Source organism: Streptomyces sp. NPDC055239 (assembly GCF_053606205.1).
Window position 1 is genome coordinate 1 of record NZ_JBSGRD010000003.1, and the last position, 113,908, is coordinate 113,908.

Below are 113,908 nucleotides of genomic sequence, written 5' to 3' on the forward strand. Positions count from 1 at the left end.
GTGCCTGCCCGGCATTGCTGCCGGGCAGGCACCGCCTCCGTGGCTTAAGGGCAACGATCCGGCCCCGACCCTGGTCAGGAGGGCTCGGTGAGCACCCACAACTCCCAGACTCCGGCGGCCCGGCACTCGTAGGCGCGTACGCCGTTCTCCAAGTACCACCGGCCGCGCTCATGGCAGCGGTTCTCCTCGGTCGGAGGAAAGTCCGCCACGTGGTGCCAGCCTGGCCCGGCTGCCGGCGTGGACTGTACGGGCGCGGACTGTACGGGCGCGGAGGCCGCGGCAGTTGCGCCGTGGCTCGCCACCAGCAGCGACGCGGCCGCAGCCGCGAGGAGAACGCGTTTCATGGTTCGCATGGAACGCATCCTTCCGCAGCTGGCGGGCCCACATCGATGGAGACCGCTCCGCCTTCCCCCGATTGGCCTAAAGGGTGATACGTACAGCCTGACTGTGGGACATGACGCGGTTCTTGAGGCCCCGACGGGCTTGTTATTGGCCCTGGTACGCCGTAAAGCATGGCGAAGAGTTGCCCGCAACGAACCACAAGGCCCGGATAGCCCCGCTGGAAGGAGAGGCGGCGCGGCTATCCGCGCGCTTGACTCTCTCCCCGGCCGCTGGGCCCAGCCCCTCCCTACGGGCCACACCCGACCCCTGCGGGAGCCGTGCCATGCCTGCCGCATCTTGCGCCACAGCGCTCCCTTTCAGCAATGGAGAAACGTCGACGGGTGCAGCCTTCCGCGACCCGGGCCGCGGTGACGTCCACACCCTCCTCCAGTTCGACAGCGACATCCGCGCATCGTCACAGACCAGTCGAGGCCGCATCACCGGGATCAACAAACGCGCAGGCCGCAACCGTGAATCGTATTTTCGAGCAGGACAAGGTCGGGTGAGGTGGGACAGGGCACCAATAGGGCTCCTGTGCCGTTGCATTGAGACGTCGGACACCTCCCTCAACGGCACGCCGGCCCTTGCCCCTCGCGGCCCCTGCTCTCACGTCGCCTACAGCGCCCCCATCGGTGGCCACGCTGCGAATACGCAAGGAAAGGTGTCCCCGGAACAACCGGGGACACCTTGTGTCACGACCAGACGAGTCGGCCTTCGTCGACCTTGCAGACCGGATGGTTTCCATCGGCGATCTTCGTCAGCATCTCCGCCACGGAGTCGAAATAGTGAGCCAGTGATTCGTACTCGCCCGTAATCGTGGTCTCGCCCACGAGCCACCTGCCGATACGCCCGTCCCGCGCGTCGATGAACTTTCCCGTCCAGCCGTCCTGGTCCGACAGGAACGGGATCCACTCATTGCGCCAGAACGGATTGTCCGGCTGGTCCGGAGGGTCGAATCCACCGGGCATGGAGCGGTTGGCGTAGAGCATCGCCATCGCCCGGATGCCCAGAAAGAAGCTGCCTTCATCCGGGAAGCCGGCGAAGCCGCAACATGCCACATCGTCGTCCACGTCTTCCTCAGGAAGATCCGGATTGTTCTGCAGCAGCCACACCCGCAGATCCTGAGGAAGGGGGATACCCATCCGTTCCTCGGCGGCAGCGAGCATCTGTTCCGTAGCGGGCCCAGGCAGCTCCGCGTGTTCGGCCGGGGCATTTTGCTGAAGAAGGTTCATCACGCGGGACCAGCTCTCCACCACACTCACCCTCCTCCGCTTCTCTGTACGGATGCTCCATACGACTGCGCCGCTGCGGGGGGGGCACCACTCGAAGCGGCGATACCGGGCGCCGTAGGCCCGAAGCATGTCTGAACAAAAGCCACATTGGAGAGCGCCGGTCGGCAAACCTCGCAGGGATGATACTCCGAGCAAGCCTCCTGCCCCCACGACCACCTGGCACCTTTCGGCCCGAAGTGCAGGACCGGCCGCTCGGCGAGGTGACCGCCGCTGACTCCTCACGGAACACAGCCGCTGTTCCTCGGCAGGCCCAGCCGAGGAACTTCCACGGCACCAGCGAGGACGACATTCGCCGTGGCGTCCTGCACGAGGACTGCACCGGCTGCCCGGTGAGGCCGTCGAGTTGCAGACCGGACCGCCCTGATCCTGTGTCTCCCTGCCGAACTTCTCTCGGGCCGCCCAGGACAGCTGGCCAGCGCCCGCGTCAGCCCACACCGCATGGCGTCAGTCGCCAAGGCCATCCTCACCCTGGAGCGGCGCAACTCGCCGTACTGCGCCGCTCCGGCATCGTCGTCTCCGCCCACGAAGGCACGACCGTCACGTACGCCCTGGCCGGTGGTCCTGACTGCGGACCAGAGCCATCGTGACGTAGCAGCGAGGTTCAACGTCCTCCGGTAGCGGCCCGCCGAGGGACTCGTACAGGCGCGTCAGATCTGCGCGAGTACAGGGCGGCCCGCGAACTGCGCCGCCGGGTCGATCCCCGGCGACCAGGTCAACCCGGCAGCCGTCGAGGCCATGAAGGAGGTCGGCATCGACACCGCCGACCAGAAGCCGAAGATCCTGACTGTCGAAGCCGTCAAGGCGTTCGGCTACGTCACCACCATGGGCTGCGGCGACACCTGCCCGATCTTCCCCGGCAAGAAGTACCTCGCCGGGGCCCTGGAAGACCCGGCCGGCCGGGGAGTTGATGCCGTGCGCCCGATCCGCGAGGAGATCAAGACCCGCATCGAGGCCCTCATCGCCGAGGTCGACGCCCGGTGGAGAGCGACGCGGCCGCAGTGCTGAATGTGAGCCCACCCGCCGGGCAGTACCTCACCGGGCAGGTCCAGGAATCACTACGGCATCAGTAGCGCGGCGCTGCACAGCTGACCTGCGAAAATGCGCCACGCGTTCCCGCTTTGGCGAAGGGCCGTTTCGGCGCCTGACTGAGAAGAGGCTTTGACCTGCGGCTGCGCAATTATCCGCAAGGCCCAGCCAGGACGCCGCCCAGACAACGCAGTTGGCCTCCTCCGGCTTGCTGCTGCTGTTCGCCGCGCTCACCGGGATCGGGTTCGCGATCGGCACGATGAACGTGTGGTCGATCGCCATGGCCGAGCACCACCACCAGGACATGCTCTCCGGCATCATCCCCGCCGCGTTCTCCACCGGCAGCTTCCTCGGCGGCCTCGTCTACGGACGCCGGACCTGGTCGGGCACCACCACCAGGCGGCTGGTCATCACCTCAGGCGCGTTCCTGGCCGGGTGGCTGCCTCTCCTGGCCCTTACCGGGCCGTACGCGGTCATCGCCGCCGTTGCTGTGCCCGGTGCGCTCCTGACCATCGTGGTCGCCTCCGCCTACATCACCACCGAGGCCCTCACTCCCGCAGACCGCACCAGCGAGGCGTACGCATGGCTAATCCTCGCGATCGGCGCCGGGCAGTCCGCCGGCACCGCCCTCGCCGGACGTCTCGCCGCACAGCCGCTCGCCAGAGCGGCCCTGCCCGCCGCCGGCACACGACGCCCTGATCAGGGCGCAACCCCCCTACTTTCCAACCCTTTTGAGGAGATCCATTCATGGCCGTTGCTGGTAGAGCGGGATGTTCCAAAGTGTGGAATGCCCGCTACCTGTGCCGCTGTCGTCCGGCTTCGTGCCGAGGGCTGCGACACCTGGGACGGGGACGTGCCCCGCCTCTCCCCATTCAGGTAGCGGCACATCAACATCCTGGGCCGCTACCTGTTCAACATCACCGCCAGCGGCCCGGGCCTGTCCTGCACCCCTTCCTCAACCCCCTGAGCCGCCGAAGACGGAGAGGACGAGGAAGGCTGAGGGCCCAGAGCACGGCGAGGTCGACGGGCACGTTGACCGTAGATGTTCTTGGACCGCGGGACTGAACCTCCTGCTCTCCGCCTCCGTCTCTCTCATGGGGCGACATACGATCGCCCGGTCGGCGTGGAAGCGAGCGACCTCTTCCGGGCCTGGACGGGTATGCAGAAAAAGACTCTGATCATCAGCGCAGCCTGCGTAGTAGGTCTCTGGGCCGTCGGCTCGGCCGTGACGCCTACGCTGAAGGAACACAGCGACGATTTCCCGGACGTGTTTAACGACCATGTGCTCCACGAACGCGTCAAGACGTTCCCCACCGAGCACGAGGCCCGAGAGTCCGCCGACGGTGAACTTATCTTCCGGCTCCCCAAGTGGGTGCCCAGGGACGCGACGGACATCACGATCAAGGCGCAGACCACCGGCAACGCCAAACTCATGCGCTTCACGCTCGCCGACACCCCGCTGAAGCTGACCGGCGAGGAGGGCTGCTTGGAAGGCGCCTTCTCCGACGGGCCCACGCTGGTAGCGAGCTGGTGGCCACAAGACGTGGGGGCCGATGACGGACGGCCCGACTGTTCCGGGCAATACCAGCTACGGGTGGCGGTCAAGGGAGACAAGGTCTACGCCTGGAGCAACGGCGACATGGTCAAGAGCTGAGAGCCTGTGTCACCTCTTCCTTCTGCAGGCCGCAGCACTGCGAGGCTGATGCTGCCGCCAGCGGCTCATCCCTACACTTCAGGGCTTCGGCAGGTCAGCAGAAGTTGCTCACGTACGGGCAATAGTTGACGTGGAGTCAGGCTCCGACCCGGGAGTTACTGGCAAGTGCAGCTACTGAGACTTGCGGAATACCCGAGGCGCTGAGGGTGTGCCGACGGGGCCCGCAATCGCTGGCAGCGCCTGCCCCCCCCATGCCCGTGCCGCGCCACGGCACAGCCGTAGGGCCCCCGACGCCGTGAATGACGCCTACAGGCCGCCCCGACACTGACCGGCAGCCTCCCGCAGCGTTCCGGGGGCTCCGAGGACGGGCGCCGTCCGCACCCGCAGCGGGGCCGGAGCCCTCAGGGCTGCTGCGGGGCGTTGGCGCTGCGGCCGTAGCGGGCGAGCATCGTCGTGACCGCCTCGTCGACGGCGTGGCTGACGTCGGCAGGAGCGGGACTCCAGTCGGCGAGCAGCATCCGCGGCCACAGGACGTAGTTGGCGATCATGCCGAGGAACTGATTGGTGGCGCTCTCCGCGTCCGGTACCACCGCAGTGCCCGCAGCGTGCTGGGCCTCCAGGTAGTGCTGGACGGAGATGAAGTAGGGCAGCTTGCCCAGATCGAACTGAGCCCGTCCCAGTTCCGGGAAGCGCGGCAGTTCGGCGATGACGATGCGGAAGAGGGCCGCCATCGCGGGCCGGCCGATCAGGTCGGCGTACTGGCGGCCGATCGCGCTCAGGCCGGCGCGCAGGTCACCGGGCTGCGTCGTGGGCGCCGCCGGGTCCGGCCCGCCCTCCCAGTACTCGGTGACGATGGCTTCGAAGAGCGCCGCCTTGGTGGGGAACTGCTTGAACAGTGTGGACTTCGAGACGATTGCTTCCTGCGCGATCTTCGCCAGCGAGGTCCCGTCATAGCCCCGTTCCAGGAACAGCTTCGTGGCCGCTGCGGTGATCGCCTCGCGCTTGCGCTGAGCGAGTCGTTGATGGTGCGCGGAGAGTCCTGCGGTCATGGGCCCAGTATGACCCATCACGAGGCGAGTCACTTGACTCGCCACTGTGCAGATGCTTACGTGGGCATGGATGCGAGTTGACCGACTCGCATCCGGTCGGCGGAAGCACCCCCGCCGTCGTCGTTCCATTCCATTCCCGACGGAGAAGGACTCATGGAGTCAGGCAAGATCGCATTGGTGACCGGCGGCAATCGCGGGCTGGGCCGGGCCACGGCCCAGGCGCTGGCCCGACACGGGCTGCGCGTCATCGTCACCTACCGCGGCGACGCGCAGCAGGCCGAGGAGACGGTCAAGAGCATCCAAGACACCGGCGCCACGGCTGCCGCGCTGCGGCTGGACATCAGCGACGTGGCCTCCTTTCCCGCCTTCGTCTCCCACCTGGCCGCGCAACTGGAGCGCTGGGACGCGACCCGGCTGGACGTCCTGGTCAACAATGCCGGGATCGGGCTGTTCGGACCGCTGGAAGCGGTCACGGTCGACGACTACGACGCGATGATGGACACCAACGTGCGCGGCACGTTCTTCCTCATCCAGGCGCTTGCGCCCGTGCTGGCCGACGGAGGGCGGATCATCAACGTCTCCTCCTCCCTCAGCCGCCACACCAGTGCCGGCACCTCGGTCTACTCGGCCTCCAAGGCGGCGGTCGAGGTCCTCAGCCGGACATTGGCCGTGGAGCTGGGGGCGCGCAAGATCCGCGTCAACGCCATCGCGCCGGGGCCGACTGCCACCGACTTCAACGGCGGCGCCATGCGGGACGACGCGCAGATGCGCGAGGGCCTGAGCGCGCAGACCGCGCTCGGCCGCGTCGGCGAACCGCAGGAGATCGGCGACGCCATCGCCGCGCTCGCCTCCGAGGACCTGCGATGGGTCACCGCCCAGCGCCTCGAAGTGTCCGGCGGCGCCCTGCTGTAGGGACCCGCCCACACCGTGCCCCCCGCCCCTTACCTGGCAGAACCGACGGGGTGACCTGGCAGACGGTCCGCAAGGCACTGGATCTGGCCTGGCCCGAGCCGCGCAAGAAACTGCCCCCGCGTCCGACCGGGCTGGATCCCTACAAGCCGGTGATCGTGGAGGAGTTCCCTCAACGCTGCTTACCGTATCGAGCGAGAGCTTCTCCCAGGTCGGCCCGTTGCCGGTCCGTCATCGGCCCGAGGACGCAGACGGGGACCACGCCGTCCTTGCGGACGATGAGGTTCCCCCCTCCTATGTTCGAAAACCCTGCCGGACGGTGCCTCTTGGCCGAGCGCCCGGCGTCCTTGGTGTACTCGACATGGAGCCCGCTGTACCTCCACCCGGGATTGCCCGCGGCGACCTCTTCGATAGTGAACCTCTGCAGGTGATCCCACGGGTACTCGCGCCTGTCGTAGTCGACGGCGCTGGTGGTCGTGATGCCCTCCGGCCCAACACGCAGGGACCAAGCGGACTTGCGGCGTAGGCCATAGGTTATGGCGGTAACAAGGAGCACTAGGAGCACAAACGCGCCGATGACGCCGAAGCAGGACAACGTGATCGCCCACCCGTTGGCGCTCTGTTCGCCGGGCACGCCGGACCCGAATGACACGTCTGGCAGCGTGATGAGGAGCGCGCCCTCCGCCAAGCAGCACCCCTGCAGCCACTCCCCGACCCGGTCGGCCCGGACGGCAAGGTCATCCGCCGAGATCTACTCGGTGGCGTGATCCACGAATACACGCAGGTCGCATAGGGCAGCCGAGTTTCGGGTACCCACAAGCATTGGGAGCGGCTCCCCGCTCCCAGAATTGCTCCCAAACACGAAGTAGGGGCCATCCGAAGATGGCCCCTACCTGCGACGTTTCCGTCGGGACGACAGGATTTGAACCTGCGACCCCTTGACCCCCAGTCAAGTGCGCTACCAAGCTGCGCCACGTCCCGATGCCCGTGTGACCTGGGGTTTCCCCTGGCTGAACGCGCACCGAAACAATACCGCACTCCGAGCCGTGATCGCTCACACCTTTCGCGCCCTGTTGACCTCAAGGGAACTTGAGGTTGCACGCTCTGTGCCATGACGACGACAGCGGAACGCGGCAACAGATACGGACACGAACACGGGTACGCAGACCTGTCCCGCCTCATGGGGCTCATGACGGGCGACGAGAAGCACGGGCCCGCCGCGACGTCCACCCTCGACGCGCTCTGGGTCCTCTACGACCAGGTGCTCAGGGTCACACCCGAGCGCGTGGACGATCCGGGGCGCGACCGGTTCCTGCTCTCCAAGGGGCACGGGCCCATGGCGTACTACGCCGTCCTCGCCGCCAAGGGCTTCCTTCCTGTCGACTGGCTGGAGGGGTTCGGGGCGTACGACTCCCCGCTGGGTCACCATCCTGACCGGGTACTCGTGCCGGGGGTCGAGATCGGGAGCGGGTCCCTCGGGCATGGGCTGCCGCTCGCGGTCGGTACGGCGCTGGGGCTCGGCGCGCGAAGCATCACCGACGCTCGGGTGTGGGTGCTCGTCGGGGACGCGGAGCTGGACGAGGGCAGCAATCACGAGGCCATCGCTTTCGCCGGGCCCTCCGGGCTCGAGCGGCTGCACACCGTCGTGATCGACAACGCCTCCGCCCGGCACGCCAGGCCCGGTGGTATCGCCGCACGCTTCGAGGCCGCGGGGTGGTCCGCCGAGACCGTCGACGGACGTGATCACGACGCTTTGTACGCGGCGTTCACCGCCCCGCATCCGGGGCAGCCGCGGGTGGTCGTGGCCCGGGTCGAGCCGAAGGGGGCCGTGGGCGCGCCCAAGTTGACCTGAGCGTCCGCCGCGGGCACAGGCGCGGGCGGCGGCCCGTGCGAGGGGTCTGTAGTTATGCGGCGGGCCTACGGGGGGCTTTTGTTGCAGTTCTTCTTCTTTCGGAGGTTTTCTGTCATGGACACCATGCGTGATCGCTTCGGCCCCGTCGTCTCGCGGCTGCTCGACGAGGATCCGCGCGTCGCCGTCGTCCTCGCCGAGATCGGCACGGACGCGTTCACGGAGGCGCAGCGCAAGCACCCGGACCGGGTGATCAATGTCGGGATCCGTGAGCAGCTGCTCGTGGGGACGGGGGCCGGGCTCGCCCTCGCCGGGCTGCGGCCCGTCGTACACACCTTCGCGAGCTTCCTCGTAGAGCGGCCGTTCGAGCAGGTGAAGCTGGATTTCGGGCATCAGGGCGCGGGCGGGGTCCTTGTCAGCGCCGCCGCTTCCTTCGACTGGCCCGCCGGTGGCTTCACGCACATGTCGCCGGGCGACGTTGCGCTCCTCGACACCCTTGAGGGCTGGACCGTGCATGTGCCTGGGCACCCGGACGAGGCCGAGACCCTGCTGCGGCACGCGGTCGCCGCGGGCGACGACAAGGTCTACGTCCGGCTCTCCGTGCAGTCGAACGCCCGGGGGCTGCCGGTCGACGGGGCCCGCTTTCGCACCGTGCACGAAGGCCGCGGCGGAGTCGTGATCGCCGTCGGGCCGATGCTGGACAACGTGCTCGCCGCCAGTGAAGGCCTTGATCTGACCGTCCTGTACGCGACTACAGTGCGGCCCTTCGACCGGGAGGCGCTGCGCCGCGCGATCGGGGCGGGGGCGGCGGCCGATGTCGTGGTGGTCGAGCCCTATCTGGCCGGAACCTCGACCGCCGCCGCCAACGACGCGCTCGCCGACGTCCCGCACCGGGTGCTCGGCCTTGGCGTCGGCCGTGCCGAGCTGCGCCGCTACGGGCAGATCGACGAGCACATGGCCGCGCACGGGCTCGACGTCCGCTCACTGCGGGAGCGGATCACCGGTTTTCTGGGCGCGCGGCACGGGCTCTCGCATCGCCCCGTATAGCCCGGTCGGGTAGCCCCGTCGCGGGGTGGCCCTCCGGTCGGCGTCCGGTCACCGATTCGCCCGCCGGTCCTCCGCCCGAGACGGGCGCCCTGCCGTCCACCCGCACCAGTCCACGTATCGCGGGCACCGAGAGCAGGGCCAGGCAGACGACGACCGTCGTCACGGCGCCCGTGATCAGAACCTGCTCGGCGCCGAAGGCGCTCGCGGCGGGGCCCGCGAGCGCCTGGCCGACCGGCAGCAGGGCGATCGATCCCGCGACGTCGTAGGCGTGGATGCGGTTGAGGACGTCGGGCGGCACCTGGGTCTGGACGCTCGTCGCCCACATGACGCCCCAGAAGGAGAGCCCGGCGCCCGCGACCGCGGCACCGGTCGCCATGAGGGGGACGCCGGCCTGCGCGCCGACGGCCGCCGGGAACGCGCAGTAGCCGATGAGGGCCATGGAACCGGCGCGGAGCATGCGGCGGGGGCGCAGGCGCAGGGCGACCAGGCCGCCGAGCACGGTACCGGCGCCCAGGGCGGAGTTCACCAGGCCGTACGCTCCCGAGCCGTGCTCCTGGACGACGAGCGTGGCGACGAGCGGCGTCAGGGGGCCCGTGGTCGTGATCATCAGGACACTGAAGATGGCTATGACGCCCCAGAGCCAGGTGCGCGATCTGAATTCCCGCCACCCCTGCACCAGATCGGCCCGGAATCCGTTGCTGTGCGGGAGCGAGCCGGGGCGTGCGGGCGGCAGCCGGAGCAGCACCAGGCACAGGGCGCTCAGTCCGTACGTTCCCGCGTGCGCGGCGAAGACGGCGCCGGGTGAGGCGAAGGCCACCAGGATGCCCGCGACGGCCGGTCCCGCCAGAGCCGCGGCCGACTCTGCCACGCGTATCGCGCCGTTGGCCTTCTGGACGTCGGTGGCCAGACGCGGGACCGTGCTGGCGACGCCGGGCTGGAAGAGGGCGCCCGCCGCGCCGTTGACCGCGCCGATCACGCAGATCTGCCAGAGGACGACGTGGCCGGAGAAGAAGAGGACGGCCGCGACCGACTGCGTGCCGAGCCGGACCACGTCCGCGCCGATCATGAGGAGGCGGGTGCTGAACCGGTCGGCGAAGACCCCTCCGAAGATCACCAGGCCCGCGAAGCAGACCGTCGTGGCGGCCATCGCGAGCCCGACGGCTCCCGCGCCGTGCCCGTGCTGGAGCAGCCCCGCGGCAAGCGCGACGGGCAGCATGGTGTCGCCGAGCTTGGCCACGGTGCGCGCGCCGAAGAAGAACCCGAAGTCCCGCGACCAGATGCTCTTGCGCTCTGCGGTCAGCCGCATGGCTTCGCGAGCGGCCGGGACGCGCTTGCCCCGCCTTTCCGCCATCGGAAGCCACGCGCGCCCACGCCCGGCATCCCTGGCATCCCCGACGTCCCCGGCATCCCCGGCGCCCTCGTCCGCCCCGTCCCCTGACGTCACCCCTGTCTCCTCCCCTGGCGGCAGCGCCCGGCCCGTCGTCCCGCGAGCCGCACCAGCCACCCCTTCCTGGATCATGCCACGGGGCACTGACAGCGGCCGATCCCCTTTCAGCCCGTCGGCGGAAGCCCCAACTCCGGGTAGGCGTCGAGGAGTCGGGTGGGGGCGGCCTGGCGCCAGGAGTCGGCGAGGATGTCCTTCAGCTCGGCCGCGTCCAGGGCCGAGAGCCGTGCGCGCACCCAGGCGAACATCGCCTCGTGGTCGGCGATCCAGAACTTGTCCGGCTCCGCGAGGACCAACTCCTCGCGCTCCTCCTTCGGGCACCGCACGGCGATGGACGTCTCGTCCTCGGGAAGCGTGGCGAACATCTTTCCGGCCACCCGGAAGGTGGGCATGCTCCAGGCGATCTTCTCCGTCGTATCCGGCAGGGCCAGTGCGATACGGCGTACTTCGTCACCCGTGACCTGGGCCTTGGCATGAGCTCGAGACATGTGGAGAACGGTAGCCAACGCCACTGACAGCGGCCTCCCGGACGGCCTATCGGACTGCCTTCCCGGACGCGGCCTGTCGGACGGCCTCCCGGAGAGCGTTCACGCCACAACTGCGCGGCGGGCCCGCCGCACTGGAGGTGGCGGGCCCGCCGCGGTACAGCGAAGAAGTGGGGTCAGGCGGCGAGAGCCCAGACCTTCGGGCTGTTCGGCATAAGGTCCGTGGTTCGACCCTCGCACTGCCCGCAGGCGGTGTGCTGGGCACAGGCCTGCGGTTGCGCCGGGCCACCCTGAGCCCTGCGAGCGGTCAGCCAGACCGCGATATAGGCAGGTCCGGTCGTAATCACAGCTACGGCTATCTCGATGAAGGCCATCGGTCTCACCCCCCGGGCACACTGTCGTGTCCGTATCACCGTAGAGGCGGGGGGGTACTGACGGTAAGCAGTTCGCCGATAAGGAGGAACTGAGGCCGGATCAGCCCCTGCGTTTGGCTGGATGCGGCTGCCGCGGCGCACCGCTCCGGCCCTTCGACACGGCGACCGGCCGACACTGCAGCACGGCAACACGGCAACACGGCAACACGGCAACACGGCAACACGGCAACACGGCCGACCCTCCAACACGGCCACCGGGATGACCAGCTCGTCGCGTTTCACAGCACCCGCTTGTCCAGCCAGTCCCTCAGGTCCTCCTGGACCTCGTCCCTGTTGGTCTCGTTAAGGATCTCGTGGCGTGCCCCCTCGTACCCCCTCCAGGTGAGGTCGTCCAGGCCCACGTACCGGTAGTCCTCCAGGAGTTCATGGACCAGCGTCATGCCCTGGTTGCAGGGGTCCTCGGTGCCGACGGCGATGTGGACGGGCAGGTCCGCCGGGACCCGGGCCAGGTTCCGCGGGTCGTTCATCTTGCGTACGGCACGCACCCAGTCAAGGCAGAGCCCGGCGGAGAACGGGAATCCGCAGCGCTCGTCGGCGACGTACGCGTCGACCTCGGCCTCGTCGCGGGAGAGCCACTCGAAACCGGTGCGGTGCGGGTACGGGTCGTTGAAGGCGGCGAAGAGTTCGGGGAGGTAGGAGGAGAGCGACTCCCGGTCGTCCTCGGCGATCTCGCGCTCCAGACGGACGATCGACTCGTCGATGCCGACCCCGGGCAGGGAGCGGAACGTCCCGGAGAGGATCAGACCCGCGAGGCCGTCCGGGAACTCCTGGGCGTAGTCCCTGGCCAGGTGCGAGCCCATGCTGTGGCCGAGCAGGAAGAGCGGGGTTCCGGGATTCAGGGTGCGCACCTGGTCGCCGATCGCCTTGAGGTCGTCGACGATGGCGCGCCAGCTGTCGAAGGAGGACCCTGCGGCAGATGCGTCGGCCGACGAACCCGTCACCCCGTACCCACCCGTCGCCTGCGCCGTCGCGCCATGACCCCGGTGGTCGGAGGCGATCACCCCATAGCCGTGCGCCACCAGGTGGCGCGCGAACCGGTCGTAGCGCAGGGCGTGTTCACCGGCGCCGTGCGCGATCTGCACGAAGGCGCGCGGTCGGCCGCCTTCGGGCAGCCAGGTGTACGTGGCGACGGGGACGCCGTCCACCGCGTTCACGAGTCCGGCGGTGTACGCGGCCGGGGCGGGCGTCGAGGCGTGGTCAGACATTCGGGAAACTCCCCTGTACGACTTCTCTGCGGCTTCTCGGTGGCTTCTCTGGCCCTGAAACCCTCCCCCGCACACGCGCCCTCATACCAGCGGCTCCGCCGGTAGCTCGCCGTGACTCTCTTCTCACGCCAGGCCCTTCCGACCCATTGACCCCCCGTCAGAGCGGAACCTACGCTGAGCAACGCGCAGGGAGAAAGCGCTTTCTAGTCTCCGCACTCCGAGACCCAGAGGTCAAGCACCCGCGCACCGCGCAACCTGCACCGCGCAACTCGCACTCACCGCACACCCGGCTACCGGCAGCCGTCCACCCGCCCAGCCCAGGGAGCGCCATGAGTACCACGAGTCCCACCGCGCCCAGACGCGGACCCGTCCGGCCGAGACCCGGCCCCAGCACGCCGAGCCCCTGGCTCGCGCTCATCGCCCTGCTGGCTCTCGTGATCGGCCTCGGCCTCACCGCCCCGCCCCGCGCCACGGCACAAGCGGATCCGGAGCCGAAAGCCGCAGCCGCACCCGCGCCCGCAGCCGACCCGTTCCGCGTTCTGATCTTCTCCAAGACCACGAACTCCCACCACGAATCGATCCCCGCGGGCATCGAGGCCATCAAGAAGCTCGGCAGCGAGAACGGCTTCGAAGTGGAGGACACGGACGACGCGGCCGCCTTCACCGACACCAATCTCGCCCGCTTCCAGGCCATCGTCTTCAACAACACCAACTCCACCCCGCAGACGGGCGATCTGCTCGACGCCGAGCAGCGCGCGGCCTTCCAGAAGTACGTCCGAGCGGGCGGCGGCTGGGTCGGCCTGCACTCGGCATCGGCCAGTGAGCGTGACTGGAGCTGGTACGAGGGTCTGGTCGGCGCGATCTTCGACAAGCACCCCGAGGTGCAGACCGGGCGGATCAAGGTGCTCGACCACGCGCACCCCTCCACCAAGGGGCTTCCGGAGCTCTGGGAGCGCACGGAGGAGTGGTACAACTGGCGCACCAATCCGACGGGGAAGGTGCACACGCTCGCGCAGGTCAAGGTGCGTGACGGCGTCACCGGGCTCGACGAGGGCGTCGACCAGCCGTGGTCCTGGTGCCAGAACTACGACGGCGGCCGCTCCTGGTACACGGCGGGCGGGCACAACAAGTCGGCCTTCCAGGAAGAGGGCTTCCTCAAGCACATCCTCGGCGGCATCGAGTGGGCCGCCGGCAACAAGCCCGGCGACTGCACCGCCACCAAGACCGGCGCCTTCCAGCGCACACCGCTGGCCACCAACGACCTGGCCGACCCCTTCGAGCTGGCCGTCGCCCCCGACCGCCGGGTGTTCTTCATCCAGCGGACCGGCAAGCTGAAGATCATCGACCAGGAGACCCTGAAGGTCTCCACGGCGCTCGACTTCGACTACACGCCCGAGATGACGAGTCAGTCGGACGGACTGCTCGGCCTCGCGCTCGACCCCAAGTTCCAGGACAACCACTGGATCTATCTCCTGAACTCCGACAAGACCGAGAAACACATCAATCTCTCCCGCTTCACCGAAGCGAACGGAAAGGTCGATCCGGCGACGGAGAAGCGGCTCCTGACCATTCCCACGCTGCGCGGTGAGGGCCGGGCGAACTCGCACATGGCGGGCTCGATAGCCTTCGACAAGAAGGGCGATCTCTACATCGCGACGGGTGACAACACCGATCCGTTCGCGTCGGACGGATTCAGCCCGATCGACGAGCGCGAAGGCCGCCGCGCCTGGGACGCGCAAGGCACCTCGGGCAATACGAACGACCTGCGCGGCAAGGTCCTGCGCGTCACGCCGAAGGACGACGGTACGTATTCCGTGCCGGAGGGGAATCTCTTCGCGCCGGGCACCGACAAGACCCGGTCCGAGATCTACGCGATGGGCATGCGCAATCCCTTCCGCATCACCACGGACCCGTTGAGCGGTGCCCTGCTGATGGCCGACTACGGGCCCGACGCGAGGGCTGCCGTCGCCGACCGCGGCCCCGAGGGGACCGTCGAGTTCAACCGCATCACCAAGGCGGGCAATTACGGTTGGCCCTACTGCGTCGGCAACAACACCCCGTTCAACGACTACGACTTCGCCACGAAGAAGTCGGGCGCGAAATTCGACTGCGCGAAGATCGTGAACGATTCGCCGAACAACACGGGCCTGCGCGACCTTCCGCCGGCGCAGGCCGCGGACGTCTGGTACGCCTACTCCGCCTCCGCGGAGTTCCCCGAACTCGGCACGGGCGGCGGCGCCCCGATGAGCGGCCCCGTCTACGACTACGACGCCTCCAACACGTACAAGACGAAGTTCCCCGAGTACTTCGAGGGGAAGTGGTTCAACTACGAGCTGACGCGCCAGTGGTTCAAGGTCTTCTCGATGCAGGAGGAGGACCAGACGTTCAACGACCCGCGCTTCGACCCCGCGAAGGCGGGTGACCTGAATTCGATCAACTCCATCTTCCCGGACATGAAGTGGAACCAGCCTTTCGACGCCGACTTCGGGCCTGACGGCGCGATGTACGTCATCGACTTCGGGCTCGGCAGCGGCACGGGCCGCGGCGGCAGCAACGAGGGCGCCGGCATCTACCGCATCGACTACGTGGCGGACGGACGCCTGCCGGACGCCCGCGTCAAGGCCACTCCGGACAACGGCGGCACCCCGCTCAAGGTGACGTTCTCCAGCGAGGGTTCGGGACTGCCGGGCGACAAGCCCGTCACGTACGAGTGGGACTTCGACGGCAACGGCACGACCGACTCGACCGAGGCCAACCCGACCCACACCTACACCAAGAAGGGGCAGTTCAGCGCGCGGCTGAAGGTGACGGGCCCTGACGGTCTGAGCGGTCTGGCCGTGCAGGAGGTCACCGTCGGGAACACCCGGCCTGTCGTGACGATCCAACAGCCGCCCAACGGAGGGACGTTCAGCTTCGGGGACACGATCCCGTTCAAGATCAAGGTGACGGACAAGGAGGACGGGAAGATCGACTGCAAGCGGGTCGTCGTCCAGTCCCAGCTCGGGCACGACGCCCATCTGCACCCGCTGGACAACTACACCGGCTGCGCGGGCGAGATCGCGACGGACGCCGGTGACAGCCACGGTCCCGGGCAGAATCTCTACTACGGGATCACGGCCCAGTACGAGGACAAGGGCGCGTCCGGGGTGCCCGCCCTGACGGGTTCCGCATCCCTGACGCTGCGGACCTCCTTCCGCGAGGCCGAGCACCGCACCGCCACCGGTGGGGCGCACGGGGGCGTGGACACCGGTGACCGTGCGGACGCGTCCGGCGGCAAGCGGCTCATCGAGATCGAGGACGGGGACTGGGTCTCCTTCGACCCGGTGAACCTCAAGGGCGTCGACTCCGTGACGGTGGGCGCGTCCTCGGGCGGGCTCGGCGGTGACATCGAGTTCCGCGCCGGGTCTCCCACGGGCAAGCTCCTCGGCAAGGTGAGCGTGCCGAGGACAGGCAGCTGGAGCAACTTCATCTCGCCGACCGCCCAACTGGCCGCGTACGACGGCACGACGAAGCTGTACGCCGTCTTCACCAACCCCGAGTGGACCTCCGACAAGGAGGATCTCCTCAGCGTCGACTGGCTGCACTTCAACGGCCCCGGAGTCGAGAAGAAGGCCGGTGCGAAGGTGACGGTCAAGTCGGCCCCGGCCGACGGCACAGCGCCGCTCGCCGTCAAGCTCACGAGCACGATCAAGCTCCCGCAGGGCCGTACCGCGGCCTCGTACCACTGGGACTTCGGCGACAACGCCAAGCCCTCCGGCACGGAGAGCGGAAGCGCCGAGCACACGTACGCGCGCGCGGGCTCGTACACGGCGCATCTGACCGTCACCGACGACAAGGGCGACACGACGACCGGCGCGGTCCGGATCACGGCGAAGTGAGGGGGTGGCCATGACAACCATGAAGAGAACCGGCCTGAACGGGACCAGACGAGCCTTTCTCGGTACGTCGATGGGGCTCGCGGCAGCGGTCGGGACCGCACTGCCCGCGCGCGCGGGCGAGGCGTCACGGTGCCGGCACATCCCGCGCGGCGGGATCGGCATGCACCTCTACACGATGCGCGACGTCCTCGCGCGGGACTTCGCGGGCACGCTGGAGCGGCTCTCCGACATCGGTTACGCGACCGTGGGCGTGAGCGGCAGGCACGGGTACGGCGCGGCCGACATCCGTAGGATGCTCGACGCGGTGGACCTGAAGGCGGTCCTCGAGCACGTCGCGTACGACACGCTCAAGGGCAGCGGCCTGCCGCAGGCCCTGGAGGATCTGCACACCCTCGGCGCGAAGTGGCCGGTGGTGCCGAGCCTGCCGGGCGCGCTGCACACGCCGGACGGATTCCGGGAAGCCGCACGGCAGTTCAACCGCATCGGTCAGGCCTCACGCGACGCGGGCCTGGGCCCGGTCCTGTTCCACAACCACGGCACGGACCATGTGGTGGTGGACGGCACGAGCCTGTACGACATCCTCCTGGCCGAGACCGACCCGCATCTGGTCGGCTTCGAACTGGATGTGTACTGGGCGGCGAAGGGCGGCGGGGATCCCGCGTCGTACTTCGTACGGCACCGGCGGCGGTTCCCCGCGCTCCATGTGAAGGACATGGCGCCGGACGGCGGTTTCGCCGATGTCGGCTCGGGGACGCTCGACTTCGCCGCGATGTTCGACCACGCGCACGTGGGCGGCGTCAAGCAGTGGCTGGTGGAGCACGACACCCCCACCGATCCGTTCGCCACGGCCCGTAACAGTTACCGGTATCTGGCGGCGCTGCGGTACTGACGTACCGGGTCCGGCCGGGGTGCACTCGAACCGCCCACCTTCTTAAAGAAGAGTGTCGTCGAGTGGAGCACCCCGGCCGGATCGGCCGCGTAGCCGGGGATGCCCCCGGCTTCCGCCGCCTGTTCCGCCGTGGCCAGGAGGGTGCGGGCGAGGCCCTGGCGCACGGCCCAGACAGCGCGCCGCCCGTCCGCCGGCGTCCCGCGTGTGGCGGCGGCCTCCGCCTCGCTCAGGAGCTGCGACATCGAGCGCCCGTAGACGGCGCAGAGCCGGTTCAGGAGCGACGCGGTGGGGCTGATTCTCCGCGCGTTCGGCGCGCGACAGGGTGGAGCGGCTCACACGCCGCTGCGGTCCGCCAGGTCGCCCAGGGACAAGCCGCGTTCCGCCCGCAGCTCGGCTAGGCGGGCGGTGAGGCGCTTCCGGCGATCTTTCGGAAGCGGCGGCTCAGACCTCACTCGTGCGCCGACACCGCCCCCAGAAGCTCGCGGATACGTCCGGTGGCCTCGCCGAACTCTGCTGTCGCCAGCGTCGTCGCGTACGAGCGCTCGGCGGGGAGGCCGACGTCGATGATCTCCTCCACCGTGCCGGGGCGCGGGCTCATCACGACAACGCGGTCCGCGAGGTAGACGGCCTCCGGGATCGAGTGGGTCACCAGGAGGACCGTGGTTCCGGTCTCGCGCCAGATGCGGTTCAGCTCGACGTTCATCTGCTCGCGCGTGAGGGCGTCGAGCGCCCCGAAGGGCTCGTCCATGAGCAGTACCGGTGGTTCGTGAAGGAGCGCGCGGCAGAGCGCGACGCGCTGCTGCATGCCGCCGGACAGTTCGTGCGGATAGGCGTCCTCGAAGCCGTCGAGTCCGGTCATGCGGATCAACTCGTCGGTACGCGCGCGTGCTTCGGCGCCGGGGATCCCCCGCATCTCCGCCTGGAGCAGGATGTTGCGGCGTGCCGTGCGCCAGTCCAGGAGCGCGGCACGCTGGAAGACGTAGCCGATGTCGCGGCGCGGCCCGCGCACCGGCTCGCCGCCCAGGAGCACGTCGCCCGACGAGGGCGCGAGCAGCCCGGCGACCAGCTTCAGGAGGGTGGACTTGCCGCACCCCGAAGGTCCGACGATCGCCACGAACTCGCCCGCGGCCACGTTCAGCGAGACGTCCCGCAACGCGGTGACGTCCTTCTTCTTCGTACGGAAGCGGACGGCGACGTCGTCGAGGCGCACCGCGAACCGGCTCACCTCCCCCGCCTGCGCACGTGAACCGTCAGTCGTCCGCGGATCGGTCCGTGGGTCGTCACTCATCTTGAGAGTCGCGTCCTTCGTCATTCCCCTGCCGCCCCTCAGCCCTTGATCCCCTTGGCCGCGTCCCAGTACTCCGCGACGGGCTTGGCCTCCTTGACCATGCCCGCCTTCGAGAAGACGTCGATGGTCTGCTGCCAGTCCGCCTCCGTGTTGGCGCCCGGCGCCTTGCCCTTCGTCGCGTCGGTGTGCAGGAGCGTCAGCGTCGTCTTGAACTGCTCGGACAGCACGTCCTTGGGCGGCAGTTGCTCGGAAGCGCCCTCCATCGCGGCGACCGCGGGCTCCGGGCTCTTCTCGGCGGCCGCCCAGGACTCGCTCACGGCGGCGGTCATGCGCTTGGCCAGATCGCCGTCGCCCTGAAGGGTCTTGGGCCCGGCGATGAGGCCGTTGGAGTAGAAGTTGAGGCCGTTCTCGGAGAAGCGCAGATACGAGACGTCCTTCTTGGCCTTGTTCTGCATGGTGGGGCCCTGGTCGCTGGCGTACCCGAGCAGCGCGTCCGTCTTGCCGGAGATCACCGCGGCGATCTTGCCCGCCGGGTCGGTGTTCTGGACCTTGACGTCGGAGATGTCCATGCCGTTCTTCTCCAGGAAGATCGGGAAGGTCTTGGTGAGCGCGTCGCCCGCCGTACCCGCGATCATCTTGCCCTTGAGGTCGGCGGGCGCATCGATGCCCTGCGCGTCGAAGAACTGCACGGAGGCGGGCGTCGTCTGGAGGAAGACCCCGAGGCTCTTCACCTTGACGCCCTGGTCGACGCCCGCGAGCACCGCCGGAGTGTCCGCCCAGCCGAAGTCCGTCTGCCCGGCGGCGGTGGCCTGCACGGTCTTCTGCGAGCCCTGGCCCGCCCTGATGTCCAGGTCGATGCCGTGCTTCTCGAAGATCTTCTGCTTCTTGCCGTAGTAGAACGGCGCGTGTTCGCCATACGGGTACCAGTTGAGCGTCAGCGTCACCTTGTCGAGCTCCTTGCCGGAGTCGCTGGTGCTCGTCTTGTCGTCGTCGCCGCCGCAGGCCGTCGCGGTCACCGCGACGAGGGCCAGGGGGACGAGGCCGGTGAGCAGTCTGCGCGGGTGCATGGAACAGCCCTTCTCGCGTACGTCGAGCATCGGACATGGCGGGGTGGGTGCGCCGGCACCGCGTGGTGGGTGTCAGTAGGCCGTGGTGAGTGTCAGTGGTACGTCCTTTGCTGAGTGTTGTCAGTACGTCGTCGTGGCGGCCACGTCCCTGCGGCTCGCGTGCCACGGCAGGAGCAGCTTCTCGGCGATCTCGACGAGCACGAAGAGGACGACGCCGATCAGCGACATGACGAGCAGCCCCGCGAAGAGCATCGGGGTGTCGAGGTTTCCGTTGGCCTGGAGGATCACATAGCCGAGACCTTCGTTCGCGCCGACGAACTCGCCCACGACGGCACCGGTGACGGCGAGGGTGACGGCCACCTTCAGGCCGGAGAACAGGTGCGGAAGGGACGCCGGGAAGCGGATCTTGAGGAAGGTCTGCCAGGGGCGCGCGCCCATGGTGGCGGAGAGTTGGAGCATCTCCGGGTCGACGGCCTTGAGCCCGGTCACCATCGAGATGACGACGGGGAAGAAGGCGATCAGAACGGCGATGAGGATCTTCGGAGCGATGCCGAAGCCGAGCCAGACGACGAACAGCGGGGCGATCGCGATCTTCGGCACGACCTGGGCGAAGAGGAGGATCGGGTAGAGCGTCTTCTCGACGGTCGTCGAGTAGACCATGACGACCGCGGACAGGATGCCGACGCCCACGGCGATGATGAAGCCGAGCAGGGTCTCGTACGTGGTGACCCAGGTGTGCTGCCACAGGTAGTCGGGCTTGTCGAGGATCACGTCGAGGGTCGCGCCGGGCGACGGCACGAGGTACGCCTCGACCATCTCGGTGGCGGCGATCAGCCACCAGGCCCCGAAGCAGACGAGCAGCAGAACCAGCGGGCGCCAGCTCTTCTCGGCCGCATCGGCGGTACGTTGCCGCAGAGTCGGGCTGCTGCGTTCGGCAACCCCCGCTGTTTTCACGGGAGTTTCCTGTAGTGCACTCTGGCTCACGGTGAACTCCCCTGGCATGCAGCGAACTTCGGAGGTAGTTGCGGAGCTTCGGTGGTGCGGAAACCGCTTTCAGAAAGCGCTTTCTGGTAAGGTGTCCGCCACGCTAATGACTGGCTGACCGCAGGGTCAATAGGTCGGCTCGAAGTTTCGCGGCGCGAGACGAAGGGGGCGCGGTGCGGGTGCTGGGGCGCGAGCAGGAACCCGGGGCGGGGCGGTCCCGTGCGAAGAAAGCCGGGGCCGGGAGCGGGTACGAGGAGCGGGCTGTCGGATCAGGGGGAGCCGACTCGGGGGGAGTCGACTCGGGGGGAGCCGACTCGGGGCTGACCCGGGAGCAGCTGCCCGCACCGGGGCGCGGCCGTGAACACGGGCCGCATGTCACCCTGCACGCGGTGGCACGCACCGCCGGGGTCTCTCCGGCCACCGCGTCGCGGGCCCTGAACGGAACGACCCGCGTCCGCGAGGACCTGCGGCGGCGGGTGCTCGAAGCGGCTGAGCAGCTGGGGTACATCCCCAACGCCCATGCGCAGGCGCTCGCCAGCTCCTCGAACAACACCGTCGGCGTCATCTGCCACGACGTCGGCGACCCCTACTTCGCGGCGATCGCGAGCGGGGTGATGGCGGCGGCGGCCGAGCAGGATGTGCTTGTCATGCTGGGCAGCACCTTCCGCGCCCCGGCACGGGAGATCGCGTACGTCTCGATGCTGCGGGCGCAGCGGGCCCGCGCGATCCTGCTCATCGGCTCGGGCTTCCAGGACCCCGCGTGGGAGAGGGCGTTGGAGTCGGAGCTCGCTCCCTACATGCGTGACGGGGGTCGCGTCGCCGTGGTCAGCAGGCACCGCAGTCTGCGCGTGGACACGGTGCAGCCCGAGAACCGGGCGGGGGCGGGGGCGCTGGCGCGGGCGCTGCTCTCCCTGGGCCACCGGGAGTTCGCCGTCCTCACGGGCCCCGAACGGCTCACCACGGTCGCGGACCGCCTGGCCGGGTTCCGCGCGGCGCTGGCCGACGCGGGGGTCGCCCTGCCTCCGGAGCGGATCGTGGAAGGTGCCTTCACTCGCGACGGGGGTCACGCGGCGGCGGTCGAACTGCTGCGCCGGGGCCGGCGGCCTACGTGCGTCTTCGCGGTGACGGACGTGATGGCCGTGGGGGCGCTCGGCGCGCTGCGGGAGCGGGGGCTGCGGGTGCCGGACGACGTGTCGCTCGCGGGCTTCGACGACATCCCCCTGGTCGGAGAACTGACACCGCCGCTGACCACGGTGGCGCTGCCGCTGACGCGGATGGGCCGGGATGTACTCGCTCTGGCGCTTCGTGAGCGGGGTGCGAGGTCGCGGGTGGAGCGGGTACGGGGCGAGGTGGTGCTGCGGGCCAGCACGGGGCGGCCGTCGGCCTGAGTGGCCAGGGGACCCGACGCGGCCCGCGGCAGCTGCGAGAGGCCCTGTGCGGCGCTCCCGTCAATCACGCGCAGGGCACGAGGGCGCGGATCGAGCGGATGCAGGGCTAGGTGGTGCTGCGGGCCAGCACGGGGCGGCCCTCGGACTGAGGGCTCACGGCAGGCAGTAGTTCCAGTAGTTACTGTCACAGCCCCGCCATCCGGCACCCAGCACCCGGCCGTTCACTCCCACCCACCCACTCGACGCCCCGGCAACATGGGTTCCGACGTCGACGCCTTGCGCAGATGGTCGGCCAGTGCCTCTGTCGCCGGGGACGCGGGGTCGTTCTTGGCGCCCCAGGCCAGCAGGTGGTGGCGTCGGGCCCAGGGGTCCTGGAGGTCGCACACGTCCAGGGGCTGGCTGGGGTCGATCACGCGGCGCGGGACGATCGCGAGGCCGGCTCCCGCCGCGGCCAGGGCGACCAGGACATTGAGGTTGGCGACCGTGGTGCGGTAGCGGACCACCGGTGCGTGGGGGCCCACGTGTCTCTCGATCCAGCGGCGCAGCGAGGCATCGGCGTCGAGCCCGACGAGCGGGTGTTCGGCCGCCTCGCTGTAGGTCAGCGACGTACGGCCCGCGAGGATCCCTCCTGCCTGGCCGACCACCACGAGGGAGTCGTCACCGAGGGGCTCCATGGCGAGTCCGCAGTCGCGTGCCTCGTCGTCCAGGACGATGCCCAGGTCCGCCTCGCCGTCGACGAGCATCCGCACGATCTGCGGGGTGCGGCGCTCGGAGACCCGGACGTCGACGTCCGGGTGCGCCCGGAGGAACGAGACGAGCGCCTGCGGTACGAGCCTGTGTACGGCGGAACCGCCGCCCAGGAGTGTCAGGGGCGCGGTCGGGGATCTCGTATAGCTCGCGACGGCGCTTTCGAGCCGGACGGTCTGGGCGAGTACCTCGCGCGCGTGCCGGGCCAGTGTGGTCCCCGCCGGGGTGGGGCGCACTCCCCTCCTGCCGCGGATCAGGAGTGCCACACCGGCCTGCTGCTCGAGGGAGCGGACCCTGGCGCTGGCCGAAGGCAGGCTCAGATGCATCCGGCGGGCGCCTGCCGTGATCGACCCCTCCGTCACGGTGTCGAGGAAGAGCCGCAGGTCGTCGAGGTCGTAGCGCACCTCATGAGCCTATGGCACAGCCTTAGGCTGGGTACATCGATTACGCATTGTGGACCCGACCGTCACGGGGTGATGCTCGGCGGGTGTCCGAGATTCTGCTGGTCCTGATCGCAGGCATCGCCGCCGGAGCGCTGAACTCCGTCGGCGGCGGAGGCACGTTCGTGGCGCTGCCCGCACTGGTCGCCGTCGGCCTGTCCCCGGTGACGGCGAACGCGTCGTCGACCATCGCCCTGGTGCCGGGGGCCGTGGCCAGCGGATGGGTCTACCGGCGCGAACTCGCCCCGCTCGGGACGACGTCGACCAAAGCACTGACAACGGTCAGCGTGATCGGGGGCGGGCTGGGCGCCACCCTGCTCCTCACACTGCCCGCGGCCTCGTTCGACGCCGCGGTGCCGTGGCTGCTCGCGTTCGCCACGGTGGTCCTCGCCTTCGGCCGCAGCCTCTCCCGCATGGTCAGCGGCGCACTCGGCCGCCAGCTCAGCATGGGTCCGCGAGCCGTTCTGGTCAGCCAGTTCCTGCTCGCGCTGTACGGCGGATACTTCGGCGGAGCCGTAGGCATCATGATGTTCGCCCTGTGGGGCATCGGCCTCGGCCTCGACGCCGCCGTCAGCAATCCGATGCGGATCACCCAGATCGCGGCCATCAATCTCAGCGCGACCGCACTGCTCCTGGTCGCATCGGACGCGCTGAGCGCTCCGCGCGTCCTCGCCCCGATGTTCGTCGGCGCGCTGGCGGGCGGCTTCGTCGGCGCCCACTTCGCACGCCGTCTCTCCGCCCGGCTGCTGCGGAGCATCATCCTCACCACGGCCGTGACGATGACCGTCCTCTACTTCGTACGCGGTTGAGGCCGGCCGGCATGGCGGACGAGGATTCCAGCCCCCACTCCGGTGCCGCCGCGTCGCCGTACGATGCAGCCGCGTCGCCGTACGATGCCGCCGAGTCGCCGTACGATGCCGCCGCGTCGCCGTACGATGCCGCCGCGTCGCCGTACGATGCCGCCGAGTCGCCGTACACGGACGCCGCGCGAGCCCGGTTGGCGATGGCCCACGAGGCGTGCGAACTGGCCGGTCTCGCGCGCGCCGCCGTACCGATCGGCGAGCACGAACTGCTCCCCGACGGCACCGCCCGCTCCCCCGGCTCCGTACTGGCCGACGCCGCCGGTGTGCTCAAGGCGGCGCACCGGTTCTTCGAGGCCGCCGCCGTGTGCGAGCGTCTCGGCGGCGCGAGTTGGCAGCTCATCGGCGATGCCCTTGGCATGGAGGCACGGAGCGCGCGAGCGCGCTTCGCCGCCGCCGAGTCCTGTTTCCGGGAGGAGCTCGAAGGGGGCGGCACCGTCGCAGGTCCCGGTGATGCGGGCTGGTGGCGGGCCTATACGGCGGGCAACCCGCTGGAAGCGGCACGCGACCTCGACGACTGGGTCCTGCGCCACGAGGACGGGGACGGCGGTCTTGGCGCCGCGCCGGTCTCCGGCGGGCTGGTACCGAGGTACCCCACCAGCGAGAGCAGCGAGAGCAGCCAGCAGAGCGATCCCAGTAGCAAATAGAGCTTCCGGTCGGCAGCTGAGACGGCGTCACAGGTGAGAACCGGCCCCCGCGCTCCCGGCGCGTCCCGCCCCGCCGCGCGTTCCCCCCACGGATGTGCCGCCGGGGAGAGTTGTCGCCACCTGGGTCGACGTCCGTGTGAACGGCTAACGGACGTCTCGGTAATTGAGTGGTGAATAGCAGCCGAAATCGGCCTGTATCGGTAATCGGTCTCACCTCCTAATCTGTGAGGCGCACACGCGAGGGATCACTGTCCGTCTTCCACGGAGGTTGACAAATGTCTGCGTTGTCCGAGGGGATCTACCTGCTCAAGAACGAGGAGAGCGGCCTGTACGCGGGAGTGCAGGGAGCCAAGACCGCACAGAGCGTGCCGGTCGTACAGCAGGAGTTGCACCCGCAAGGAACCGCCCGATACAGCCAGTTGTGGCATCTGCGGCCGAACGCGGCGAGGGAGGACGCCTGGACGCTGCAGAGCGTGCACAGCACCTTGCGCATGGACATCATGACCGGGCGCGGGCGCGCGGGCTCGCCGGTACAGCAGTGTCCGGCGGAGACCCGGCAGGATCTTCTCGTGTCCCAGCTGTGGCAGCCCGTGGAGATCGGCGACGACCGGTACACGCTGGTCAACGTCAACAGCGGTCATTTACTCTCCGTCCGCGACGACAGCAGCGTGCCGGACGCGGCCCTGGAGCAGGCGGCCAAGCCCGCCTTGGGCCCCCGCACCGCCCAGCAGTGGATCCTGGAGCGGGTGCCCGGCCGGGGCGAGACCAAGGGGTTCGACGCGTTGACGGCCACCGTGGTCTCCTCCAGCGGCGGCGTCCTTGGCACCGTGCTCGGCTCCCTGAGCGGCGCGACCAAGCAGGCGCTCGACGCGGGCGGCGGCATCTTCGAGTCGGCGGCCAAAGCCATCCCGGACAGCGACACGCCCTACGTACGTTTCGACGGCTTCCGCGGGGACGAGTTCATCCGCTTCTCCAAGCGGCGCGGCATCGAGGCTGGTCCGAGGAAGATCGCCGATCAGTTCCCGCACCTGCCCAAGCCGTTCAGCGACGGCTTCGAAGCCGTCGGCCCGGCCGCCAAACACGGCGGCCACACCTACCTGGGCTTCATGCGGGACCAGGTCGTCGAGTTCTCCGACAAGAGCCACGGCCCCGTCCACGACGCGGAGAACATCCTGCACCCCGAACTCCTGCGGGCGGTCGGCGAACTGTGCGATGTCACCGGCTTCGGCAACGACGGCGGGAGGCTGCTGGTCTTCGGCCAGAAGGACAGCTGCACCGTGGACCCCGCGGAGGTGCACCTGAGGCGTGGCTCCTACCACCAGCAGTTCCTGCTGACGGCCGCACCCGAGGCCTTCGGATTCGGCCCGGACTCGGCGAGCACGGCCGTCGCCGACTCCACGGCCCACTACTTCCTCACCAAGGGCGACGAGTTCGTCGTCGTCTCCGAGGACAAGCTCATCCAGGGCCCGGCCAGGCTCGTCGACATCTACCCGTTCCTGGACGGCCTCTGGATGTAGCCACCGTCCCGCCGGCCTCCGCACCCGGCCCTGTCCCGTCGGGGCGCACCGCCGACGGGGCCGGGCCGCGGGCCGGTCGCCACCGCTGCCCCACCACTACCCCGCCGCTACTCCGCCGCTTCTCCCAGCGCGTCGAGCACCGGACGGATCAGCGGATGCTCCTCCGCCCCGCACCGCACCGCCGCGAACACCCGGCGGGTGGGAGCGACGCCCTCCACCGGGCGGATCACCACCCCCGAGACGTCCATGCCGCGCAGCGCCGACCGCGGCACCAGGGCCACGCCCATGCCCGCTGAAGCAAGGGCGACCACCGCCCGGAAATCGTCCGACCAGTGTTCGAGCAGGGGCTGGAAGCCCGCGGCCTCGCAGGCGAGTATCACCACGTCATGGCAGGGGTTGCCCGCGAAGGGCCCGATCCACGCGTCCTTGGCGAGTTCCGCGAGCGGCACGCGCTCCGACCCGGCGAGGCGATGCGTCTCGGGAAGCACCGCGTCGAACGGCTCGACGTACAGCGGGACCCGCGTGAGGCGCGGATCGTCCGCACCCGGCGCGCCCCGGTACTCCACCGCCACGGCGACATCCACCTGCCGGTCGAGCACCATCGGCAGGCTCGCGTCGCCCTCCGCGTCCTGCACCCGTACGCGTATCCCGGGCGCACCGGACGAAAGACGGGCGAGGGCGGGACCGACCACCAGGGCGATCCCCGTGGCGAAGGACGCCACCGTCACCGTCCCCGCCTCGCCCGAGTCGTACGCGGCGAGCTCCGCCTCGGCCCGTTCCAGCTGGGCGAGGACCGCGTTCGTGTGGGAGAGCAGGATCTCGCCCGCCGGGGTGAGACGGACCCCGCGTGCCCCCCGCTCGACCAGGCGGTGGCCGGTCTCCTGTTCCAGGGCGGTCAGCTGCTGGGAGACCGCGGACGGCGTGAGGTAGAGCGCGGCGGCAGCCGCCGTGACCGTGCGGTGGTCGGCCACCGCACGGAGGATGTGCAGCCGTCGCGCTTCGATCATGGGGTCGATTGTCCCAAACCGCGGACCTCACCGACACCGGCGGCCCGGCCAAGCCCCTCAGCCACCCGAGGGCGCCCGGACACCGTCAGGCGTCCAGCTCCGCCCGCGCCGCGACGAAGGCGTCCACCGCGCGGTTCACGTCGTCCGTGGAGTGCGCGGCCGACAGCTGGACGCGGATGCGGGCGGCGCCCTGCGGCACCACGGGGTACGAGAAGCCGATCACGTACACGCCGCGCTCCAGGAGCAGCTCGGCCATCCGTCCCGCGACCGAGGCGTCGCCGATCATCACCGGGGCGATCGCGTGGTCGCCGGGCAGGATGTCGAAGCCCTCCTGCGTCATGCGCGACCGGAAGAGCGCCGTGTTCGCGGCGAGGCGTTCCCGCAGGTCGCCCGCCGACTCCAGGAGGTCGATGACCTTCAGCGAGGCCGCCGCGATCACCGGGGCGAGGGTGTTCGAGAAGAGGTAAGGGCGCGAGCGCTGGCGAAGGAGCGCGACGATCTCCGCACGCGCCGCCACGTAGCCGCCGGAGGCGCCGCCGAGCGCCTTGCCGAGGGTGCCCGTGATGATGTCGACGCGGTCCATGACGCCGTGCAGCTCGGGCGTACCGCGCCCGCCGGGGCCCACGAAGCCGACGGCGTGCGAGTCGTCGACCATCACCATGGCGTCGTAGCGCTCGGCGAGGTCGCAGATCTCCCGCAGCGGGGCGACGTACCCGTCCATGGAGAAGACGCCGTCGGTGACGATGAGCTTGCGGCGCGCGCCGCCCTCGGAGGCCTCCTTCAACTGCTGCTCCAGGTCCGCCATGTCGCGGTTGGCGTAGCGGAAGCGGCGGGCCTTGCAGAGCCGGATGCCGTCGATGATCGACGCGTGGTTGAGCGCGTCGGAGATGACCGCGTCCTCGGCGCCGAGCAGCGTCTCGAAGACTCCGCCGTTGGCGTCGAAGCAGGACGAGTAGAGGATCGTGTCCTCCTGGCCCAGGAACCCGGACAGGCGCCCCTCGAGCTCCTTGTGCACCTCCTGCGTACCGCAGATGAAGCGCACGGACGCCATGCCGTAGCCCCAGCGGTCCAGGGCCTCGTGCGCGGCGGCGATCACCTCGGGGTGGTCGGCGAGGCCGAGGTAGTTGTTGGCGCAGAAGTTCAGTACGTCGCCGGGGCGGCCCCCCGCGGTGACGCCGACCGTGGCGGACTGCGGGGTGCCGATGACGCGCTCGGGCTTGTGCAGGCCCGCGGCGCGGATCTCGTCGAGGGTGGTGCGCAGGTCGTCGCGTACGGAGTCGAACATGCTTGATTCCTTCAGCAGCTGAGGCGGTCGGGACGGTCGGGGTTCAGGAGGTCCGGTCTCAGGAGGTCCGGTCTCAGGAGGTCCAGTCGAGGATGATCTTGCCGCCGCGGCCGCTCGCCGCGTCGTCGAAGGCCGCCTCGAAGTCACGGTGGCCGTAGCGTCCGGTGATCACGGGGGCGAGGTCGAGGCCGCCTTCGAGCAGCACGGACATGGAGTACCAGGTCTCGAACATCTCGCGGCCGTAGATGCCCTTGATCGTGATCATGGAGGTGACGATCCGGGACCAGTCGACGGCGAACTCCTCGGCCGGCAGGCCGAGCATGGCGATCTTGCCGCCGTGCGTCATGTTGGCGAGCATGTCGCGCATCGCGACGGGGTTGCCGGACATCTCCAGACCGACGTCGAAGCCCTCGCGCAGGCCCAGTTCGCGCTGACCGTCGGCGATCGAGGTCTCGGCGACGTTCAGCGCCAGGCTCGCACCGACCTTGCGGGCCAGCTCCAGGCGCTCCTCGCTGACGTCCGTGACGACGACGTTGCGGGCACCCGCGTGCCGGGCCACGGCCGCCGCCATCAGGCCGATCGGCCCCGCCCCGGTGATCAGCACGTCCTCGCCGACCAGCGGGAACGACAGCGCCGTGTGCACCGCGTTGCCGAACGGGTCGAAGATCGCGGCCACGTCGAGGTCGACGGGGACGCGGTGCACCCACACATTGGCGGCGGGCAGCGCGACGAACTCCGCGAACGCCCCGTCCCTGCCGACGCCGAGACCCACCGTCGCGCGGCACAGGTGGCGGCGGCCCGCCTGGCAGTTGCGGCACTTGCCGCAGACCAGGTGGCCCTCGCCGCTGACCCGGTCGCCGATCTTGATGTCCGCGACGTCACGCCCGGTCTCGACGACCTCGCCGACGAACTCGTGCCCGACGACCAGCGGCGCCGCGATCGCCTGCTGCGCCCAGCCGTCCCAGGCCCGGATGTGCAGATCGGTGCCGCAGATCCCGGTGCGGAGCACCTTGATCAGGACGTCTCCGTTGCCGATCACCGGCTCCGGTACGTCCATCAGCCGGAGACCCGGCTCCGCTTTCTCCTTGACCAGCGCCTTCAACGCAGCGGCTCCTGTCGTACGTCGCTTGTTCCACCGACGACACAGGAATCTTCCCTACGGCGGCGCCCTGGTCCATCGAGGATTTCTTAAGCGCCGCCGCAGCTTTCCTTCAGGCCCCTCGTTCAGGCCCGGGTCTGACCCCGCTCGAAGTACGCGATGAGCTCCGGGTCGAGGACCGGCACCTCACGCGGCGTGCCCCCGTCCCGCAGCGACTGCGTCGCGCGCACGCCCGCCGCCACCGCCATCCGGGCCGCGACCGGCGACGTGTCGGTGCGCCCTCCCTCGCGGGCGAAACGGACGAACTCCTCGATGAGCAGCGGGTCGGATCCGCCGTGCCCGCCCTCGTCCTCGGCGTCCGGCACGGGGTACTCGGCGTCGGCGTCGGGGCGGTAGGTCGAGCGCCGCGTGTTCCAGACCTTCACCACTCCCCCGGGGCCGTCGCCGAAGTTCTCCAGGCGGCCCGCGTCACCGATGACGGTGTAGTTGCGCCAGTAGTCGGGCGTGAAGTGGCACTGCTGGTAGGAGGCCAACACCCCGTTGTCCAGGCGCATGTTGACCAGGGAGACGTCCTCCACGTCGATGACCGGGTTGAGGTCGCGCTGGGTGTTCGGCGGCCAGTGACCGTCCTCGGTGTACCAGTCGTCCGTCTTCGGCTCGCCCGGCTCACGGCGGTGCGGATTGTCCCCGTAGACCATGAGGTCGCCAAGGGCCTGCACCTGACGGGTGTAGCCGCCGGCGAGCCAGTGCAGGACATCGATGTCGTGCGCTGCCTTCTGGAGCAACAGGCCGGTGGTGTTCTGCCGTTCGGCGTGCCAGTCCTTGAAGTACCAGTCGCCTCCGTAGGCGACGAAGTGACGCACCCAGACCGTCTTGACCTCGCCGATGTCACCGCGCCCGATGATGTCGCGCATCAGCCTGACCACGGGCATGTGGCGCATGTTGTGGCCTACGTAGAGGCGGGTTCCCGTCTCGTACGCGGTCCGCAGGATCTCGTCGCAGGCCTCGATGCCGATGTCGAGGGGCTTCTCCACGAAGACGGGCTTCTTCGCGCGCAGCGCCTCGCAGGCGAGCTGCGCGTGGGTGTGGTCGGGGGTGAGGATCACGACGGCGTCGATGTCCGGATCCTCGATGACCTTGCGGTGGTCGGTGGATATCAGGGCGCCGGGGAAGGCCACGGCCGCCTCCGTCCGCGCGGTGACGTCGTGGTCGGCGAGCGCGGTGACGCGGTAGCCCTCGCCGGGCCGGTGTGCGGTGCGGGCCAGCGAACCGCGCAGGCCGTAGCCGAGGACGCCGAGACGGAGGTCGGTCATGGTGTGCCTTTCCGTACAGATATCTATGAGACTTCGGGTGGTGCCTACGTACGTGACGGATGGACGAGCACCTGGGCGAGCGCCACGCGTCCCGCCCCGGTGAGCTTGATCCTTATGTATCTGGCTTCCGCGTCCGTGTCGAGGAGTGTGGGCCGAAGTGATCGTCCGGTGACGTGCGCGGTCGTGGCGTCGGCGAAGTCCGCGGTCCTCGCGATCTGGACGTCGAAGTCGGCCGTCGTCATGGACGCGTTGTTCCAGACCTCGACCTGTCCCACGCGCCGGACGCCGCCGAGATCGACCTGCCACCAGGCGCCCTGCTCGGACAGCGTGCGGGTGTCGGTGGAGGTGTCACCATCGGTCGCGTACGCCGCCGGGGCCGCGCCGTCCGTGGAGGACTGGGACGCGGTGCCGGTACGGGCGAGGTCGGGGCGCAGCTGCTCGGCAGCCGCTCGGTGCGCGCCCGAGCGGGCCGCCACGGCGAGCGCCTCTGCGGGGAGTCGGTCGAGCTTGGTGTGGTTGTCCTTCATCGTCGACCCCGTGCCGGTGAGGGCCGGCGTTTCGGTGTCGGTCCAGTTGCCGGTGGCGTGGTTCCGGATGCCGTAATCGGCCCAGTTGGAGACCCACTTGTAGCCGACGCGGGTGATGACGTTGCCTTCGACACGGATGTACGAGGACTGCTCGTCGAGGTAGATGCCGTTGCCGTCACGCTCGGTGTTCCCGTAGGCGGAGCGGTTGATGTAGTTGCCGGAGAGGACCGTGCCGGGCTGCGCGCCCTGGGTGTAGATGGCACCGCCGTCGTGCTGGGCGTGCTCCACGCGCATCACATCGGTGATCCGGTTGTTCGTGACCCGGTTGTCCCTCAGGACGGACTCCCGCGCCTCGGGCTGGTTCCAGCCCCAGCCGACGGAGATCCCCGAGTAGGGCAGGTCGGCGAGGGTGTTGTGGTCGACGGTGAGCCCGGCCTCGTACCCGGCCCAGATGCCCACCGAGTCGGTGTACTCGACGCCGGTGCGGCGGATCGTGTTGTACGCGACGGTGTTCCGCTCACCCGCGAGCACGGCCTCCGGCTTCGGCTCGGTGTCACCGACGTACACGGCGCCGGACGACAGGTCCGTGAAACGGGAGCGGGTGACGGAGGTGTCCTTGGTACCGGCTTCGAGGACGACCCCTGCGCCGCCCAGATGCGTGAACTCGACTCCGGTCACGTCCACATGGCGACCGCCGCGCACTGTGAGCGCCGCGCTCGGCTTGGTGTAGTGCCGACCGGCGTGATCGACGGGTCCTGTGGCTCCGGTGAGGGTGAGACCGGCCTGGGTGCCCGCGTAGCCCTCGTCGGTGGAGGGTTGAGCGTATGCGGCGTACGCGAAGCCGATGCCCCGCACGCGCAGGTCGTGGGCGCCGTCGACGACCATGAGCCGCTCCGTCACCGGGGTGAGCACGCCCGCGCGCCGCATGTCCTCGCCCTTGCGCGGGAGGTAGGTGACGGTGCGGTCCTGCGCGTCCCAGACGAACTCGCCCGGCGTGTCCAGGAGTTCGCGGGCGTTCTCGAAGAAGGCGACCCCGGAGTAGCGAGCGGAGTCGACGGTGGTGGAGTCCCAGGCGGGGCCCGTACGGTTCGTGCCGCTCGCGGAGTTGGTCCAACACGGCCGCGCGAAGGTGAGGTTGTCGCCTTCGACGCCCGTGGTCCGGCAGTGGTAGTCGCGCCAGCGGACCTTGATGACGGCCTCCGCGCCGGTGGGCCGCTGCCAGTTGGTGATGCCGGTGGCCGTGGCGCCCGTCATGCCGGTCTTCGTCGCGTCGCAGACGCTTGCCGCGCAGGCCGCGCCCCGCGCGCGCACGGCCCGGTCGCCGTCCACGAACAGCTGGCGCGGAGTGACCCCTTCGGGGACATCGGCCGTCCAGGTGCCGTCGGCGCCCTTGTGCCACCCGGTCAGCGCACGTCCGCCGGACAGGACGGGGCGGGCGCCGCGTGCTGCGGTCCAGGTGACGGTGTGCCCGTCGCGCCCGGAGTCGGCCGCGCCCAGCTTCAGCGGCTCGCTCATCTCGTAGGTGCCGTCGGCGAGTTCGACGCGTACGTCCCTTCCGCTGACGGTGCGGGCGGCGTCACGGGCGGCCTGCGGGGAGCAGGGGCGGGTGGCGGTGCAGGACGCTCCGGAGCCGTTCGGGGCGGCGTGGAGGATCTTGGGGCCGGGGGCGGTCCGGGCGGCGGCGCTCTGCGGGGTGACGACCGCTCCGATGGCCGCGATGGCGCACATCCCCGCGGTGATGACGCGTGGCCGCCTCACTTGGCCACACCCCAGTCCGGGTGGCCCGGCATGGGCGGGTTGTCGAGGTCGAAGAGCCAGTGGTTCAGGAACGTACCGACCGATTCGTCGCCGGTGACCTCGACGGCGTTGTCGATGAAGTCCCGCGTGGAGGCGTTGCCGTGCCGGTGTTCGGTCAGCCACGCCTTCATGACGGCCTCGAACTTCCCCTGCCCGATCTGCTGGTGGAGGGCGTAGAGGGAGACCGCCGCACCGTCGTAGATGTTGAAGCCGCCGAGCCCGGTGGGCTTTCCGGGCGGGCCGTCGGTCTTGCGGACCGCGTCGAGCTCGGCGTACGCGGTCTTCATCTTCTCCTCGATGGACTGAAAGCCCTTCTGGTCCGCCCACACGGCCGCGTAGTAGACGGCGGGACCTTCGTTCAGCCAGGCGTCCTGCCAGGTGGCCGGGGTGACGGAGTCGCCGAACCACTGGTGGGTCAGCTCATGGACCATGGTGGTCGAGTAGGTGGGCCGGTCGAACCAGGAAGGACCGAAGAGCGAGAGTGTCTGGTTCTCCAGCGCGTCGCTGTAGCCGTCCCGCACGATCTGCACGCCGTAGGTGTCGAACGGGTAGCGCACCCCGAGGGTCTTCTCCAGCCACGCCACCTGCCCGCCGGTCTCCTCGACCATGGGCTTGTACTTGGCCTGCTGGTCATCGGGGACGAGGTGGCGGAGCTTCAGGCCGTGCGGCCCGCGGCCGTGGATGTAGGTCTGCTTGTTGACGGAGATCCCCAACAGCTCCGGCGCCATGGGGGACTTGAGGGCGAAGTCCCAGGTCTTCTTCGAGGCACCAGCCTTGCGTGTGCCCGTGAGATTGCCGTTGGCGGCGGGCGTCCAGCCGTCCGGGGCGGTGAGGTGGAAGGACCAGGTCGCCTTGTCGGACGGGTGGTCGTTGACCGGCGCGAAGGTGTCCGCGCGGGAGGCCTGGGCGGCGGAGGCGAAGCCGCCGTCGGACATGTAGCGCCATCCCGGCTGGCCGATCGGCTTGGTCCTGCCGTTGCCGTGGTAGGTCAGTTCGACGTCGAAGGCGCGTCGGTCGCGCAGGCCGCCCGCCGGGGTGACGGTGAGCTCCTGGCCGCTCTGACCGGGCCCGATCGCCCATGTGGCCGCCTTGCCGTTGACGTTGACGGCATCGACGGCCAGCGAGTCGACGTCGAGGTTGAAGGACGACAGGTCCTGGGTGGCTCTCGCCTTGATCTTCATGGTGCCGGTGAAGTCGTACGTCACCGGCGTGAAGTCGAAGGAGAGGTCGTAGTGGCGGACGTCGTAGCCGCCGTTGCCGAGCGTCGGGAACAGCGGGTCGCCGACGCCGTCCGCACCCGGGGCCGGGGTGAAGGGGGCCGCGTGAGCGGGGAGGGCGAGCGCGAGGGTGGCGACGGCGACCGCGGTCGCCGTCGCGGCGCGGACGGTCCGGGTACTGCGAGCTCGTACGGTTCGGATCCTGTTCTCAGCCATGGGGCCGCAACGTAGTAATCGCTTACTGTCAGCGTCAACACCCCGGCCGTAACCGGTTAACCCTCTGCCGCCCACCGCACAGGCCAGTGCCGGACAGAAAGAACGTAGAAAGATTCCCGGCCCTCTTGCGCGCCATAGCAACCGCTTACATGCTGTCGCGGGATCACCCACGCATCTCGGTTCCTGCACCACAGCTCACGGGAGAGTTCCCTATGCGCACGCCCCACTCCGGCTCCACCGGACCAGGACCACGACGCCGCACGATCCTCGCCGCGAGTGCCGCATCCGCCTTCGTGCCGCTGGCGGCGGGCGGTACGGCCTGGAGCGCAACGGACGTGGACCCGGACCCGTACGACACCTTGCTGGCCCGCGCGGCGGCCCAGCTCACCGGCGGCACGTTCGACGCCGACGACCCGGACTTCGCGGCGGCCCTGAAGGTCCTTGACACCCAGGCGTCCGCCTGGTGGCGCGACTTGGACCGGTCCGAGGGCCGCGGCGCCCTGTGGGCCGACCTCTCCCCCGCGAAGGACCCGGGCAACTTCGGCCAGAGCTACACCCGCCTGCGCACGCTGGCGACGGCCTGGGCCACGCCCGGCACCTCCCTCAGCGGGAGCGCCGAAGCGGCGGACGCCCTGCTCGACGCCCTGCGCTTCCTGCACACCGACGCCTACAACACCGGCCGCCCCGAATCCGGCAACTGGTGGTTCTGGGAGATCGGCGCGCCCCGCGCCCTGATGGACACCTGCGTGCTGCTGCGGGAGAAGATCCCCGCGGCCGACGTCACCAAGTACGTCTCCACGGTGGCGAAGTTCTGCCCCGACCCGGACCGCCGCACCAACGCCCCGACCCTGGCCGAGACGGGCGCCAACCGCGCCGACAAGGCCGTCATCGTGGCGCTGCGCGGCCTGGTGGCGAAGGACGCGGCCACGCTGGCCCTGGCCCGCGACGGTCTCTCCGACGTCCGGGACAAGGGCAAGAACAGCCTTTTCACGTACGTCACTTCGGGCGACGGGTTCTACGAGGACGGGTCGTTCGTGCAGCACGGCTCCGTCGCGTACACGGGGACGTACGGCAGTGTCCTGCTCGGCAGCGCGGGCCAGCTGATCGCGCTGCTCGCGGACTCCGAGTGGGCCGTCACCGACCCGAAGACGTCCGTCCTCTACGAGGCGGTGGACCGGACGTTCTCGCCGGTCGTCTTCGACGGCCTGATGATGGACGCGCTGCGCGGACGCGCGACATCCCGCGAGAAGGCACCGGACCACAAGGACGGCGCGGCGGCCGTCACCAACATCCTGCAGCTGGCGGACGGAGCCCCGGCCGCGTACGCCGAACGCTGGCGCGCGCTGGTCAAGGGATGGATAGGGCGCAACAAGACCCACCCCTACCTGGGCCTGGTCGGCGTTCCCGCGATCGCCCGCGCCAAGGCCGTACTCGACGACGCCGCGGTCCCGGCCACCGACCGGCTCACCGGGCACTTCGCCTTCGCGGACATGGACCGGGCGGTGCACCGGCGCCCCGGCTGGGCGCTCACGCTCTCGCTCTCCTCGAAGCGCATCGCCGCCTACGAGGCGGGCAACGGCGAGAATCTGCACGGCTGGTACACCGGCGACGGCATGGCCTATCTCTACGACGGCGACGACCTGGGGCAGTTCGGGGACGGCTTCTGGGCGACGGTCGATCCGTACCGCCTGCCGGGCACCACCGTGGACACCCGTAAGCGCGCCGACATCGGCTCGGGCGGTGGCACCGGGACCTACCTTCCGAAGAACGCCGTCGCGGGTGGCGCGGTGCTCGACAGCCGATACGGCGCCGCCGCGATGGAGCTCATCGCCGACGGCAGCACGCTGCGGGCGAGGAAGGCGTGGTTCTTCCTCGACAACGCGGTCATCGCCCTGGGCGCGGACATCACCGCGAGCGACGGCCGGAGCATCGAGACGGTCGTCGAGAACCGGAACCTGTACGAGGACGGGGCGCCCCGGCTCACGGTCGACGGCCGGCGTCAGCCCTCCCGCACGGGCTGGTCGGCGTCCCTGCCCGGCGCCCGCTGGGCCCACCTCGACGGCACCGGTGGCTATGTCTTCCCCGATCACGCCGCACAGGCGCTGCACGCCCTGCGCGAGGAGCGGACCGGCACCTGGCGGGCGGTCAACACCGGCGCGGACACCGGAGGCAGCACGACTGAGGTCACCCGCCGCTATCTGACCCTGTTGCTCGACCACGGTGTCTCCCCCGCCGCGTCCTCGTACACCTACGTCCTCCTCCCCGGCGCGAGCGCCGCCGCGACCGCCGCCTGGTCCCTCTCACGGCCGGTCCGCGTCGTCGCCAACAACGCCACCGCGCAGGCCGTCGAGGCGCGCCGCCACGGTCTCGTCGCCGCCCACTTCTGGCAGCCGGGCAGCGCGGCCGGGATCACCGCGTCGGGCCCGTGCACCGTGATCGCGCGACGCGGCGGCGACGGCATTTCCCTCGCCGTGGCCGACCCAGGCCGCACGGGCACGACGGTCACCGTTGAACTGCCCTTCCCCGTACGGAAGGTGGTGCGCGCCGATGACACGGTCACCGTCACTCCGGGCCGCCGCGCCCTCGTCACCGTCCGTGTCACGGGCTCCCGCGGCCATACGCACACCGCCCACCTGCGCTGACTCACCCACGCCGAAGAGGAGACACGGACCCGCCATGCCCGCACCGCACCTGGCCCTGCCCCCCACCGACCGTGTCCTGTCCCCGCGCACGGGCTGGACCCGGTCCCACTGGGAGGCGCTCGCCGACCGGCAGCTGGAGGCACTCGTCCCGTACGCGACGCCGAACTTCGCGCAGTACAGACTGCCGGGCCGTGGCAGTTGGTCCGGGGTCGTGTCGGACGGTCTCGAGGGGTACGCAAGGTCGTTCCTCCTCGCCTCCTTCCGGATCGCGGGAGCGGGCGGCGAGGTGGACCCCCACCTCATCGAACGCTACGCGCGGGGTCTGACAACGGGCACGGACCGCGACGGCGCGGGCGGCGAGGCCTGGCCTGAACTCAGCGACTGCTCCCAGCAGATGGTGGAGGCCGCGTCGATCGCGATCGGCCTGCACGAGACCCGCCCCTGGCTCTGGGACAAGCTCGATCCCCGGGTACAGGAGCGGGTCGTCGACTGGTTCTCCGGCTTCGTCGGCGCCAGGACGTGGGACAACAACTGGCGTCTGTTCCAGGTGGTGTCCGAGCAGTTCCTGGCCTCGGTCGGCGCCCCGCACAGCAAGGCGGACATCGACGGCGGCCTGGACCGCATCGAGGACTGGTACCGGGGCGAGGGCTGGTACAGCGACGGCGAAGGACGCAACTTCGACTACTACATCGGCTGGGCGATGCACCTGTACCCGCTGCTGTGGGCGCGCATGGCGGGCCCGGACGGCGAGGAGCGTGCCAAGGTCTACCGCGAGCGCCTCGCCCAGTTCCTCGCCACCTACCCGCACTTCTTCGGCGCCGACGGCGCCCCCGTCCACCAGGGCCGCTCCCTGACGTACCGCTTCGCGGCGACCGCCCCGGTCTGGATGGGCGCCCTGGCGAACTGCACTCCCCTGGCACCCGGCCTCACCCGGCGCCTCGCGTCCGGCACCGCACGGCACTTCGTGGAGCGGGGTGTCCCCGACGAACGCGGGCTGCTGCCGCTCGGCTGGTACGGAACGTTCCTGCCGTCCACGCAGCCCTACTCGGGTCCGGCGTCCCCGTACTGGGCGAGCAAGGGGTTCCTCGGCCTGCTCCTGCCCGCCGACCACCCCGTGTGGACGGAAGCCGAACTCCCGCTCCCCGTCGAGGAGTCCGACCAGTACACGGCGCTCCCCGAGCCCGGCTGGCTCCTGCACGGCACGCGCCACGACGGCATCGTCCGCCTGATCAACCACGGCAGCGACCACAACCCCCTGGAGGGCCCCGCGGCCGACGACCCGCACTACGCCAAGTTCGGCTACTCCACGGCCACCGCCCCCGAGACCGCCCCCAGCGCGTGGGCGCGCACCGTGGACAACCACCTGGCCCTGCTCGCGCCGGACGGCACAGCGTCACGCCGCCGCCGGATCCACCCGGTGCGGTGCGAGGGACGCGTGGCCGCATCACGCCACGACGCGCTCCTTCCGGGCACGCAGGACGAGTTCCCCGTCGAGACGACCAGCGTGCTGCACGGCCCGTGGGAGGTCCGCGTCCACCGCGTCCAGGCCCCGCCCGGTGTGACGGTCCGCGAGGGCGGCTACGCGGTGGCCGACGAGACACAGCCGTACGCCGAGCAGGGGCCAGGCTGGGCCCTCACCCGCACGGATGCCGGTCTTACCAGCGCCGTCGTCGCACTCCACGGGTGGGACGAGGAGGCGGGCATCGCCCGCGAGGTGGCGGCCAACGCCTACGGTCCGCACTCGGCGACGCCGTATCTCACGTGCGCCGGTCACGAGGGCGGGGCAAGCATCCACGTCACGCTCGTCGTCCTGTCCCAGGACACCGTCCGGCCCGCGGCGCTGAGGGAGTCCACCGCGTGCGCGGTGGAGGGCGACACCGTCGCCCTCCACTTCCCCGACGGCACCGAGCTGAACGTATGAGGCGACAGGAGTCAGATCCCGCCGTCCTCCCGGCGGTGGATCTGCTCGATCAGCTCCGCCGCCATCGCCTTGATCGTCTCCAGACCCGCCCTGCCCCAGGGCCGGGGCTCGACGTCCACGACGCAGACCGTGCCGAGCGCGATGCCCGTCCGGTCGATGAGCGGGGCGCCCAGATAGGAGCGGATCCCGATCTCGTCGACCACCGGGTTCCCCGCGAAGCGCGGATAGTCGCGGACGTCCTCCAGGACGAGGGCCTTGCGCCGCACGACCACATGCGGGCAGTAGCCGTGATCGCGCTCCATGTAGCGGCTCGCCGTGCCGTCCGGGGTGTGCAGGCCCGCGAAGAACTGCCGGTTCTCGTCGATGAAGTTGACCATGGAGTACGGGACGCCCGTGACCGCGGCGAGCCGGTCGGCGAAGGCGTCGAAGGCGAGGTCGGGACGGAGCCCTATGCCGAGCCTGTGCAACCGCCGCACCCGGCTCGGCGCCTCCTTGTCGACGGGAGTGAGCAGCAGGTGCGCGGTCGAGTCGTACATCAGGTGTGGGCTCCGTAGCTCGGGGCGGCCGGGGCGTGGGCGAGGAGGTGTTTGACGAGGGTGAGGAGGGTGGCGATGCCCGAGCTGGAGATCCGCGCGTCACACCGCACGACGGGCACCTGCGGATCCAGGTCGATGGCGGAACGTACCTCTTCGGGCTCATAGCGGTGACCGCCGTCGAATTCGTTGATGGCCACGATGAATCCCATGCCGCGCTGCTCGAAGAAGTCCACGGCCGCGAAGCAGTCCTCCAGGCGGCGGGTGTCGGCCAGGACCACCGCGCCGAGCGCGCCTTCGGAGAGTTCGTCCCACATGAACCAGAAACGTTCCTGGCCGGGCGTACCGAAGAGATAGAGCACGTGGTCCGGATCGAGGGTGATGCGCCCGAAGTCCATGGCCACGGTCGTGGTGGTCTTGTTCTCGACGCCCGACAGATCGTCGGTGCCCTCGCTGACCGTGGTGAGGAGTTCCTCCGTGCTCAGCGGCGAGATCTCGCTCACCGCGCCCACAAAGGTCGTCTTGCCGACCCCGAACCCTCCCGCGACCAGGATCTTCAATGCGGTGGGGAAGGGGTCAGAGCTGTCGTCGTAGTCCATCGAGCACTGCCTCCAACAGGGACCGGTCGGTGGGGTTGTGGTAGAAGTCCGGGGCTCTCAGGGTGAGTGCCCCGCAGTCGACGAGATCGGAGAGCAGCACCTTGGTCACGACCGCGGGCAGCTTCAGCTGCGCCGCGATCTCCGCGACCGATGTGGGTGCCGCGCAGAGCCCGAGCGCCGCCGAGTGCTCAGGGCCCAGGTAGCCGGTGACCGGGCCTCCGGTGGCCATCACCTGGGTCAGGAGGTCGAGTTGCGCGGTCGGACGGGTCCGCCCGTCACTGACCGTGTAGGGACGGACGAGCCGTCCGGCGGATTCGTCGAGCCATGGCCCGTCGTGCGGGGCCGCCACGGTCAATGCCTCATCGGGGCGGGTTCGCCGGCGAGCTGCCGGGGTGCCGTCATGAGGTACGGGCGCACGCTCTTGACCAGCATCGCCATTTCGTAGCCGAGCACCGCCGCGTCCGCGTCGCGCCCGGCGAGCACCGCCAGACAGGTGCCCGAGCCCGCCGTGGAGACGAACAGGAGGGTGGAGTCGAGTTCCACGACGACCTGGCGTACGTCCCCGCCGTCGCCGAACCGGATGCCGGCGCTGCGCCCCAGTGAGTAGAGCCCGGACGCGAGGGCCGCCATGTGGTCGGCGCTGTCCGGGTCGAGGCCATGGACCGACTTCACGAGTCCGTCGGAGGAGAGCAGGACCGCGCTGTGGGTGTGCGGCACGCGCTGCACGAGTCCGCTCATCAGCCAGTCGAGGTCGGATACCTGCCCGGTCGGCGCATCGCTGGCCATGGTGGATCGACTCCTAGGGGTACGAGGGTCTGCCTCGGCAGACGTGGGGCTTGCGGGGTGGTGCGGTTCAGCCACCCTGGTCGCCTCCGTCACGGGAGGCGCCCAGGTCGGGGCCGGGCGCCGGGTCACGCGGCTCCTGTGCGGCGGCGAGTCCGATGCCGCGCTGGAAGGCGGCCATCAGGCCCGGGTCGTGACCGATGTGGTGTTCGCTCTCCGGGCGGGGCGAAGGGCCGTTCCGCAGTTGGGGCGCGATGTGTTCCTGGGCGCGCCGCTTGGGCAGCAGGGGCTTTGCCACCCGGCCGTGCACGGCGCCGTTGAGGGGTGTCGGCGCGGTCCCCGCGTGCTCGGCCGCGGCCTGCCGGTCCTGGGGCCGGATCCCCGGCACGGCTTCGGCCGGGGTCGGCCTGCCCTCCCTGCTCCGCACGGGCAGCGGGACGGGGGCGGAACCGTTCGCCGCGGGAGCGGAGCCGTTCGCCACCGGAGCAGAGCCGTTCGCCACGGGGACCGGTTCCGGGTGAGGAGCGTGGGGGGCGTGGGGGGCCACCGCGGGCTTCTGTGCCGCTTCCCGTACGCCGACGGGGGCGACCGGCGGTACGGCCTGCGGCGCCTGCTGCGGGCGCCCCGCGGCGGCGGGCTCCTCCTGCGGTTCGGTGCCCAACAGGCCCTGCGGCAGGATCAGTACGGCCTGCACGCCTCCGTAGATGTTGGTCTGGAGGCGGACCGCGATGCCGTGCCTGCGGGCGAGCGCGGAGACCACGTAGAGGCCGATCCGCCCGTCCTGGAGGAGGCTCGCGACGTTGACCTGGTCGGGGTCGGTGAGCAGGTGGTTCATCTTGTTCTGCTCGGTCAGGGGCATGCCGAGCCCCCGGTCCTCGACCTCGACGGCGAGCCCGGCCGTCACCAGGTTGGCGCGCAGCAGGACCTGGGTGTGCGGGGCGGAGAACACCGTGGCGTTCTCGACGAGTTCGGCGAGGAGGTGGATGACGTCGGCGACGGCGTGACCGCGCAGGGTGCCCGCGATCGGCGGCACCAGCTTGACCCGTGAGTACTGCTCGACCTCGGCGATGGCCGAGCGGAGCACCTCGGTCATGGAGACGGGGTTGCTCCACTGGCGGCGCGAGATGGCACCGCCGAGCACGGCGAGGTTCTCGGCGTGCCTGCGGATGCGGGTGGCCAGATGGTCGACGTGGAAGAGGCCCTTGAGGAGCTCCGGGTCCTCGACCTCGTTCTCCAGGTCGTCGAGGATCGAGATCTCGCGGTGCACGAGGGACTGGAGGCGCCGGGCCAGGTTGACGAAGACCTCGACCTTCTGTTCGCTCCCTGCGTGGCTGGAGAGCTGCGAGGCCTGCACGACGGCGGCGACGGCGACGTCCTGGGCCCGGTTCAGCTCGTCGGCGAGCAGCCCGAACTCGTCGCCGTCCGGCGCGGATCTGGCCGGTGCCCTGCGCGCGGGCGGACCGTCGCCGCGGCGCAGCTTCTCGACGACTTCGCGCAGCTCGGCCTGACCGCGCGCGGTGGTGCGTCGCAGGGTGCCGACGCGGTCGCGTACGGAGGTGGCGGTGCGGTCGGCCGCGACGGCGGCGATCACGACGCTGGCCAGGCTGATGGCTCCGGCGGCGGCGAGGATGACGAGGTGCGCGGGGTCGAGCGGGCCGGGGGCCGAGCGGACGATGAAAAGGACGGCGGCACCGGCGCAGAGCACCACCGCGACGGCGGGCAGCACGGCGATGCGCAGGAGCTGGGGCCGTATCCGGGCCTCGGGCAACGGCGCGGCTCGAGGCCCGGGCCTGCCGTGCCGTCCGCCCTCACGGCGGTCTGCGCGGGCGGCCGGTGCACGAAGGTGAGACATCAGCGTCCTCGGTCAGGGTGCGGGCTCCGACGGGCGCGCGACGCGTGGCTTCGCGGCATCGCCGTACCGGCCGGGAGGGCACAGACGTGATGGCTGCCATGATCCCTGCGTCGACCGGTGGACACTCACGGTAGTCACCAACGCTCGAAGTGCGGGGGGCAGTTGCCAAAGTCCGGCACCCAGCGTCCCGCTCTGGTATGACACGTCGCACGGTCGTCCGAATGCACCTTCGGACACCAGTTCAGATCATCGTCGAACTCCGTTGCGAATCCGGTGCCCGTCGGACGAGAGTCTGTGGCATGGAATTCTTCTGCTACCACCGCGACCGGCCGGGCTCCCTCACGTTGCGCGAGGAGCTCATCGAGGACCACTGGTCGTACATGGACCAGTACGCGAAGGAACTGATCGCGCGCGGACCGACGTTCGCCGCCGACGGCGAGACGCCCACCGGCAGCGTGCACATCGTCGACCTGCCGAACCCCGCCGCCGCCCGCGCGTTCGCCTTCGACGAGCCCAACTACCAGGCGGGCGCGTACCGGGACGTCCTGCTGCGCCGGTGGCAGAACCTCCTGGCCCGCACCATGTGGGATTTCCCCGGTGGCAGCGCGGGCGGCAACCGGTACCTGGTCATCGGCCTCGGCTCGGGACAGCCGGCCGACCTCGACGTACCGCACGACCGGGCCGAACTGATCGCGTACGGGCCGCTGCTTTCCGACGACGGCACCGTCTGGCTGGGCACGGGCGCGCTGGTCCGGGCCCCGGACCCGGAGACGGCACGCGCCGTCCTGACCCCGGACCGGTACGCCGACATCGAGGTCCACGACTGGGAGTTCGGCGGTCGGCGGTGAGCCGACAGGATGCCCGGCGCTTCCGGCGTGACCGAAATTCCCAATATGACACCCGTCCCACCGGGAAATCACACGGAAAGAACAACTGCGAATCCGTATCGGTGAAATACCGGCAGAACCCTGAAGGCGATCTCTGATGTGCTGCAATATCCGTCATCACAACAGGTGATGGACGACGTGGACGTGCGGCGATGTCGGGGGACGCGGTTCTCCGCCCGGGTGCGGACGCGTCAGGTGAAGCGAGGCATCAGTGATGTCAGTGGAGAAGCTGCGGGGCGCCGGAAGCCAGCCGGGGTTCTTCCGGGAGCTGGTCGAATCCTCACAGGACGCGATCCTCATGCAGACCCTCGACGGGGAGATCACCTTCTGGAACGCGGCGGCGCGACGGCTGTACGGATACACGCCCGAAGAGGTCATCGGCCACCACGTCGACATGCTCATGCCCCTCGATCTCAAGGACGAGGAAGCCTGCCTGCTCGAGCAGATCGCCCGCGGCGAGCGGGTCGACCACTACGAGACACGCCGGACGGCCAGCTGCGGCCGCGTCCTGGACGTCGACGTGACCCTGTGGCCGATCCGCGCGCGCGACGGGTCCATCACCGCCGTCTGCTCGCTCATGCGCGACATCACCGACCGCAAGGCGGCCGAGGCGGAGCTCACCGAGTTGCACGCGCAGCAGCGGCAGATCGCCCTTGCCCTCAATCTGATGGGGAACGCCCGGCAGATTCCCGGTGCGCAAGCGGCCAGCCGTTATCTGCCCTCGACCCAGGGGCAGGGGGTCGGCGGGGACTGGTTCGACCTGATCGACCTGGGGGCCGGGCGGGTCGGCGTCTTCGTCGGGGACGTGATGGGGCGTGGCCTGGACGCGGCCGTGGTCATGGGGCAGTTGCGCTCGGCGGCCCGCGCCCTGGCCCTGGCGGGGCTCCCGCCGTGCGAGGTGATGCAGACGCTCGACGCGTTCACCCGTGACCTGCCCGAGCCGTTCGTCACCTGCGTCTATCTGGAGGCCGACCCGGCCCAGGGCGAGATGACCGTATGTTCGGCCGGTCACCTGCCGGTGCTCCTGATCGAACCGGACGCGAAGGTCCGCGAGCTGCCGGTACCGACCGGCATTCCCCTCGGGGTGGGCGGTGTGCCGCACCAGCAGGTCCGCCTCCCGCTACGGGCCGGGACGATCCTGACCCTCTACACCGACGGTCTGGTGGAGACGTCGAGCAGCGACATCGACCTCCGCCTGAAGCTGGTGACCAGCATGCTGGAGGACGCCGTCGCCAGTGCCGGCGGCCTGGAGAGCGCCGCCGACCGCGTTCTGCACACGCTGCTTCCGGACACGAACACGTACGCCGACGACGTGACCCTGCTGCTCGTCAGTTTCCCCACGGCTCCACTGGCCACCGCGGACACAGGCCTTGAGTGTGAAGCGGTCTCGATCCCCGCCGGACGGCGATTCCTGAGGGCGAAGCTCCGGGAATGGGGGCTCATGGCACAGGCCGACACGGCACTCCTGCTGGCCTCGGAGCTCCTGACCAACGCGTTCCGCCATGCACGGGGGCCGCTCAATCTGCGGGTGTGGCACAGCGTCCGCGAACTGGGCGTGGAGATCACCGACCACAGCACGCCGAGGCCCCGGGCCCGGCTCGCCGAGAGCACGGAGGAGGACGGCCGCGGCCTGTACCTGGTCGAAGCCCTCGCCGATGCCTGGGGCACCCGGCCCACCACCAGCGGCAAGACCGTCTGGTTCACCATGCTCGTCGCACCGGCCGACAAGGGGGCCGGCCGATCGGCCCTGGCGCCCGCGCCCGCCTGACAGGCGGCCGACAGGGCTCCAGAGCCGGTCGGTACGGTCAGCCGACGCGCGCCGCCTCGGGCTCTCCGGTGCCCTCCGTACGCTCAGTGCGGTCGGTGGGTTCGGCTCGCCCTGTGCCCGCGGCGATGTCCTCCGCAGGGGTCCATCCACCCTCCGGCTCGATCGCGACACCGCGCCACCACGGCTGCGTGGGAGCGGCGTCCGACGCGGGCTCGAACGGCTCCCCCGGGACGGGCAGCGCGACCCGCGCCCCCACCCGGCCCGCCGCGGCGAGCGTGCCCTCGCCCGGTGCGGACCACGGGTGCGGCGCGAGGTTGAAGGTGCCCCAGTGGATCGGCAGCATCACGCCGTCGGGCCGCCCGCCCTGGAGGTCCAGGTGCGCGCGCACCCCCTCGTCGGGCGTCATGTGGATGTCGGGCCAGAACTCGCTGTAAGCGCCGATCTGGATCATCGTGATGTCGAACGGGCCGTGCTCCGCGCCGATGTCCTTGAAACCGTTGAAGTAGCCGGTGTCCCCGCTGTGGTAAATGCGGTGCTCGGATCCCGTGACGACCCAGGACGCCCAGAGGGTGTGCTGCTGGTTGCGCAGGCCGCGTCCGCAGAAGTGGCGCGCGGGCGTCGCCGTCAGGGTCAGGCCCGCCACCTTCGTGGCCTCGTTCCAGTCGAGCTCGCGCAGCCGGTCGGCGGGGACTCCCCAGCGCTCCAGGTGGGCTCCGACGCCGAGCGGGACCGCGAACACCGTGTCCGTGCCCGCCAGGGCCTGGATGGTGGGCATGTCGAGGTGGTCGTAGTGATCGTGCGAGATCACCACGACGTCCACCGGGCCGAGCGCCGCGAGCGGCACCGGCACGGGATGCAGCCGCTTGGGCCCGACCCAGGAGAACGGAGAGCACCGCTCACCCCAGACCGGGTCGAAGAGCACCCGCTGCCCGTCGATCTCGGCGAGCACGCTGGAGTGCCCCATCCAGGTGATCCGCAATCCGCTGACCGGAGGCTTGGCGAGGTCGGCGAGGGTCGTGGCATGCACGGGGACGGTGCCCGAAGGGCCGCGCCGGATCCGCTCCTCCTTACGGAAGTAGATCTTCGCGAACTCGAGCGAGGAACCGGTGGGCCGGGTCCGCGCCCCCTCGGGGTTCTGGAAGGTCCCGTCGGCGAAGTTCGGTGATCTCTGGATCCTCGCGAGCCTCTCACCGGCCGGATCCGCGCCGAAGGGGGCGGTCCTGAGCGAGCGGAGCCCGGAGCTCAGCGAACGGGACACAGCGCCTCCTGAAATGGGTAGGTCAGATCTCCATTATGTGCACCACCTCCGACAACGGCCGTCCGGAGGGGCCCGCATCGGCCACGTACGGCCCCGCCGTGTTTCCGTCGCGTGGTGTACTCCTACTGATTCCCGATTCAGTAGGAGTGCGTTCCATGCCCCCACTTCCCACGCCTCTCCTCTCCCTCACCTGGACCGACCACATCACCGGCCACAGGGGTTTCCTGGTCATCGACCGCCTCGTACGGGGTGTCTGCAGCGGCGGTCTGCGGATGCGCCCCGGCTGCACCCTGGACGAGGTCGCGGGCCTCGCCCGTGGGATGACCATGAAGGAGGCCCTCCACTACGATCCGAGCGCCCGTTACATACCGCTCGGCGGCGCCAAGGGCGGCATCGACTGCGATCCGCGCGCCCCGGAGGCGTACGACGTCCTGGTGCGTTACCTGAGGGCGGTGCGGCCGTACGTCGAGAGCTCCTGGACCACGGGTGAGGACCTGGGCCTGAGCCAGGATCTGGTCGACGAGGCGGCGGCGGAAGCAGGCTTGATCTCTTCCATTCAGGCCGTCTATCCGCTCCTGGACGACGAGGCCGCGGCCCGTGCACGCCTGGCCGACGCCTTCGCCGTGGAGGTCGACGGGATCGGTCTCGGCGAGTTGGTCGGCGGGCACGGGGTCGCCGAGGCGGTTCTCGCGGCGCTCGACCGCGACGGCCACGCGCACGCGGGCGCGCGCGTGGCCGTGCAGGGCCTTGGCACCATGGGCGGCGCGACCGCCCGTTTCCTCACCCGCGCGGGGCTGATCACGGTGGCCGTCGCCGACGTCGAGGGCACGATCGCCAATCCGGCCGGGCTCGACGTGGAGGGGCTCCTCGCCGCCCGTGACGCGCACGGCACGGTGGACCGCTCGGCACTGCGCCCCGGCGACCGCGAGCTGCCGGGCGAGGCCTGGCTCTCCACGGAGGCCGAGATCCTGGTCCCGGCAGCGGTGTCGTACACGATCGACGAGGTCAACCAGGCGCGGATCACGGCCCGTTGGATAGCGGAGGCGGCCAACATGCCGGTCCTGCCGGAGGCGGAGCGGCTGCTCGCGGAGCGCGGTGTCACCGTGCTGCCGGACGTCGTGGTCAACTCCGCTACCAACGCCTGGTGGTGGTGGACGCTGTTCGGTGACATCGGGGCCGACGCGGACGAGGCCTTCGCGCACACGCGCCGCTCGATGCGGGCCCTGGTCGATGGGGTCCTGTGCCGCGCGGAGGCGGACGGTACGACGCCGCGCGCGGCCGCCCACGCGCTGGTCGCCGACAGGCTGCCGGTGATCGGGGAGCGATTCGGCTGGTGGGCGAACGCGTAGACACGCAGGGATCGAGAGATGGATAGGCTGCCCGGCGTGGCGAGAGTGCGGTTGAGCGTGGCGGAACGGCGGGCGGAGCTGCTTGCCGCCACCGTCGAACAGATCCAGGTGCGCGGCGTGGCCGCCGTGCGCATCGCGGACGTGGCCGCGGCGCTCGGGGTGAGCAACGCGCTGGTCCTGTACCACTTCTCCACGAAGGAGAAGCTGGTGGCGGCGGCTTTCGCGCACGCCGCCGAGGGCGACCTCGCCCACCTCCGCGCCCTCCTGAGCCGCCGCACCACGGCCCTGCGCCGGCTGCGCGCAGCCGTCCGCTGGTACGCCCCCACCGGTCAGGCCAAGGGCTGGCGCCTCTGGATCGAGGGCTGGTCCGCGGCACTGCGCGAGCCCACGCTGCGTACGGTGACGCGCGACCTGGACCAGCAGTGGAAGGCGGCCATCGCGGAGGTCATCGGGGAGGGTGTCGCAGCAGGCGAGTTCACGTGCCCCGATCCCCGGAGTGCGGCCCTTCGCCTCACGGCCCTGCTCGACGGCCTCGCGGTCCAGACGACGGCGTACGAGGGCGCGCTCCCCCGCGCCCGCATGCTGGCGTGGGTGGACGAGGCCCTCAACCGAGAGCTCGGTCTGCTCCCGGCCGCCGCTCCGACGAGCTGACGGCTCCGCTCAAAGCCCCCTCAGGCTCCGCTCAGGGCGCCGACTCGATGTGCATCCTGACGGTGTACGGGTCCACGCTGCCCTTGGCCTCCACGTGGTCCCCCGACGACTCTCCCCGCAGCCTGCGCCCGAACCACGGCACCAGGTACTCGCGCGCCCAGTTGATGTCGTCGCGCCGCACTTCCAGCGTGCCGCGCGGCGGCTCCGGGGGCCACGGCTGGTCCGGGTCCGCCGGGACCTCGAGACCGAGGACCTGGGCCGCGCGGAGCGCGACGCGGGTGTGGCCCTCGGCCGAGAGGTGCAGGCGGTCGCCGTCCCAGGCGCGCCGGTCCTGGATGGTCTTGAGGGACCACAGGTCGAGGACGGGGCAGCCGTAGCGGTCGGCGATCGCGCGGACATGGCCGTTGTACGTGGCGATCTTGCCGCGCAGGTGCTTGAGGACCGGCACCCCGCGGGTGTCGAAGCCCGTGGTCACCATGACCGTGCCGACCGCCGACGTGAGGTCGGCGACCGCTCGCTCGAACCGCTCGGCGACCTCGTCCGGGTCGGTGCCGGGACGGATGATGTCGTTGCCGCCCGCGCAGAACGTCAGGAAGTCGGGGCCCATCTTCTTGGCCAGGGGCACCTGGTCCGCGACGACCTGGTCGAGCAGCTTGCCGCGCACGGCGAGGTTGGCGTACCGGAACGTGTGCTCCGGCATCCGGTCGTCGAGCAGGACGGCGAGGCGGTCGGCCCAGCCGACGAACGTTCCGTCAGGACCGGGGTCCCCCACGCCTTCGGTGAAGCTGTCGCCGACCGCTGCGTAGGAGGTGAATGTGTCTGGGATGAAGGATGTCGACTCTGCTCTCACGTCGTCATATCTTTCACCTTGCTAAGTGACCTACGCCACCGTAGGGAGGGGTTGACGGGGGGTGAGATAAGCCACCGGTCAAGTTTCGTTCAAGCCCGGAATACACAGCGGGTCGCGCGACAGCGGTTGCCTCAGGAACCCATGTCGTATGGTCGAAGCCGCACCCCCCACCGGCGAGCCGCGCCGGCGGCCGGACGGGAGGAGCCCCCGTGACACAGCAAGTCCCGCCGTCAGAGCTGTCGGACCTGTCGGAGCCCGAGCTGACCGGAGTCCGCAACTTCCGTGACGTGGGCGGGCTTCCGACCACGGACGGCCGCCGGGTCCGCCACGGCAGGCTCTTCCGCAGCGGCCACCTCGCGCACGCCACGGCGGCCGACACCGCGTTCCTCTCCGGCCTGGGTCTGCGCACGATCTACGACTTCCGCAACGCGGCCGACCAGCGGCTCGAAGGCCCGGACGTCGAGCTGCCCGGCGTACGCAACGTGAACCTGCCGCTGTCCGACCCGGCCCACGGCGCCGAGTTCTGGACGATGGTCCGCGACGGCGACATAGACCAGCTGCGCGCGGCCCTCTCCGACGGACAGGCCGCGGGGCGCATGTCCGAGACGTACCGCGAGATCATCAAGGACCGCACCGCCGAGCACAGCCGCGTCCTGAACGAGATGGCCGCCGACAGCGTCCCCGCGCTGATGCACTGCGCCGCGGGCAAGGACCGGGCGGGCCTCTCCATCGCCGTCACTCTCCTTGCCGTCGGCGTCGAGCGCGACGCCATCGAGGCGGACTACCTGGAGTCCAACGCCACCCACCGCCGCTACAAGGTGCGCCGCGGCGACAACTCCCCCAGCGCCATGTCCCCCGAGGTCATGCAGCTCCTCAGCCCGCTCTTCGAGGCCCGCGCCGAGTATCTGGCAGCCGCCTTCGAGACGATCGAGCAGACCTGGGGCGACACGGAGACCTACCTCGCCGACGGCCTCAAGCTGACGCCTCAGACGCGCGAGCGGCTCCGCGAACACCTCCTGGACTGACCCTCTCCAGCCCCTACTGGTTCTTCGCGCCCAGCGTGAACAGCAGGTAGATGAAGGCCGCGAAGACGTGGCCGACGGCCACGTAGACGATGAGGCGGACCCAGAGTCCGCGGGGGAACTTCTCCTCCATGGACATCTTCTTCTTGGCGGGCACGGCCGCGAGGTCCGTCCGGTCGGGCTGCTGCGCTTCAGGTTCCGTCATCGCGGGTCTCCCGTGGTGGGGCTGTGCGAGGTCCCGCCGAGGCACAGCGCGGTGGCGGGACTCTGCAGCAGGGTGTGGACGAAGAGAAGGTCGGTGCCGAGGTGGTCGGCGGCGGCGATCCGGTGCGGGGTCAGCGAGTCGAAGTGCGCGCTGTCGCCGGGTTCGAGCGTGTACGTGGTGTCGCCGAGCCGCAGTCGCAGGCGCCCCTGGAGGACGTACAGCCACTCCTCGCCGGGGTGGACGCGCACGATGTCGCCCTGCGCCCCGTGCGGCACGTGCACCCGCAGCGCCTGCATGCCCCGGCCTTGCGCGCCCGCCTGCCAGTAGGTCCAGCCGCCCGCCCGTGTCGGCTCCATGTCCGGGGCGCGGACGATCGCGTCCCGGTCGGCGGGCGTCTCGCCGAGGAGCTCCGATACCGTCGTACCGTAGGTGCGGGCGAGTGCGAGCAGCAGGGGCAGGGACGGCTGGCGCCGCCCGGTCTCCAGGCGGGAGAGATGGGCGGGCGAGAGTCCGGCGGTGCGGGCCGCGGCCTCCAGCGTCAGGGCGGCACGGCGCCGCAGCTCACGCAGTTGCGGGGCGACGGCCGGCAGGGCCTCCGCGTCCTGCGGGTCGACCGGTTCGGACTCGGCGGTGCTCATACCTCGATTGAGCCAGCATCTTGCCTCCGAGGCAACTTTCTTGCCTCAGAGGCAAAAGCCCGGCTCAGGTACCTGCCTCAGCGGTTGGCGACCGCCTGCTTCACCAGCGTCTTCCCGAAGTCCCACATCAGGCCGCCCCCGCTGTGCGCCTCGTCCATCACCGCGGTGAAGGCCTCCACGAACCGGTCGACCTCCTTCTCCCCGACGGTCAGCGGCGGGATCAGCTTGATGACCTCCAGATGGTCGCCGGAGACCTGGGTGAGGATGCGGTGCTTCTGCAGCAGTGGCACGACCACCATCTGCGCGAAGAGCCCCTTGCGCGCCGCCTGGAGCATCGTCCAACGACTGCGCAGCTTCAGCGACTTGGGGCGCCCGAACTCGATGCCGACCATCAGGCCACGGCCGCGCACCTCGCTCAGGAGCTCATAGCGGTCGACGAGCGCGCCGAGCCGCGACTTCAGGAGCTCACCGGTCACGCGCGCGTTCGCGACGATCTCCTCGTTCTCCATGACGGACAGGACCGCGAGCCCGGCGGCCATGGCCTGCGCGTTGGACCCGAAGCTCGCCGAGTGCACGAGGACCCGGTCCATGGACGAGAAGACCTTCTTGAAGATCCAGTCCTTGCCGAGGGTCGCGCCCACCGGCACATAGCCGCCCGACAGCGCCTTCGCGACGCACACGAGGTCCGGCTCGACGCCCTCCTCGTGCTGGTAGGCGTAGAAGTCGCCGGTCCTGCCGAGGCCGGTCTGCACCTCGTCGGCGATGAGCAGCGCCTTGTGCTGATGGAGCAGCTCCTGGGCGGCGCGCAGATAGCCGGGCGGCGTCTCGTGCACGCCCTTGCCCTGGATGGGCTCGAGGATGAGCCCGGCCACGTCGCCCTTCTTCAGCTCCTCGCGCAGGGCGTCCAGATCGCCGAGCGGGACCGCCGTGTCGGGGAGCAGCGGCGCGAAGCCGTCCCGGAAGCCTGACTCGCCGTTGACCGAGAGCGAACCGGTGGTCAGGCCGTGGAAGGCGTGCGTGCAGTACAGCACCCTCGGTCTGCCCGTCGCGTACCGGGCGAACTTCAGCGCGGTCTCGACGGCCTCCGTGCCGCTGTTGCCGAAGAACACCCGGTCCAGGTGCGGGCTGTGGGTCAGCAGCTTCTCGGCGAGCAGACCGGGCAGGGGCTGGCAGTCGAAGCGCGTCAGGTCGGCGAGCGAGGCGTCGAGGACGTCGTGCAGCGCCTTGCGTACGACGGGGTGGTGGCGACCGAGGCCCATCACCCCGAAGCCCGCGAGCATGTCGAGGTAGTCGTTGCCGTCCGCGTCCCAGAAGTACGCGCCATCGGCCCGTTCGTAGACCTTGTCGAAGCCGATGGTGTGCAGCATGCGCGGCAGCTGGTGGTTCAGGTGCCGCGCATGCAGTTCGTAGCGCTCGGCGCCACGCTCGGCGAGGAGTCTGCCGAGGTCGAACTCCTTGGTCATGCTCCGTGCTCCTTGGCTGCCAGGGTGGCGCTGATCCGCCCCGCGATCTCGACCGGGGTGAGCCCGATGTCCGCGAGCACCTCGCCCCGCTTGGCGTGCGCGAGGAACTGCTCGGGGATGCCGAACCGCCTTACGGGTACGTCGACTTCGGCATCGCCGAGCGCGAGGGCGACCGCCGCGCCGACCCCGGCCGCCCTGCTGTTGTCCTCGACGACCCCCACGACACGGTGCCCTGCGGCGAGGGCGGGCAGTTCGGCGTCGACCGGCTTGACCCAGCGCGGGTCGACCACGGTGATGCCGAGCCCCCGCTCCCGAAGCAGGTCGGCGGCCTGAAGACAGACGGGCGCCATCACGCCGACGGCCACGAGCAGCACGTCCGCGTCAGTGCCTTGACCGTCCCGGCTCAGTACGTCCATGCCGCCGATCCGGTCCACCGCGGGTATCGCGGGTCCCACCGACTCCTTGGGGAAGCGAAGGAGCGTCGGCGCGTCGTCCACGGCGACCGCTTCCCGCAGCTGGGTGCGCAGTTGGTCGGCGTCGCGCGGCGCCGCGATCCGAAGGCCCGGCACGACCTGGAGGATGGACATGTCCCACATGCCGTTGTGCGAGGCTCCGTCGACGCCGGTGACCCCGGCCCGGTCGAGGACGAAGGTGACTCCGCACTCGTGCAGGGCGACGTCCATCAGGAGCTGGTCGAAGGCCCGGTTGAGGAAGGTGGCGTAGACGGCGACGACGGGGTGCAGTCCCCCTGTCGCGAGCCCGGCCGCCGACACCGTGGCGTGCTGTTCCGCGATCCCGACGTCCCACACGCGGTCGGGGTAGGCCTCGGCGAACTTGGTCAGGCCGACCGGGCCCAGCATGGCCGCGGTGATCGCGACGACGTCGTCCCGCTCAGCCCCGATACGGACGATCTCGTCGCCGAACACCGAAGTCCAGGAGGGGCCGTTGGAGGGTGCGAGGGGTTCGCAGGTCAGCGGGTCCATCACGCCGACCGTATGAAAACGGTCGGCCTCGTCGGCGAGCGCGGGCTCGTAGCCGCGCCCCTTCTCGGTGAGGCAGTGGACGATGACGGGTCCGTGGAAGCGTTTCGCACGCCGCAGCGCCGACTCGACGGCTCCGGTGTCGTGCCCGTCGATCGGCCCGACGTACTTGAGCCCGAGGTCCTCGAACATGCCCTGCGGCGCGAAGGCGTCCTTGAACCCCTTCTTGGCACCGTGCAGCGACTCGTACAGCGTGTGTCCGACGACGGGTGTGCGCTGGAGTATGTCCTTGCCCCAGGCGAGCACCTGTTCGTAGCTGTCGGTGGTGCGCAGTGTGGCGAGGTGGTTGGCGAGGCCGCCGATGGTGGGGGCGTACGAACGTTCGTTGTCGTTGACGACGATGATCAGGGGCCGGTTCTTCGCGGCGGCGATGTTGTTGAGCGCCTCCCACGCCATGCCGCCGGTCAGCGCGCCGTCGCCGATGACCGCGACGACGTGCCCGCGCTCCCCCAGGACCTCGCGCGCCTTGGCCAGGCCGTCGCCCCAGCCGAGCGCGGTCGACGCGTGGCTGTTCTCGACGATGTCGTGCTCGGACTCCGCGCGCGAGGGATAGCCGGAGAGGCCGCCCTTGCCGCGCAGCTTGGAGAAGTCCTGACGGCCGGTCAGGAGCTTGTGCACGTAGCTCTGGTGGCCGGTGTCCCACACGATGCGGTCGAGCGGCGACTCGAAGACACGGTGCAGGGCGATGGAGAGTTCCACCACCCCCAGATTGGGCCCGAGGTGACCGCCGGTTCTGGCGACCGCGTGCACGAGGAACTCCCGCACCTCCTCGGCCAGTTCGCCGAGCTCGACCTCGTTGAGCGCCTTCAGGTCCCGCGGTCCCTTGATGGATTCCAGAATGGTCATGCTCGGGCCCCCTCTCTGGTTGATCTCAGCTCACGGTGACGTCGGGCATCCCCGAGGTGACGCCGTCGTCCTCCATCTGTGCGGCGATCTTCATCGCCTCTTCGATGAGCGTCTCCACGATCTTCGACTCGGGGACGGTCTTGACGACCTCGCCCTTGACGAAGATCTGCCCCTTGCCGTTGCCGGACGCGACACCGAGATCCGCCTCGCGGGCCTCCCCAGGGCCGTTCACGACACACCCCATGACCGCGACGCGCAGCGGCACTTCCATGCCGTCGAGGCCCGCGGTGACCTCGTCGGCCAGCTTGTACACGTCGACCTGGGCACGGCCGCAGGACGGACAGGAGACGATCTCCAGGCGCCGTTGGCGGAGGTTCAGGGACTCCAGGATCTGGATGCCGACCTTGACCTCATCGGCGGGCGGCGCGGACAGCGAGACCCGGATGGTGTCGCCGATGCCCTCGCTGAGCAGCGCCCCGAAAGCCACCGCCGACTTGATCGTGCCCTGGAAGGCCGGGCCCGCCTCCGTCACACCGAGGTGCAGCGGATAGTCGCAGGCGGCGGCCAGTTGCCGGTAGGCGTTGACCATGACCACCGGGTCGTTGTGCTTGACCGAGATCTTGATGTCCCTGAAGCCGTGCTCCTCGAAGAGCGACGCCTCCCACAACGCCGACTCGACGAGCGCCTCCGGGGTGGCCTTCCCGTACTTCTTGAGCAGGCGCGCGTCCAGGGAGCCCGCGTTGACACCGATCCGGATCGGCGTACCGGCGTCGTTCGCTGCCCGCGCGATCTCGCGCACCTTGTCGTCGAACTGCTTGATGTTGCCGGGATTCACACGGACCGCGGCGCATCCGGCGTCGATCGCGGCGAAGACGTACTTCGGCTGGAAGTGAATGTCCGCGATCACCGGGATCTGCGACTTCCGCGCGATCGTGGCAAGCGCGTCCGCGTCGTCCTGCGTGGGACAGGCGACGCGCACGATCTGGCAGCCGGACGCGGTGAGTTCGGCGATCTGCTGCAGCGTCGCCCCGATGTCCGACGTACGCGTCGTCGTCATCGACTGCACCGAGACGGGTGCGCCACCCCCCACGGCCACCGGCCCGACCTCGATGCGCCGCGTGAGGCGACGCTCGGCGATCGGCCGGACCGGCAGCTCAGGAAGGCCCAGTGCGACGGGCGTTCCAGGGGTCATGACGTCACCCGCGGTTTCCGGAGACCGTCTCACGGGCGGCGCGGATGGACTCCTTGAGGGAGCCCATGGTGGCCAGGACGGCGGTCGGCTCGTAGCCGCAGTGCGCCATGCAGTTGGCGCACCGCGGGTCCTTGCCGCGGCCGTACTTGCTCCAGTCGGTCTCCTCGATGAGCTCCTTGTACGTGGGGACGTACCCGTCGCTCATCAGGTAGCAGGGGCGCTGCCAGCCGAAGAGCGAGTAGTTCGGGATCGCCCACGCGGTGCACGGGAAGTCGGCCTTGCCCTCCAGGAAGTCGAGGAACAGCGGCGAGTGGTTCAGGCGCCAGCGCCGCCTGTTGCCGCCCGCGAAGGCCTTCTTGAAGAGCTCGCGGGTCTGGTCGACGCCCAGGAAGTGCTCCTGGTCCGGCGCCTTCTCGTAGGCGTAGGCGGGCGACAGCATCATCTCGTCGACTTCCAGCTCGTCGTTGAGGAAGTTGAGGACCTCGATGATGTTCTGCGGCGTGTCGTTGCTGAAGAAGGTGGAGTTGGTGGTCACCCGGAAACCACGCTTCTTGGCTTCCTTGATGGCCTCCACCGCCTCGTCGAACACGCCCTCCTTCGCGACGGATTCGTCGTGCCGCTCCCGCATGCCGTCGATGTGCACGGCGAACGCGAAGTACGGGGAGGGGGTGAACTTCTCCAGCTTCTTGCGCAGCAGCATGGCGTTGGTGCAGAGGAAGACGTACTTCTTCTTCGCCACCAACTGCCGCACGATCTCGTCCATGTGAGGGTGCATCAGGGGTTCGCCACCGGCGATGGACACCATCGGCGCACCGGATTCGAGCACGGCGCCCACGGCCTGGGCCACCGGCATGCGCTGTTTGAGCACTCCGGCCGGGTGCTGGATCTTTCCGCATCCCTCGCACGCGAGATTGCACGCGAAGAGCGGCTCCAACTCGACGATCAGCGGAAACTTCTCACGCTTGCGGAGCTTCTGTTCAAAGAGATACGTCGCGACCTTGACGGTCTGGCGCAGCGGCATGGCCATCTGGCTCACCTCCGAGGGAGCAAAGAAGAACGGTGCCATTCGAAAAATGCGGGAAGCACGGCACGAAGGACGCGGAAAGCCGATATTCCACCGCGTACCGTGCCGATACGGACGAGTTCGTGCTGTGGAGCGTCCACGACCACCCGGACGGCGGCAACCGGCCGGTCTCCCGCCCGCAGCGCGCTGTGCAGCGTCGCGGCGGACTCCATGTCCACCGCGATCGCGCCCGTGGCGAGCAGGGCGGCGCGTTCGTGTCCGCGGACGACGTGGTCGGAGCCGGTCAGCGGGCCGGTGTGCACGGTGCGCCCAGGCACGGCCCGCACCAGCTCCTTGACCAGCAGTTCCGTACCGACGCACGGCGTGTGGCCGTGTGCGTCACGCGTCTGGTCGGCGACGACCAGATCGCCGGGGTGCATGCCGGGGGCTAGTCCGGCGCAGAAACCGGTGGCCACGACGGCGGCGTGGCGCAGCTGTTCCTTGCCGAGGGCTCCGGTGACGGCGCGCTCGGCGTTCTTGGGGCCCATGCCCGTACGCAGCACGGTGACCCGCCCGCGCCGCGCGCCCCCGCGGTCGCCCGTGCGCAGGGCGAGGTGCTCGATGCCGAGGGCGCAGGCGATCAGGAGCGGCGTCGGGCTCTGAGCGGCCGGGGTCCGGTCCATCAGCCCCCCTTGACGGTGAGGCCCGCGAACGGCTCCCCGTTCACGTACCGGCCGAGCGCGGTGAGCGGGAACACCTGCCGGTAGAGGTGGTAGTTGATGGAGAAGTCCCAGGGGAAGCCGGTACCGGTGAAGTACGGCTCGTCCCAGGAGCCGTCGTCGCGCTGTGCCTCGACGAGCCAGGTGATGCCCCGCTCCACCGCCTTGGACTCCTCCTCGCCCGCCGCGAGCAGCGCGAGCAGCGCCCAGGCGGTCTGCGACGCGGTGGAGACGCCGTGGCCCCGCCACTCCTCGTAGCGGTAGGAGCGCAGATCCTCGCCCCAGCCCCCGTCGTCGTTCTGCACCGACTCCAGCCAGTCGACGGCGCGGCGCAGCGCGGGGTGCGCGGCGGGCAGGCCCGCCGCGGTGAGCGCGGGCACCACGGACCCCGTCCCGTATACGTAGTTGACGCCCCAGCGGCCGAACCAGGAGCCGTCCGCCTCCTGTTCGGCGAGCAGCCACTCGATGCCGCGCCGGGTGCGCGGGTCGTGCGCCTTGCCCTCGATGGCCAGCATCTCGACGACGTGCCCGGTGACGTCGGCCGACGGCGGGTCGATGACCTCGCCGAAGTCGCAGAACGGCAGCCGGTTGGGGAACGGGCTCGTGTTGTCGGCGTCGAAGGCGGCCCACGCGCCGTTCTTGGACTGCATGCCCAGGTTCCAGCGCACTCCGCGGGAGATCGCGTTCTCCATGCGCGGGCGGTCCGGGTGGTCGACGCGGCGCAGCGCAAGGATGACCTCTGCGGTGTCGTCGATGTCCGGGTAGTTGTCGTTGTGGAACTCGAACGCCCAGCCGCCCGGGGCGAGTCCAGGTCTGCGTACCGACCAGTCGCCCGGCCGTACGATCTCCTCGCCGAGCATCCAGTCGGCCGCCTTGACGAGCTGCGGATGGTCGGCGGGAACGCCCGCGTCGGCGAGGGCGATGGTCGCGAGGCAGGTGTCCCAGACGGGCGACTGACACGCCTCGACCATCCGGGCACCGTCCTCGCGCCAGATCGCGAACCGGTCGAGCGAGGCGAGGCCCGCCTTGAGGACCGGGTGTTCCAGGTCGTAGCCGAGCAGGTGAAGGGCGATCACGGAGTAGACGGCGGGAGGCTGGATGCCGCCCCAGCAGCCGTCGTTCTCCTGCCGTTCGATGATCCAGCGAGCGGCACTGTTCATCGCGGCCCTGCGCACTTTGCGCGGGGCGACCTTGTGGTAGACGTGCAGCGCCTTGTCGAGACGCTGGAAGATTCCGTCCCAACTCCCCACGTGGGCAAGGGGTTTACTGGGGTTCGGTACGCGCGCGTCGGTGTGCAGCTCTTCCAGCGGGAAGGGCGCGGGCCGGACGGGGCGCATGGCGGAGACGACCGTGAGCGGCACGATCGTCTGCCGGGCCCAGCACCCGAAGTCGTAGATGTTGAGGGGCAGCCACTTGGGGAAGTAGATGAGCTCCGGCGGGAGTTCGGGCAGGTCGTCCCACTTCCACCAGCCGAACAGGGCGAGCCAGATGCGGGTGAAGACGCGGCTCTCGGCGATGCCGCCCTGGTCGCGGATCCAGGCGGAGGCCCTCGCCATGTGCGGATCGCTCGGGGTGTCGCCGGCCAGACGCAGCGCGACGTACGCCTCGATGGTGGCGGAGAGGTCGCCCGGGCCGCCGTAGAAGGTGGCCCAGGTGCCGTCCTCGCGCTGCTCGCCGCGGATGAAGAGCGCGGCGGCGCGGGTGGTCTCCTCGTCCCGGATACCCAGGAACTGACGGAGCAGCAGGTCTTCGGCGTCCATCGTCACGTTCGTGTCGAGGTCGCCCTTCCACCAGCCTTCGGCGTCCTGCTGCGCGAGCAGGAAATCGGTGGAGCGCCGTATGGCGCGCGCGGCGGCGTCAAGTGGCCCTGGCGGCGCGGCGGTCGTGTCGAGTGGCTGGCTGGCCGAAGGTGCGCGGGGCGTCACCGCTCCGGTGCTTCCGTCGGTCGTCGCTGTCATGGCTTCCCCTTCGTGCAGTCGTCTTCTCTGCTGTGGGTCCGCCGTCGGCCGACGCGCTGGGCGCCGGCCGGCGACTGCGAGTCATATGCGCTCGATAGTGATCATCTCTTCCGTACGACGACGAAGTCGGCCAGCGCGACGAGCTGGGCCCGTACCCGCTCCGGCATCTCGATGGTGTCCAGGGCCTCGATGGCGATGGTGTGCTGGCGCCGGGCCTCCTCGGCGGTCCACTCGCGACCGCCCGCCTGCTCGATCAGGGCCGCGCGCGCGGCGAACTCCTCCTCGGAGAAGCTGTCGAAGTCGTTGCTCTTGGCGTCGGCCGCGAGCAGCTCGCCGAGCTGCTCGGAGGCGGGTCCGCCGGCGGCGAGCGCGGCGACGACGGGCAGTGACTTCTTGCGCTGGCGCAGGTCGCTCCAGGTCTGCTTCCCGGTGGACTCCGGGTCGCCCCAGATGCCGAGCAGATCGTCCACGGCCTGGAAGGCGAGGCCGAGGTGGTAGCCGTACTTCTCCAGGGTGTCGGCGGTGCGGTCGTCGGCGCCGCCGAGCACGGCGCCGATGGAGACGGCACAGGCGAGGAGGGCGCCGGTCTTGTTGCCCTCCATCTCCAGGCACTCCTCGACGGTGACCCGCTCGCGGTGCTCGTAGGAGATGTCCTGCGCCTGACCGTCGATCAGGGCGCGGCTCGCGGAGGTCAGGCGGCGCGTGGCGCGGCCCGCCTCGACGGTGCCGATCTCCAGGAGGATCTCGTTGGCGAGCGCGAAGAGTGCGTCGCCGACGAGGATGGCCTGCGCCGGGCCGTGCACCTTCCACACCGTGTCGCGGTGGCGGCGCTGCTCGTCGCCGTCCATCAGATCGTCGTGCAGCAACGAGAAGTTGTGCACGAGTTCGACGGCGACAGCTCCGGGTACGCCGACCTCCGGCGCGGCGCCCGCCGCCTCCGCGGAGAGCAGGGCGAGCGCGGGGCGCACGGCCTTGCCGCCGTCGCCGTCCGAGGGGTTGCCCTCGGCGTCGATCCAGCCGAAGTGGTAGGCGGCGACGGTGTCCATGGGCGGCGCGAGGCGGTCCACGGCGGACCGCAGCACCGGGGTGGCCAGCGTCCTTCCGCGCTCGAGCAGTGAGGTCACGTCCACCGTGTCGGCAGCCGTTTCGGCCGAGGGCACAGTCGGCACAGTCTCTCCTCTTGTTCCGGTGCTGGATTTCTGGGGACCTGACCCCAGAAGGGCTGGCTTCACGCGGCCTCCTCGACGTCGAAGAGGTGGTCGCGTGGGCGGTCGAGTGCGAGGAGAGCCGCCCCGGCGGCACTGATGCCGCTGCGCACGGCGCTCTCCATGGTCGCGGGCCACCCGGTGGCGGTCCACGCCCCGGCGAGATACAGGCCGGGAGCCTTGGTGCGGGCACCGGGCCGCAGCCGGCCCACGCCGGGAGTCGGGGCGAACGTCGCCGTGCGCTCCCGGGTCACGAAGAAGTCCCGTACCTCGGCGCCGTGCGCGGCGGGCAGCATGCGCTCCAGCTCCGGCAGGTAGCGCTCGCGCAGCGCGGCGACGGGAGCGTCGATCTCGTCCTGGGCGGCGGACTGGGACAGCGCCAGGTACTGGCCATCGGTGAGCCCGGAGGCTTCGGTGCGGTCGAAGACCCACTGAACCGGCGAGCCGACGGCCGCGAAGAAGGGGCGCCGCAGGACCTTGCGGTCGTAGACGACGTGGATGTTGAGGATCGGGGCGGTGTCGATGTCGAGCAGCCGGTCGGGCTCGTCGAGGACACCGTCCGGGAGCAGATCGTGCGTCTCGTGCTGCGGCACGGCGAGGACGACCGTCTCCGCCTCGATTTCCTCGCCGGGAACTTCGATCTTCCAACCCCCGTTGCCCGTACGGGAGATGGAGGTGACTCGTGTCTTCAGTTCGGTTCGCACGCCCGCGGAGTCGAGCGCCTTGCGGGCGAGCGTGTCATGGATGTCACCGAGGGGCACGTGTGCCCAGCCGATGTCGGCGGCGCCCGGCTGCGAGAGCAGCCCGGTCTTGAAGACCATCGCGGCGAGACCGAGCGAGGAGTCCCCCGCGACGGCGTTCAGCGTGGCCACACCGACGAGGTCCCACAGGGCCTCGATGGCGCGCGCCGACTGACCGTGCGCGGCGAGCCAGCTGCCGAAGTCCTGGCCGTCGAGCTTGGGGTCGGCCGGGTCGAGTCCCTTGAGGGCGAGCGCGGCGCGCCCCACGTTGGCGCGCTCCGCGAGCGACAGATGCGGGTACGTGGCGAGGCTCGCCGCGAGGTGCAGCGGCACGGGCAGCGCGGTGCGCCGAAGGCGTCCGAGCCGGTTCTTGTCGGCGTCGAGCACCGGCACGTCGAGACGTTCCTGCAGGGGTGCGAGAGCCGCGCCGTCGACGCGGTCGAGGAACCAGCGGTAGGCGTTGCAGCAGCGCAGATAGACGTGCTGGCCGTTGTCGACGGTCAGCTCGCCGCGCTTGAAGGAGAAGGCGAGCCCGCCCAGGCGCGGCCGTCCTTCGAGCAGCGTCACGCGCAGCCCCGCGTCGGCGAGGGACAGCGCCGCGGTGATACCGGCGAGACCCCCGCCGACCACCACGGCGGCCCCCCGCCCTGCTCTGCCGTCCGCCTCCGCAGCCGGACGCATGTCGTCGTCCCTCATGCACTCTCCCCCTCGGCTGTTGCAGTCTGGGACGCCAGGGCCGAGCGGAGGGTTGCCAGACGGTTGCAGGGTCTTGCCCTACGTTCACCGCATTCGCCGTGGATGCCCATCAAGTACGCCTCCGGACGGCCTGTCGGGAGATGGTGCGTGCGTCGAGACCGGAGAGACCGCGCACGGCGACATACGCCTTTTCGTGTCCCGGGAGCGAGACACGGCCGCGCAGGACCGCTTCCGGCTCCCGCTCGATGCGGTCGAGCAACCGTCGGTAGATACCCGCCATGGCGGCGACACAGGCCCCGCTGCGCCGGTCCAGCATGGGAAGCAGTCGGTACCCCTCGGCGAAGAGGGCCCGCGCCCTGCGCACCTCGAAGTGCACGAGCCCGGCGAAGTCGGAACCGGCGGGCGGCTGTGAGCCCGAGAACCCTGCGGAGCAGCCGAACTTGGCGAGGTCGTCGGCGGGAAGGTAGGTGCGGCCGTTCTCCGCGTCCTCGCGAACGTCGCGAAGGATGTTGGTGAGTTGGAGTGCCAGACCGAGCGTGTCGGCATACTCCGGCGCGCGCTCGGCATTGAGCGCCCCCCGCTCCGTACCGAACACGCCCAGGGAGAGCCGCCCGATGGCCCCGGCCACACACCGGCAGTAGACCTTGAGGTCCTCCCACGTCTCGTACGTCTCACCGCGGACGTCCATCAGGACGCCGTCGATGAGCTCGTCGAGACCGCCGAGCGGGATGGGAAAGCGTGCCGCGGCATGCGCGAGCGCGACCGCCACGGGGTCGGTGTCGTCCTCGTCCACCTCACCCTCGCGGATCCGGACGAGCAGCGCCCGGGTCTCGTCGAGGCGCTCCGCCTTGACGTCCGGCGCGAGCGCGCCGTCACCGATGTCGTCCACGCGCCGCGAGAGGGCGTAGAGCGCCGACATCGCGCGGCGCTCGGGCATCGGGAGCAGCCTGATGCCGTACGCGAAATTGCGTGCTTGCTGTCCGGTCACGGCCTCGCAGTAGCTGTATGCGGCGAGAACCGGCGCGGACACGTTCGGGCCTGACTCCACGGTCCGGCTCACCCCTCTCCTCGCAGAACCGCTCCCACCTCACGCAGCAAACGCGGCTTGGTGGGCTTCGGCGGTCCTGGAAGTACGTCGTATCCGGCAGCGGCGATCGAATGGACCGCCGCCCTCCCCCCAGCCACGAAACCCGCAAGCAGCACCTTCAGCCTGCCGTGGACGCTACCCACCAAGGGGGTTCCTTCATTCAAGAGGCAACGGGCGCGTTCTGCTTCATATGCAACCAGTGCGCGCACCGATGCGCCTGCTGTCGGTGCGGCCAGATCCCGCTCCCGCACATGAAATCGCTTCATGTCTTGGGCGGGCAGGTAAATACGGTCGCGCCCCAGATCCTCGGCGACGTCCTGAAGGTGCTCGACGATCTGGAGGGCGGTGCACACCGCGTCCGAGCGGCGGATCCGCTCCGGGGTCGCGGTGCCGGTGATACCGAGGACGAGACGGCCCACGGGGTTCGCGGACAGTTCGCAGTAGGCAAGGAGGTCGTCGTACGTCTCGTAGCGCGCGACGAGCTGGTCCTGGCGGTTGGCCGCGATCAGGCCGAGGAAGGGCTCGGGGGTGAGGTCGCAGCGGCGCACGGTCGGCTGAAGCGCGCGCATCAGGGGATGGCGGGGCTCGCCGGGCCCGAAGACCCGGTGCAGGTCGGCCTCGAAGGCGTCCAGGAGAGCGAACCGGTCGTCGGCGGCATCGGGGTCCACACCGAGGTGGCGCGCGTCGGCGCCGCCGGGCGCCAGGTCGCCGTCGCCGATGTCGTCGACGAGGCGTGCGTAGCCGTACACCGCCATGAGGTCGTCGCGCCAGGCACGGGGCAGGAAGAAGGGCGCCACCGGGAAGTTCTCGTCCGCGGCCTTTGCGAGGACGGCGGATGCGTCGCGCAGCTGGAGATCATCCGTAGCCATTGCCGTCACATCTCCCGTTCTACACTGCCGACCCAATACATCCCATTTCGGACACGCCGCCCGGACCGCCATGAGGCGGTCCGTGCCATGAGCCGGGGCGCCGCGCGATATCGCCCCACTTGCCGCGAATCAGCACCGCTACAGCTTACGTTGTACAACGCAGCGTGCGTCGTCGGGGTGTTCCGCGCATCACAACAACACACCGATTGGCGTCAATCTTCCCTGGGCCAAAGGGACTTGAGAGAACCACCCGGGCGGTCGAAAACTCAGGACGCACGAGGGCCCCACCGGGTTGACTCCGGTGGGGCCCTCACGCGTTCGGGCGTACGGGCGGGCTACTTGCCCGTGAACTTCTCGTACTCCTTGATGACCTCGTCGGTCGGCCCGTCCATGCGCAGCTCACCGCGTTCGAGCCAGAGCACGCGGTCACAGGTGTCACGGATGGACTTGTTGTTGTGGCTGACGAGGAAGACCGTGCCGGCTTCCTTGCGGAGCTCGCGGATGCGGGCCTCGGAGCGCTTCTGGAACTTCCGGTCGCCGGTGGCGAGCGCCTCGTCGATCATCAGTACGTCGTGGTCCTTGGCGGCCGCGATGGAGAAGCGCAGGCGGGCCGCCATGCCGGACGAGTAGGTGCGCATCGGCAGGGTGATGAAGTCGCCCTTCTCGTTGATGCCCGAGAAGTCGACGATGTCCTGGTAGCGATCCCTGATCTGCTCGCGCGTCATGCCCATGGCGAGCCCGCCGAGTATGACGTTGCGCTCGCCCGTCAGGTCGTTCATCAGGGCCGCGTTGACGCCGAGCAGCGAGGGCTGGCCGTCGGTGTAGACCTTGCCCTGCTCGGCGGGGAGCAGGCCCGCGATGGCGCGGAGCAGGGTCGACTTGCCGGAGCCGTTCGAGCCGATCAGGCCGATGGCCTCGCCGCGGTAGGAGGTGAAGCTGACGCCGCGCACGGCGTGCACCTTGCGTACGCCCCGCTCCTCGCCACGCTTGAACATGCGGCTCAGTGCGGAGGTGGCGCTGCCCTTGCCCGTCTTCGCGCCGTTCACGCGGTAGACGATGTGCAGCTCGTCGGCGATGACGGTGGGGATGTGCCTCTTGTCGGTGATCGCGTCTTCGATCGTGTCTTCGATCTTGTCTTCGTCAGCCACGGCCGTAGCGCTCCTCAGCCTTCCAGAAGTACACGAAGCCGCCCACGGCGACCAGCACGGCCCAGCCGACCGCGACCGCCCAGACGTGCGGCGGCAGGTTCCCCGACCCGTATCCGTCGATCAGCGCGAAGCGCATCAGGTCCATGTAGATGGCCGCCGGGTTCCACTGCAGGACGTCCCCGATCCAATCCGGCTTGCCCTTGAGCATGATCGGGATGGAGAACATCACGCCGGACGCGTACATCCACGTACGCATCACGAACGGCATCAGCTGAGCGAGGTCGGGGGTCTTGCTGCCCAGCCTCGCCATGATCATCGCCAGTCCCGTGTTGAACAGGAACTGCAGGGCCAGGACCGGGAGGATCAGCAGCCACGACAGCTTCGGGTAGTTGCCGAACGAGATCGTGATGATGAACAGCACGATCATCGAGAAGAGCAGCTGCTGGAGCTGCTGGAGCGAGAACGAGATCGGCAGCGAGGCCCGCGGGAAGTGCAGCGCACGGACCAGGCCGAGGTTGCCCGCGATCGCCCGGACACCCGCCATCACCGAGGACTGCGTGAAGGTGAAGACGAAGACTCCCGTCACCAGGAACGGGATGTAGGTCTCCTTCCCCATGCCCCGGTCGGCGCCCAGGATCAGACCGAAGATCAAGAAGTAGACGAGCGCGTTGAGGAGCGGCGTCGCCACCTGCCACAGCTGGCCGAGCTTGGCCTGGCTGTACTGCGCGGTCAGCTTCGCCTGCGAGAAGGCGAGGATGAAGTGGCGCCGTCCCCAGAGCTGGTGGACGTACTCGAAAAGTCCGGGCCGTGCGCCACTGACGGTCAGACCGTACTTGGCGGCGAGATCGGCCCGGGAGAGCCCGTCATCGGGCGGCGGGGTCGACGGGGATGCTGTCACCGCGACTCCGCCGTCATGCGTTGTCTCACTCACGAGTGGAAACTTTCGTCTTCAGATGCGCAGCCGGTCGGGCGTAGGCATGGGCCAGGGACCGGGGTATGGCCCAGATGTTCTCAGACCCGAGCTTCTCAGATGACAGGAGGTCGGCCCAGTCGGGTCAGGCGCCACACCGTACGCCACCTCATCGGTTTGCGAGGTCCGCAGGGCGTGGTCCAGCCCTCCTTGAACCCGCCGAACCAGGCCTTCAGGGCGGGGCCCGAGGGGCGCCTGGCCAGGGTGAGGAGCATCCACACACCGAGGTACACCGGGACCAGGAGCGCGGGCAGATTGCGGCGGGCGAGCCAGACGCGGTTGCGGGCGACCATCCGGTGGTAGACCGCGTGCCGGGAGGGGGCGGTCGTCGGGTGGAAGAGCACCATGTCGGCTCGGTAGTCGATCATCCAGCCCGCGTTCAGCGCACGCCAGGCGAGGTCGGTCTCCTCGTGGGCGTAGAAGAACTCGCCGGGCAGACCGCCGACCTCGGCGAAGACCTGCGTACGGACGGCGTTGCCGCCGCCGAGGAAGGTCGTCACGCGCGAGGAGCGCATCGGGTCGGCCGCGCGCAGCCGCGGAACGTGGCGACGCTGGGTCTCCCCCGTGTCCGGATCGGCGATGCGGAAGCTGATGATGCCGAGCTTCGGGTCGGCGGTGAAGGCCTCGCGGCACAGCTGGGCCGTGTCCATGTGCGCCAGGAGGCCGTCGTCGTCGAGGAAGAGAAGGATGTCGACGTCCGTGCCGCCGGGGCCGAACGCCTCGATGCCGACGTTGCGGCCGCCGGGGATGCCGAGGTTCTCCGGCAGCTCGACGGTGCGTACGCCTTCGGGGACGTCGGGCACGGGGGCGCCGTTGCCGACGACCACCACCTCGACCGGGTCGCCGTCCTGCTTGGCGACCGAGTCGAGCAGGGCGCGCAGCTCCTGCGGCCGGTTGCCCATGGTGATGATGACCGCGCCGACCTTCATGGGCCTGTTCCCTCCCGTACTCACTTCAGCCTGCTCGAAGCGAGGATGGACACGAGGTGCAGCAGCGTCTGGAGCAGCGCGATACCGGCGAGTACGGCGACACCGAGCCGCGAGAAGAACAGGTCGCCCCGCACCTGGTCCACGATCGCGAGGACCAGGATGAGCAGGGACGCCTCGATGCCGAGCACGAGCCGGTGGAACTTCAGGGCCCCCGCCGCCTTGCGGGCCAGGGCCATGCCGGACGAGCGCGGCTCGGAGGCCGACTCCTTGACCGGCGCGAGGCCCTGCTGGTGCCGGGCGACACCGACGAGGTCGGTCTCCGCCTTGATCAGGATGGCGCCGAGCGCGGCGAGCGTGCCGAGGAAGGCCCACAGCCAGTCGATCCGGCCCGAGCCCCACAGGTCGGCGGCGCGAAGCCCGAAGCCGACCAGGACCGCGGCGTCGCACAGGTAGGCGGCGACCCGGTCGAGGTAGACCCCGGCCATCGAGTACTGCTTGCGCCAGCGGGCGATCTCGCCGTCGACGCAGTCGAGCAGGAGATACAGCTGGACCATGAGCACGCCGAGCACGGCGCCCGTGATCCCCGGTACCAGGAGGGCCGGGGCGGCGAGGGCGCCGGCCACGGTCATCAGATACGTGAGCTGGTTGGGCGTGATCCTGGTGTTCACCAGGTAGCGGTCGCAGCGCAGCGAGATCTCTCGCATGTACAGGCGTCCCGCCCAGTGCTCACCGCTGCGCCGGTCCTTCACCCCTGCGGGGTGAACGACGGGGCGGAGTTCAGCTACCGATGGCCTTGGCATAGTCGGCGTATGCGTCCTTGATCTGGTCGGAATTCAGATTGAGGTGCTCGAGGATCGTGTAGCGCCCGGGGCGCGTCTGCGGGGCGTACTCCACGACCTGGACGAACTCGTCCACGGTGAAGCCGATCTCCTCCGGTGTCACGGGGAGGCCGTGCCTGCGCAGTACCTCCACCATGTACGCGGACTCTTCCTTGGCTCCGCGCAGGAACATCGCGAAGGCCGCGCCCAGGCCGCACTGCTCGCCGTGGCTCGCCGCGCGCTTGGGGAAGAGGAGGTCGAAGGCGTGGTTGATCTCGTGGCAGGCGCCGGACGCCGGGCGGGAGTCGCCCGACACGGACATCGCGATGCCGGTGAGGACCAAGCCCTCGGCGAGGACCTGAAGGAAGGCGTCGTCGCCGACGCCACCGGGGTGGCGCAGGACCGCTTCGCCCGCCTGGCGCGCCATCGCGGCCGCGAGGCCGTCGATGTCCTCGCCGCGCACGCGTGCGGCGAGCTCCCAGTCCGCGATCGCGGAGATGTTGGACAGGGCGTCGCCGATGCCGGAGCGCACGAAACGTACGGGAGCCTCGCGGATCACATCGAGGTCGATGACGACCGCGATGGGGTTCGGGACTCCGTACGAGCCGCGGCCCGCGTCGTTGTCGAGCGTGGCGACCGGCGAGCAGAGGCCGTCGTGCGACAGGTTCGTCGCGACGGCGACCAGCGGCGCGCCGACCCGCGCCGCGGCGAACTTGGCGCAGTCGATGATCTTGCCGCCGCCGAGGCCGACGACCGCGTCGTAGCGGCCCTTCTTGATGGCGTCGGCGAGCTTGATGGCGTCGTCGAGCGTGCCGCCGCCCACCTCGAACCACTCGGCGGTGGGCAGCGACGCTTCGAGCCGCTGGCGCAGGACCGCGCCGGAGCCGCCGCTGATGGCGATGGCGAGCTTGCCGGATGACGAGCAGATCCGCTGGTCCGCGAGGACACCGGCCAGGTCGTTGAGCGCCCCTGCCCGGATGTCCACGACGACCGGCGAGGGGATGAGCCTCGTCAGTACTGGCACGCGATCTCCCGGCCCTTGGCGAGGTCGTCGTGGTTGTCGATCTCGACCCACTTGACGTCGCCGATCGGCTCCACGTCGATCTTGAAGCCGCGGTTGACGAGCTCCTGGTAGCCGTCCTCGTAGTAGAGGTCGGGGTCGCGCTCGAAGGTGGTCTTCAGGGCGTCGGCCAGCTGCTCGGCGGCGTCGCCCTCGATGAGCGTGACACCGATGTACTCACCGGTGGCGGTCGCCGGGTCCATCAGCTTGGTGATCTTCTGGACGCCCTTCTCGGGGTCCACGATGACCTTCATCTCCTCGTCGGCGAGGTTCTTCACCGTGTCGAGGGCGAGGATGATCTTCTTGCCCTCGCCGCGGGCGGCGAGCAGCGTCTTCTCGACGGAGACCGGGTGCACGGTGTCGCCGTTGGCGAGGATCACGGTGTGCTTGATCGAGTCGCGACCGCACCAGAGGGAGTAGGCGTTGTTCCACTCCTCGGCCTTGTCGTTGTCGATCAGCGTGAGCTTGAGGCCGTACTTCTCCTCGAGCGCCGCCTTGCGGTCGTAGACGGCTTCCTTGCGGTAGCCGACGATGATCGCCACCTCGGTGAGACCGATCTCCGCGAAGTTGCCGAGGGTCAGATCGAGGATGGTGGTGTCACCGTCGACCGGCACCAGGGCCTTGGGAAGCGTGTCGGTGTAGGGGCGAAGACGCCGTCCGGCGCCGGCCGCCAGCACAAGGCCGATCATGCGGGTTCTCCTTCATCGTGTACGGCGGGTGCTCCACGTTTGTGAGCGGTCACCCAGTAGCGGATGCTCTCGACGAGCACCACGAGTGCCACGGCCACGGCGAGTGCCGTGAGCGCGACGGTGAAATCTGTGCCGGTGAGCAGAGCGGCGGCGACAGCGACCGCGAGGGTCCTGCCTTCGTGTCCGACGATCGCCCGCACCAGCCAGTGCGGAGGGGCGCCGGCGTCGCCGCGGATGCGGTACACCGTGTCGTAGTGATGGTAGGCGACGGCGGACACCAGTCCGAAAGCCGCGGGCAAGGCACCGTTCACGTCCGCCTTGGCGGCGAGCAGCAGGATCGTGCCGTACTCGGCGGCGCGGAAGAACGGCGGGACCAGCCAGTCGAGGGTGCCCTTGAGGGGGCGGGCGACGGCGAGACCCGAAGTGATGACGTAGACGACGGCGGCGACGACCACCCACGGGCTGCCGTACGAGGTGAGACCCGCCACGCAGACGACCACGGCGCCGCCGACGAAGGCGATGACCGGGGCGGGCAGGGGCAGGCGGCCGCGCCCGAGCGCCGCGAAGGCGGACGCGAGCGGCCCGCTGTCGGAGAGGTCAGCGAGTGCCTGTGCGGCGCGGTCGGTGCGGGTCGCCCTGCGGGTCAGCGAGCGCAGGACGCGCCCCGCCGTGGTGTAGCAGGCGGCGAGACCGCAGCCGATGAGCAGCACGATCAGGGTGATGCGGGGCGTGGTGACCGCGGTGAGCACGGCGATCAGCGCCCAGCGCTCACCGATCGGAAGGACGATCATCCGGCGCAGCCAGACGGTCCAGCCGACGCTGTCGAGCTTGTCGGAGAGGGCCGCGGTGGGGCTGGTGTTGGCGGTCGCGTCGTGGTTCGCCTCGTTGAAGGAGAAGTCCACGACGTGCCGACTGGTCTGCAGGACCATCGCGCCGAGCGCGAGGGCCCATACGTCGTCGCCCGTGGCGTTGGCCGCGCCGAGGGCGAGACCCGCGTAGTAGGCGTACTCCTTGGCGCGGTCGAAGGTCGCGTCGAGCCAGGCGCCGAGCGTCGAGTACTGCAGGGAGTAGCGGGCGAGCTGCCCGTCCGTGCAGTCAAGGACGAAGGAGAAGAGCAGGAGGAGGCCTGCCGCGACGAATCCCGCGCGGGTGCCGGTGGCCGCGGAGCCCGCCGCGATCAGGGCGACGAGCAGCGAAGCGGTGGTGACCTGGTTCGGGGTCAGGCCGCGGCGCGCGCACCAGCGGGCGATGTAGCGGGAGTAAGGGGAGATGCAGTACGTCGTGAAGAAGCCGTCCCGCGACTTGACGGCGGTGCGCAGGCGTACGGCTTCGTCGTCCACTGCGGCGACGGCCTGGCGTGCCTCGTTGCGGGCCTGCGGGTCGCTGGGCACGGTGGCGACGAGGGTGCCGAGGTCGGGGCGGTGGAGTGCGCGCCCTGAGGCCTCGATCGCCTCGGCGACGTGGTCGGCGATCGCCTCGACCGTGAGGGCGGAGCCGCCGCCGTTGCCGGAGCCGGTGGTGGCGGCGTGCAGCGCCTGCGTCAGGTCCCCGCGGGCCTCGGGCTGTGCGGAGACGGCGCCGGGGACGGCGGATGCGGCGAAGCGCGGGTCGGTCAGGCCCAGGCGCAGCGCGTGGACGTGGCCCACGAAGCGCGCGTCGACGACCGCGACCCGCTGACCGGCGGGGACGGCGGCGAGCAGCGTCCCGGTGTCCGCCGCGTCGGAGGCGACCCGGACGTCAAACCCCAGGGACCGCAGATCGCCTTCGAGCGGCGACCCGGGGACCGGCTGACCGGTCAGGATGGCGGTCGACAGACGAACTCACTCCTTGATTCCCGGCGCGGCTCGCGCCGGGCACGTGCGTGATGAGGGGGCGCCCCTGGCCTGCAGCGGCCGGGCGGCACGTCGGCAGAGGCTATCGGATGAAGGGAAGCGGGCGTTCACCGCCCGTTCACGGCCCGATAAGCGCAGCCTGGGAGGGCCGCCACCAACTCGATCATCATGGTCGATCGGAGGCGGCAGCCACAAACCGCACTTCATGCGACCGGCACAAACGACATAAAGTCGACGCCCATGACATGGATGATCACAGGTGGAGCGGGATATATCGGGGCGCATGTGGCGCGGGCGATGGCGGGCGCCGGGGAGCGGGTCGTCGTTCTCGACGACGTCTCGGCGGGGGTGCCCGAGCGGCTGCCCGCGGACATCCCTCTCATTAGGGGCTCTTCGCTCGACGGTGAGCTGCTGCGGCGGGTCTTCGCCGAGCACGGCGTGACGGGTGTGGTGCATCTCGCGGCCCGCAAGCAGGTCGGCGAGTCCGTGGAGCAGCCGCTGCGCTACTACCGGGAGAACCTGGGCGGCCTGGTGACGCTCCTCGAAGCGGTGGCCGATGCCGGGATCAAGCGGTTCGTCTTCTCCTCGTCGGCCGCGGTGTACGGCAACCCGCCCGATGTGGACCTGGTGACGGAGTCCACCCCCTGCGTCCCGATCAACCCGTACGGCGAGACGAAGCTCGCCGGGGAGTGGCTGGTGCGGGCCGCCGGGCGGGCGCACGGCATGGCGACCGTGTGCCTGCGCTACTTCAACGTGGCGGGCGCCGCGGCCCCCGAGCTCGCGGACACCGGCGTCTACAACGTGATCCCGATGGTCTTCGACCGGCTCAGCCGGGACGAGGCGCCGCGGATCTTCGGCGACGGCCATCCGACGCCGGACGGCACGTGCGTGCGCGACTACATCCACGTCGCGGACCTCGCCGACGCGCACCTCGCGGCGGCCCGCCGCGTCGAGGCGCACCCCGAGGGCGATCTGACGGTGAACATCGGCAGCGGCGAGGGTGTTTCCGTACGCGAACTCATCACTCTCATCGGTGAGATCTCCGGCGACGACCGCCCGGCGCTCGTCGAGCCGGGCCGTGCGGGCGACGCCCCGCGCGCCGTCGCCGACGCGAGCCTGGCCGCCGAGGAACTGGGCTTCAAGGCGCGGCGCGGTGTACGCGAGATGGTCGAATCCGCGTGGGCGGGCTGGTGCCTCCACCACCCGCAGGCGCGCAGGGACTAGCTGTGTCAGCTCTCTGACCTGCGGTCATTTCCGCAGGTCAGAGCATATGACAACGGTGTTCAGTGCCGTGTTGCCGGGTACCCCCCACCCGTAGTTCACTGTGATCGCGACAGACGCGCGACCGGGGAACAGCAGACCGACACCGAGCACACGGAGGCGGCCGCCATGGGGGCTGGGCACGACCACGGACACACGCACGGGGGGACCGCGACGGCGGCGTACAGAGGGCGCCTTCGTATCGCGCTCTCGATCACGATCACCGTCATGGTGGTCGAGATCGTCGGCGGCATCATGGCGGATTCGCTCGCGCTGATCGCGGACGCGACGCACATGGCGACGGACGCGCTCGGCCTCGGCATGGCGCTGCTCGCGATCCAGTTCGCGAACCGCCCGGCGACCGAGAACCGCACCTTCGGCTATGCCCGCGCCGAGATCCTCGCCGCGCTCGCCAACTGTCTGCTGCTGCTCGGCGTCGGCGGCTACGTCCTGTACGAGGCGATCCAGCGGTTCATCACGCCCGCCGAGACCGAGGGCGGACTGACCATCGTCTTCGGCATCGTCGGCCTGGTGGCGAACATGATCTCGCTCTCGCTCCTGATGCGGGGCCAGAAGGACAGCCTGAACGTGCGCGGCGCCTTCCTGGAGGTGCTGGCCGACGCACTCGGCTCGGTGGCGGTGATCGTCGCGGCGGTCCTGATCCTGACGACCGGCTGGCAGGCCGCGGACCCGATCGCCTCCCTCGTCATCGGCCTCATGATCGTCCCGCGTACGGTGAAACTCCTTCGGGAGACCCTGAACGTGCTCCTGGAGTCCGCCCCCAAGGGCGTGGACATGGCAGAGGTCCGCTCGCACATACTGGATCTGCCGGGCGTCGAGGACGTCCACGACCTGCACGCCTGGACCATCACATCGGGAATGCCGGTCCTGTCCGCACATGTGGTCGTCAGTTCCGAGACGCTGAACGCGATCGGGAACGAGAAGATGCTGCACGAATTGCAGGGATGCCTGGGCGACCACTTCGACGTCGAGCACTGCACCTTCCAGCTGGAACCGGTCGGCCACGCGGAGCACGAGGCGAAGCTCTGCCACTGAAGCTCTGCCGCTGAGGGTGACTTCCGGTGGTTCCTTGCCGGAAGGGCCCCTCGCGTACGGCAGACTTGAGGTTCGAAGACCGAAGCGAAGGATGCGTATGCCGACCACATCTGCCACCGCGGCGAACAACTCGTCGAACGGCACCGGAGAAGCGATCTTGCTGGAACTCGTGGACGAGGACGGCAGGACGATCGGCACAGCGGAGAAACTCTCCGCGCATCAGGCGCCCGGGCAATTGCACCGGGCGTTCTCTGTTTTCCTCTTCGACGAACAGGGGCGGCTCCTGCTGCAGCAGCGCGCCCTGGGCAAGTACCACTCCCCCGGCGTCTGGTCGAACACCTGCTGCGGCCACCCGTACCCCGGCGAGGCGCCGTTCGCGGCCGCCGCGCGCCGGACGTACGAGGAGCTGGGTGTCTCGCCCTCGCTGCTCGCACAGGCGGGCACCGTGCGCTACAACCACCCGGACCCCGACTCGGGCCTGGTGGAGCAGGAGTTCAACCATCTCTTCGTGGGGATGGTCCAGTCGCCGCTGCGGCCCGACCCGTCCGAGGTCGGCGAGACCGCCTTCGTGACGGCCGACGAGCTGGCGCGGCGGCATGCGGAGGGACCTTTCTCCGCGTGGTTCATGACCGTGCTCGACGCGGCGCGGCCCGCGATCCGGGAGCTGACGGGGCCTTCCGCCGGCTGGTGAGTCAACTCCCGTTCGGTGCGGAGCCGTTGGGTTTCAGGGGCAGGGCGGCCCAGATGACCTTGCCCCCGCTCGCGGTGTGTTCGACGTCGCAGGTACCGCCCGCCTCCTGCGTGATCTCGCGGACGAGGAGGAGACCGCGGCCACCGGTCTGGCCGTGGTCGGCCACCAGGGCGGTCGGGCGGTAGGGGTGGTCGTCCTCCACGGAGACCCGCACCCACTCGGCGCCCACCGCCACCTCCACCGCGAGCGTGGGCGAGAGCAGGGCCGCGTGCCGCACCGCGTTGGTGACCAGTTCGGAGACGATCAGGAGCAGTCCCTGCACGAGGTCGTCCGACGCGGGCACGCCCTGCCGCGCGAGCAGGTCGCGTACCGCGTGCCGCGCCTGGGGCACGGAGGCGTCGACGGCGGCGGCCGTGAACCGCCACACGCCTTCGTACGGCACCTTCCCGGTCTCCGGAGGGAGTGGGCCGGGCCCCCTCCCGTCGTCGTCCATCGTCCGGTCGCCGCCCTTGCGCTCGATTGTCACCACGCATCGAGTGTTGGGAACGCACAGGTCCGGGCCGGATAGCTGACCAGAAGTCAGCGACTATCGGCGGTATTTGATCACTGACGGCCAACCGAGTCAGTTATGTGGCTGTTCTTGATCCTCAGGTTTCGCTTTCAAGCCTTCTTCGGGTTGTACGGGTTCTGCGCCCCGTCCGGAATCCGGTGCCTCGGCGACCATGCTCACGATCCGGCGCCCGCCGAGCCCCGCGGCGAGCAGGCCGAGTCCGTCGAAGAGCAGCGCGAGCGAGAAGAAGCAGCCGATCACGTACTGGCTGCTGCTCGGCCAGTTGGCGAGCACCAGGATGCCGAGCAGGAGACCGAAGGCACCCTGCACCAGGGTCCAGCCGAACTGCGGGCCGCGCACCACCAGACTGCCGACCAGACGGAAGACACCGCCGGTCAGGAACAGCAGCGCCGCGAACATCGTCAGCGCCTCCGCCGCCACATCCGGCCTGCGGATGATCACGACACCGGCCGCGAGGTTCAGCGCGGCGACGACCACGCCGAGCCAGAAGAAGTTCGTGCCGCGCGACTGCACCGCGTGCAGCAGTCCGACCAGGCCGCCGATCAGGAGCAGCCAGCCGAAGAGGAGCATCGAGGTGAGGGTGGCGAACCCCGTGTAGACGAGGCCCACGAGCCCCGCCACCGCCAGGACCGCGCCGAGCAGGGCCAGCAGGCCGAGGCTGCGGTGGAGCTGCTTGGCGCCCTGGGCCTCCGGTGTGGCCTTGGCGCTCTTGGTTCGGGCCATCAGCGTCTCCGTCCTGCCGCCCCCGCTGCGCACAGTTCTCGACCGTTCTCAGGGCCACCCCTTCTTGATCGTACGTTCGAGCGGTGCGGATAGCATCCGGCGCATGGAGCCGCAGCTGAGGCAGGCCGTCACGCACGGCGTAGCCACCGTCGTCATCGACCATCCCGCCAAGCGCAACGCCATGACGGCGGACATGTGGCGTCAGCTGCCGCCGCTGCTCGCCGGGCTCGCCGCCGACAGGGCCGTACGGGCACTCGTGCTGACCGGCGAGGGCGGGACCTTCTGCGCGGGCGCCGACATCTCCTCGCTGAGGGAGTCGCCGGGCGAGGCGCAGGACCTGGCGGTACGGGCCGAGGAGGCGCTCGCGGACTTCCCGAAGCCGACGCTCGCCGCGGTGCGCGGCTACTGCGTGGGCGGCGGGAGCCAGCTGGCCGCGGCCTGCGATCTGCGGTTCGCGGACGAGGGCGCCCTCTTCGGGATCACCCCGGCGAAGCTGGGGATCGTCTACCCGTCGTCGTCCACGCGGCGCCTGGTGGCGCTCGTGGGGCCCGCCACCGCGAAGTACCTGCTGTTCTCGGGCGAGTTGATCGACGCCGGGCGTGCGCTGCGCACCGGTCTGGTGGACGAGGTACTGCCCGCGGGCGACCTCGACAAGCGGGTCGCGGAGTTCACCAAGGTCCTCGCCGCGCGCTCGCAGCTGACGCAGGCGGCCGCCAAGGAGTTCGCCGCGGACCTCCCCGGCCAGGCAGCCCGCGACGGCTACTGGAGCGAACAGGCGCGGGCGGGCGGGGAGGCCGGCGGGGACACCGCCGAGGGGGTCGCCGCCTTCCTGGAGCGCCGCGAGCCGCGTTTCACCTGGACTCCCGGTCCGGGATGAGGACGACTGCCGGAGCCCGGCTCCGTTCTCCGGCAGGGACGTGGAAGCGCCGCCGGTACTCGGCGGGGGCCGATCCGAGGATCTTGACGAAGGCCCTGCGCATCGCTTCCGGGGTGCCGTAGCCACAGGCGCGCGAGACCTCCTCGACCCCGTCGGATGTCTCCTCCAGGAGGCGGCGCGCATGCTCGACGCGTACGCGCTCGACGTACTTGCCCGGCGTCATCCCCGTCTCCGTCTGGAACGCGCGGGCGAAGTGCCGGGGAGAGAGCCTGGCGCGGGCGGCGAGCGACTCGACGCAGAGGTCCTCTTCCGGGTGCTCGGTGATCCACTGCTGGAGCTCGCGCAGGGGTTCGCGCCGGGCGGTCTGCGCGGAGAGCTGGGCACTGAACTGCGCCTGGTTGCCCGGTCTCCGCAGGAAGACCACGAGATGCCGCGCGACCGTCAGCGCCTCGTCCCGGCCCAGGTCCTCCTCGACGAGAGCCAGGGCCAGGTCGATGCCCGCGGTCACGCCCGCGGACGTCGCGACATGGCCGTCGCGTACGAAGATCGGGTCGGGGTCGACATCGACGGCGGGGTGGTCACGGGCGAGTTTGACGCAGAACGCCCAGTGGGTTGTCGCCCGGCGGCCGTCCAGGAGGCCCGCTTCGGCGAGCAGGACGGCGCCGGTGCAGACCGAGACCAGACGCCGGGCGTGCGGGGCGTTCGTCCGCAGCCAGTCGATCAGGCGGGGGTCGGCCTGGCCGCCGCCCAGGCCGCCCGGTACGAGCAGGGTGTGCGGCGCGGGGGCGTCGGCGAGGGAGGAGTCCGGTACGAGCGTGAGCCCGCTGGAGGTGCGTACGGGAGCGCCGTCCAGGGACGCGGTGCGGATGCGGTACGCCGACACGTCGCCGCCGCGGCAGAGGGCCGCGCCCGCGAAGACCTCCACGGGTCCCGTGACATCGAGGCTCTGCACCCCGTCGAAGAGGACGACCAGGACGGTTCTCTGCTCCATGCCCTGATTCTTGGCCTCGCGCGCGATGGCCGCAATGACGAATGGCCCACCTTTCCTGCCATCACCCTGCCATCACCTTCCCTGCCATCGGCTGCTCTGTGGTCTGCTTCACTGCCGTGTCGCCGGCTTCCCCGCGCCCCGGACTTCACCTCATACCAACCAGTCGGTAACGTGCATCCATGACTTCACTCACGCCCTCCTCCCCGGCCGCCGCGCTGCACCCCCGCGCGGGACGTCGATGTCACAACGTGCTCAATTCGCTGCACTCGACGCACTACTTCTCGCCCGATGCGGCGCGCGAGCTGGCCGGGATCGGGATCACCCACCCCAAGGCCGTCAACTTCGCCGTACGCACGGCGGCGATGGGGCCGGTCGGCGCCGGAGTGGTCACCGCGGCGTTCTACAACTACAAGCACGAACTCGTCGCCCGGCACGTGCCCGGCATCTGGCGCACCGCGTCCCCGGAGGACGTCCTCGCGGCACGCGCGCGTACCGTCGACGCGACGCTGCGCCGCCTCCTCGGAGAGGAAGCCCTCACGTCCCCGGAGATGGCGGAGGCCGCCGAGCTCGCGCTGCGCGCCACCGAGGCCTGCTCCCGCTCCGCACGGCCGCTGTACTCCGCCCACGCGGACCTGCCCGTCCCCGAGCAGCCGCACCTCGCGCTCTGGCACGCCGCGACGCTGCTGCGCGAGCACCGGGGCGACGGGCACCTCACGGTCCTCCAGAACGCCGAACTCGACGGCCTGGAGGCGCTGGTGAGCCACACGGCGACCGGCAAGGGCATGACGCCGAAGTGGAACTTCTCCACCCGCGGCTGGAACCAGGAGGACTGGGACGCGGCCGTGCAGCGGCTCCACGCCCGCGGACTGCACGACGGGGAGTCCGAGCTGACGGAGGCCGGAGTCCAGTTGCGTCAGGACATCGAGGAGGCCACGGACCGCCTCGACCGGGCGCCGTACGAACACCTGGGCGAGGCGGGCGTCGAGCGCCTCACCGAGCTCGGCACGGTGTTCGCGGGCGCGGCGCTGCAGGCGGGGGCGTTCCCCGCGGACCTGCTCGGCAAGGCGTAGACGGACGCGCAGACGGACGCGTAGACAGAGCGCCCGTCGGGGCGGGCGCGCCGGGTCTGATCCCCCCGCTGTCGGTGCCACCTGCCACAATTGCCCGGCAACCCCAGTGAGAAGGCGGGAAACGTGGCACCTCTGCAGACGTCAGCATCGATCGAAGGCAGGATCGCCGAAGAACTCGGCGTACGGGAGCGGCAGGTGAAGGCCGCCGTCGACCTGCTCGACGGCGGCTCGACGGTGCCCTTCATCGCTCGCTACCGCAAGGAAGCGACCGAGATGCTCGACGACGCGCAGCTGCGCACGCTCGAGGAGCGCCTGCGTTATCTGCGGGAGCTCGAGGAGCGGCGCGCGGCGATCCTCGAATCGGTGCGCGAGCAGGGCAAGCTCACCGACGATCTCGAGGCACGGATCCGCGCTGCGGACACCAAGGCGCGGCTCGAGGACATTTACCTGCCCTTCAAGCCGAAGCGCCGCACGAAGGCGCAGATCGCCCGCGAGGCAGGCCTCGAGCCGCTGGCAGACGGCCTGCTCGGTGACCCTTCGGTGGATCCGGTCGCCGCGGCATCGGCCTTCGTCGACGCCGACAAGGGCGTCGCCGAGCCGCAGGCCGCCCTGGACGGCGCCCGCGCGATCCTCGCCGAGCGGTTCTCCGAGGACGCCGACCTGCTCGGCGAGCTGCGCGAGCGCATGTGGGTGCGCGGCCGCCTCGCCGCGAAGGTCCGCGACGGCAAGGAGGAGGCGGGCGCCAAGTTCGCCGACTACTTCGACTTCGCCGAGCCCTTCAAGGAGCTGCCGTCGCACCGCGTCCTCGCGATGCTGCGCGGCGAGAAGGAGGACGTCCTCGACCTCGTCCTGGAGCCGGAGGAGGCCACGGAGGGCCCTTCCTCGTACGAGGGGATGGTCGCCCACCGCTTCGGTGTCCAGGACCGCGGGCGCCCCGGGGACAAGTGGCTGCAGGACACCGTGCGTTGGTCCTGGCGGACGCGCATCCTGGTCCACCTGGGCATCGACCTGCGTCTTCGGCTGCGTACGGCCGCCGAGGACGAGGCCGTGCGGGTCTTCGCGTCGAACCTGCGCGACCTGCTGCTCGCCGCACCGGCGGGCACGCGCGCGACCCTTGGGCTCGACCCCGGTTTCCGTTCGGGTGTGAAGGTCGCCGTGGTCGACGCGACCGGCAAGGTCGTGGCGACGGACGTCATCAACCCGCACGTCCCCGCGAACAAGTGGGACCAGTCCCTTGCCACCCTCGCGAAGCTCGCCAAGGAGCACGCGGTCGACCTGATCGCGATCGGGAACGGCACGGCGTCCCGCGAGACGGACAAGCTCGCCGGTGAACTCATCACGAAGCACCCGGAGTTGAACCTCACGAAGGTGATGGTCTCCGAGGCGGGCGCCTCGGTGTACTCCGCGTCGGCCTTCGCCTCGCAGGAACTGCCCGACATGGACGTGTCGCTGCGCGGCGCCGTGTCCATCGCACGGCGCCTTCAGGACCCGCTCGCCGAGCTGGTGAAGATCGACCCGAAGTCCATCGGCGTCGGCCAGTACCAGCACGACCTCTCCGAGATGAAGCTGTCGCGCTCGCTCGACGCGGTCGTCGAGGACTGTGTGAACGGCGTCGGCGTCGACGTGAACACCGCGTCCGCCCCGCTGCTCTCGCGGGTCTCCGGCATCGGCGCGGGCCTCGCCGAGAACATCGTGTCGCACCGCGACACGAACGGCCCCTTCTCCTCCCGCAAGGGCCTCAAGGACGTGGCACGCCTCGGCCCCAAGGCGTACGAACAGTGCGCGGGCTTCCTGCGCATCCGGGGCGGCACCGACCCGCTCGACGCGTCCAGCGTGCACCCCGAGGCGTATCCCGTCGTCCGCAAGATGGCGAAGAAGACGGGCGGCGAGGTCGCCTCGCTCATCGGCGACACGGCGACGCTGCGCTCGCTGCGGGCCGACGAGTTCGTGGACGACTCCTTCGGTCTGCCCACCGTGAGCGACATCCTCAAGGAGCTGGAGAAGCCCGGACGCGACCCGCGACCCGCGTTCAAGACGGCGACCTTCAAGGACGGCGTCGAGAAGCTCTCCGACCTCACGTCCGGGATGGTCCTGGAGGGCGTCGTCACGAACGTGGCGGCGTTCGGCGCCTTCGTGGACATCGGCGTCCACCAGGACGGGCTCGTGCATGTCTCCGCGATGTCCAAGACGTTCGTCAAGGACCCGCGGGACGTGGTGAAGCCGGGCGACATCGTCAAGGTGAAGGTGATGGACGTCGACATTCCGCGCAAGCGGATCTCGCTGACGCTGCGCCTGGACGACGAGGCGAGCCCGGCAGACGGCGAGCAGCCCAAGCAGCGGGGCGGGCGTCCCCCGCAGCAGCGGCAGCAGGGCGGCCAGCGCTCCCAGCGACAGGGCCAAGGCCAGGGCCAGGGCCAGGGTTCGAGTCAGGGTCAACGGCAGGGCGGCGGCCAGGGTCAGCGCAAGGAGCGGCAGGGGCCGCCGCCGGCCAATGACGCGATGGCGGACGCGCTGCGCAGGGCCGGGCTGCTGAAGCCCTAGCAGCGCCGGTCCCGGGAGAGTCGGCGGAGGTCAGGGTGACAGCTCGGTCACCTTGCCCTCCGTCACCTCCAGACGGCGCGTGACGCGTACGGCGTCCAGCATTCTGCGGTCGTGCGTCACCAGGAGCAGTGTGCCCTCGTACGCGTCGAGGGCCGACTCCAGTTGCTCGATCGCGGGCAGGTCGAGGTGGTTCGTGGGTTCGTCGAGGACCAGCAGGTTGACGCCACGGCCCTGGAGCAGCGCGAGGCCCGCGCGGGTGCGTTCCCCCGGGGAGAGCGTGGCGGCGGGGCGCAGGACGTGCGCGGCCTTCAGGCCGAACTTGGCGAGCAGCGTGCGCACTTCGGCGGGTTCGGTGTCCGGTACGGCCGCGCAGAAGGCGTCCAGGAGCGACTCCGGGCCGTGGAACAGCGCGCGGGCCTGGTCCACCTCGCCGACGAGCACCCCTGAGCCGAGCGCCACGTGGCCCGCGTCCGTGGGGATGCGGGTCAGCAGGGTGCCGAGCAGGGTCGACTTGCCCGAGCCGTTCGCGCCGGTGATCGCCACGCGGTCCGCCCAGTCGATCTGTAGCGTCACGGGGCCGAGCGTGAAGTCGCCGCGGTGCACCTCGGCGTCGCGGAGGGTGGCGACGACGCTGCCGGAGCGCGGCGCCGACGCGATCTCCATCTGCAGCTCCCACTCCTTGCGGGGCTCGTCGACGACGTCGAGCCGCTCGATCATGCGCTGCGTCTGGCGTGCCTTCGCCGCCTGCTTCTCGCTGGACTCGCTGCGGAAGTTCCGGCCGATCTTGTCGTTGTCGCCCGCCTTGCGCCGGGCGTTCTTGACGCCCTTGTCCATCCAGCCCCGCTGCATCTGGGCGCGGCCCTCGAGGGCGGACTTCTTGTCGGCGTACTCCTCGAACTCGTCGCGTGCGTGGCGGCGCGCGACGTCCCGCTCCTCCAGGTAGGCCTCGTAGCCGCCGCCGTAGAGGTTGATCTGCTGCTGGGCGAGGTCGAGTTCGAGGACCTTGGTGACGGTGCGGGTGAGGAACTCGCGGTCGTGGCTGACGACGACCGTGCCCGCGCGCAGTCCGCGCACGAAGCTCTCCAGGCGTTCGAGGCCCGCCAGGTCGAGGTCGTTGGTCGGCTCGTCCAGGAGGAACACGTCGTAGCGGGAGAGGAGGAGGGATGCCAGGCCCGCGCGGGCGGCCTGACCGCCGGAGAGGGAGGTCATGGGCTGGTCGAGGCTGATGTCGAGGCCAAGCGAGGCAGCGACCTCCTCGGACCGCTCGTCCAGGTCGGCGCCGCCGAGCGCGAGCCAGCGCTCCAGGCTGAGCGCGTACGCGTCGTCCGCGCCCGGGGTGCCGTCGACCAGGCCCTGGGTCGCCTCGTCCATGGTCCGCTGGGCGTCGTCGACGCCGGTGCGGCGGGCCAGGAAGGCGCGGACGGACTCGCCGGGGCGGCGCTCGGGCTCCTGGGGGAGGTGGCCCACGGACGCGCCGGGCGGGGAGAGGCGCAGCTCGCCGGTCTCCGGGGTGTCGAGGCCCGCGAGGAGGCGGAGCAGGGTCGACTTGCCGGCGCCGTTGGCGCCGACCAGGCCGATGACGTCGCCGGGGGCGACGACGAGCTCCAGGGCGGAGAAGAGGGAGCGGTCGCCGTGGCCGGCGGCGAGATTCTTGGCGACGAGGGTTGCGGTCATCAGGGGGTCGAGTTTAGGCGAGGTCCGGGGCTGCTCGTCCGGCAGCATGGCCCTGGCCCGGCGACCCCGGGCTACCGCACCGCCGGTGAACAACGAGCAGCACGGCCTACCGCACTATCGGCGCCACGAGCACACTGCCCGTCGTCCGTGCCACCACGAACGACTCCCCCTTCGTCGCCTTGGCGTCCAGCGTGATGCGGTGCTCCCCCGGCTCGAGTACGCCGTCGAACACCTCGTGGACCTGGGTGCGCCAGAGCCGGTCGAGGCGGTAGGCGATGATCTTCACCCGGCAGGTCGATGTGGTCTCGACGTCCGCCGTGCCGTCCACCGCGCCGAGCCGTGTCAGGCGACGCTGCTCCGACGGGCTCTGGTCCAGGGCGTGTTCTATCTGCGCGACCAGGAGCGGAATGATCGGGGCCAGGCCGTCGACGTACGCGACCTGGATCCCCGCCGCGTCGAAAGCCGCGCGCACCCCGTCGCGCGTGGCCGCCGGGACGGACTGCCCGAAAGCCACCGCCCCGTACGTCCGCAGCTCGTCCGGCGGCACGCCCGCCGCGTCCGCCGCGATCTCGGCGCCCACACCGATCGTGCGCAGCGCCGCCGCGAGCTTGGCCAGGACGGCGACGCGGGCGCCGATCAGGAGCACCCGGCGTCGCGCCGCCGGTTCCCCTTGCGCGAGGAGCTGGAGCAGCGCCTCGCGGTATTCGGCGCCGTCGAAGCGGAAGGGCCCTATGCCGTGGTAGCCGTTGAGCTCCAGATCGGCCCGCTCGGCCGTCTGCCAGGCGAAGTCCCGCCATACGTAGGTGTCGGTGCCGTCCGGTGCCCGCTCGATGACCGCCGTGACCGCCCCGCACTCCAGGCCCTCGCACTCGGGACAGCCATAGATGACGTGCCGGTCGTCGATCAGGGGTGCTTCCGTCTCCAGGAGGAGTCCGCGCACATGGTGGGTGAAGATCGCGGGTGGTACGTCGCTGGCGAGTGGGGAGACGGCGTCGAGGTCGGAGAGCTGGAACAGCAGCGGGCGCCCGTTCACGATGAAGTCGACGAAATCCCGGTGGACTTGGTAGTCACCGTTGGCGAGAACTCCACCGGCGCGCATGGCCGGCGCCAGACCGAAAGTCGCGTATTCGGTAGACATGGTGTGAGTATCCCCATCTGCGGGGTGATGTGAGCACGGCATGCCTCATTCCGCTATGTTCGCGTCGAACCGGGGGCGCCGGTCGATCAATGGTCGCTCCAACTACCTCTCCTGAAAGCAGAGTTGACGGCATCGGCGGCGGCGAAGGGCGTACGCGTGGTCGATGGCGTACAAGGTGAGGCGCGGCTGGACGCCGGGGGCACACGCAGGAGGCGGCGCGCTTCGCGAACGAAGCGGCCGCCTCCTGAAAGTGGAGCGAAGTGGAACAGGGTGGAGCGGGGTCAGACCTTCGTGGCCCCGCTGTCCTCCTCGTCCCCGTTCTCGGTCGGACCGATGCGGATCTCGAAGTCACCGTCGTACTGCTCGTGGCCCGCGATCACGGCCTTCTCGACGGCCTCCGTGCCGTGCTCGCCCCGGACGATCAGCGGGTCGTGGCGCAGGTCCCGCATCAGCGCCACGCACATCCCGATCATCACGAGGACGAACGGCGCGGCGACGAGGATCGTCAGATTCTGCAGGCCCGTCAGGGCGTTTCCGGATCCGTCGCCGATGAGCAGCATGATCGCCGCCACGGCTCCGGTCACAACACCCCAGAACACGACCACGAGCTTGCCGGGTTCGAGCGCGCCCTTCTGGGAGAGCGTGCCCATCACGATCGAAGCGGCGTCGGCACCCGAGACGAAGAAGATGCCCACGAGGATCATCACGAGCAGGCTCGTCCCCGTGGCGATCGGGTACTCGTGCAGCAGGCCGAAGAGCTGGCCCTCGGCGGTCGAGGCGTTGGCGAGACCACCGCTCTCCTTCACCTTCATCGCAGTTCCGCCGAAGACGGCGAACCAGATGAGGCTGACGGTGCTGGGCACCAGGATGACGCCGCCCACGAACTGACGGATCGTACGTCCCCGGCTGATCCTGGCGATGAACATGCCCACGAAGGGCGTCCAGGAGATCCACCAGGCCCAGTAGAAGACGGTCCAGCTGCCGAGCCAGTCCGACACGCCCTTGCCGCTCGACGCCTCGGTGCGCCCGATCAACTGGGGCAGATCGCCGAGGTAGGCACCGATCGAGGTCGGCACCAGGTCGAGGATGATGACGGTCGGGCCCGCGATGAAGACGAACACGACGAGCAGCAGTGCGAGCACCATGTTGATGTTCGAAAGCCACTGCACGCCCTTCTCCACACCGGAGATGGCGGAGGCCACGAAGGCCACCGTCAGGACGGCGATGATGGCGACGAGCAGCCCGGTGGGTACGTTGCTGCTCCAGTTGAGCACCTCGAAGCCACTGCCGATCTGCAGGGCACCCAGGCCGAGGGAAGCGGCGGACCCGAACAGCGTCGCGAAGATGGCGATGATGTCGATGACCCTGCCCCAGGCGCCGTTCGCGCGCTTCTCGCCGATGAGCGGCGTGAAGACGGCGCTGATGGTCTGCCTGCGCTTGCGCCGGAAGGTGCTGTACGCGATGGCCAGACCCACGACCGCGTAGATCGCCCATGGGTGGAGCGTCCAGTGGAAGAGGGTGGTGGACATCGCCGTTTCCATCTTCGCCGCGGAGTCGGCGGGATCGGTGCCCGGCGGGGGCGTGGTGAAGTGGGCGAGCGGTTCGCTCACGCCGTAGAACATCAGGCCGATGCCCATACCGGCGCTGAACATCATGGCGACCCAGGAGACGGTGCGGAACTCCGGGTCCTCGCCCTCCTCACCGAGGGTGATCTTGCCGTACCGGCTGACGGCGAGCCAGAGCGCGAAGACGACGAATCCGCTGGCCGTCAGCATGAAGGCCCAGCCACCGTTGTGGATCAGGCCGTTGAGCATCTTCGTGGAGGCGCTCTCGAGCGAGTCCGTGGCGACCGCGCCCCAGACCACGAAGGCCAGGGTGAGCACGGCGGTCACGCCGAAGACGATGCGGTCGGTCTGGGGATGGCTGCCGCCGTGCGCGGCATGCATGAGGTGGCCGTCCCCTCCCCCGTCGTCCGCTTTATGTTGGTCTTGCGTCACAAGTGCACCTCTCACGGTCTCTCATTCGTACTGTCTCTGTGCTCCGCTACCCAGTACCACATGTGACGCACCTATCAACTACTCAACAGTGGGTGTCGGGTGATCCTGTGACCAGGTGGTAGGTCGCCCGCTCGTCGAGGAGCAGCGGCACGAGAGCCCGCGCGGACTGCCGCAACGGCACGTAGGCGCCCGCGCCGTCCCGCCTGACCTTGACTCCGTGCAGGGCGAGTTCGTCCTTGACGTCGCCGTACTGGGCGGCGTCGAGCCGGTAGCCGCAGGGCGGGTCCTGGATCACTTCGGCCGGTTCGGCGGGGTCGTTGTCCGCGCCGCCGACGTAGATGGGCCCACGGTCGCGGAAGCCTTCGAGGCGGGAAGCGGTGGTGGCCGCCTCCAGCTGGCCGCGCCGTTCGTCGGCGTAGGCGAACAGGCCTCCGAGAGCCGAGAGTTGGGACTTCACGCGGCGCCGGTTGTTCAGCGCCTCGTCCTTCTTCTCGGCGTCGGTGAGCGGATCGACGCGGCTTTCGATGAGCAGGCCCGCCGCATGCTTGATGCCGGAGACGTTGCGCAGGATGCGCTCCTGGCCGTCGCCCGCCGTCTGCTTGATCGGGTCACCGGTGACGGGGTCCGTCCAGATTCCGTACGTTCCCGTCGTGTGGCCCGCGTCGTTGGCGGCGGGCCTGACGTACCCCTCGGACAGGGTCCGCGCCTCGTCGTGCACCGCGTCGTCGGTGTTGAGGTTGCGCGGCCACAGGTCGAACAGGTCTTTGTCGTAGTACTTGGGTGTTGCTCCGTACTCGTGCAGGTCGTAGATGGAGTCGGGCTGCCGGTCGCGGATGACGGCGGCCATGGCGCGGGCCTCGGCGGTCTTCAGGGAGATGTGGTCGCGGTTGATGTCGACGCCGTCGGAGTTGCCGCGGGTGTCGGCGGCGCGGCCGTCCGGATTGGCGGTGGGCACGACGAGGAGCGTGGTGCGGGAGAGGAACTTCCGGGTCTTCTTGTCCTTCGCGTACGCCAGGTCGCGGATGGTCGAAAGACACGCGTCACGGCCCGACGGCTCGTCGCCGTGCTGGCTGCAGATGAGCAACACCGTGTTCTTCGTGGGGCGTTCGCCGATGCGGACCAGTTGGACGGGCCGGTTCTGCTTGGTGGTGCCGATGCGGGAGACGGAGACCCGGTCGGTCGCCTTGTCGATGGCCGCGAGGAGCTTCTGCTCCTCGGGCTGGCTGGTCCAGCGTGCGCCGTCGCTCTCCTCGAATCCCGTGCGCGGCGGGGTCGACGTGGCCTGCGCGGGCGCGGTCAGGAGCGGGGCTGCGAGCGCGGCCGTGGCGCAGGCGAGCGCCAGGGTGCGGATGCGGGGTGTGAGGCCGGTGCGGGGTCTCATGAGGTGCTGCCTCCGGGGACGGGGCGGATCGGACGCGGCGGGGCCACGCCGTCGAGACGGGACTCGCGGGGGGTGACGGTCTTGGTGGTGCGGAACGCTTCGGCGCCGCCGACCAGCGGGACCTTCGCCGAGGTACGGGACAGGTCGATGGCGAGCGTCGGGGTGTCGGCCGGAGGGTCGATGAGGCCCTTGTCCGTGCCCGCGACGATCAGCGCGAGGCGATGCCCCTTGGGTACGACGTGGTCGCTCGCGGCGAGGTCGAGGGTGATGGTGTGCGGCTTGCCCGGCGTGAGGGGGCGGCCCTTGTGGTCGTCGGCCCAGTTGCCGAGGTCGGCCCAGCCGCGGCTGAAGACCGTGTAGTCGACGTCGGCGGTCTTCGCCGCGGTCTCCTTGTAGCAGGAGCTGTCGCCGTCGGTGCTCGGGCCCCAGCAGGTGCGTTCGGGGAGTGTGGTGATGCCCTCGCCGGCGCCCGCGTAGTCGCGGATGGTGGCGGGGCCGAGGTCGACGAGTACGGCGGAGAGGTGGGCGGTGCGGGTCGTCGGGGTCGCGGTGACGGTCACCTCGGAGGAGCCCGAAAGACGCAGGTCGCTGCTCAGGGGCTTGCTGGTGAACCCGGCCTTCGAGGGGGTCGAGGAGTCGATCTGCGCGGCCCAGTCGGTCTCGCTCAGCTTCGGGTCGTCGGTGAAGGTCTCGCTGCCGGTGCCGGGCTTCGTGGTGAGGGTGCCGACGCCGGGTGAAGTTCCCTTGCCGGGGCGGAGCTTCACGGTGTCCGTGGCGCGCGGGGGCCAGACGCGGTCGGTGGTCCACTTCCCGGGGGCGCGCTCGATGTCGGCCATCGGCTCGCGGTCGATGCCGTTGTCGTAGCCGAGGAGCTCGTGGTCGAACCAGCGGTGCAGGGTGCGCACCCAGTCGCCGCGCCGGAAGTCGAAGGGGTCGACGTGCCCGGTCTGGCTGAGCCACAGCTTGCGGTCGACGCCCGCGTCGGCGAGGGCGTCCCACCACTGGCCGAGGTGCTTCGTGCGGACGTTCAGGTCCTGTCCGCCGTGCACGGCGAAGACGCTGGCCTTCACCTTGTCCGCGTCAGGGGTGTAGTCGCGCTCGCTCCACAGCCGGGTCCAGTCGCCGGTGCGGGGCGCTTCGTCGACGAGTCGTTTCTGTACGGCGCCGCAGCGGGCCCGCGCCTCCGGGCTCTCCACGTAGTCCGAGAGCCACTCGGGACCGCTGTCGTAGAGGGGAGCACCCTTGGCGAAGTAGTAGTCGTACCAGGAGGAGATCGCACCGATCGGGACAATAGTCTTGAGACCTTGCACTCCAGTGGCGGCCACGCCCTGCGCGATCGTGCCGTCGTAGCTCTTGCCGATCATTCCGGTCGCGCCGGTCGTCCAGGACGCCTCGGCGCTCTTGCCGCCGGTGCGGGTGGTGTAGCCGTGGGCCCGGCCGTTCAGCCAGTCGACGACGGCCTTGGCGGACTGGATGTCGGAGCGGCCCCCGACGTCCACGCAGCCGTCGGAGCGGTTCGTTCCCGCGAGGTCGACGGCGACGAATCCATAGCCGCGGGGCACGAAGTAGTTGTCGTAGTAGAGCGGGAACTGGACGGGTTTGCCGTCCGCGTCGTACGTCTTCTTCTGGCTCTCGTTGCCGCGCCCGCAGCAGGAGTAGTACGGGCTGGCGTCCATGATCACGGGGATCTTCCGCCCCTGCTGTGCGGGTTCGCGGGGCCTGACGATGTCGACGGCGACGCGGTCGGACTTCCCGTCACCGTCGCCGTCGATCTTCGTGTCGACCCAGACGGATTCACGGATCGCACTCTCGTACGAGTAGACGGGTTTGCTCTCGCGTGGGGCGTCCGTCGCCCCTTGGGCGGCTCCCGGGGCCACGAGCGTGGCCATCAGGGCGGCAAGGGCCGCCGTGAGCAGTGATCTCCAGATCAAGCGCGTGCGGCGCGCACGTATCGGCATGGCGCGGAAGGTACACGGGTCAACTCCCGCGCGACAGAGGGCGATACGCGGCGACGACAGGCTCATGGGGCGTTTTGGCACATGTCGGCCGAATGGCGATCGTGTGACAGGAGCGACCATGGACATGACGCGTGGCCACCGGGCTCAATAAGGTCGGATCCATCTTCGGACTCATCTACCGATGTGCCCCTACGACTTGGAGCTCTTGTGCACCGCAGACTCATCGCCCCGGGCGCGCTCGCGGCCTCTCTGCTGCTGGCGATCCCGGCATCGGCCGCCGACTTCTCCCCCGGGGCGCCGGGTATCGGCGATCCCTATTACCCGGCGAGCGGCAACGGCGGCTACGACGTTTCGCACTACGACCTGCGCCTGAAGTACCAGCCGAAGACCGACCTGCTCGAGGGCACGGCGACCCTCAACGCCACCACGACGCAGGATCTCTCCCGCTTCAACCTCGACCTCGGCCTGAAGGTCAGCGAGGTGCGCGTCAACGGCAAGAAGGCGGCCTTCAAGAAGTCCGGCGAGCAGGAGCTGGAGATCACTCCGGCGGCAGGACTGCCCAAGGGCACGCCGATCACCGTCGTCGTGCGGTACGCGGGCAAGCCGTCCGAGGTGAAGATCAACGGCTTCACGGCGTGGGCGCGGACGCCGGACGGCGGCGTGGCGGCCCAGGAGCCGGACTCGGCCGCCTGGTGGTACCCGTCCAACGACCACCCGCTCGACAAGGCGACGTACGACGTCTCGGTCTCCGTGCCGGACGGCTCGCAGGCCATCTCCAACGGCGTACTGCAGTCGCAGAGTTCGAAGCTCGGCTGGACGCGCTTCAACTGGCGCTCGAACAAGCCGCAGGCCAGCTATCTGACGACGCTCGCCGTCGGCAAGTTCGACATCACGACGGACAAGACCGCGGACGGTCTGCCCGTCCTGAACGCCTACAGCAAGGACCTCGGCGACAACGCGGGGGCCGCGCGGGCGAGCATCGAGCGGTCGGTCGAGGTCACGGAGTGGCTGGAGACGGTCTTCGGCAAGTACCCGTTCAACGCCCTGGGCGGTTACGTCCCGAACGTGACGAGCGGCTTCGCCCTGGAGACGCAGACGCGGCCGTTCTACAGCCCGAAGCAGTTCGCCAACGGGGCGAACGTGTCCGTCGTGGTCCATGAGCTGGCCCACCAGTGGTACGGCGACAGCGTGTCCGTCGACGGCTGGAAGGACATCTGGGTCAACGAGGGCTTCGCGCGCTACAGCCAGTGGCTGTGGTCCGAGAAGGAGGGCGAGGGCACGGCGCAGGAGCTTGCGGACTACGTGTACGCGCAGCACCCCGCCGACGACCCGTTCTGGAAGGTCAAGCCGGGCGACCCGGGCCCGGAGAACCAGTTCGACATCGCTGTGTACGACCGCGGGGCGCTTGCTCTGCAAGCGCTGCGGGGCGAGGTCGGCGAGAAGTCCTTCTCCGCGATCCTCAAGGGGTGGCCGAAGGAGCACGCGTACGGGAACGCGAAGGTCGGTGACTTCGTGAAGTACGCGGAGAAGGTCTCCAAGAAGCCTCTCGCTTCGCTCTTCGACGCGTGGCTCTTCCAGCCTTCGCGGCCGGACGCGCCTGCGGCGAAGGGTGCGGGGATCGCTCGGTCCGCCGCCGTTCCGGCCACGCCGAAGTCGTGGAAGTCGATCGCTGCCACGAATGGTGTGCACGATCACTGAGGACTGACAGCTGATACGGGGCCGCCGCTTCACGGCGGATGTCTCCCGCCCGCCCCACTCGTCGGGGCGGGCGGGAGCTACCTCGCGGTCCCGTACGCCTCGACGATGATGTCCGCGACCGCCTCCGGCTCCCGCAGGGTCGGGAAGTGGTCGCTGTCCCGCAGCCGTACGAGCCTGCAGCCCGGGATGCGTGCCGCCATCTCCTCGTTGCAGCGGACCACCTCGGGGTCGTCGTGCTCCCCCAGGGCGAGCACGCACGGCACGGTGAGCTCGCCGAGCCGGTCGAAGGCCGGCGGGTCGGGCACGTGGTGGGGTTGGACGGCGAACCAGGCCGGGATCACCGCCCTGATGAACGCCTCCGCCTCGGGGTCGTCCCCGGCGCCCGCGGCGGCCGACGTGCGCTTCACCAGGGCCACGATGCCGTCCATGTCCTCAGCCTGCGCGAGCCTGACCACCTCGGCCGTGAACTCCGCCATGAGGAAGTCAGGGTTGCCGGTGATACCGGGGACCAGCAGGGCGAGCCCCGCGACCCGGGCCGGGTCGCTGAGCGCGAGGCCGATGGCCGTGGTGCCGCCCATGCTGGATCCCACGATGAACGCCCGGGGGACGTCGAAGTGGTCGAGGACCGCGATCAGGTCCTCGCCGAGCGAGAACGACGCGGTGGGGGCGGGCGACTTGCCGTACCCCCGCGCGTCGTAGCGGATGACCCGCCGCTCCTGCGTGAGACGCGGCAGGATCCCGTCCCAGACGCGGGAGTCCGCGACTCCCGGGTGCAGCAGGACCAGCGGCAGCGCCGCGTCACCTCCCGAGCCACCCGAGTCCTCCGCCCAGACCTCGCCGTCTTTGACCGGCACCATGAGTTCCATGGTGCGAGCGTGACGTGACACCGGCCCGGGCGCCAGACCAACAGGCCGAACGGCCCCCGTCGGACGCGAATGTGTTCCCCTAGCGGCCGGAACCCGACGCGGCCCCGAGGGGCTCCCCCACGATCCTGCTCGCCAGCTCGGAAGCCAACTCCGAGACCTGGAGGCGCAGTTCGATCTCCGCCGACGCACGCTCGGCCTCGATCCTGTTCTTGCCGCCCGCAAGGACCTCGTCGCGTTCGCGCAGACCGTCGTCGCGGGCGGCGGCGATCAGGGTGGCGCCTTCCTCCCGGGCCTGCTGGCGCACCTGCGCGGCCTCGCGGCGGGCCTCGGCGAGCGTCGCCTCGTGCTCTGCGCGTATCCGCTCGGCCTCGCGCCGCAGTTCCGCCGCCGGTCCGCCGGTCACCCCTTCGAGGAGCGTGGCGCGCTCTTCGAGTACGCGGTTGAGGCGGAGGACCATGCGCCTCACGAGGAAGTAGAGGGGGGCGAACAGCACGGCCCCGACGACGAGATTCTCGACATCCGGGTTGATCGGCCCTAACGGCATGGGAATGAGCTGCATGCAGCCGATCTACCCGCTCATCCGTGCGCAACAACGCACGCCTGTACGGCAGTTGAGTGATTCCCGCCACATCGGGTCAGAGAGGCGGGCGGCTGTACGGGCGGGGGGCTCAGTCCCCGAAGTCGTACACCGTCACCGCGATGCCCCGCTCCACCAGGCGCCTGGTTATCAGCGGCTCGACGCGGGACCACTTGCCGCCCGCGAGCCCGCAGCCGATGCGCGGCATGTGCACGGAGGCGTCGAGTTCGGCCGCCTTGTCGGCGAGCGCGGCCAGGGCGGTGTCGATCGCCTCGTACCGCACGGGGACGCCCTTGCTGCCCGTGCGCATGCCGCGCTGGCCGATCATGTTGGCCACCCATGTGTAGCGGGAGACCTCGACGAACTGGACGGCACCAAGGCCGAAGTCGTTCTTGGCGCGCTCGCGGTGCCACCGGCGGTACGCGGCCTCCGGCTCGGGCCAGCGGCGCGACACCGCGACGACGAAGCCCTTGCCCCAGCCCCCGAGGTCGTTGCAGACATGGGCGATCAGCTTGACGCCCTTGCCACATGGCGCGGTGGCGTCACCTCGGACATAAGTGATCTCCGACATGACGCCACCGTAGGTGCTGCCACTGACAGTGGCCCCTGAGCTGTTACTTCGTGAGGCCGGCCGTCTCGCGGTCCACCCTGCGGCGGATGCCGTACCAGCCGGCGACAAGCGCCGCCCCGATGAGCGGGATGAGGTAGAGCGTCTTGCGCCCGATCTCCGGGTCCTTCCACATCAGGACGAGCACGGAGAGCAGGAAGACGATCGTGACGATCTCCGTGACCGGGCTGCCGGGGAGCCGGAAGCCGGGCCGGGTGAAGGCGCCCTCGTTGGCCTTCCGGACGAACGCCAGGTGACAGACCATGATGATCACCCAGGTGCTGATGATGCCGAGGGACGCCACGTTCAGGACGATCTCGAAGGCCTGGCTCGGCATGAGGAAGTTCAGGCCGACGCCGAGCACGCACACCGCGGAGGTGAGCAGGATGCCGCCGTAGGGGACCTGGCTCTTGTTCATCTTCGCCGTGAACTTCGGCGCCGAACCGGCCATCGCCATCGAGCGCAGGATGCGGCCCGTGGAGTACAGGCCCGAGTTCAGCGACGACATCGCCGCCGTGAGGACGACGAGGTTCATCACGTCACCGGCCGCGGGGACGCCGATCTTGGAAAGGACCGTCACGAACGGGCTCTGGTCGGCCGAGTACATCGATCCGGGCAGGAGCAGCGCGAGCAGGACGACGGAGCCGACGTAGAAGAGGCCCACGCGCCACATGATCGAGTTCACCGCGCGCGGGACGACCTTCTGCGGCTCGGCGGTCTCGCCCGCCGCGACGCCGACCAGCTCGAGCGAGGCGTACGCGAAGACGACGCCCTGCATGACGATGACGACCGGCATCAGACCGTGCGGCAGGAAGCCGCCGTTGTCGGTGATCACGCTGATGCCGGGCGTATCGCCGCCGACCTTGTGCTGGGTGACGAGGAGGAATATGCCGATCAGCATGAAGGCGATCAGGGCCGCGACCTTGACGATCGCGAACCAGAACTCCATCTCGCCGAAGTACTTCACCGAGATCAGGTTGATCGCGAGGACGACGGCGAGGGCGATCAGCGCGAGCACCCACTGGGGGATGTCGGTGAAGAAGCTCCAGTAGTGCGTGTAGAGGGCGATCGCGGTGATGTCGGCGATGCCGGTGGTCGACCAGTTGAGGAAGTACATCCAACCGGCGACGTAGGCGCCCTTCTCGCCGAGGAACTCACGCGCGTACGAGACGAACGAACCCGACGAAGGGCGGTAGATGACCATCTCGCCGAGGGCGCGTACGACGAAGAAGGCGAAGATGCCGCACACGAGGTACGCGACGGCGAGCGCGGGGCCCGCGGAGTGCAGGCGTCCGCCCGCACCGAGAAAGAGTCCAGTTCCGATCGCGCCACCGATGGCGATCATGTTGACGTGGCGGGCCTTGAGGTCCTTGCTGTAACCGGCGTCGCCCGCGTCCGCGGGGGCCTGGGACGCATCTGTGCGGGATGCGTCCGCAGCGGCCGTGTCTACGGCTTCCTTGCTCACGTGGGGGGTCTACTCTCTGGTGCCCGGAAAACTCCGGTGTCCGGATGTACTCCGGTCCACGACACCCCTGACGTGCGTGGACCGACGCGACACCTTCCCCCAGAGATCGCCGGGCATGCGGTGGCACACGTCACATAGCGGAACTTCTCACATGGCGGGCGGGGGGTGTACACACGATGATCACAGGGTGTAGAGCCAGTGGATCACTGGGTGCGTCACTGCGTGTACAGCCCGTCGATGGCGTCCCCGTACTTCTCCCGGATGACCCTGCGGCGCAGCTTCAGTGAAGGTGTCAGCTCCCCGGTCTCGGGGCCCCACTCCTCCCCCAGGAGCCGGTAGCGCTTGATCTGCTCGGTGCGGTTGAGGCGTGCGTTGGCCGCGTCGACGGCTCGCGCGACCTCCTCCCGCACGGCATCGCTCGCCGTCAGGTCGCCGGTGATCCCCCGGGCGGCGGCCCACACAGGGGCCATCTCCGCGTCCAGGACGAGCAGCGCCACCAGGTAGGAGCGGCCGTCGCCGTGGACGAGGGCCTGGCCTATGAGGGGGTGCTCCTTGAGGGTGTTCTCGACGAGTACGGGCGAGACGTTCTTGCCCGTCGAGGTCACGATCAGTTCCTTCTTGCGGTCGGTGAGCCAGAGGAAGCCGTCCTCGTCGATCCGCCCGACGTCGCCGGTGGCGAACCAGCCGTCCGCGTCGCAGGCCGACTCGATGGAGCCGTCGGGCAGGAGATAGCCGTCGAAGACCGTCGCGCCGCGCACCAGGATCTCGCCGTCGTCGGTGGTGCGGACCTCCAGGCCGTCCAGGGGCTTGCCCACCGAGCCGAGCCGGAAGGCGCCCGGGGTGTTGATGGTGACGACGCCGGTCGTCTCCGTCAGACCCCACGCGTCCATGATCACGATGCCGAAGCCCGACCAGAAGCGCACGACGTCCGGCGGCATCGACGCCGCCGCGCTCGCGGTCCACACCAGTCGGTCGAATCCGGCCAGGGAGAGCAGCGGGTCGAGGGTCTTCTCCTTGGCCTCGCGATACGCCCTCTCCAGGTCGGCAGGCGGGTCCTCGCCGCGCTCGACGTACTCCACGCGCGCGCGTGTCGTCTCGTTCGCCGCCTCGATCGCCTCCCGCTGCTGCTCCGGCAGTCCGGCGAGCGCGGCCCTTACGGACGCGGCGAGCTTCTCCCACACGCGCGGGACCCCGAAGAACTGCGCGGGCCTCAGCTCGCGCGCGGTCGCGGCGACGGCGGTCGGATCCGCGCACAGGTACACGTGCGCGGCGCGGAACACCGGCAGGTAGATGCCGAGCATGCGCTCCGCGACGTGGGCGAAGGGGAGGTAGCTGATGTGGTCCACGAAGTCGGGGAGTTCGACGACGGCGTCCAGGGCGACGCCGTTGAGGACGACGTTGCGGTGGGTGATGCGCACGCCCTTGGGGTCACCGGTGGTGCCCGACGTGTAGACGACGGTGAGCGGATCGTCGGCCCGGGACTCGCGCCAGGCCTTCTCGAAGGCGTCAGGGGCGAAGAGGCGGCTGCCTGTGGCGTGCAGGGAGCCGTACGTGCGGTGCGGGCCCGCGTCGGCCGCATCGACGACCACCAGGCGCTCCAGCGGGACCTCCTCGTCCGTCAGGAGGGGCTCCCAGCGGGCGAGTTCGCGGGCGCCCTCGACGATCGCGAAGCGGGCGCGGCTGTGTCTGGCGATGTGCGCGATCTGCTCGGCGGCCGATGTGCCGTACACGGTGACGGGGACCGCGCCGAGATGCACGAGGGCGAGATCGCTCAGCCAGTGTTCGGGGCGGTTGCCCATCATCATGAGGACGTGTTCGCCGCGCCGCACACCGAGCGCCGTGAACCCGGCGGCCAGAACGGAGGCCTTGCGGCGTGCTTCGCGCCAGGTCAGTGTCGTCCACTCCCCTTCGGGGGTGGTGCGCCAGGAGAGTGCGGGGCGCTCGCCGTGGTCCTCGGCGTTGCGCAGCAGCAGGGCGGGGAGCGTGATGTCGGCGGGTTCCCCGGGGAGTCGCAGGATCGTGGTCATGACCGCCTCCTGGCGTCATCGACGAAGCAAGTGACTGGCCGGGACGCTTTCACAACAGTGGTGAGACAGCAATACTGTTGCACCTGATCGGTGCACAACCATCGGTGCACGACCGCTGGTGCACGGGGCACAACTGGGGAGGCGATGCGCTGCCATGACGATGACGACGACGTCGGACACCGACGAGCCGACGCTCACGGTCGACGAACTGGCCGCGCGCGCGGGCGTCACCGTCCGCACCATCCGCTTCTACAGCACCAAGGGTCTGCTCCCGCCGCCCGTGATCGGCCCGCGCCGGGTAGGTCACTACGGCGAGGAGCATCTGTCCCGGCTCGGGCTCATCGAGGAGTTGCAGCACCAGGGCATGACGCTGGCCGCGATCGAGCGGTACCTGGAACAGCTGCCGGACGACCTGAGCGCCCACGATCTCGCCATCCACCGTGCGGTGGTGGCCTCCTGGGCCCCCGACGCGGCCGAGGACACCGACCGCGCGGAGCTGGAGCGCAGGGCGGGGCGCCCGCTCACCGACGCGGACCTGGAGCGGCTCTCGGCGATGGGCGTCGTCACGCCGACGGAGTTCCCGGGGGCGTACCGCGTCGACCCGGGGCTGCTGCGCCTGGGCGTGGAACTGCTCGACGTACCCATCGCGCACGAGACGATCCTGGCGGCGCGCACGGTCCTGATGGAGCACACCCGCTCGGCGGCCGTCGAGCTGTCCCGGCTCTTCCGTGACGAGGTGTGGGGCCCTTACCGCGAGCGGGAGTCGGACCCGGAGCACGTGGCGGCGATGCGGTCCCTCTCGGCCCATATGCAGCCCATGGTGGTGCAGGCCCTGGTGACGGCGTTCCAGCGTTCCCTCAAGGAGGAGCTGCGGGAGTGGCTCAAGGAGAGCTGAGCCACTCACCGGCCCCGTGCTACACCCTGGCGTCGGCCGCGGTGGCGGTCGGCGTCTCGCCCTGCGAGGCCTGCAGCAGCCGCTTGGCGTAGACGTCCGCGAGAACGCCCAGGTCCTTCGTGGCGTACGCGGGCCCGGAGTTGTCCCGGAGCTTCAGCGTGGCGACGAACTTGCCCTGGAGGATGACGATCTCCCGGGTGTTCTTGCGCGCCGGTCCCGTGAACCCGAAGGCAACGCTGTCGGCGCCCTGCCGCGGCCCATCGACGACCTTCAGCTCGCGCTTGTCGCCCCGCACGTAGCTGTCCCAGGCCTCGAAGGCGCGCTGGGCCGCCCTGTCGTTGCGGTACACGATGAGGTCGTAACTCGCGCCCTCGGCCTGATCGCTGCTGTGGTAGCCGACCTGCCCGTTGGCGACGGCGCCCTTGCACTTGCCGCCCGGGTCCTTGCACACGGAGGGCGCCTTGGCGCGGCTGTGCAGCTCGGTGCTGACGGTTCGCAGGGCGGCCGGCATCGTGTCGGCGGGCGGCAGGATCGCCTCGGCGTCCCTGGCACCGCTCGCCGAACCGGCGCCCTTGGCGGCGGATCCGCCGGTCACGCCGCCGATGGTGCGGCTGTGCGACGACCCCGAACGCGACTTGTGCTTCTTGTTCTTCTTCTTGCCCCCGCAGCCCGTCAGGGCCAGCGAGAGGACCAGCACTCCGACGCCGACTGCTCGCGTCGTTCCCCCAGTTGTGAACCGCACAGCGGTACATCCTCCGTTTGTCGTGATCATGCTCTACGGGAGGATACGACGCGGGGGCGAAGACCTGCGGTTCCGCCCCGGAGAGGACGGAACCGCGGGTGCCGAGCGTCAGTTGTCGCTGAACTTCTCGCCGTTCTGCGCCTTCTCGACAAGCAGCGCGGGCGGCGTGAACCGCTCCCCGTAGCGGTCGGCCAGCTCGCGCGCGCGAGCCACGAACCCGGGAAGGCCGCCTTCGTAGCCGTTGATGTACTGGAGCACGCCACCGGTCCAGCCGGGGAAGCCGATGCCGAAGATGGAGCCGATGTTGGCGTCCGCGACGGAGGTCAGGACGCCCTCCTCCACCAGGCGCACGGTGTCGAGCGCCTCGGAGAAGAGCATGCGCTCCTGCATGTCCTCGAAGGGGATCTCCGTGCCCGGCTTGGTGAAGTGCTCGCGCAGGCCCGGCCAGAGACCGGCGCGCTTGCCGTCCACGTACTCGTAGAAGCCCGCTCCCCCGCTCCTGCCGGGGCGCTCGAACTCGTCGACCATGCGGTCGATGACGGAGTCCGACGGGTGTCCGGCCCAGGTGCCGCCTGCCTCCTCCACAGCGCGCTTCGTCTCGTTGCGGATCTTGCGCGGCAGGGTGAGGGTCAGCTCGTCCATCAGGGAGAGGACCTTCGCCGGGTAGCCCGCCTGGGCCGCGGCCTGCTCGACGGACGCGGGCTCGATGCCCTCGCCGACCATCGCGACGCCTTCGTTGATGAAGTGCCCGATCACGCGCGAGGTGAAGAAGCCGCGCGAGTCGTTGACGACGATCGGCGTCTTGTTGATCTGGCGTACGAGGTCGAAGGCGCGGGCGAGCGCCTCTTCCCCGGTCCGCTCGCCCTTGATGATCTCGACGAGCGGCATCTTGTCGACGGGCGAGAAGAAGTGCAGGCCGATGAAGTCGACGGGCCGCGTGACGCCCTCGGCGAGCTGGGTGATCGGCAGCGTCGAGGTGTTGGAGCAGAGCAGCGCGTCCGGCTCGATGACGTCCTGGATCTCCTGGAACACCTTGTGCTTGAGCGAGGTGTCCTCGAAGACGGCCTCGATCACGGCGTCGCAGCCCGCGAGGTCCTGCGGGTCGGCGGTCGGCGTGATGCGGGCGAGCAGCGCGTCGGCCTTCTCCTGGGTCGTACGTCCTCGCTGCACCGCCTTGGCGCACAGCTTCTCGGAGTAGGCCTTGCCCTTGGCGGCGGCCTCGGCGGAGACGTCCTTGAGGACGACCTCGATGCCCGCACGGGCGCACGAGTAGGCGATGCCCGCGCCCATCATCCCCGCGCCGAGGACGGCGGCCTTGCGGACCGGACGTGCCTCGATGCCCTTGGGCCTGTTGGCGCCGGAGTTGACGGCCTGGAGGTCGAAGAAGAACGCCTGGATCATGTTCTTCGCGGTCTGGCCCGTGACCAGCTCGGTGAAGTACCGGGCCTCGATGGTCAGCGCGGTCTCGAAGTCGACCTGGGAGCCCTCGACGGCGGCCGCGAGGATGTTGCGCGGGGCCGGGTAGGGGGCGCCGTTCGTCTGCTTCTTGAGGTTGGCGGGGAAGGCGGGCAGGTTCGCCGCGAACTTGGGGTTGGCGGGGGTGCCGCCGGGGATGCGGTAGCCGGGCTTGTCCCAGGGCTGCTGCGACTCGGGGTTGGCGTCGATGAAGGCGCGGGCCTTCTCGATCATCTCTTCGCGGGTGGCCGCCACTTCGTGGACGAGGCCGTTCTCCAGGGCGCGCTTCGGGGAGTACTGGGTGCCCTGGAGGAGCACCTTGAGGAGCGCGTCCGCGATGCCCATGAGGCGCACGGTGCGGGTCACGCCGCCGCCCGCCGGGAGCAGGCCCAGGGTGACCTCGGGCAGGCCGATCTTGGAGCCCGGTGCGTCGAGCGCGACGCGGTGGTGGCTTGCGAGGGCGATCTCGTAGCCGCCGCCCAGGGCCGCGCCGTTGATGGCGGCGACGACCGGCTTGCCCAGGGTCTCGATGCGGCGCAGGGAGCCCTTGATGGCGACGCCCGCCTGGAACGCGTCCTGCGCGTTCTCGGGCCCTGCCTGCATCATGTCCTTCAGGTCGCCGCCCGCGAAGAAGGTCTTCTTGGCGGAGGTGTAGATGATGCCGCGGATGGAGTCCTTCTCGGCCTCCGCGCGCTCGGCGATCGCCGCGATGGAGTCCTTGAACCCCTGGTTCATGGTGTTCGCGGACTGGTTGGGGTCGTCGAGGACGAGGGTGAGGATGCCGGTGGCGTCCATTTCCCAGCGGATAGTGGTGCTCTGCGTCATGATGCGCTCTCCGTGAAGTCTGAGGGGCCCGGGCGGGATCCGGGGAGGGTGGTGCCGTTTCGTTGCCGACGTGACGCCGGTGGGGGCTGGTCGCGCAGTTCCCCGCGCCCCTGAGATGCGCACTGCGTGCGCCATCTCAGGGGCGCGCACCGGGGAAGGCAGCGGCGAAGCCGCACGCCTTCAGGGGCGCGGGGAACTGCGCGAGCAACCACGACGCACCCGCAGTCGGCGTCATATGACAGCCCCGCGGCGCTACACCCGTTCCACGATCGTGGCGATACCCATGCCTCCGCCGACGCACAACGTGGCGAGCCCGTACCGCTTGTCCTGACGCTCCAGCTCATCGACCAGCGTGCCCAGGATCATCGCCCCGGTCGCGCCCAGGGGATGGCCCAACGCGATCGCGCCGCCGTTGACGTTGACCTTGTCCAGGGACAGGCCCATGTCCTTGACGAAGCGCAGGACGACGGCCGCGAAGGCCTCGTTGATCTCGACGAGGTCGATGTCGTCGATGGTCAGACCCGCCTTGGCGAGCGCCTTGCGGGCGGCGGGGGCGGGCCCGGTGAGCATGATGGTCGGCTCGGAGCCCGAGACTGCCGCGGAGACGATCCGGGCGCGCGGGGCGAGGCCGTAGCGCTCGCCGACCTCCTTGGTGCCGATGGCCACGAGCGCGGCGCCGTCCACGATGCCGGAGGAGTTGCCCGCGTGGTGGACGTGCTCGATCTTCTCGATCCAGTGGTACTTCTGCAGCGCGACGGCGTCGAACCCGCCGAGGTCGCCGATGTCCTTGAAGGAAGGCTTCAGCTTGCCGAGCGAGTCGGCGGTGGTGCCGGGGCGCATGTACTCGTCGTGGTCCAGGACGACCAGGCCGCTGCGGTCCTTCACCGGCACGACGGACTTCTCGAAGCGGTTGTCCTTCCAGGCCGCCGCCGCGCGCTCCTGGGACAGGGCCGCGTACTCGTCGACGTCACGCCGGGAGTAGCCCTCCACCGTGGCGATCAGGTCGGCGCCGATGCCCTGCGGCACGAAGCCCGTCTCGTAGTTGGTCATCGGGTCGGCGAACCAGGCGCCGCCGTCCGAGGCCATCGGGACGCGCGACATCGACTCGACGCCGCCCGCGAGGACGAGGTCCTCCCAGCCCGAACGCACCTTCATCGCGGCCATGTTGACGGCTTCGAGACCCGACGCGCAGAAGCGGTTCTCCTGGACGCCGGCGACCGTGTCGGGCAGTCCGGCGGCGATGGCCGCGATCCGCGCGATGTCGGAGCCCTGGTCACCAACGGGGCCGACGACGCCGAGGACGATGTCGTCGACGGCCGCCGGGTCCAGGTCGGGGAACCGTGCCCGGATCTCGTGGATCAGGCCGACGACGAGGTCGATCGGCTTGGTGCCGTGCAGGGCGCCATTGGCCTTGCCGCGTCCGCGCGGGGTGCGGATCGCGTCGTATACGTACGCTTCGGTGGTCAAGACAGCTGCCTTTCGCAAAAAAGAACTTCGAAGGTGAGGGTCAGGCGAGCAGGGAGCGGCCGATGATCTCCTTCATGATCTCGGTCGTGCCTCCGTAGATCGTCTGGATGCGGCCGTCGGTGAAGGCCTTGGCCACGCGGTACTCGGTCATGTAGCCGTATCCGCCGTGCAGTTGCAGGCAGCGGTCGGCGACGCGCTTCTGCAGTTCGGTGGCCCACCACTTGGCCATCGACGCGTGCACGGCGTCGAGCTCGCCGTTCGAGTGATCGACGATGCAGCGGTCGAGGAAGGTCCGGGTGACCGCGCACTCGGTCGCCATCTCGGCGATCTCGAAGCGGATGTGCTGGAGCTTGGAGAGCGGGCGCCCGAAGGCCTCGCGCTCCTTGACGTACGTCGTGGTGATCTCCAGGAGGTGCTCGGCGGCGGCGATCCCGGCGACGGCGATGCCCATGCGCTCCTGGGCGAGGTTCGTCATCAGGTGGATGAAGGCGCCGTCGAGCTCGCCGAGGAGGTTCTCCTTGGGGACGCGTACGTCGTTGAAGAACAGTTCGGCGGTGTCCTGGGACTTCTGGCCGATCTTGTCGAGGTTGCGGCCCCGCTCGAAGCCGTCGGTGCCGCGCTCGACGACCAGGAGGGACAGGCCCTTCGCGCCGCCTTCCTGCGAGGTCTTGGCGACGACGATGACGAGGTCGGCGAGGATGCCGTTCGAGATGAACGTCTTGGAGCCGTTGAGCAGCCAGTGATCACCCTGGTCGACGGCGGTGGTGCGGATGCCCTGGAGGTCGGAGCCAGCGCCCGGCTCGGTCATCGCGATGGCCGTGATGATCTCGCCGGAGCAGAAGCCGGGCAGCCAGCGCCGCTTCTGATCCTCGGTGGCGAGGGAGGTCAGATACGGGCCGATGATGTCGTTGTGCAGGCCGAGCGCGAGCCCGGCCGCGCCCGCGCGGGTGAACTCCTCGGCGAGGACGGCGCTGTAGCGGAAGTCGGCGTTCCCGCCGCCTCCGTACTCCTCGGGCACGGCGAGGCCGAGCAGTCCCTGCTTGCCAGCGGCGAGCCAGGCGTCACGGCTGACGATCCCGTCCTTCTCCCACTCTTCGTAGTGGGGCACCACCTCCTTCGTCAGGAAGGTGCGGACGGTCTCGCGGAACGCCTCGTGTTCGGCGGAGAAGATCTGTCGCTTCACGTACGGCCTCCTGGAGTTCTAGAGCCAGCCCTTGACGGTCTCGATCGACTTGGCCGGCTCGGGGCCGACGGGAATGACGTTGAGCATGGTGACGCCCGCCTCGCGGAAGGCCTCGACGCGCTCACGGACGTAGCTCTTAGGCCCGCACAGCGACATGAGCTCGCAGAACTCGTCCGGGACGGCGGCCTCCGCTTCCTTCTTCTTTCCCGAGAGATACAGCTCCTGGATGCGCGCGGCCTCCTCCTCGTAGCCGTACGCGACCGCGAGGTCGTTGTAGAAGTTCTTCCCCGGAGCACCCATGCCGCCTACGTAGAGGGCGATTTGAGGCCGGGCCAAATCCCGTGCGGCGGCCGCGTCGTCACCGATGGCGAGCAGCCCTCCCGCGACCGTCTGCAACGGTCCGAGCGCCGGATCGCGCTTCTCCTTGCCCTCGGCGAGCGAAGCGCCCCACACCTGGTGGGCCTTCTCCGGGATGAACAGGGTGGGCAGCCAGCCGTCGGCGATCTCGGCGGTCATACGTACGTTGGCGGGGCCGAGCGAGGCTACGTAGAGGGGCACTTCGGAGCGGACCGGCCTGGTGAGGATCTTGAGCGGCTTGCCCAGCTTGCCGCCCTTCTCCTCGGGCAGCGGCATGTCCGTGATGCCGTGGTGGTCGATGACCTCGCGGCGCAGGATGCGGCGGGTCAGCTCGATGGCCTCGCGGGTGCGGGCGAGGGGCTTGTCGTACGGCTTTCCGTGCCAGCCCTCGACGACCTGCGGCCCCGATGCGCCGAGCCCGATGATCGCCCGCCCGCCGGAGATCGCGTCGAGTCCGGCGGCCGTCTGGGCGATGAGGGCGGGGGTGCGCGAGTAGACGTTGAGGATCCCGGCGCCGATCTTCATACGCTCGGTGCGCGCGGCCAGGTAGCCCATGATGGTGGGCGAGTCGAAGCCGTAGGCCTCCGCGACCCAGACGGCGTCCAGACCGGCGGCCTCCAGGGCGGCCACGTCGTCGGCGGCCTGCCGCGGATCGCCCGCGTAGGCGAGAGGTGCGGAGATCTCCATCAGCTGTCTTCCTTCGTGGTGGTGCCCCGAAGGGCCGGTACGTCCCAGTCGCGGGCCACGTCCTCGGTGTCCGCGCCCGGTTGTGCGGGGCCGCCGCGGACGTCCGTCGGGGTCGCGGAGAAGCGCGGCGCGGGGGCGGGCTGGGTGATGCCGCCGTGGTCGACGAAGGTGCCGCGGGCGGCGAGATGGGGGTGATCGGGGGCCTCGGACAACGAGAGCACGGGTGCCACGCACGCGTCGGAGCCCTCGAAGACGGCCGTCCACTCCTCGCGCGTCCGCGACTTGAACCGGGTGGCGACGGCCTCGCGCAGCTCGCCCCAGCGCGCGAGGTCCTTGCGCGCGGGCGCCTGGCCCGTCAGACCGAGGAGCTCGATGAACTCGTCGTAGAACTGCTGCTCAAGGGCGCCGACGGCCATGTACCCGCCGTCGGCGGTCTCGTAGTTGCCGTAGAACGGGCAGCCGCCGTCCAGGAGGTTGGCGCCGCGCCTGTCCTGCCAGCCACCGGCCGCGAGCATGCCGTGGATCATCGACGTGAGGTGTGCGGTGCCGTCGACGATCGCGGCGTCCACGACCTGGCCCGTGCCGTGCTCGCGCGCGTGGTGCAGGGCCGCGAGGATGCCGACGACGAGGTAGAGCGAGCCGCCCGCGTAGTCGCCGACGAGGTTCGCGGGGACGGTGGGCGGCTCGCCGGGGTTGCCGATCATGCCGAGGGTGCCGGTGATCGCGATGTACGCGATGTCGTGCCCTGCGCGCTGGGCGAGCGGCCCCTCCTGTCCCCAGCCGGTCATCCGTCCGTAGACGAGCCTCGGGTTGCGGGCGTGACAGGTGAGGGGCCCGATGCCCAGGCGCTCGGCGACGCCGGGGCGGTAGCCCTCGATGAGGACGTCGGCGCGGTCGACGAGGTCGAGGACGCGGTCGGCGCCGTCGGCCGCCTTGAGGTCGACGATCACGGAGCGCTTGTTGCGGTTGGTGACGTCGTACTCGGGATTGACGGCGAGAGTGCCGCCGCCCGGCCGGTCGACCCGTACGACATCGGCCCCGAGGTCGGCCAGGAGCATGGCCGCGAACGGGCCGGGGCCGATGCCCGCCAGCTCGACCACGCGCACCCCTGCGAGCGGTCCGTGAACGTTCTTGCCCGGCACTGCCATTGAGCCCCCAGCGCTATGACACAACTGATGTAACACCAGTGATGCTAAGAACGTGTTCCACTCCGCACAAGACCCTAGCAAGCAAGCGCTTAGACAAATCGGGGGACGGGCCGCGCGGCGGCATCCGCTCCGCACGCTAGCCTCGGCCCCCGACATCGGCGCGCGGCGCACGGCAGAGAGGTGCCATGACCAGTCAGAACGGCAACGGCAACGACAACGGCGGCAGCGACAAGGAGCCTGCGGCGGACCGCACGTACGACATCGTCCTCTTCGGAGCGACCGGTTTCGTCGGCGTGCTCACCGCGGAGTACCTCGCCGCGCACGCGCCCGACGGGCTGCGCTGGGCGATCGCGGGACGTGACACCGGGAAGCTGGAGCGGCTGCGGGAGCGGCTCGCCGACGCCCATCCGGCGTGCGCGAAGCTCGACCTCGTCCGCGCGGACGTGGCGGACCCCGCGTCCCTGCGGGAAATGGCCCGCCACGCGCGCGTGGTGGCCACGACCGTCGGCCCCTATCTCACGTACGGCCAGGAGCTCGTCGCCGCGTGCGCGGAGGCGGGCACGGACTACGTGGACCTCACCGGTGAGCCGGAGTTCGTCGACCTCATGTACGTGCGGCACGACGCCCGTGCCCGGGAGACGGGCGCACGGCTCGTGCACTCCTGCGGCTTCGACTCGGTCCCGCACGACCTGGGCGCGTACTTCACTGTGCGGCAGCTTCCGGAGGGTGTGCCGCTGCGCGTCGACGGGTTCGTGCGCAGCAACGCGACGTTCTCCGGGGGTACGTTCGCCTCCACGCTCACCCAGCTCTCCCGGGGGCCGCAGATGCTGGCCGCCGCGCGGGACCGGCGACGGCACGAGCCGCGCCTGGCGGGCCGCAAGGCGTACGCGCCGCCGAGCGCGCCCCGGTACGCGGGCGAGGTCGGCGCCTGGGCCCTTCCCCTGCCCACCATCGACCCGCAGGTGGTGCAGCGCTCGGCGCGGGCGCTCGAACGCTACGGGCCCGACTTCCGCTACCGCCACTACGCGGCCGTGAAGTCCCTGCCGTTCGCCCTGGGAGGCGCGGCGGCCGTCAGCGGTCTGGTGGCCGCGGCGCAACTGCCGCCCGCCCGGCGGTGGTTGTCGTCCCGGATGAAGCCGGGTGACGGACCCAGCGAGCAGCGGCGTGCCGACAGCTGGTTCTCCGTGCGCTTCGTCGGCGAGGGCGGCGGAAAGCGCGTGTACACGGAGGTCTCCGGCGGGGATCCGGGGTACGACGAGACGGCGAAGATGCTGGGCGAGGCGGCGCTGTGTCTGGCGCTCGACGACTTGCCGCCGGTGGCCGGGCAGCTGACCACCGCCGTGGCGATGGGCGACGCGCTGACCGAGCGGCTGACGGCGGCGGGGCTCAGGTTCCGGGTGGCGGCGTCGCGTTAGCCGCGTTGGCGGTCGCCTCCCGCAGGGCCGCGCGGCACAGGGCGTCCGCGCGGCGCGTCGACTCCGGGAGGCGGTAGCGCGGCGTCAGGCGGAGCGTGTGGGCGCAGGCGTTGTCCAGGCTCACGCGGTGACCGACGGAGACGAAGACCGGCTTGACGTCCTCGCGGGTGCGCAGGGCGCGGCCGATCTCCTCCGCTCCGTCCAGGAGCGGGGCCGTGCTCGCCCGCGGGGCGCCCGGAGCCTCGTACGTGAACGTGAAGGGGTTCTTGGCAACGCCGATCGTGGGCAGGCCCGTGAGGACGCCGAGGTGGCTCGCGAGGCCGAACCTGCGGGGGTGCGCGATGCCGTAGCCGTCGCAGACGACGAGGCCCGGATCGGCTTCGAGCTTCTCCAGGGCGGCGAGGACGGTGGGGATCTCACGGAAGGCGAGCAGGCCCGGCACGTACGGGAAGGACACGCGGCCCACCGCGGTCGCCTCCTCGACGACGTCGAGTGTCGCGGCGTCCAGGACGACGAGCGCCGCGGCGACGACGTCACGCTCGTCGTCGTAGGCGACGTCCACTCCCGTGACATGCCCGGCGCCCGGCCGTGGGCCCTCTTCGTCGAGCACGACCCGGGCGCGGAGTCCGTCCTGGAGGGCGCGGGCGGCCGGCTCGTCGGTGGGCCAGTCGGCGGGCGCGTGGGAAGCCCTCACTTGGTCGCCGCGAACTTCCAGATGAACGGCTCGCCGTTCTCCTGGGACCAGTGGACCTCGAGGTTCTTCGTGTCCTTGGGGACCAGGTAGGTCTCGCACATGACGTGGGTCTCGCCCTGCTTCCAGTCCTTGATGGACGAGGGGGCCTCGCAGCCCGGCGTGTGGTCGGACGCTCCGACGATCAGGGTTCCGCGCTTGCCGTCCGCCCAGATCCTGGCCGGTTGGCTGGCGCGCGGGCTCTGGGTGAGGGTCGGTCCTGATTCGTGCGTGTACTTCACGTGGGCGACGGCCGGGATCAGGCCCTTGGCCAGTTTGGGCTCCGCCACCATCTTCGCGGTCTCGGCCTCCGTGCCAAGGTCGACCTTCTGCGCGGTGACGTCGTAGACGACGGAGACGAGCCCCTCGTTCGCCTCGCCGGTGGCGCTCTCGCCGGTGGCGCGCACCCCGCCCTTCGACGTGCCCGCGGAGTCCTTGTCGCCGCCGCCCCCGCAGGCGGTCAGCGCGAGGGCGAGCACGGCCACGGGCGCGGCGACGCGCGAAGCGGTCTTCCTGTACAGCAAAGCGAACTCCCGGCAGAAATGGGGCGGTCACGCGCCAAGAAGTCGCCCCATGGAGCGACCGGCTGAACGATCAGGATAAAGCGAACACCCCGGACCGCGGCCACGCCCTGCGTGCCGCGGCGGTAGCCTCGCGATCATGTTCGTTCTCGAATTGACCTACACCGCTCCCGTGTCCGCCGTCGACAAGGAGCTTCAGGCCCACGTCGCCTGGCTCGACCAGCTCTACGCGCAGGGCGTCTTCATCGCGTCGGGGCGCAAGAATCCGCGCGACGGCGGCGTGATCCTGGCCGTGGCGGACGACCGTGCGGCGATCGAGAGGATCGCGGCGAGCGACCCCTTCGTGCTCGCGGAGGTCTGCGAGTACCGCATCACCGAGTTCATCGCCACGAAGACGGCCCCGGAACTCGCCCCCTACCGGCAGGAACTGCCCTAGCCCGCAGTTACTGGTCCCGCTCCCAGCGCGCGATCCGGCCCTTCTCGCCGGACGCCCAGCAGGTCAGGACCCGCGTGCAGTCCACGGTGTCGTACGACCCCGGGTCGACCGTCCGCCAGCTGCGCCCGCCGTCCGACGTGACGTCCGTACCGGTCGGCCCGACCGCGAGCGCGCCACGGCGGCTCCCCGGCAGCCAGGCCACCCCGGACCGGTAGGCGGGCGGGGGCTCGGTGGCCGTCGTCCAGGTGCGGCCGCCGTCCCCGGTGGTGGCCGCGGCCTTCGGTGACGGCTGGTCGGCGCGGTAGTCGCCGCCGACCGCGATGCCGTGCGTACGGTCGCGGAAGGCGAGGCCGAAGACGCCGCGCGCCGGGTCGCCCGCGGGGATCGGCGCGTCGGTGGCAGTCCAGGTGCGGCCGCGGTCGGCGGAGTGCAGGATCCGCGCCCGCGCCGCCCCGCCGGTGGCCAGCCACACGTCGCGGGATCCGGAGCTCACCAGGCACTGACCGCTCGCGGCGAAGCCCGACTCGCCCTCCTGGGCGGCGGGCATGCCCTTGCTCGGCAGGACCTTCCAGGAGCGGCCGCCGTCGGCGGTGGACAGGATGCGGTACTTGCCGTCCACCGGGTCGCTCATCGCCAGGCCGTGGCTCCGGTCGAAGAACGTCATGCAGTCGTAGAAGGCCTTGGGGTCGGTGTTGCGGAAGGACTCCGTCCAGGTCGCTCCGCCGTCCGTCGTGCGAAAGACCCGCGAAGCCTCGCCCTCACCGATGGCCAGGACCACCGCGCGGCGGCCGTCGAACGCCTCGATGTCGCGGAACTCCAGTTCCGCGGCTCCGGGCGGAGAGACGTTCCGCCAGCTTCCGCCGCCGTCCGAGGTGCGCAGCACGGTGCCTTTCGTGCCGGCCACCCAGGCGGTGTCGTGACCGACGGCGGCGAGACCGCGGAAGCGCGCGTCGGAGCCGCTGTCCTTGAGATCCCAGCCACCGCCTCGCTGCGAACCGCTCTCCGGGGCCCTCGGAGCCGCCTGCGCAAGCCCTGGCACGACCAGTGCCGTCGCGGCGAGAGCCGCCCCGCACAGCCCCACCGACACCGCACGCCCCACGGACCGCGACCATCTCGTCTTCCCCAGAGACCTCATGGCGGGCGAAGTTACCACCGGAACGCATGATTTCTTCGGGGGGTTCTGTGAAGACAGTGAAGAGCACGCGGTGACCGAGGTCACTCTGTGTTCGCGTGCACGGATTCCGTCATTCCGACGTCTATGCAAGTACCGACGCGAGTCATCCAGATCCGAGTCATCCAGCTGTCAGTGAGGGAGCAGGCGTTGTCCACCAACATCGAGCAAGCCGTAGAGGCCCGCCTCGTCGCCGCCGCACCGCGGATGTCGACCATTCCCGCGACGCTGCACTACGACCGGAGTGATCCGTTCGCCGTCCGGATGAGTTTCCCCGCCCCGGCGACCCTGGAGGGCGTCGAGGTCTACTGGACCTTCGCCCGCGAGCTGCTCGCCCAGGGCATGGAGCGGGCGGTGGGCGACGGCGACGTACGCGTGCGGCCGTACGGCTTCGACCGCACGGTCGTGGAGTTCCACGCCCCCGAGGGCACCGCGATCGTCCACATCCGCACCGGCGAGATGCGCCGCTTCCTGCAGCGCACCATGGACCTGGTGCCCACCGGCGACGAGCATCTGCACGTCGATCTCGACCAGGACCTCGCCGATCTGATGCGGGACGCCTGCTGAGCCGCCGCCCGCGACATCACTGCGCAAGCAGCGAGTTCAGTTCCCCGTAGTCGAGCCCTCCCGCCAGGGACGCGTACGTCCCCTCGGCGAGCAGTTCACGCGCGGCCTCGCGCACGACGGCGTGTGCGGCCTGCGCCAGACCCGCGCCCACGCTGATCCGCGCCACGCCCAGACCGGCGAACTCCGCGACCGACGGCGCACCGGGCCCCGCCATCACGTTGAGCGGCCCTCCGACGCCCGCGACGAGCGCCTTCACCGTCCCCGGGTCCACGGCCCCCGGCACGAAGATCCCGTCCGCTCCAGCGGCGAGGTACGCGGCCGCCCGCTCCAGGGTCAGGTCGACGCGGTCCGCCCCCTCCCCCACTCCCCGCAGATACGTGTCGATGCGCGCGTTGATGAACAGCGGCACGTCCGCCGCGTCGGCAGCCGCGCGGGCCGCCGCGATACGCTCCGCCTGGCCCGCGACCGTGCGCAGCGGCGCGTCACCCTCGTACAGCGCGTCCTCGATGTTCACGCCGACGGCGCCAGCGGCGAGCACCTCCGCCGCCGTCTGGGCGACGCCGGCCGGGTCAGCCGCGTAGCCGCTCTCGATGTCGGCGGTCACCGGCACTCCGACCGCGGCCGCGATCCGGGCGACCGCGCCGAGCGCGCGGTCCCTGCCGAGCCGGTCGCCGTCCGCGGCGCCGAGGTCCCATGCGACACCGGCGCTGGTGGTGGCGACGGCCGCGGCTCCGGCGGCCTCGATGATGCGGGCGCTCGCCACGTCCCAGGCGTTCGGCAGCACGAGGGGCCGTCCCGGGATGTGCAGGGCGCGGAACTTCAGGGCGTGATCGCGAAGACTCGTCGTCGTCATACGGACACTCAACCAGCGTCGTGTGAACAGGAGCTGGCGAAAATCCGCCATGTACGTCCGTATACGTTCGTGCAGCGGGCCGCCCCTCCGGCCTCCTCCGGTCCCCTCAACCGCCCCCGCCGCCGGACCTCGCGTCCTCCGCCGACGCCACCGCCGACGCGAGCGCCTTGCGCAACCCCCGCATCACCTCCGGCAGTTGTGGAGCCGTGGCCCCGCTGCGGTCGGTGAGCGCGTCGAGCCGGTCCCCGTACTCCCTGCGGTCCTTGCGCGAGATGACGCCGCGCAGCTTGCCCGTCGCCGCGCACACGACCAGGGCCGCGTCGCCGACGGGAACCTCGGACACCGGCACAGGGCCGCGCAGGACCGCGAGCACCTCGGCGTGCAGGACCTCGACGTATCCGGCGCGCTCGAGCTCGTACCGCCGGGAGGGGAAGATCCCGAAGACCCGGGTGCGCTCCGTCCGCAGATAGCCTTCGGACGCCAGTTGGTCGCGCACCCCGTCCCGTGTGTCGCGGGCCTTGTGCGTGATCCAGCCGCGCCATTTGCGGGGCCTGGACTCCTCGATGAGTTCCAGGACGCCGTCGAGCACCGCGTCGCCGGTGCGCGCGCCGAAGACAGGGGTGACGATGCCGTCCACGTCCGAGACGAGCCCGCGCTGGGCCAGCTCCGCGAGCGCGCAGGCACGCACCGCGAGGTGCAGGTCGGGGGCGCCGGTGATCTTGTTCCGGTCGGTGTCCCAGGCCAGCAGGAAGATCCGGTCCGGCAGCGAGAGCGAGCCGTAGGGCATGGGGCCTCCTTGTTCGCGGTCACGATAAGTCGTTGACGGCGGTGGGGTCGCACCGTACGGTGTATATCGGTTCTGTTGTCGCCGATAGGAGTAGGACGTTGCTCGTCTGAGGTCTGGAGTCACCGCGTCACACGGCTCGTCCGTGTGCGTAGCGTGCGACCTCGGCGTTCGAGCCGTCCCTCGGCACAGGGCCCATTTTTCTGCCCTCGCCTCCTGAGACGACCCTGCTCCGTCCTGCTGTCGCACCTCGCGGTGTTCCGAAACGCGTTGCCCCTGACCGCGCTTCATCTCACGCAACCGCGAGGACCACATGTCTACTGCCCCCACTTCCATCACGTGTACGTCGCTCGACTTCACCTGGCCTGACGGCACCGGTGTCTTCGACGGACTCCAGGCGGCCTTCGGTCCCGGCAGGACCGGCCTCATCGGCGTCAACGGCTCGGGAAAATCAACCCTGTTGAAGCTGATCGCCGGTGAGCTCAGGCCGAGCGAGGGCGCGGTCCGCGTCGCGGGTGACATCGGGTATCTGCCGCAGAACGTCACCCTCGACACCGGTCTGCGCGTTGACGAGGTGCTCGGCATCGCGGCGACTCGCGCCGCCTTGCACGCCATTGAGGCGGGCGATGTGGCCGATGAGCACTTCACGACGGTCGGCGACGACTGGGACGTGGAGGAGCGCGCCGCCGCGACCCTCGATCAGCTCGGCCTGGGGCACATCGGCCTCGACCGCACCATCGGGGAGGTGTCGGGCGGCGAGTCCGTGCTGCTTCGCCTGGCCGCGCTGCTCCTTCGCCGCCCCGACGTACTCCTCCTCGACGAACCCACCAACAACCTCGACCTGTACGCCCGTCGGCGCCTCTGCTCGGCCGTCGACGCCTGGTCCGGCGTTCTGATCGTGGTCAGCCACGACCGTGAACTCCTCGATCTGGTCGACCAGATCGCCGATCTGCGGGACGGAGAGGTCAAGTGGTACGGAGGCAACTTCACCGCGTACGAGGAGGCGCTGGCCGCCGAACAGGAGGCGGCGGAGCGCATGGTGCGCGTCGCCGAGTCCGACCTGAAGAAGCAGAAACGCGAACTCGCCGACGCTCAGGTCAAGTTGGCCCGGCGCAAGCGGTACGGCCAGAAGATGTGGGACACCAAGCGCGAGCCCAAGGTCATCATGAGCGAGCGCAAGCGCCAGGCCCAGGTGTCCGCGGGCAAGCACCGCATCATGCACGAGGAGAAGCTCAGCGAGGCCAAGGAGCGCCTCGACGACGCCGTCGATGCGGTGCGGGACGACGACGAGATCCGCGTCGACCTGCCGTTCACCGCCGTCCCGCCCGGCCGCACCGTGCT

The 113,908-nt window shown here is 70.1% G+C and carries 98 protein-coding genes, 1 tRNA gene and 3 pseudogenes (1 of these 102 cut by a window edge); 33 read left to right on the forward strand and 69 right to left on the reverse strand.

The features are described from left to right. Positions 1-74: 74 nt before the first annotated feature. Both ACWFRJ_RS10990 and ACWFRJ_RS10995 read right to left on the reverse strand, forming a co-directional pair. The gene (locus tag ACWFRJ_RS10990; protein ID WP_453527248.1) at positions 75-353 is read right to left on the reverse strand and encodes a hypothetical protein; all 279 of its coding nucleotides are present in this window, start codon (positions 351-353) and stop codon (positions 75-77) included. Between the two features lie 720 nt (positions 354-1,073). Further along, positions 1,074-1,637, reverse strand: coding sequence for an SMI1/KNR4 family protein (locus tag ACWFRJ_RS10995; protein WP_453527251.1), 564 nt, complete (start codon positions 1,635-1,637; stop codon positions 1,074-1,076). A gap of 512 nt (positions 1,638-2,149) precedes the next feature. On the opposite strand from ACWFRJ_RS10995, the pseudogene ACWFRJ_RS11000 reads away from it, so the two are divergent. The 4 genes and pseudogenes from ACWFRJ_RS11000 to ACWFRJ_RS11015 form a co-directional block, all read left to right on the forward strand. After that, positions 2,150-2,233, forward strand: a pseudogene (locus tag ACWFRJ_RS11000) (transcriptional regulator); the annotation flags it as partial. 124 nt (positions 2,234-2,357) lie between these two features. Continuing rightward, positions 2,358-2,678, forward strand: a pseudogene (locus ACWFRJ_RS11005) (arsenate reductase/protein-tyrosine-phosphatase family protein); the annotation flags it as partial. A 214-nt stretch (positions 2,679-2,892) separates the two neighbouring features. Further along, entirely contained in the window at positions 2,893-3,579 is a 687-nt protein-coding gene (locus tag ACWFRJ_RS11010; RefSeq protein WP_453527254.1) for a hypothetical protein, read from the forward strand. A 243-nt stretch (positions 3,580-3,822) separates the two neighbouring features. Next, the gene (locus ACWFRJ_RS11015) at positions 3,823-4,353 is read left to right on the forward strand and encodes a hypothetical protein (protein WP_453527257.1); all 531 of its coding nucleotides are present in this window, start codon (positions 3,823-3,825) and stop codon (positions 4,351-4,353) included. Positions 4,354-4,754: 401 nt separating this feature from the next. Here ACWFRJ_RS11015 and ACWFRJ_RS11020 read toward each other — a convergent pair whose 3' ends face one another. Then, positions 4,755-5,402, reverse strand: coding sequence for a TetR/AcrR family transcriptional regulator (locus tag ACWFRJ_RS11020; protein ID WP_453527259.1), 648 nt, complete (start codon positions 5,400-5,402; stop codon positions 4,755-4,757). A gap of 153 nt (positions 5,403-5,555) precedes the next feature. Here ACWFRJ_RS11020 and ACWFRJ_RS11025 point away from each other — a divergent pair, with 153 nt between their 5' ends. Then, positions 5,556-6,314 (forward strand): SDR family NAD(P)-dependent oxidoreductase, encoded by a 759-nt coding sequence (locus tag ACWFRJ_RS11025; protein WP_453527262.1) that lies wholly within the window; start codon positions 5,556-5,558, stop codon positions 6,312-6,314. 169 nt (positions 6,315-6,483) lie between these two features. Here the strand turns inward: ACWFRJ_RS11025 and ACWFRJ_RS11030 are convergent, their stop codons facing one another. Together ACWFRJ_RS11030 and ACWFRJ_RS11035 are read right to left on the reverse strand one after the other, a co-directional pair. Then, positions 6,484-6,999: a hypothetical protein gene (locus ACWFRJ_RS11030; RefSeq protein ID WP_453527265.1), complete on the reverse strand. Its 516-nt coding sequence runs from the start codon at positions 6,997-6,999 to the stop codon at positions 6,484-6,486. A 219-nt stretch (positions 7,000-7,218) separates the two neighbouring features. Next, positions 7,219-7,292 (reverse strand) — tRNA-Pro (locus ACWFRJ_RS11035). A gap of 130 nt (positions 7,293-7,422) precedes the next feature. Here ACWFRJ_RS11035 and ACWFRJ_RS11040 point away from each other — a divergent pair. Both ACWFRJ_RS11040 and ACWFRJ_RS11045 read left to right on the forward strand, forming a co-directional pair. Further along, positions 7,423-8,163 carry a transketolase gene (locus ACWFRJ_RS11040; RefSeq protein ID WP_453527268.1) on the forward strand — a complete coding sequence of 247 codons (741 nt, stop codon included), beginning with the start codon at positions 7,423-7,425 and terminating at the stop codon, positions 8,161-8,163. A gap of 114 nt (positions 8,164-8,277) precedes the next feature. Further along, entirely contained in the window at positions 8,278-9,207 is a 930-nt protein-coding gene (locus ACWFRJ_RS11045; protein ID WP_453527271.1) for a transketolase family protein, read from the forward strand. On the opposite strand, the gene ACWFRJ_RS11050 is transcribed toward ACWFRJ_RS11045, so the two are convergent. The 3 genes from ACWFRJ_RS11050 to ACWFRJ_RS11060 all read right to left on the reverse strand — a co-directional run bounded on the left by ACWFRJ_RS11050 (position 9,158) and on the right by ACWFRJ_RS11060 (position 12,775). Continuing rightward, the gene (locus ACWFRJ_RS11050; RefSeq protein WP_453529554.1) at positions 9,158-10,513 is read right to left on the reverse strand and encodes an MFS transporter; all 1,356 of its coding nucleotides are present in this window, start codon (positions 10,511-10,513) and stop codon (positions 9,158-9,160) included. The genes ACWFRJ_RS11045 and ACWFRJ_RS11050 overlap by 50 nt on opposite strands. 245 nt (positions 10,514-10,758) lie before the next feature. Beyond that, entirely contained in the window at positions 10,759-11,139 is a 381-nt protein-coding gene (locus tag ACWFRJ_RS11055) for an MmcQ/YjbR family DNA-binding protein (protein WP_453527274.1), read from the reverse strand. A gap of 649 nt (positions 11,140-11,788) precedes the next feature. After that, a complete protein-coding gene (locus ACWFRJ_RS11060; protein WP_453527276.1) occupies positions 11,789-12,775 on the reverse strand; it encodes an alpha/beta fold hydrolase in 987 nt (328 codons plus the stop codon). 329 nt (positions 12,776-13,104) lie between these two features. Between ACWFRJ_RS11060 and ACWFRJ_RS11065 the strand changes: the two genes are divergently transcribed. Together ACWFRJ_RS11065 and ACWFRJ_RS11070 are read left to right on the forward strand one after the other, a co-directional pair. After that, positions 13,105-16,653: a ThuA domain-containing protein gene (locus tag ACWFRJ_RS11065; protein ID WP_453527279.1), complete on the forward strand. Its 3,549-nt coding sequence runs from the start codon at positions 13,105-13,107 to the stop codon at positions 16,651-16,653. Positions 16,654-16,672: 19 nt separating this feature from the next. Further along, the gene (locus tag ACWFRJ_RS11070; RefSeq protein ID WP_453529557.1) at positions 16,673-17,542 is read left to right on the forward strand and encodes a sugar phosphate isomerase/epimerase family protein; all 870 of its coding nucleotides are present in this window, start codon (positions 16,673-16,675) and stop codon (positions 17,540-17,542) included. 212 nt (positions 17,543-17,754) lie between these two features. Here ACWFRJ_RS11070 and ACWFRJ_RS11075 read toward each other — a convergent pair. The 4 genes and pseudogenes from ACWFRJ_RS11075 to ACWFRJ_RS11090 form a co-directional block, all read right to left on the reverse strand. Continuing rightward, positions 17,755-17,994: pseudogene (locus ACWFRJ_RS11075) on the reverse strand (helix-turn-helix domain-containing protein); the annotation flags it as partial. Beyond that, positions 17,991-18,830, reverse strand: a complete 840-nt coding sequence (locus ACWFRJ_RS11080; RefSeq protein WP_453527281.1) for an ABC transporter ATP-binding protein — start codon at positions 18,828-18,830, stop codon at positions 17,991-17,993. The pseudogene ACWFRJ_RS11075 and the gene ACWFRJ_RS11080, both read right to left, overlap by 4 nt. A 38-nt stretch (positions 18,831-18,868) precedes the next feature. After that, positions 18,869-19,897, reverse strand: coding sequence for an ABC transporter substrate-binding protein (locus ACWFRJ_RS11085; protein ID WP_453527284.1), 1,029 nt, complete (start codon positions 19,895-19,897; stop codon positions 18,869-18,871). A 120-nt stretch (positions 19,898-20,017) separates the two neighbouring features. Beyond that, on the reverse strand, positions 20,018-20,899 hold the full coding sequence (locus ACWFRJ_RS11090) for an ABC transporter permease (RefSeq protein ID WP_453527287.1): 882 nt from the start codon (positions 20,897-20,899) through the stop codon (positions 20,018-20,020). A 371-nt stretch (positions 20,900-21,270) separates the two neighbouring features. On the opposite strand from ACWFRJ_RS11090, the gene ACWFRJ_RS11095 reads away from it, so the two are divergent. Further along, the gene (locus ACWFRJ_RS11095) at positions 21,271-22,269 is read left to right on the forward strand and encodes a LacI family DNA-binding transcriptional regulator (RefSeq protein WP_453527289.1); all 999 of its coding nucleotides are present in this window, start codon (positions 21,271-21,273) and stop codon (positions 22,267-22,269) included. A 221-nt stretch (positions 22,270-22,490) separates the two neighbouring features. On the opposite strand, the gene ACWFRJ_RS11100 is transcribed toward ACWFRJ_RS11095, so the two are convergent. After that, a complete protein-coding gene (locus ACWFRJ_RS11100) occupies positions 22,491-23,420 on the reverse strand; it encodes a LysR family transcriptional regulator (protein WP_453527292.1) in 930 nt (309 codons plus the stop codon). A gap of 83 nt (positions 23,421-23,503) precedes the next feature. Between ACWFRJ_RS11100 and ACWFRJ_RS11105 the strand changes: the two genes are divergently transcribed. The 3 genes from ACWFRJ_RS11105 to ACWFRJ_RS11115 all read left to right on the forward strand — a co-directional run bounded on the left by ACWFRJ_RS11105 (position 23,504) and on the right by ACWFRJ_RS11115 (position 26,480). Further along, a complete protein-coding gene (locus tag ACWFRJ_RS11105; RefSeq protein WP_453527295.1) occupies positions 23,504-24,265 on the forward strand; it encodes a sulfite exporter TauE/SafE family protein in 762 nt (253 codons plus the stop codon). A gap of 11 nt (positions 24,266-24,276) precedes the next feature. Further along, entirely contained in the window at positions 24,277-24,963 is a 687-nt protein-coding gene (locus tag ACWFRJ_RS11110; protein WP_453527298.1) for a hypothetical protein, read from the forward strand. A 275-nt stretch (positions 24,964-25,238) separates the two neighbouring features. Further along, complete coding sequence (locus ACWFRJ_RS11115) at positions 25,239-26,480, forward strand: RICIN domain-containing protein (protein ID WP_453527301.1); 1,242 nt, start codon at positions 25,239-25,241, stop codon at positions 26,478-26,480. Between the two features lie 107 nt (positions 26,481-26,587). Here the strand turns inward: ACWFRJ_RS11115 and ACWFRJ_RS11120 are convergent, their stop codons facing one another. The 6 genes from ACWFRJ_RS11120 to ACWFRJ_RS11145 all read right to left on the reverse strand — a co-directional run bounded on the left by ACWFRJ_RS11120 (position 26,588) and on the right by ACWFRJ_RS11145 (position 34,941). Continuing rightward, complete coding sequence (locus tag ACWFRJ_RS11120) at positions 26,588-27,487, reverse strand: LysR family transcriptional regulator (RefSeq protein WP_453527304.1); 900 nt, start codon at positions 27,485-27,487, stop codon at positions 26,588-26,590. A gap of 85 nt (positions 27,488-27,572) precedes the next feature. Further along, on the reverse strand, positions 27,573-28,772 hold the full coding sequence (locus tag ACWFRJ_RS11125) for a glycine C-acetyltransferase (RefSeq protein ID WP_453527307.1): 1,200 nt from the start codon (positions 28,770-28,772) through the stop codon (positions 27,573-27,575). A 73-nt stretch (positions 28,773-28,845) separates the two neighbouring features. Beyond that, on the reverse strand, positions 28,846-29,874 hold the full coding sequence (gene tdh, locus ACWFRJ_RS11130; RefSeq protein WP_453527310.1) for an L-threonine 3-dehydrogenase: 1,029 nt from the start codon (positions 29,872-29,874) through the stop codon (positions 28,846-28,848). Positions 29,875-29,996: 122 nt separating this feature from the next. Further along, entirely contained in the window at positions 29,997-31,184 is a 1,188-nt protein-coding gene (locus ACWFRJ_RS11135; RefSeq protein WP_453527313.1) for a Gfo/Idh/MocA family protein, read from the reverse strand. A 44-nt stretch (positions 31,185-31,228) separates the two neighbouring features. Beyond that, complete coding sequence (locus ACWFRJ_RS11140; protein ID WP_453529560.1) at positions 31,229-33,439, reverse strand: right-handed parallel beta-helix repeat-containing protein; 2,211 nt, start codon at positions 33,437-33,439, stop codon at positions 31,229-31,231. A gap of 26 nt (positions 33,440-33,465) precedes the next feature. Further along, a complete protein-coding gene (locus tag ACWFRJ_RS11145; protein WP_453527316.1) occupies positions 33,466-34,941 on the reverse strand; it encodes a M1 family metallopeptidase in 1,476 nt (491 codons plus the stop codon). A 212-nt stretch (positions 34,942-35,153) separates the two neighbouring features. Between ACWFRJ_RS11145 and ACWFRJ_RS11150 the strand changes: the two genes are divergently transcribed. Together ACWFRJ_RS11150 and ACWFRJ_RS11155 are read left to right on the forward strand one after the other, a co-directional pair. Further along, positions 35,154-37,583: a polysaccharide lyase 8 family protein gene (locus ACWFRJ_RS11150; RefSeq protein ID WP_453527319.1), complete on the forward strand. Its 2,430-nt coding sequence runs from the start codon at positions 35,154-35,156 to the stop codon at positions 37,581-37,583. Positions 37,584-37,617: 34 nt separating this feature from the next. Then, positions 37,618-39,504 (forward strand): DUF2264 domain-containing protein, encoded by a 1,887-nt coding sequence (locus ACWFRJ_RS11155; protein ID WP_453527322.1) that lies wholly within the window; start codon positions 37,618-37,620, stop codon positions 39,502-39,504. Positions 39,505-39,515: 11 nt separating this feature from the next. Here the strand turns inward: ACWFRJ_RS11155 and ACWFRJ_RS11160 are convergent, their stop codons facing one another. The 5 genes from ACWFRJ_RS11160 to ACWFRJ_RS11180 form a co-directional block, all read right to left on the reverse strand. Further along, positions 39,516-40,043, reverse strand: a complete 528-nt coding sequence (locus ACWFRJ_RS11160; protein WP_453529563.1) for a GAF domain-containing protein — start codon at positions 40,041-40,043, stop codon at positions 39,516-39,518. Beyond that, the gene (locus ACWFRJ_RS11165; protein ID WP_453527325.1) at positions 40,040-40,636 is read right to left on the reverse strand and encodes a GTP-binding protein; all 597 of its coding nucleotides are present in this window, start codon (positions 40,634-40,636) and stop codon (positions 40,040-40,042) included. Before ACWFRJ_RS11165 ends, ACWFRJ_RS11160 begins: the two co-directional genes overlap by 4 nt. After that, positions 40,614-40,985 (reverse strand): DUF742 domain-containing protein, encoded by a 372-nt coding sequence (locus tag ACWFRJ_RS11170; protein ID WP_453527328.1) that lies wholly within the window; start codon positions 40,983-40,985, stop codon positions 40,614-40,616. Before ACWFRJ_RS11170 ends, ACWFRJ_RS11165 begins: the two co-directional genes overlap by 23 nt. Positions 40,986-40,987: 2 nt before the next feature. Then, complete coding sequence (locus ACWFRJ_RS11175; RefSeq protein WP_365855210.1) at positions 40,988-41,422, reverse strand: roadblock/LC7 domain-containing protein; 435 nt, start codon at positions 41,420-41,422, stop codon at positions 40,988-40,990. Positions 41,423-41,489: 67 nt separating this feature from the next. After that, entirely contained in the window at positions 41,490-43,271 is a 1,782-nt protein-coding gene (locus tag ACWFRJ_RS11180; RefSeq protein WP_453527331.1) for an ATP-binding protein, read from the reverse strand. Positions 43,272-43,570: 299 nt separating this feature from the next. Here ACWFRJ_RS11180 and ACWFRJ_RS11185 point away from each other — a divergent pair, with 299 nt between their 5' ends. Further along, a complete protein-coding gene (locus tag ACWFRJ_RS11185) occupies positions 43,571-44,119 on the forward strand; it encodes a YciI family protein (RefSeq protein WP_453527334.1) in 549 nt (182 codons plus the stop codon). Between the two features lie 253 nt (positions 44,120-44,372). Then, complete coding sequence (locus ACWFRJ_RS11190) at positions 44,373-45,926, forward strand: ATP-binding SpoIIE family protein phosphatase (protein WP_453527337.1); 1,554 nt, start codon at positions 44,373-44,375, stop codon at positions 45,924-45,926. A gap of 37 nt (positions 45,927-45,963) precedes the next feature. Here the strand turns inward: ACWFRJ_RS11190 and ACWFRJ_RS11195 are convergent, their stop codons facing one another. After that, complete coding sequence (locus ACWFRJ_RS11195; RefSeq protein ID WP_453527340.1) at positions 45,964-47,184, reverse strand: MBL fold metallo-hydrolase; 1,221 nt, start codon at positions 47,182-47,184, stop codon at positions 45,964-45,966. 155 nt (positions 47,185-47,339) lie between these two features. Between ACWFRJ_RS11195 and ACWFRJ_RS11200 the strand changes: the two genes are divergently transcribed. Together ACWFRJ_RS11200 and ACWFRJ_RS11205 are read left to right on the forward strand one after the other, a co-directional pair. After that, positions 47,340-48,533: a Glu/Leu/Phe/Val dehydrogenase dimerization domain-containing protein gene (locus tag ACWFRJ_RS11200; RefSeq protein WP_453527343.1), complete on the forward strand. Its 1,194-nt coding sequence runs from the start codon at positions 47,340-47,342 to the stop codon at positions 48,531-48,533. Positions 48,534-48,551: 18 nt separating this feature from the next. Further along, positions 48,552-49,184: a TetR/AcrR family transcriptional regulator gene (locus tag ACWFRJ_RS11205; RefSeq protein ID WP_453527346.1), complete on the forward strand. Its 633-nt coding sequence runs from the start codon at positions 48,552-48,554 to the stop codon at positions 49,182-49,184. Positions 49,185-49,215: 31 nt separating this feature from the next. On the opposite strand, the gene ACWFRJ_RS11210 is transcribed toward ACWFRJ_RS11205, so the two are convergent. Further along, positions 49,216-50,034: an SGNH/GDSL hydrolase family protein gene (locus ACWFRJ_RS11210; protein WP_453527349.1), complete on the reverse strand. Its 819-nt coding sequence runs from the start codon at positions 50,032-50,034 to the stop codon at positions 49,216-49,218. Positions 50,035-50,243: 209 nt separating this feature from the next. Here ACWFRJ_RS11210 and ACWFRJ_RS11215 point away from each other — a divergent pair, with 209 nt between their 5' ends. Next, positions 50,244-51,059: a tyrosine-protein phosphatase gene (locus ACWFRJ_RS11215; RefSeq protein WP_453527352.1), complete on the forward strand. Its 816-nt coding sequence runs from the start codon at positions 50,244-50,246 to the stop codon at positions 51,057-51,059. A gap of 13 nt (positions 51,060-51,072) precedes the next feature. Here the strand turns inward: ACWFRJ_RS11215 and ACWFRJ_RS11220 are convergent, their stop codons facing one another. The 19 genes from ACWFRJ_RS11220 to ACWFRJ_RS11310 all read right to left on the reverse strand — a co-directional run bounded on the left by ACWFRJ_RS11220 (position 51,073) and on the right by ACWFRJ_RS11310 (position 72,079). Continuing rightward, positions 51,073-51,189, reverse strand: a complete 117-nt coding sequence (locus ACWFRJ_RS11220; protein WP_453529566.1) for a DUF6126 family protein — start codon at positions 51,187-51,189, stop codon at positions 51,073-51,075. Between the two features lie 68 nt (positions 51,190-51,257). Further along, positions 51,258-51,899 carry a helix-turn-helix domain-containing protein gene (locus ACWFRJ_RS11225; RefSeq protein WP_453527354.1) on the reverse strand — a complete coding sequence of 214 codons (642 nt, stop codon included), beginning with the start codon at positions 51,897-51,899 and terminating at the stop codon, positions 51,258-51,260. Positions 51,900-51,976: 77 nt separating this feature from the next. Beyond that, on the reverse strand, positions 51,977-53,362 hold the full coding sequence (locus ACWFRJ_RS11230) for an aspartate aminotransferase family protein (RefSeq protein WP_453527357.1): 1,386 nt from the start codon (positions 53,360-53,362) through the stop codon (positions 51,977-51,979). Next, positions 53,359-55,248 carry a 1-deoxy-D-xylulose-5-phosphate synthase gene (gene dxs, locus ACWFRJ_RS11235; protein ID WP_453527359.1) on the reverse strand — a complete coding sequence of 630 codons (1,890 nt, stop codon included), beginning with the start codon at positions 55,246-55,248 and terminating at the stop codon, positions 53,359-53,361. Before dxs ends, ACWFRJ_RS11230 begins: the two co-directional genes overlap by 4 nt. A 25-nt stretch (positions 55,249-55,273) precedes the next feature. Continuing rightward, a complete protein-coding gene (gene ispG / locus ACWFRJ_RS11240; RefSeq protein WP_453527362.1) occupies positions 55,274-56,440 on the reverse strand; it encodes a flavodoxin-dependent (E)-4-hydroxy-3-methylbut-2-enyl-diphosphate synthase in 1,167 nt (388 codons plus the stop codon). A 4-nt stretch (positions 56,441-56,444) separates the two neighbouring features. Beyond that, positions 56,445-57,467 carry an adenosyl-hopene transferase HpnH gene (gene hpnH, locus ACWFRJ_RS11245; protein ID WP_453527365.1) on the reverse strand — a complete coding sequence of 341 codons (1,023 nt, stop codon included), beginning with the start codon at positions 57,465-57,467 and terminating at the stop codon, positions 56,445-56,447. Between the two features lie 5 nt (positions 57,468-57,472). After that, positions 57,473-58,126, reverse strand: coding sequence for a phosphorylase family protein (locus tag ACWFRJ_RS11250; protein ID WP_453527368.1), 654 nt, complete (start codon positions 58,124-58,126; stop codon positions 57,473-57,475). After that, a complete protein-coding gene (gene shc, locus ACWFRJ_RS11255; RefSeq protein ID WP_453527371.1) occupies positions 58,126-60,120 on the reverse strand; it encodes a squalene--hopene cyclase in 1,995 nt (664 codons plus the stop codon). The genes ACWFRJ_RS11250 and shc overlap by 1 nt, the downstream gene beginning before the upstream one ends. A gap of 101 nt (positions 60,121-60,221) precedes the next feature. Next, entirely contained in the window at positions 60,222-61,352 is a 1,131-nt protein-coding gene (locus tag ACWFRJ_RS11260; protein ID WP_453527374.1) for a polyprenyl synthetase family protein, read from the reverse strand. Continuing rightward, a complete protein-coding gene (hpnE, locus tag ACWFRJ_RS11265; RefSeq protein ID WP_453527377.1) occupies positions 61,349-62,761 on the reverse strand; it encodes a hydroxysqualene dehydroxylase HpnE in 1,413 nt (470 codons plus the stop codon). The genes ACWFRJ_RS11260 and hpnE overlap by 4 nt, the downstream gene beginning before the upstream one ends. A gap of 109 nt (positions 62,762-62,870) precedes the next feature. Continuing rightward, positions 62,871-63,821 carry a presqualene diphosphate synthase HpnD gene (gene hpnD, locus ACWFRJ_RS11270; protein WP_453527380.1) on the reverse strand — a complete coding sequence of 317 codons (951 nt, stop codon included), beginning with the start codon at positions 63,819-63,821 and terminating at the stop codon, positions 62,871-62,873. Beyond that, a complete protein-coding gene (gene hpnC, locus ACWFRJ_RS11275) occupies positions 63,818-64,717 on the reverse strand; it encodes a squalene synthase HpnC (RefSeq protein ID WP_453527383.1) in 900 nt (299 codons plus the stop codon). The genes hpnD and hpnC overlap by 4 nt, the downstream gene beginning before the upstream one ends. A gap of 335 nt (positions 64,718-65,052) precedes the next feature. Continuing rightward, positions 65,053-65,865 carry an ABC transporter ATP-binding protein gene (locus tag ACWFRJ_RS11280; RefSeq protein ID WP_453527385.1) on the reverse strand — a complete coding sequence of 271 codons (813 nt, stop codon included), beginning with the start codon at positions 65,863-65,865 and terminating at the stop codon, positions 65,053-65,055. Beyond that, positions 65,858-66,796 (reverse strand): ABC transporter permease, encoded by a 939-nt coding sequence (locus ACWFRJ_RS11285; RefSeq protein ID WP_453527388.1) that lies wholly within the window; start codon positions 66,794-66,796, stop codon positions 65,858-65,860. The genes ACWFRJ_RS11280 and ACWFRJ_RS11285 overlap by 8 nt, the downstream gene beginning before the upstream one ends. A gap of 95 nt (positions 66,797-66,891) precedes the next feature. Next, complete coding sequence (locus ACWFRJ_RS11290) at positions 66,892-67,764, reverse strand: glycosyltransferase family 2 protein (protein ID WP_453527391.1); 873 nt, start codon at positions 67,762-67,764, stop codon at positions 66,892-66,894. 20 nt (positions 67,765-67,784) lie between these two features. Further along, entirely contained in the window at positions 67,785-68,564 is a 780-nt protein-coding gene (locus ACWFRJ_RS11295; protein WP_453527394.1) for a CDP-alcohol phosphatidyltransferase family protein, read from the reverse strand. Next, positions 68,542-69,606 (reverse strand): iron-containing alcohol dehydrogenase family protein, encoded by a 1,065-nt coding sequence (locus tag ACWFRJ_RS11300; protein WP_453527396.1) that lies wholly within the window; start codon positions 69,604-69,606, stop codon positions 68,542-68,544. Before ACWFRJ_RS11300 ends, ACWFRJ_RS11295 begins: the two co-directional genes overlap by 23 nt. After that, positions 69,594-70,331, reverse strand: a complete 738-nt coding sequence (locus ACWFRJ_RS11305; RefSeq protein ID WP_453527398.1) for a phosphocholine cytidylyltransferase family protein — start codon at positions 70,329-70,331, stop codon at positions 69,594-69,596. The genes ACWFRJ_RS11300 and ACWFRJ_RS11305 overlap by 13 nt, the downstream gene beginning before the upstream one ends. Further along, positions 70,328-72,079 (reverse strand): DUF5941 domain-containing protein, encoded by a 1,752-nt coding sequence (locus ACWFRJ_RS11310; protein ID WP_453529569.1) that lies wholly within the window; start codon positions 72,077-72,079, stop codon positions 70,328-70,330. Before ACWFRJ_RS11310 ends, ACWFRJ_RS11305 begins: the two co-directional genes overlap by 4 nt. On the opposite strand from ACWFRJ_RS11310, the gene ACWFRJ_RS11315 reads away from it, so the two are divergent. The 4 genes from ACWFRJ_RS11315 (at position 71,963) to idi (ending at position 75,170) form a co-directional block, all read left to right on the forward strand. After that, complete coding sequence (locus ACWFRJ_RS11315; protein ID WP_453527400.1) at positions 71,963-72,196, forward strand: hypothetical protein; 234 nt, start codon at positions 71,963-71,965, stop codon at positions 72,194-72,196. The genes ACWFRJ_RS11310 and ACWFRJ_RS11315 overlap by 117 nt on opposite strands. A 207-nt stretch (positions 72,197-72,403) precedes the next feature. After that, complete coding sequence (gene galE / locus ACWFRJ_RS11320) at positions 72,404-73,387, forward strand: UDP-glucose 4-epimerase GalE (RefSeq protein ID WP_453527403.1); 984 nt, start codon at positions 72,404-72,406, stop codon at positions 73,385-73,387. Positions 73,388-73,552: 165 nt separating this feature from the next. Continuing rightward, positions 73,553-74,479 carry a cation diffusion facilitator family transporter gene (locus ACWFRJ_RS11325; protein WP_453527406.1) on the forward strand — a complete coding sequence of 309 codons (927 nt, stop codon included), beginning with the start codon at positions 73,553-73,555 and terminating at the stop codon, positions 74,477-74,479. Positions 74,480-74,576: 97 nt separating this feature from the next. Further along, the gene (idi, locus tag ACWFRJ_RS11330) at positions 74,577-75,170 is read left to right on the forward strand and encodes an isopentenyl-diphosphate Delta-isomerase (protein WP_453527409.1); all 594 of its coding nucleotides are present in this window, start codon (positions 74,577-74,579) and stop codon (positions 75,168-75,170) included. Between the two features lies 1 nt (position 75,171). Here the strand turns inward: idi and ACWFRJ_RS11335 are convergent, their stop codons facing one another. Both ACWFRJ_RS11335 and ACWFRJ_RS11340 read right to left on the reverse strand, forming a co-directional pair. Beyond that, positions 75,172-75,699: an ATP-binding protein gene (locus tag ACWFRJ_RS11335; protein WP_453527412.1), complete on the reverse strand. Its 528-nt coding sequence runs from the start codon at positions 75,697-75,699 to the stop codon at positions 75,172-75,174. A gap of 93 nt (positions 75,700-75,792) precedes the next feature. Further along, positions 75,793-76,464, reverse strand: a complete 672-nt coding sequence (locus tag ACWFRJ_RS11340) for an HdeD family acid-resistance protein (RefSeq protein WP_453527414.1) — start codon at positions 76,462-76,464, stop codon at positions 75,793-75,795. A gap of 103 nt (positions 76,465-76,567) precedes the next feature. On the opposite strand from ACWFRJ_RS11340, the gene ACWFRJ_RS11345 reads away from it, so the two are divergent. Beyond that, positions 76,568-77,341 carry an enoyl-CoA hydratase/isomerase family protein gene (locus tag ACWFRJ_RS11345; RefSeq protein WP_453527417.1) on the forward strand — a complete coding sequence of 258 codons (774 nt, stop codon included), beginning with the start codon at positions 76,568-76,570 and terminating at the stop codon, positions 77,339-77,341. Here the strand turns inward: ACWFRJ_RS11345 and ACWFRJ_RS11350 are convergent. Then, entirely contained in the window at positions 77,316-78,332 is a 1,017-nt protein-coding gene (locus tag ACWFRJ_RS11350) for a GlxA family transcriptional regulator (protein ID WP_453527420.1), read from the reverse strand. The genes ACWFRJ_RS11345 and ACWFRJ_RS11350 overlap by 26 nt on opposite strands. 179 nt (positions 78,333-78,511) lie before the next feature. On the opposite strand from ACWFRJ_RS11350, the gene ACWFRJ_RS11355 reads away from it, so the two are divergent. Both ACWFRJ_RS11355 and ACWFRJ_RS11360 read left to right on the forward strand, forming a co-directional pair. After that, entirely contained in the window at positions 78,512-79,402 is an 891-nt protein-coding gene (locus ACWFRJ_RS11355) for an SCO6745 family protein (protein WP_453527423.1), read from the forward strand. 123 nt (positions 79,403-79,525) lie between these two features. After that, a complete protein-coding gene (locus ACWFRJ_RS11360) occupies positions 79,526-81,943 on the forward strand; it encodes a Tex family protein (RefSeq protein ID WP_453527426.1) in 2,418 nt (805 codons plus the stop codon). Between the two features lie 30 nt (positions 81,944-81,973). Here the strand turns inward: ACWFRJ_RS11360 and ACWFRJ_RS11365 are convergent, their stop codons facing one another. The 5 genes from ACWFRJ_RS11365 to ACWFRJ_RS11385 all read right to left on the reverse strand — a co-directional run bounded on the left by ACWFRJ_RS11365 (position 81,974) and on the right by ACWFRJ_RS11385 (position 90,091). Further along, entirely contained in the window at positions 81,974-83,617 is a 1,644-nt protein-coding gene (locus ACWFRJ_RS11365; protein WP_453527429.1) for an ABC-F family ATP-binding cassette domain-containing protein, read from the reverse strand. 106 nt (positions 83,618-83,723) lie between these two features. Next, positions 83,724-84,755 carry an oxidoreductase gene (locus tag ACWFRJ_RS11370; protein WP_453527431.1) on the reverse strand — a complete coding sequence of 344 codons (1,032 nt, stop codon included), beginning with the start codon at positions 84,753-84,755 and terminating at the stop codon, positions 83,724-83,726. A gap of 281 nt (positions 84,756-85,036) precedes the next feature. After that, positions 85,037-86,701 carry a BCCT family transporter gene (locus ACWFRJ_RS11375; RefSeq protein WP_453527433.1) on the reverse strand — a complete coding sequence of 555 codons (1,665 nt, stop codon included), beginning with the start codon at positions 86,699-86,701 and terminating at the stop codon, positions 85,037-85,039. Positions 86,702-86,834: 133 nt separating this feature from the next. Beyond that, positions 86,835-88,133: a M14 family metallopeptidase gene (locus tag ACWFRJ_RS11380; RefSeq protein WP_453527436.1), complete on the reverse strand. Its 1,299-nt coding sequence runs from the start codon at positions 88,131-88,133 to the stop codon at positions 86,835-86,837. Beyond that, on the reverse strand, positions 88,130-90,091 hold the full coding sequence (locus ACWFRJ_RS11385; RefSeq protein ID WP_453527439.1) for a Xaa-Pro dipeptidyl-peptidase: 1,962 nt from the start codon (positions 90,089-90,091) through the stop codon (positions 88,130-88,132). The genes ACWFRJ_RS11380 and ACWFRJ_RS11385 overlap by 4 nt, the downstream gene beginning before the upstream one ends. A gap of 207 nt (positions 90,092-90,298) precedes the next feature. On the opposite strand from ACWFRJ_RS11385, the gene ACWFRJ_RS11390 reads away from it, so the two are divergent. Further along, positions 90,299-91,789, forward strand: a complete 1,491-nt coding sequence (locus ACWFRJ_RS11390) for a M1 family metallopeptidase (RefSeq protein ID WP_453527442.1) — start codon at positions 90,299-90,301, stop codon at positions 91,787-91,789. 77 nt (positions 91,790-91,866) lie between these two features. Here ACWFRJ_RS11390 and ACWFRJ_RS11395 read toward each other — a convergent pair whose 3' ends face one another. From ACWFRJ_RS11395 to ACWFRJ_RS11415, 5 genes are all read right to left on the reverse strand, one after another. Then, on the reverse strand, positions 91,867-92,655 hold the full coding sequence (locus ACWFRJ_RS11395; RefSeq protein ID WP_453527445.1) for an alpha/beta fold hydrolase: 789 nt from the start codon (positions 92,653-92,655) through the stop codon (positions 91,867-91,869). 79 nt (positions 92,656-92,734) lie between these two features. Then, entirely contained in the window at positions 92,735-93,214 is a 480-nt protein-coding gene (locus ACWFRJ_RS11400; RefSeq protein WP_453527448.1) for a F0F1 ATP synthase subunit B family protein, read from the reverse strand. Positions 93,215-93,323: 109 nt separating this feature from the next. After that, on the reverse strand, positions 93,324-93,803 hold the full coding sequence (locus ACWFRJ_RS11405) for an Appr-1-p processing protein (RefSeq protein WP_453527451.1): 480 nt from the start codon (positions 93,801-93,803) through the stop codon (positions 93,324-93,326). Positions 93,804-93,846: 43 nt separating this feature from the next. Further along, positions 93,847-95,304: an amino acid permease gene (locus ACWFRJ_RS11410; protein WP_453527454.1), complete on the reverse strand. Its 1,458-nt coding sequence runs from the start codon at positions 95,302-95,304 to the stop codon at positions 93,847-93,849. A 215-nt stretch (positions 95,305-95,519) separates the two neighbouring features. Further along, positions 95,520-97,331 carry an AMP-dependent synthetase/ligase gene (locus tag ACWFRJ_RS11415; RefSeq protein WP_453527456.1) on the reverse strand — a complete coding sequence of 604 codons (1,812 nt, stop codon included), beginning with the start codon at positions 97,329-97,331 and terminating at the stop codon, positions 95,520-95,522. Between the two features lie 160 nt (positions 97,332-97,491). Between ACWFRJ_RS11415 and ACWFRJ_RS11420 the strand changes: the two genes are divergently transcribed. Further along, complete coding sequence (locus ACWFRJ_RS11420) at positions 97,492-98,226, forward strand: MerR family transcriptional regulator (RefSeq protein ID WP_453529572.1); 735 nt, start codon at positions 97,492-97,494, stop codon at positions 98,224-98,226. A gap of 19 nt (positions 98,227-98,245) precedes the next feature. On the opposite strand, the gene ACWFRJ_RS11425 is transcribed toward ACWFRJ_RS11420, so the two are convergent. The 6 genes from ACWFRJ_RS11425 to ACWFRJ_RS11450 all read right to left on the reverse strand — a co-directional run bounded on the left by ACWFRJ_RS11425 (position 98,246) and on the right by ACWFRJ_RS11450 (position 106,090). Continuing rightward, the gene (locus ACWFRJ_RS11425; protein WP_453527459.1) at positions 98,246-98,968 is read right to left on the reverse strand and encodes a hypothetical protein; all 723 of its coding nucleotides are present in this window, start codon (positions 98,966-98,968) and stop codon (positions 98,246-98,248) included. Positions 98,969-99,076: 108 nt separating this feature from the next. Continuing rightward, positions 99,077-101,248, reverse strand: coding sequence for a 3-hydroxyacyl-CoA dehydrogenase NAD-binding domain-containing protein (locus ACWFRJ_RS11430; RefSeq protein ID WP_453527462.1), 2,172 nt, complete (start codon positions 101,246-101,248; stop codon positions 99,077-99,079). A gap of 252 nt (positions 101,249-101,500) precedes the next feature. Continuing rightward, on the reverse strand, positions 101,501-102,715 hold the full coding sequence (locus ACWFRJ_RS11435) for an acetyl-CoA C-acetyltransferase (protein WP_453527465.1): 1,215 nt from the start codon (positions 102,713-102,715) through the stop codon (positions 101,501-101,503). 40 nt (positions 102,716-102,755) lie between these two features. Beyond that, positions 102,756-103,898 (reverse strand): acyl-CoA dehydrogenase family protein, encoded by a 1,143-nt coding sequence (locus ACWFRJ_RS11440; protein ID WP_453527468.1) that lies wholly within the window; start codon positions 103,896-103,898, stop codon positions 102,756-102,758. An 18-nt stretch (positions 103,899-103,916) separates the two neighbouring features. After that, the gene (locus ACWFRJ_RS11445) at positions 103,917-104,942 is read right to left on the reverse strand and encodes an LLM class F420-dependent oxidoreductase (RefSeq protein ID WP_453527471.1); all 1,026 of its coding nucleotides are present in this window, start codon (positions 104,940-104,942) and stop codon (positions 103,917-103,919) included. Then, entirely contained in the window at positions 104,942-106,090 is a 1,149-nt protein-coding gene (locus ACWFRJ_RS11450) for a CaiB/BaiF CoA transferase family protein (protein ID WP_453527474.1), read from the reverse strand. Before ACWFRJ_RS11450 ends, ACWFRJ_RS11445 begins: the two co-directional genes overlap by 1 nt. A 185-nt stretch (positions 106,091-106,275) precedes the next feature. Here ACWFRJ_RS11450 and ACWFRJ_RS11455 point away from each other — a divergent pair, with 185 nt between their 5' ends. Next, on the forward strand, positions 106,276-107,505 hold the full coding sequence (locus tag ACWFRJ_RS11455; RefSeq protein ID WP_453527479.1) for a saccharopine dehydrogenase family protein: 1,230 nt from the start codon (positions 106,276-106,278) through the stop codon (positions 107,503-107,505). Here the strand turns inward: ACWFRJ_RS11455 and nfi are convergent. Beyond that, positions 107,477-108,199, reverse strand: coding sequence for a deoxyribonuclease V (gene nfi / locus ACWFRJ_RS11460; RefSeq protein WP_453527482.1), 723 nt, complete (start codon positions 108,197-108,199; stop codon positions 107,477-107,479). The genes ACWFRJ_RS11455 and nfi overlap by 29 nt on opposite strands. Then, a complete protein-coding gene (locus ACWFRJ_RS11465; RefSeq protein ID WP_453527485.1) occupies positions 108,196-108,759 on the reverse strand; it encodes a hypothetical protein in 564 nt (187 codons plus the stop codon). The genes nfi and ACWFRJ_RS11465 overlap by 4 nt, the downstream gene beginning before the upstream one ends. 136 nt (positions 108,760-108,895) lie before the next feature. Between ACWFRJ_RS11465 and ACWFRJ_RS11470 the strand changes: the two genes are divergently transcribed. Continuing rightward, positions 108,896-109,192 (forward strand): YciI family protein, encoded by a 297-nt coding sequence (locus ACWFRJ_RS11470; protein WP_453527488.1) that lies wholly within the window; start codon positions 108,896-108,898, stop codon positions 109,190-109,192. A gap of 7 nt (positions 109,193-109,199) precedes the next feature. Here the strand turns inward: ACWFRJ_RS11470 and ACWFRJ_RS11475 are convergent, their stop codons facing one another. Next, a complete protein-coding gene (locus tag ACWFRJ_RS11475) occupies positions 109,200-110,327 on the reverse strand; it encodes a WD40/YVTN/BNR-like repeat-containing protein (RefSeq protein ID WP_453527490.1) in 1,128 nt (375 codons plus the stop codon). Between the two features lie 186 nt (positions 110,328-110,513). Here ACWFRJ_RS11475 and ACWFRJ_RS11480 point away from each other — a divergent pair, with 186 nt between their 5' ends. Then, entirely contained in the window at positions 110,514-110,930 is a 417-nt protein-coding gene (locus ACWFRJ_RS11480; RefSeq protein ID WP_453527493.1) for an SsgA family sporulation/cell division regulator, read from the forward strand. A gap of 16 nt (positions 110,931-110,946) precedes the next feature. On the opposite strand, the gene ACWFRJ_RS11485 is transcribed toward ACWFRJ_RS11480, so the two are convergent. Then, entirely contained in the window at positions 110,947-111,783 is an 837-nt protein-coding gene (locus ACWFRJ_RS11485; RefSeq protein WP_453527495.1) for an isocitrate lyase/PEP mutase family protein, read from the reverse strand. A 106-nt stretch (positions 111,784-111,889) separates the two neighbouring features. Next, on the reverse strand, positions 111,890-112,570 hold the full coding sequence (locus tag ACWFRJ_RS11490; protein ID WP_453527498.1) for a GOLPH3/VPS74 family protein: 681 nt from the start codon (positions 112,568-112,570) through the stop codon (positions 111,890-111,892). Between the two features lie 310 nt (positions 112,571-112,880). Here ACWFRJ_RS11490 and ACWFRJ_RS11495 point away from each other — a divergent pair, with 310 nt between their 5' ends. Then, positions 112,881-113,908, forward strand: partial view of an ABC-F family ATP-binding cassette domain-containing protein gene (locus ACWFRJ_RS11495; protein ID WP_453527501.1) — the 5' portion only. Its footprint extends 604 nt past the window's final position; the window shows 1,028 of its 1,632 coding nt (coding positions 1-1,028); the start codon lies at positions 112,881-112,883; its stop codon lies off the right edge, out of view.

Excerpts from the sequence above, each read along its gene's own strand:
- ACWFRJ_RS10990 (WP_453527248.1), bottom strand. The coding sequence starts at position 353 with ATGCGAACCATGAAACGCGTTCTCCTCGCGGCTGCGGCCGCGTCGCTG.
- ACWFRJ_RS11020 (WP_453527259.1), bottom strand. The coding sequence starts at position 5,402 with ATGACCGCAGGACTCTCCGCGCACCATCAACGACTCGCTCAGCGCAAG.
- ACWFRJ_RS11025 (WP_453527262.1), top strand. The coding sequence starts at position 5,556 with ATGGAGTCAGGCAAGATCGCATTGGTGACCGGCGGCAATCGCGGGCTG.
- ACWFRJ_RS11040 (WP_453527268.1), top strand. The coding sequence starts at position 7,423 with ATGACGACGACAGCGGAACGCGGCAACAGATACGGACACGAACACGGG.
- ACWFRJ_RS11045 (WP_453527271.1), top strand. The coding sequence starts at position 8,278 with ATGGACACCATGCGTGATCGCTTCGGCCCCGTCGTCTCGCGGCTGCTC.
- ACWFRJ_RS11050 (WP_453529554.1), bottom strand. The coding sequence starts at position 10,513 with ATGCGGCTGACCGCAGAGCGCAAGAGCATCTGGTCGCGGGACTTCGGG.
- ACWFRJ_RS11055 (WP_453527274.1), bottom strand. The coding sequence starts at position 11,139 with ATGTCTCGAGCTCATGCCAAGGCCCAGGTCACGGGTGACGAAGTACGC.
- ACWFRJ_RS11060 (WP_453527276.1), bottom strand. The coding sequence starts at position 12,775 with ATGTCTGACCACGCCTCGACGCCCGCCCCGGCCGCGTACACCGCCGGA.
- ACWFRJ_RS11065 (WP_453527279.1), top strand. The coding sequence starts at position 13,105 with ATGAGTACCACGAGTCCCACCGCGCCCAGACGCGGACCCGTCCGGCCG.
- ACWFRJ_RS11070 (WP_453529557.1), top strand. The coding sequence starts at position 16,673 with ATGAAGAGAACCGGCCTGAACGGGACCAGACGAGCCTTTCTCGGTACG.
- ACWFRJ_RS11080 (WP_453527281.1), bottom strand. The coding sequence starts at position 18,830 with ATGAGTGACGACCCACGGACCGATCCGCGGACGACTGACGGTTCACGT.
- ACWFRJ_RS11085 (WP_453527284.1), bottom strand. The coding sequence starts at position 19,897 with ATGCACCCGCGCAGACTGCTCACCGGCCTCGTCCCCCTGGCCCTCGTC.
- ACWFRJ_RS11090 (WP_453527287.1), bottom strand. The coding sequence starts at position 20,899 with ATGCCAGGGGAGTTCACCGTGAGCCAGAGTGCACTACAGGAAACTCCC.
- ACWFRJ_RS11110 (WP_453527298.1), top strand. The coding sequence starts at position 24,277 with ATGGCGGACGAGGATTCCAGCCCCCACTCCGGTGCCGCCGCGTCGCCG.
- ACWFRJ_RS11115 (WP_453527301.1), top strand. The coding sequence starts at position 25,239 with ATGTCTGCGTTGTCCGAGGGGATCTACCTGCTCAAGAACGAGGAGAGC.
- ACWFRJ_RS11120 (WP_453527304.1), bottom strand. The coding sequence starts at position 27,487 with ATGATCGAAGCGCGACGGCTGCACATCCTCCGTGCGGTGGCCGACCAC.
- ACWFRJ_RS11125 (WP_453527307.1), bottom strand. The coding sequence starts at position 28,772 with ATGTTCGACTCCGTACGCGACGACCTGCGCACCACCCTCGACGAGATC.
- ACWFRJ_RS11135 (WP_453527313.1), bottom strand. The coding sequence starts at position 31,184 with ATGACCGACCTCCGTCTCGGCGTCCTCGGCTACGGCCTGCGCGGTTCG.
- ACWFRJ_RS11140 (WP_453529560.1), bottom strand. The coding sequence starts at position 33,439 with ATGTGCGCCATCGCGGCCATCGGAGCGGTCGTCACCCCGCAGAGCGCC.
- ACWFRJ_RS11145 (WP_453527316.1), bottom strand. The coding sequence starts at position 34,941 with ATGGCTGAGAACAGGATCCGAACCGTACGAGCTCGCAGTACCCGGACC.
- ACWFRJ_RS11150 (WP_453527319.1), top strand. The coding sequence starts at position 35,154 with ATGCGCACGCCCCACTCCGGCTCCACCGGACCAGGACCACGACGCCGC.
- ACWFRJ_RS11155 (WP_453527322.1), top strand. The coding sequence starts at position 37,618 with ATGCCCGCACCGCACCTGGCCCTGCCCCCCACCGACCGTGTCCTGTCC.
- ACWFRJ_RS11165 (WP_453527325.1), bottom strand. The coding sequence starts at position 40,636 with ATGGACTACGACGACAGCTCTGACCCCTTCCCCACCGCATTGAAGATC.
- ACWFRJ_RS11175 (WP_365855210.1), bottom strand. The coding sequence starts at position 41,422 with ATGGCCAGCGATGCGCCGACCGGGCAGGTATCCGACCTCGACTGGCTG.
- ACWFRJ_RS11180 (WP_453527331.1), bottom strand. The coding sequence starts at position 43,271 with ATGTCTCACCTTCGTGCACCGGCCGCCCGCGCAGACCGCCGTGAGGGC.
- ACWFRJ_RS11185 (WP_453527334.1), top strand. The coding sequence starts at position 43,571 with ATGGAATTCTTCTGCTACCACCGCGACCGGCCGGGCTCCCTCACGTTG.
- ACWFRJ_RS11190 (WP_453527337.1), top strand. The coding sequence starts at position 44,373 with ATGTCAGTGGAGAAGCTGCGGGGCGCCGGAAGCCAGCCGGGGTTCTTC.
- ACWFRJ_RS11200 (WP_453527343.1), top strand. The coding sequence starts at position 47,340 with ATGCCCCCACTTCCCACGCCTCTCCTCTCCCTCACCTGGACCGACCAC.
- ACWFRJ_RS11205 (WP_453527346.1), top strand. The coding sequence starts at position 48,552 with ATGGATAGGCTGCCCGGCGTGGCGAGAGTGCGGTTGAGCGTGGCGGAA.
- ACWFRJ_RS11220 (WP_453529566.1), bottom strand. The coding sequence starts at position 51,189 with ATGGAGGAGAAGTTCCCCCGCGGACTCTGGGTCCGCCTCATCGTCTAC.
- ACWFRJ_RS11225 (WP_453527354.1), bottom strand. The coding sequence starts at position 51,899 with ATGAGCACCGCCGAGTCCGAACCGGTCGACCCGCAGGACGCGGAGGCC.
- ACWFRJ_RS11230 (WP_453527357.1), bottom strand. The coding sequence starts at position 53,362 with ATGACCAAGGAGTTCGACCTCGGCAGACTCCTCGCCGAGCGTGGCGCC.
- dxs (WP_453527359.1), bottom strand. The coding sequence starts at position 55,248 with ATGACCATTCTGGAATCCATCAAGGGACCGCGGGACCTGAAGGCGCTC.
- ispG (WP_453527362.1), bottom strand. The coding sequence starts at position 56,440 with ATGACCCCTGGAACGCCCGTCGCACTGGGCCTTCCTGAGCTGCCGGTC.
- hpnH (WP_453527365.1), bottom strand. The coding sequence starts at position 57,467 with ATGGCCATGCCGCTGCGCCAGACCGTCAAGGTCGCGACGTATCTCTTT.
- ACWFRJ_RS11250 (WP_453527368.1), bottom strand. The coding sequence starts at position 58,126 with ATGGACCGGACCCCGGCCGCTCAGAGCCCGACGCCGCTCCTGATCGCC.
- shc (WP_453527371.1), bottom strand. The coding sequence starts at position 60,120 with ATGACAGCGACGACCGACGGAAGCACCGGAGCGGTGACGCCCCGCGCA.
- hpnE (WP_453527377.1), bottom strand. The coding sequence starts at position 62,761 with ATGAGGGACGACGACATGCGTCCGGCTGCGGAGGCGGACGGCAGAGCA.
- hpnC (WP_453527383.1), bottom strand. The coding sequence starts at position 64,717 with ATGGCTACGGATGATCTCCAGCTGCGCGACGCATCCGCCGTCCTCGCA.
- ACWFRJ_RS11290 (WP_453527391.1), bottom strand. The coding sequence starts at position 67,764 with ATGAAGGTCGGCGCGGTCATCATCACCATGGGCAACCGGCCGCAGGAG.
- ACWFRJ_RS11295 (WP_453527394.1), bottom strand. The coding sequence starts at position 68,564 with ATGCCAAGGCCATCGGTAGCTGAACTCCGCCCCGTCGTTCACCCCGCA.
- ACWFRJ_RS11305 (WP_453527398.1), bottom strand. The coding sequence starts at position 70,331 with ATGATCGGCCTTGTGCTGGCGGCCGGCGCCGGACGGCGTCTTCGCCCC.
- galE (WP_453527403.1), top strand. The coding sequence starts at position 72,404 with ATGACATGGATGATCACAGGTGGAGCGGGATATATCGGGGCGCATGTG.
- ACWFRJ_RS11325 (WP_453527406.1), top strand. The coding sequence starts at position 73,553 with ATGGGGGCTGGGCACGACCACGGACACACGCACGGGGGGACCGCGACG.
- idi (WP_453527409.1), top strand. The coding sequence starts at position 74,577 with ATGCCGACCACATCTGCCACCGCGGCGAACAACTCGTCGAACGGCACC.
- ACWFRJ_RS11340 (WP_453527414.1), bottom strand. The coding sequence starts at position 76,464 with ATGGCCCGAACCAAGAGCGCCAAGGCCACACCGGAGGCCCAGGGCGCC.
- ACWFRJ_RS11345 (WP_453527417.1), top strand. The coding sequence starts at position 76,568 with ATGGAGCCGCAGCTGAGGCAGGCCGTCACGCACGGCGTAGCCACCGTC.
- ACWFRJ_RS11350 (WP_453527420.1), bottom strand. The coding sequence starts at position 78,332 with ATGGAGCAGAGAACCGTCCTGGTCGTCCTCTTCGACGGGGTGCAGAGC.
- ACWFRJ_RS11355 (WP_453527423.1), top strand. The coding sequence starts at position 78,512 with ATGACTTCACTCACGCCCTCCTCCCCGGCCGCCGCGCTGCACCCCCGC.
- ACWFRJ_RS11365 (WP_453527429.1), bottom strand. The coding sequence starts at position 83,617 with ATGACCGCAACCCTCGTCGCCAAGAATCTCGCCGCCGGCCACGGCGAC.
- ACWFRJ_RS11370 (WP_453527431.1), bottom strand. The coding sequence starts at position 84,755 with ATGTCTACCGAATACGCGACTTTCGGTCTGGCGCCGGCCATGCGCGCC.
- ACWFRJ_RS11375 (WP_453527433.1), bottom strand. The coding sequence starts at position 86,701 with ATGCATGCCGCGCACGGCGGCAGCCATCCCCAGACCGACCGCATCGTC.
- ACWFRJ_RS11380 (WP_453527436.1), bottom strand. The coding sequence starts at position 88,133 with ATGAGACCCCGCACCGGCCTCACACCCCGCATCCGCACCCTGGCGCTC.
- ACWFRJ_RS11385 (WP_453527439.1), bottom strand. The coding sequence starts at position 90,091 with ATGCCGATACGTGCGCGCCGCACGCGCTTGATCTGGAGATCACTGCTC.
- ACWFRJ_RS11395 (WP_453527445.1), bottom strand. The coding sequence starts at position 92,655 with ATGGAACTCATGGTGCCGGTCAAAGACGGCGAGGTCTGGGCGGAGGAC.
- ACWFRJ_RS11400 (WP_453527448.1), bottom strand. The coding sequence starts at position 93,214 with ATGCAGCTCATTCCCATGCCGTTAGGGCCGATCAACCCGGATGTCGAG.
- ACWFRJ_RS11405 (WP_453527451.1), bottom strand. The coding sequence starts at position 93,803 with ATGTCGGAGATCACTTATGTCCGAGGTGACGCCACCGCGCCATGTGGC.
- ACWFRJ_RS11415 (WP_453527456.1), bottom strand. The coding sequence starts at position 97,331 with ATGACCACGATCCTGCGACTCCCCGGGGAACCCGCCGACATCACGCTC.
- ACWFRJ_RS11420 (WP_453529572.1), top strand. The coding sequence starts at position 97,492 with ATGACGACGACGTCGGACACCGACGAGCCGACGCTCACGGTCGACGAA.
- ACWFRJ_RS11430 (WP_453527462.1), bottom strand. The coding sequence starts at position 101,248 with ATGACGCAGAGCACCACTATCCGCTGGGAAATGGACGCCACCGGCATC.
- ACWFRJ_RS11445 (WP_453527471.1), bottom strand. The coding sequence starts at position 104,942 with ATGGAGATCTCCGCACCTCTCGCCTACGCGGGCGATCCGCGGCAGGCC.
- ACWFRJ_RS11450 (WP_453527474.1), bottom strand. The coding sequence starts at position 106,090 with ATGGCAGTGCCGGGCAAGAACGTTCACGGACCGCTCGCAGGGGTGCGC.
- ACWFRJ_RS11455 (WP_453527479.1), top strand. The coding sequence starts at position 106,276 with ATGACCAGTCAGAACGGCAACGGCAACGACAACGGCGGCAGCGACAAG.
- ACWFRJ_RS11470 (WP_453527488.1), top strand. The coding sequence starts at position 108,896 with ATGTTCGTTCTCGAATTGACCTACACCGCTCCCGTGTCCGCCGTCGAC.
- ACWFRJ_RS11475 (WP_453527490.1), bottom strand. The coding sequence starts at position 110,327 with ATGAGGTCTCTGGGGAAGACGAGATGGTCGCGGTCCGTGGGGCGTGCG.
- ACWFRJ_RS11485 (WP_453527495.1), bottom strand. The coding sequence starts at position 111,783 with ATGACGACGACGAGTCTTCGCGATCACGCCCTGAAGTTCCGCGCCCTG.
- ACWFRJ_RS11490 (WP_453527498.1), bottom strand. The coding sequence starts at position 112,570 with ATGCCCTACGGCTCGCTCTCGCTGCCGGACCGGATCTTCCTGCTGGCC.